This is a genomic window from Paenibacillus sp. FSL R7-277, from assembly GCF_000517965.1.
Lineage (GTDB): Bacteria > Bacillota > Bacilli > Paenibacillales > Paenibacillaceae > Paenibacillus_AQ > Paenibacillus_AQ silagei.
The window spans coordinates 345,881-461,223 of record NZ_ASPX01000080.1 but is presented as its reverse complement, the minus strand read 5'-3'; the positions used below and the strand labels follow the sequence as shown (position 1 = coordinate 461,223).

The window sequence follows — 115,343 nt, the reverse complement described above, 5'->3', positions numbered from 1 at the left end:
TGACAGTATCGCTGCGATGTATCCGGGGGCGCGGCTTGATTTGTTCATGTCCCAGGACCACCGCAGCACGCATCCTCAGGTCAAGCCGCTTCCGCTGACATGGGCAGGCAATGATGTCTGTGACCGGGCCTTCAAGGATGGGCGGGTCACGCTTCATGCCGGGCGTGATGAGAACGGGACGGTTGAGGTAGCGCTTCCGCTCGGCGGCAAGCAGGGGGTATACGGTGTGTTTCATATGATTATGGACAAAGCGTCCTTCCATGAGCTGGATCTTAGCTTCCTGACCATGGTCGCGGATACCGCCGGTACAGCCTTTGAGAATGCGAAGCTGTATGAACGCTCCAACCAGCTGATCAGGGAGCTGCGCATGAGCAATGAGCTTACCCAGCGGCTGAATCAGAGCCTCAGGCTCGGCGATATTTTCCAGTTTGCTTTTGAAGAGCTGCTGGCAATGTTCGAGGCGGATTATTGCTGTATCCTCCATAAGAATGAAGAACGCGGCGGGCTTGAGGTAATCGCCTGCAATTATCTGCCGCTGCTGGGTGAAATATTGGATGGCAGTCAGGGACTCGGCGGTAAGGTTTATGCTACGGGAGAGCCGCTGCTGCTGTCCGATTACAAGTATGCTGCGGGGCAGACCTCGACGCTGATGGATGCTACCGGCTCACAGTCGCTGATCGCTACTCCGCTGAATGTGGGGGGAGAAGTGCGGGGAGCCATTATGCTGGCGCATAAGCAGGCCCACTTCTTCTCCTATGACAGCTACCGGCTGCTGCAGGCGATGGCCGGTCATATCGGGCTGGCTGTCGGAAATGCGAGGCTTCATGCCGAGGTGCACCGCCTGGCGAACCGGGATACGCTGACCGGACTTTTTGCCCGGCACTATCTGGATGAAGAGATTAAGCAGCGGCAGTCGAGTGATTTTTGCGGAACCCTGATCGTGGTGGACATTGACCAGTTCAAGATGGTGAACGACACCTATGGACATCAGAAGGGGGACAAAATTCTGAAGCAGGTCAGCGACATCGTGAAGACCTCGATCCGCCAGGGGGATGTCGCCGCCAGATGGGGAGGGGAAGAGCTTGCAGTCTATCTGCCTCAGCTTGGGGTGCAGCAGGCCGTATTCGTAGGGGAGCGTATCCGCAAGCGTGTGATGGGAGAGACAGAGCCGCGTGTGACCGTGTCCTGCGGAGTCGCCGAGTGGAGCTGGACCGATGACCGGGTCAGTGTCGAATCTCTCTTTTACCGGGCGGATATGGCGCTCTACGAAGCCAAGAACAACGGGCGCAACCAGGTAGTGATCGATAACAAAACCGTAGAGAATAATTCGAAGAATCCTTGGGCTTAGGCCTTAAGGATTTTTTTGTGCAAAAGCCTGCTTTGTGGGGGGGCGTCATCCGGCGTATAAGCCCTGCATTCAAGGAGACCCTAGGTAGAATACAGGTACACTCTACTTTCTTGCGGAAAGGGCTTGATGGCCATGATGAACTTACAATGCGTCCGCACGGGAACACTTGCCCTGCTGATGCTCTCCAGCCTTGCATTCAGCGGGTGCGCGGGTGTGAAGGACAAACCGGCTGCGGAGGATTTGAATCTGGTAATGGCGGGGATGGATGGCACTGACGGGGTGTCCTTTGAAGGGGCGGCTGCCCTGCTGATCGACGGGAAAACGATCCCGGAATCCTCGCTCTACTATGGGGGAAAGGTAGCAGATCATAACCGGGTCAGCCTCTATTCGCTCCTGCCGGACGGCGGACATCCCGCTTCTGCGGCGGAGTCCGGTCCGCGTTCTCTGGAGCAGGGCTCGGGAGATGCGCCCGTCTACTATACCCGGATGGTGAAGGAGGACGGGAAATGGACGATGAAGCAGGCCTCTCCGGCCCTGGCCGGCAGTAATCCCCTGGAGGCGCTGAATCCGCTGCGTCAGCTGGAGGAGCTGGAGAAGATGGGCAAGAAGGTGACGGAGGAAGCGGGCAGCGCCAGAGGGACACGGGTCCTGCGGATTGAATTAACGGCAGAGGAGGCGCGCAGACAGCTCTCGGCAGAGCTTGCGCAGAAGATGCAGGCAATCAAGCCGGCTGCCAGAATAGGTGCTGCTGCGCCTGCTGACACTCAGGCTAAGGCACTTGCGGCTAAGACCGCACTGTGGGAACAGAAGCAGACAGAGCTGCAGCAGAGGCTGAACCAGGCGGATATCCGCACGGTATATTATCTTAAGGTTGACCCGAAGCGGAATCTGCCCACCCGGCTGACCTCGAACCGCACCCTAACCTACCCCGGAAAGGGCGGTGCGACCACGGAAGAAGCCTACATTACGCAGGTGGATTTCTATGGTTATAAGTGAGCGGTTCCCTTCCCGCAGATGGCTTGCGCTCTATGACAGGCGTGCTACAATATAACGGTATGTTTATTTTCAGCAAGAGGAAGGAAGAGAGAGACTGATGAATGATCCCCGGATTCAAAAGCTTGCGGCGAACCTTGTAGGTTACTCCGTAAACGTACAGCCCGGCGAGAATGTGCTCGTCGAAATGATCGGCAGTGAACGAGATTTGATCAAAGCCGTTGTGGAGGAAGTGGGGAAGGCCGGAGGCCGTGCATTTGTGCAGCTGACCGACCGCACTGTTCTGCGCAGTATGCTCAAATATGCAACACCTGAAGGCATCAAGACCTGGGCGGAGATCGACCTGAACCGGATGAAGCAGATGGACTGCTATATCGGCATCCGTGCAGGTGAGAATGTCAATGATCTGTCCGATGTGCCGGAAGAGAACATGAAGCTCTACAACTCCCTGTATTCCCACCCGGTACATAGCGAGCAGCGTGTCAAGCACACCAAATGGGTGGTGCTGCGTTATCCTAACGCCAGTATGGCTCAGCTCGCCAACACGAGCACTGAGGCCTTCGAGGATTTTTACTTCGCAGTCTGCAACCTGGATTATGCCAAAATGGATAAAGCCCAGGATTCGCTGGCTGAGCTTATGCGCAGAACCGACAAGGTGCGTATCGCAGGTCCCGGAACAGACCTTACATTCTCCATCAAGGGAATCGGGGCGGAGAAATGCTCCGGCCAGAAAAATATCCCGGACGGAGAAGTGTACAGCGCGCCTGTCCGCGATTCCGTGAATGGAACGATCAGCTATAATGCCGCATCGATCTATAACGGGGTGACCTTCGAGAATGTGAAGTTTACGTTCGAGAACGGCCGGATCGTAGAGGCTTCCAGCAATGATACCGCGCGGTTGAATGAAATTCTGGATTCCGACGACGGGGCGCGCCATATCGGTGAGTTCGCCATCGGCTTCAACCCTTATATTCTGCATCCGATGAAGGATATTCTGTTCGATGAGAAAATTGCCGGCAGTCTGCACTTCACACCGGGCCAGGCGTATGATGTGACGGACAACGGCAACCGTTCGTCCATTCACTGGGACCTCGTGCTGATTCAGCGTCCTGATTACGGCGGCGGCGAAATTTACTTCGACGATGTGCTGATCCGTAAGGACGGAATTTTTGTGGTGCCGGAGCTGGAAGGTCTGAATCCGGAGAACCTGAAATAAAATGGTACAAAAGCCGGATTCCAAAAGCACGTAAAGGCCGGTTTCCAAGAAACACCTTGCGTGAGTAAGCGGATTCAATGTATCATGGAATTGGTAACAAGTGAACATAAGTATATAATCAAGTTGCGGAGGGATTCCTATGTCCAACAATGCGGCAATCGTGGATATTGCACAGACAGCAAGCCAATTTAATTCATCTATCGTTCTTCAAGCGGACAACAAGTACATTGATGTGAAGAGCATCCTGGGCTTGTTCACCACCCTGGTATCCAGCCAAAGCTATGAGCTGCATGTACATGGCACAGATGCCGAGGAAGCCAAGAAAGCCATGAGTGAAGTTTTCGCCAAACACAATTTGAATTTTACAGTAGTAGCAGAGTAATTCCAGTTTCTTCTCAGACGTCCGGCCTTGCGGCTGGGCGTCTTTGCTGTGGAACCAGGTGATTTTGCAGGAACTTCAGGAATAACCCAAACTGCAATCTTGTATTAGGTCCTAATTTCGACTAATATTAAGAATAATAAGCAATCGCTGCTGTAACTTTTGGACATGGGGGGGAAAATGCATGACTTCATCGGATTTGCAGGAACAGCTCAATATCAAAGCAATCAATCTTCTTCAAGAAGATGCCGATAAAATTCAGAAGCTCATTGAAGTACAGATGGAGAATTTGGCAACCCGTTACTGCCCTCTCTATGAGGAAGTGCTGGATACCCAGATGTACGGCTTCTCCAGAGAGGTCGATTTTGCGGTCAGAGCGGGGCTGGTACCGGAGCTTACCGGCAAGCAGGTGCTGAGCAAGCTGGAACGTAATTTGGCTGTACTATACGAGGCACTGAACAAGAAGGCTGAGGAACGGGAGATGTAAGTCCCGGTCATCAAGTGGAAACGGCTTTGCCGTCCTTGTTAAAGGACGGTACCGTTTAATTCTTATATTTTCAACAAAACGCACATGAAAGACCCGGGGGTCGATCATGTGCGTTTTTTTACAATTATTTATAAGTTTTGTGTTTCAGACCAGATAGAACGATACACCGAGAATCAAATAGACCGCCAGCAGCAGGAGACCTTCGTACCAGTTGGTTGCGCCGTCCTGAATAATCGATTTGGCGATGAACACCGATACGGCAATCGCTACAATCTCAATGGTGGTGAAGACAATCGACATGGTGTTGCCCATGAAGTAACTGGCGAAGATCAGCACAGGGGCGACGAACAGGGCAATCTGCAGACTGCTGCCTACGGCGATCTCGACTGCGGCGCCGATCTTGTTCTTCATGGCGAGCATAATGGCAGCGCTGTGTTCTGCGGCGTTACCGATAATTGCTACAAGGAATGCGCCGACGAACAGCTCACTGAAGCCGAAGCGTTCGGTGAGAGTCTCCAGCGTGCCGACCAGCCACTCACTGACGAAGGCGACCATGACTGTGGCAAGGACCAGGTAGAGGATTGAACGGTTCCGGGACCAGACAGGAGCATGCTCATTCGGCAGCTCTTCCGCAGTATCGTCTGTAACATCCGCCAGGTATTTCTTGTGTGTGATCATGGAGAAGACCAGCCAGGCGAGGTAGGCGGCAATCAGGAGGCCGGCAACGACAAGGCTAAGCACATTGGTGTCTTTCTCGGTGATGGAATGCGTGTTGAAGAACATGGCGGGGACGAACAGGGCGATAACCGCAACGATCATCAGTGAGCCGTTCAGACCGGCGAGTGTGACATTGAAGTTCTGAACCTTGAACTTCAGGCCCCCAGCAAAAATACTCAGTCCGAGGACGAGCAGCAGGTTGCCGATGATGGAGCCGGTCAGACTTGCTTTGACCATGTCAAACAGTCCTTCCTTGACCAGGAAGAAGGCGATGATCAGCTCGGCCGCATTGCCGAAGGTTGCGTTCAGGAACCCTCCCAGCCGTTGTCCGGCATAGTGGGCTACACTCTCTGTGGCCCGGCCGAGGAACCCGGCCACGAAGATGACCGAAACGGCAGACAATATGAACTGAAGGGTATGATCCCAGTTCGCATAATGCCCTATGGCGCTGAGGATGAAGCTGATGACCAGCAGCGCCGGTGAGATCCATTTTTTCAAGGGTAAGCACTCTCCAGTCTCTATATGTAGGTTGAATTCATAATCAATATACCCAAATTGTTCCTGACTGTAAACGGGGGTGAGAGAAAGTCATTTGCTTTTTAGGCCGCTTTGGAATTACAATAATTGATAATGAGAGTAGGGGGGATATGGCATGGCAGAACAGCTTCAACTGGAATTGGGAAATATACGGATATCGAATGACGTTGTCTCAAAAATTGCCGGCCTGGCCGCGCTTGAGACTCCCGGAATTGCAGCCATGTCTGGCGGTTTGTCAGAGGGCTGGGCAAAGCGCCTGAGCGGCAAGAACGTGCAAAAGGGTGTTACTGTCGAAGTTGGCCAATTGGAAGCCGCAGTAGATCTGCGCATCATCGTACTGTACGAAACGCCGATTCATGAAGTGTGCCGCATGCTTCAGCAGAATGTCCGCGAGGCTGTGGAGAGTATGACCGGTCTTCACATCGTAGAGGTTAACGTTAAGGTCGAAGGCGTAGCCTTCAAGAACGACGAGATTTCTTAAGCACAATTATATTAGGCATCCATGCAAAAGGCAGTCCGGAATATATTCCGGACTGCCTTTCTACTTGTTGGCTCAACCCTCTTTTGTATGTAGGTAGCCTCTTAGCGTGCGCGGGTGCCTGCACTTCTGTTGTTGCGTACCTGTCTGACCGTAGTCACAGACTTCACCACTTCCTCCTTGGCCGGACGGTTGGTCTCCCGTGAGATGCTGAGCATGATCCCCATGCAGAGCATGGTGACGAGCAGCGAGGAGCCGCCGTAGCTGATAAAGGGCAGTGTAACCCCTGTAAGCGGAATGGTGTTGGTCACACCGCCGATATTGATGAAGGCCTGAATGGCGATGAGCCCCATGATTCCGATGCCGACCAGGGTGCCGAAGGGATCGGTACACCGCAGTGAAATTAGAATCCCTCTCCAGATAAAATATAGATAGAGCAGCAGGAACAAGGCTGTTCCCACGAAGCCGAGCTCCTCACCGATGACGGAAAATATAAAGTCAGTGTAAGGGTAAGGAAGGTAGTGAAGCTTTTGGATGCTCTTACCAAACCCGGAGCCTTGTGTTCCGCCTTCGCCTAGGGCGATAAGGGATTGCATGATATGATAGCCGGTGCCCGAGGCATCTTTCGCCGGATCAAGGAAGGCTTCAATACGGCCCTGACGGTAATCCTGTTTAATCTCAGCCTTCTCGGTGTGCGGCGACAGGGAGTCAATGGCGGTCTTGGCTCCCCAGACGAGAGCAACGCCCAGAATCAGTAGGCCAATCGAGCCCATAATGTGCTTCATACTGGCGCCGCCTGCATAGATGATCAGTCCGCTGGTTGCGACAAGAATCATACAGGAGCCTAGATCCGGCTGGAGCATAATCAGTCCGGCTACGATGCCTACGATGATCATGACCGGGATGTACCCTGTCCGTAAATCGCGCAGCCGCTCACCTTTTTTGGTAATCAGGGCAGCCAGATACAGGATGATGGAGAGCTTGGCCAGCTCGGTAGGCTGAATCCCAAGGGTTCCGATACTCATCCAGCTCTTGGCGCCGTTAATCCCCTCGGTGGTGGCTACGAACAGCAGCAGGACAAGTGTAATCACGAAGATCGGGGCATACCATTTCTTGAATTTGCTGTAGTGGATATTCATGACGACGAACATGATGAAGCTGCCCAGCACGGCCCAGACCAGTTGTTTTTTGACGAAGAAAAATGCATTGTTGCTGTATTTCTCACTGGCAAGGGTTAAGCTGGAACTGGAGCTGAACACCATCAGCAGGCCGAAGCCCACGAACAGCAGGGTGAGAATAAGCAGCTGGAAATCGGGCGTTCCTCTTTTGGGCGGGCGGGCTTTGGAGGCCGTCTTTCCCTTCGCGGCACTCAAACTTCCAGCAGCGCTTTCAATTCATTGATATGCTTCCGGGCTACCTCAAGCACCGGCTGAGGCACCGGGGATTCATATTCCAGCCCGTGGGGGAATGTGGCCTTGCCCAGATAGACGGCTTCAATCGCCAGCACCGCATCTGACTTCTCCAGCTTCCCCTCCACAGCGCGGGTATTAATGCGCAGGAAGTATTCGCCGCCGTCCTTGCGGTCTTCTATCTTGCAGTCATAAGTCGCGCGGTAGTATTCCCATTGCCATCTGATGAATCCTGCCCTTGCTGCACTCTCGTCGAGATAAAGAAGGTCGCTCTTCAGTCCTTCGAGGCCCGTGTTCTCAAATATCATAGCGCACAACTCCCCTTAATGAAGTATAATGATTCATTTGTAATTAAAATTTGTTATTGTTCTTCCTCATGATAGTCTGTTTCCCGGGGTTGTGCAAGGTAGAACAGGCTGATTAATACCCACTTTTTTGCGTTTCTGCTACAATAAAAGAAAGTTGGCAGGCTGCGGAGCGGACAGAGCTCAAGGGCTTGCCCCGCAGGCTTATCCGCAGGATGCTGTCAGAGAAGGGAATGGAGAGTTATGGAGAGGTTAGAGATCGGGGAACTGCTCCCGGAAATGATCAAATGGCGCCGCCATCTGCACCGTCATCCGGAGCTGTCCTATCAGGAGAAGGAGACCTCCGCTTATGTCGGGGCAAGGCTCACGGAGCTCGGGATTGAGGTCCGGCGGAGTGCAGCTGGCTACGGATTGACAGGCATACTTAAGGGCCGGGAGACTGGCAGAACGGTAGTCCTGCGTGCAGATATGGACGCGCTGAGTATTACGGAGGAGAGCGGCCGGGAATATGCTTCCCAGCATCCCGGGGTTATGCATGCCTGCGGGCATGACGGGCATACCGCCATGCTGCTGGCTGCGGCGGCGTATTACAGCTCCCGCCGGGAGGAACTGAGGGGGGAGATCCGCTTTCTGTTCCAGCCGGCGGAAGAGGTCTGTCCCGGCGGTGCAGTGGACATGATTGCGGAAGGCGTGCTTGCGGGTGCGGATGCTGTCTACGGGCTGCATCTGTGGACGCCGTTCCCGCTCGGGACGGTAGGCAGTGCGCCGGGGCCGCTGATGGCTTCGGCCGATGAGTTCTTCATTGATCTGACCGGCCGGGGCGGACACGGCGGCATGCCCCACCGCACAGCAGACAGCATTGTGGCCGGTGCGGCACTGGTTACCGGGCTGCAGACGATTGTCAGCCGCAACGTTGATCCGCTGCGTCCTGCTGTGGTCAGCGTGGGAACGATGCAAGGCGGTTCCGCCCAGAATATCATTGCCGAGCGCTGCCGGATTACCGGGACGGTGCGGGCATTTGATGAAGAGACACGTCATCTGATCCGCCGCCGCATTGAAGAGTTGGCGGCGTCCATAGCCGCAGCCTATGGGACGGAGGCGAAGGTGGACTATCTGATGGGGTACCCGCCGCTGGTGAATGACATTGCTGAGTATGAACGCTTCGCCCGTGTTGCCCCTGAGGCGCTGGGTATAGATGCCCAAGTGATGCTGATGGAGAAGATTATGCCGGCGGAGGACTTTTCCTATTATGTTCAGGAGATTCCCGGCTGCTTCATCTTCGTCGGTGCGGGCAACGCGGTCAAGGATGCCGTCTATCCGCACCATCACAGCAAATTTGATTTCGATGAGGATGCTATGCTCTATGGCGTGAAGCTGCTGGTCGCTATGGCCGATTCCTGTCTGAATGAGTCCTTATCCGTATAAATGTTACCGCTCCAGGAAAAACTACTCTCAAATGCCATGGTAACGTGGACAGGAGGGTTCATTCTTGAAGACAGTCAAAGAAGTGATGACCGCGCAGCCGGTGCCGGTTACTCTGCTGGACAATATCTATGAGGCTGCGAAGCCGCTCCATGAAATCTACAGCGGCAGCAGCTGCATTAATAGACTGACGAGTGGCTCATATCCGTTTACGGAGGTGGGCTTTTTCGTTGTAGGGACAAATGTGAACCACTATAGCACACAAGGAGGGAATAGGATGAGCGGAGCAGAGGCGGGGCCATGCATCACACGGAATGACCGGACAATTCTGCTGGAATGCGGACATCCGGGATTTGAGGAGGCGCGGACGATTCTAAGCGGATTTGCCGAGCTTGTCAAAAGTCCTCCAGCCTACCACACTTACCGGATCACGCCGTTGTCCCTATGGAACGCCGCAGCCGGGGGACAGACAGCGGCAGAGGTCATTGAAGGACTGCGCAGGCTGTCCAGGTGGGGCATTCCTTCCGGGGTAGAGGGGGAGATGGAGCTGCTGATGTCCCGTTACGGAAGCTTGCATCTGCACGCGGATGAGAGTGATCCGCAGCATGTTACGTTAACCGCTGACCGGGCGAGCCGGCTGGATGAACTGGATGACTCTCAGAAGCTGAAGGAGCTGGGCCTGCGCCGGACCGGGGAGCTGCATAGCCATTGTCCGAAGATGAACCGGGGTCTGCTGAAGCAGGAGTTGGCCAGACTGGGTTATCCGGTTCTTGACTATGCCGGGTACCGGGACGGGCAGATGCTGAAGATGGCCTGGCGGGAAACTCTAAGGGGAACGGGTGAAGAGAGCAGCGCCGAATTCAGGCTCCGGGATTATCAACGGGAGGCTGTCCGAAAGTTCCAGGGAACCGGCGGACATGGCGGCAGCGGTGTGGTCGTGCTGCCCTGCGGGGCAGGCAAAACAGTTGTCGGCCTTGCGGTGCTGGAGCAGCTGCAGTGCGAGACACTGATCCTTACTTCAAGCACGACTTCAGTAGAACAGTGGCGCGGGGAGCTGCTGCTGCGGACCACGCTGAGCGCAGATGAGGTCGGGGAATACACGGGAGAGCACCGGGAGGTGCGGCCGGTAACCGTTACAACTTATCAGATGCTGACCCACAGGCGCTCCAAGGGAGGAGCGTTTGTCCACATGAATCTGTTCCATGAGCGAAACTGGGGGCTGATTATCTATGACGAGGTCCATCTGCTTCCGGCACCTGTCTTCCGGGCAACCGCAGATATTCAGGCTACGCGGCGGCTAGGGCTGACAGCAACGCTGGTCCGGGAGGACGGGCGGGAGGGGGATGTGTTCTCCCTGATCGGCCCGAGATGCTACGACCTGCCCTGGAAGGTGCTGGAGCGGCAGGGATGGATTGCAGCTGTCGATTGCATCGAGGTCATCGTTCCGATGAACCAGAAGCTGCGGCAGCAATATATGTATGCCGGTGCGAAGGAACAGTTCCGGCTGGCGGCCGTTAATCAGGCTAAGGCGCAGGCTGCAGCGCAGATTGCTGCGGCGCATCCCGCAGCGTCGATTCTGGTGATCGGCCAGTACCTCGACCAGCTCGAGCAGCTGGCGCTGGAGCTGGCGGCCCCTCTGATCACGGGCAAGACTCCGCAGAAGGAGCGGAATGCGCTCTACGCTGCATTTAATGATGGCAAGCTGCCGGTGCTGATTGTCTCCAAGGTTGCGAACTTTGCTGTGAATCTACCGGATGCCTCGGTAGCAATTGAGGTATCCGGCGCCTTCGGCTCCCGGCAGGAGGAGGCTCAGCGGCTGGGCCGCATCCTTCGTCCGAAGCCGGGGGATAACCGGGCGTATTTCTACACGCTGGTCACGGGAGACAGCCGGGAGCAGGACTTCGCCCTGCGCCGCCGGATGTTCCTGACAGAGCAAGGCTACGAATACGGGGTCCGGATGCTGAACCCGGCGGAAGGAGCTGTTCTTTGATGGAACTGGAACCGGCAGATGATATCGGCAAGCTGTCTGCGGATGCTTGTGAAGTGCTGCTGCGGATAGCGGCAGAGCATGCGGCTTCGCCATGTACAGCGGATTCTGCAGAGCGGCTGCGGCCTGAATTCCTGTGTAGAGCCGAGCAGTTGCTGGCCCTGGAGGAACTGCTTCACACCGGGATGCTGGAGCTGCGTCAGAAGGTGTGGGGGGAGCGGCTGTATCAGATTCCGCAGCAGCAGTATCCCTTGATCCTGCGGAGCTTCTGGACGGGCTGTCCGCAGGTGCGGGTGGAGGGGGCAGTCCGGGTGGAGCATGCAGCGTGTTCAGAACTGGCAGGGGAGCTATTTCAGGGACTGCTGTTCATAGCCCAGGAAGGCCTGCCTCTGACATCTAAGGGAGTGATACATAAGAAGCAGCTTGGGCGGTTAGCCGGAAAGTTGTCCATACCGGGGGAGTATCTGACTCTGCTTGAGTCCTCGTCCGGTCACCAGAGCTATCCGCTGCCGGTTACATTAATCATTGATCTGCTGAGCGTATTGGGGCTGATTACCCGCGATAACAGCGGGTATGGAGTAGACAGACCGATGCTGCAACGCTGGCTGGCTCTTACCGCACAAGAGATGACGGATACGCTCTACACCTTGGTAATCAGCCGCTACGGTGCTCCGCTGCCTGAAGAGCAGCATTTCAGACATTTGTTCTCGGCAGCAGAGTTTAAGACGGACGAGTGGTTTGCGGTAGAGCCTGTTCTAAGCTGGATAAGGCAGAATGGTCTAGCCGGGGAGCAGCCTGTGCCGGGGGCAGCAGGGACAGGCTCAGACTCAGGGCTTAAGCAGGCGTCACTTGCCTGGATTCGCCTTCTGGCCGCCTTCGGCTGGTGTGAGCTGGGGTATTCAGCAGAAGGAGCGGAGTGCTTCCGCTGGAAGGCAAGGAAGCCGCAACTGAACAGAAATAGCCTAGGAATAACCCCGCAGCATCAAGAGGGTGCAGAAGAAGCGGACAGTAACCCGGAAACAGCCAGCAGCAGTCCAAGCATAGCCTCACACAGCCAAGCAATCCTGGACAGCGCTGCCGAAGCTCCAGATACCGTCCTCAGCCCGCAGAGACCCGTAGCAGCTGAAGCCGCATGTAGCCCGCCGCCGCAGGCATCGGCTTCCCCGTCCCCCGGCTTCATTGTTCAGCCTGATTTCGAGGTGCTGGTACCACCGGAGGTCGCTTATACGGTCCGCTGGACCTTGGCCGGGTGTGCGGAGCTGCTGCATCACGAGGATCTCTGGAGCTTCCGGCTGACCCGTGAGCGGCTGGAAGCCGCGGCGGACCAAGGGTTCGCCCCGGGTGAAGTGATCTCCTGGCTGAACGCCCATGCCGCCGGAGGATTGCCGGAGCAGGTCATACTGGCGCTAAGGCAGTGGGCCAGAGCGATCGGGCGGACCGAACTGGCGGAGGTTCTTCTGCTGTCCTGCGCCGGAGAGCAGGAGGGCGAGATAATCGCCGCCCATCCCCGGCTGCAGGACATCGTTACCCGCATCGGCCCGCTCCACTTCATCGTCCGGCCGGAGGCTGCCGGGCAGCTGCGCAAAGAGCTTGCAGCCGCCGGTCTGGCGCCGTCCGTAAGGGCCGGAGACCTGAACGGGGCTGCGGGCCAGCAGCGGCTGTTCGAGCTGTCTGGGCCGGACGAGCCAGCGCTGCGCTACGAGCTCCCTGCCGCAGCCGGGGAACGGGGCCTGCTGGGAACGGGACCGTCCCCGAAGCTCCTGCCGCTGGACAGGGGCGGCCCCCCGATGCTGGAGCTGCCGGGTGAGGAGGCCATGCCGCAGATGTGGTTCAATCAGTGGAGGCAGTATCATGTCACTACAGCGCAAAAGGTAATGGAGCAGGCCCTAAGCTGGGGAATCAAGGTCCGGCTCTCCTACGGGGGCAAGGCGGCGGATTTCATTCCTGAACGGATCAGCGGACGCCCATGGAAGGTACGGGGCATTCTGCTGCTCCCGGGAACGGAGACGGCAGAGGAGACGGAGCTTGCAGCGGAGGACTGGCAGGAAATTCAGCTGCTGCATCCGCTTAAGCACAGAAATTCTTCTTCTGCTGAGGCGGGCGGATATGTTATGATAAGGTAGTCTATCGCTGCGGTAGAACATTAAATGCAGAAAAGAGTTGAAGTTCATGAGCGTAGCGGAATTAAATACGGTCGATATGGCTGAAGTGCTGACATACGCCTATGAATTAGGCGATATGATTAATCAATCCGCAGAAGTGTCGGATTACCTATACTGGAAGGGACAGGTAGATAACCATCCCCAAATCCAGGCCATGATCAAGCGGCTGCAAGGCAAGAAGGAGCTGTTTGACGAGACACAGCGGTTTGGTCATTTTCACCCGAACTATCACTCGGCCAAGGATGAGGTTGAGGCTGTAGAGCGGGAGCTGGAGCAGTTCGAAGCGGTGGTCCGCTTCAAGAATGCGGAGAAGACGCTGGATGATATTCTTCATTCCATGTCTGAGGCGATCGCATTCTCGGTCTCGGACAGTATTAAGGTTCCCAGCAATGATCCGTCCCCCAAAGGCGGATGCGGCAGCGGCGGCAAATGCTCCTGCGGATAAGCTGACCCGTGAGGAGATAGAGAAAGAGAGGCGGATGAGCTTATGTTTGCGGAACGGACAGGTTATATTGTATGGGTTAGCGACGTCAAGGCGGCGCGCAACCTGGAGAAGTACGGCACATTGCACTACGTTTCCCGTAAAATGCACTATGCGGTAATGTACGTCAATGCGGAGCGCGCCGAGGAAGTCATGAAGAATGTCCGCAGACTTTCTTATGTGCGCAAGATTGAGCGTTCGTACCGCAATGAACTGAAGACGGAATATACCAGCAACGGACCGGACAAGTCCAAGTACTACGGTCTGTAGTTCAAGGATAAGGGTTATTTAGACAGACGCCGCTGGCGTCTGTTTTTTTAAGAGGGGGACCACCAATGAACAAAGAGGAACAGGTCTTAACCGCTTTCCGGGAATTATTCAATAAGATGAGCTGGCTGAATAAGTCCAAGATGGAGATCAGTCTTAAGGGTAATAAACCCTCTGAGGTGCACTGTATTGAATACATCGGACGACATGCAGACGTCAACGTGACCAAGCTTGCAGAGGCCTTGTACATGACCAGAGGGGCGATCAGCAAGATTACACGGAAGCTCCTGCACAAGGGGCTTATCGAGAGCTACCAGAAGCCGGACAATCAGAAGGAAATCTATTTCAGGCTAACTGGTCAAGGGAAGGCTGTGTATCAGATCCATGACGAATTGCACCGTGAGTTTCGGGAGCGGGACAGACCCGTGTTTGAGCAGGTGACCGATAGCCAGTATGCCGGTATGCTCAGCTTCATGGAGAGGTACAATAGGCATTTGGATGAAGAGATTAAGAAGCAGGAGCAGGAGCTGGAGAACAGCATGGAAGAAGATTAATTTCCCCTCTATACTTCAGCAGAATATTACAGGCAGAGTTACTTTCACCCGGCAGGGTGTTTTTTTATGCTCAATAATTTGTTTCCTTGGAATCAAAAATGTGCTAGGATGATATTGTTTCTTAGGAAACAAATCATGAACTCTAAGGAGAGAAGATACATGTCCACATCCAAACCAGCTGACAATCAAGATCAACCTTCAGAACCAAAAGTAGATAAGCACGCGCTTATATTCGGTCTAATTTCAGTATTTTTATGCGGAATAGGCTTCAGTATCATAGCTCCGGTGGTTCCATTCCTCGTCCAGCCTTACATTAGCGATCCCGGAAAACAAGCGGTGATGATTACCCTGCTGACCTCAGTGTATGCGGCCTGCCTGTTCTGTGCGGCGCCTGTGCTGGGTGCGCTGAGTGATAAATACGGACGACGTCCGCTGCTTCTGCTATGCTTGCTGGGTTCTGCTGCCGGTTACTTCATATTTGGCCTTGGAGGGGCTTTATGGGTGCTGTTCGCCGGGCGGATCATTGAAGGGATTACAGGCGGGAGCATCGGTACAATCTTCGCTTATTTTGCAGACATTCTTCCGCCGGAGCAACGGACCAAGTACTTTGGCTGGGTGAGCGCGGTGGTAGGGGCCGGTACTATTATTGGTCCGTCGATGGGCGGGCTGCTGGCCAAGTTCGGGTATTCGGTGCCCATGTATGCTGGAGCAGCGGTAACATTACTGAATGTGGGTTATGGCTTCCTGTTCATGCCCGAGAGTCTGGAGAAAAGTAAGAGATTGAAGGTAATCCCCTTAGTCAGGCTGAATCCCTTCTCGCAGCTTGCGAACCTGCTGTCCATGAAGAACCTCAATAGGCTGTTTGTCTCCGCCTTCCTGCTGTGGATACCGAATGGCTCATTCCAGGCTATTTTTTCACAGTTCACGTTGGATAATTTCAGCTGGAAGCCGGTGATCATCGGATTGATGTTCTCTATCATGGGCTTGCAGGATATCCTGTCCCAAGGATTCATTATGCCGAAGCTCCTGAAAAGATACAGTGACCGGCAAATCGCCCTCCTCGGAATGGTCTCGGAAATTGTTGGATATGTCCTGTTTGCGTTGTCGGCCTTGTTCGCCTTTTATCCTCTTTTTATCGCAGGGATGTTTATCTTCGGCTTCGGCGATTCGGTCTTCGGGCCCTCGTTCAACGGAATGCTGTCCAAATCTGCCGCAGCGGGCGAGCAGGGACGGGTTCAAGGGGGCAGCCAATCGATTCAGGCGCTGGCGAGAATGATCGGGCCGCTGGTTGGCGGACAGCTCTATGTGTCGCTTGGACCGGCTGCACCGGCATTCATGGGGGTGATCCTCATTGGAGCGGCGATCCCTGTGCTGTATACGATTAACCGGGCAGGAACATTGTCGAAATAGGTCGTTAGTGTGAAAAAAGGTGCGCAGAAGGCAATGCCCTGGCCCGAAGTTTATCCCTGCTTAATAATTCCAATCTATGCTGAAGAGAAGTTATTGAATTCACGAAGACAAGCATACGGGGGATTAGATGAATAAGACAGGGACCCTTGGCTATGCGCTCGGGAGACCGGCTCATCGGCCTGAGCGTGGAGCGCTTCCGTCTCCGGTGCTCCAGTATCCAGTCAAGGGAGGGTGTAAGCATGTTTCTGCAGATCGGTGAAATCGCTGAACAAATCCCGGACATTTCGATTCATCACAAATGCGGGTTTGTGGACCAGATTTTCAAAAGCAATCCCCAGCTCCAAGGCGTAGCCGTCACGGAAAACGGGCGCACCGCCGGATTGATTATGAGGATCAGCTTTTATCAGAAAATAGGTACGTTGTATGGGTATACGCTCTATATGGGCAGACCTGTGGAACTGGTGATGGACAAAAATCCGCTGGTGGTGGACTATAACACGCCCATTATCGAGGTAAGCAGGCAGGCGATGTCGAGGCAGGATGAGAATCTGTACGACTATGTGATCGTGACTCATGAGAAGGCCCTGTTCGGAGCGGTTAGCGTACGGGATCTGCTGCTTAACTTCGCGGAGATTCAGGCGGTGGCCGCCAGCTTCCTGAATCCATTAACAGGGCTCCCGGGGAATATCAGCATTACTGAGTGGATGGTGAAGACGCTGCTGCAGGATGAATTCAGTGTGCTCTACATCGATCTTGACCATTTCAAGGCGTACAACGACACCTACGGTTTCAAGGAAGGCGACCGTATGATTCAGGCCACTGCAGAGCTGCTAAAGCATGAGGCACTGCGGATGAACGGATTCCTGGGGCATATCGGCGGGGATGATTTTATTATTTTTATCAGCGATTATCACTACGAGGAATGCTGCAGAAGCATCATCGCGGCGTTCGATACGGCGGTTGAGGATTTCTATCATGCCGGACATCTGGCCCAGAAATACGTGCTGACCGAGAGCCGTTCGGGACAACTGGAGGAGTTCCCGCTGGTCTCGATCTCGATTGCCGTGGTCACGAACCGCAGCCGCCGGTTTGCTTCCATTGAGGAGCTGTCTGTAGAGGCGGCCCGCTTCAAAAAAAGCTGCAAAATGATCAGAGGCAGCAGCTATGTCGATGACAGCGATATCAGTATGCACCGGACGGGCAGCTGAGGTTTCGCCATGTAACTCTCCCGGGATGGCGGTATGCTTGAACAACGGTCGTCAATGCGGTAAGATTGACAACAATAAGAGCATGCCAAGACCCTTTTTACGTGGAGTGTGATGACTATGCAGGGCAAGGGGATGGACTGGTGGGGGGTGCACGAACCCTTCCATATCATGCTGAATAACTACGGGATTGCCGACATCGTGCTGACCCGGCATGCCAAGAGCCGTTATGCGGACCGGGTAGCTGCTGAGGACAGCGGAAATGTGGAGGTGACCGCCTGGATCTGGCAGGCCCTGAAGCAGAACCGGCTGAGGCCTTACTCAAGCAGTGATTATAATGCCTATCTGATCGATAATGATACGGTGATCGTGGTTGATTTCAGGCAGCTTGAGGGCGTTACGGCCCTCTCCGGAGAGCCGCTGTATGTCATGGTAATCGTATCTTTTCTGGGCAAAATATCGGTGACTCCGCAGCTCCGGGATCTCAAGCGATACTATTCCTGGCTGCGACATTCCCGGCGCATGAAGCTGTCCAAGAAACGCCGCAGGCGCAAGTAGGATACTTGAAACGAGGGAGGCATGCGGCTTAGGGCTGCGTGCCTTTTTGCTTGAAGACTGAAATTAGCGAAGGAGTCAGTAACGTATGAATTTTCATCAGCTTCATATTTTCTATACCGTGTCCGAACGGGGCAGCTTCTCGGCGGCGGCGCAGACTCTGCATATGACCCAGCCTGCGGTGACGATGCAGATTCAGGCGCTTGAGGATTATTTCGGAACCAAGCTGTTCGACCGTTCCACCAAAAAAATCATACTCACCGAGGCCGGCCTGACGCTGATGCCGTTCGCGGTGCGCAGCATGCAGCTGATGCGTGAGACGGATCAGGCGATGTCGGCCTTCACCCACATGCTGGAGGGACGCCTGATGCTCGGAGCCAGCCTGACCATCGGTGAATATGTGCTTCCCCGCCTGCTGGGGCCCTTCGGCAAGGAATATCCGAATATCTCGATTATGATGAAGGTGATGAACACTTCACAGATTATGGATGAGATTCATAAGCATCAGCTGAATTTCGGGCTGATTGAAGCGCCGGTCTCCCACCCGGACATGGTGATTGAGCCGGTAATGGGCGACGAGCTGAAGCTGATCGTGCCCCATGAGCATCCGCTGGCCGGTCAGGCGGAAGTGACGCTGGCGCAGGCGCTCGCCTATCCATTCGTGCTGCGCGAACGCGGCTCGGGCACACGGCGGGTGATGGAGGAGCAGCTTGAGGCTAACGGGCTTGACCCTGCAGCGATGCAGATTGTGATGGAGCTGGGCAGTACCGGGGCGGTGAAGTCGGCGGTAGAGGCAGGGCTGGGGATTACAATTATCTCGACCTCCTCGGTCAAGCATGAAGTAGCGCTCGGCCTGCTGAAGATTGTCAATCTGACGGATGCCTCCTTCAAACGGCAATTCTACGCTATTCATCTGAAATCGACCTTACTGCCGATCTCGGCGGTAACCTTCCTAAGCTTCCTGCGCCAGCATGCCGGCGGACAGTAACGGATATGCATAGCTAGCTGCGTGTAGCTGCATGAAAGCATGTAAACTTACTTGAAAGAACGGAGGAATTCCATGACAGACCCTACAAGTCATAGCTGGCATTCAGAGGCGGAGTTAGCTACAGCGGGTTTTGCTGATACAGCCGGCAGATGCGACCTGCACACCCATACCCAGGCCTCGGACGGCATGCAGCCGCCGGCAGAGAATGTTCGGCTTGGTTACGAGGCTGGATTGGCAGCGTTAGCCATTACCGATCATGATACGGTCAGCGGAGTAGCGGAAGCACTGGAAGCAGGAAAGCGGTACGGGATTACTGTAGTTCCCGGTGTAGAGATCAGCACACGGCAGAGCGGCAAGGAGATCCATGTCCTCGGTTACTATATCGACATAGAACAGGAACTGCTGTTGTCCCGCCTGGAGGAGCAGCGGGGTATCCGGCTCGGGCGTAATGAAGCAATTCTGGAGAAGCTGCGCGGGCTGGGCATTGCGATCACCCTGGAGCAGGTAGTGTCAGGGCTTGGCCGGGAGCTGAAGCCTGATGAGAGCATCGGCCGCCCGCACATCGCGGATGAGCTGGTGCGGCTGGGTGCAGCCGGAGATATGCGGGATGCTTTCGATAAGTATCTGGGCGAAGGTGCGGCGGCCTATGTCTCGCCTCCGCGCATTACCCCGGAGACGGCCTGCCAGTGGATTCGTGAAGCAGGAGGTGCAGCGGTGTTGGCCCATCCGGGAATCTACGGGGATGACGCACTGGTGCGCAGAATTGTGGAGGAATGTGATTTGGACGGCATCGAGGTGTATCATTCCGATCATGGCCCGGCAGAGCATGAGCGCTACCTTGCACTGGCTGCGGAATTCGGCCTGCGGGTAACCGGCGGCTCGGATTTCCATGGTGCGCGGCAGGGCGTTGTTTTCCACGGGGATCTCGGCAGTGTGAGTGTGCCTGCCGCTGTGCTGGAGCAGCTTAAGGCTGCCAGAGGCTGACTGTAGGACTCAGCAAAGAGCGCAGGATACAAAAACACAAAACGCCAGATACAAGACACAAGACACAAGACACAAGACACAAGACACAAGACAATAAAAACCTCCGACCCTTAGCGCAGACGCTACAGGACGGAGGTTTTTTGGTAGGAGCAATCCTTACTGTTAGTAAAGCGCATGATTAGTAAGAGGAAACCACCTACTATTGTGTTCGGTTTTCCGCATACATTTGGCCCGTGCGCCTTGAGCGAACCCAATGTATGCTGTTTTCCACATACTTTTGGCCCGTGCGCCTTTCGCGAACTCATTGCTGTTCGGTTTTTCGCTTAACTCCGCAGCACATTCGGCAGCTGCTTGATCCGCTCTTCATCGGGCGTGACGAAGAGTGTCCGCTGATGATCGTAGATGACGAAGCCCGGCTTGGCTCCGCTCGGCTTGCGCACGTAACGGATGAGCGTACAGTCCACCGGGACACTGCTGGATTGCTTGGCCTGGCTGTAATAGGCGGCGAGCTGAGCAGCTTCCTCCAGGGTGGCATCGCCGAATTCCTCACTGCGGATCACCACATGCGAGCCGGGAATATCCTTTGTATGCAGCCAGGTATCGTTCGGAGCAGCGAGGCGGTTGGTAACATATTCGTTTTGCAGATTGTTTTTGCCGACATAGATGTCAACCCCTTCAGAGGAAGTGAATACCTGCAGCGTAGGTCTGGCAGCCTTCTTTTTCTTCTTGCCTTTTTTGCTGCGGTCGCGGAGATAGCCTTGGCTGACCAGCTCCTCGCGGATCTCCTCAATGTCATTCAGTGAGGCATGGGCTAATTGCTGGAGCAGCAGTTCCATATAGGCAATTTCTTCGTGCGTCTTCTTGACCTGCTCGCCGATCACCCGCAGGCTGTTCTTGTACTTGTTATATTTTTTGAAATACCGCTGTGCATTGTCCGTAGGGCTTAGCAGCGGGTCGAGCGGAACGGTAATCTCCGCCTGATTCTCATCATAGTAGTTTACTAGCTTTGCTTCCTTGTCGCCTTTGTTCACGGTGTGCAGGGAAGCGAACAGCAGCTCGCCCCAGATCCGGAACTGGTCTGCATCCTCGGCTTCGTTCAGATCCTTTTGCAGGTTGGCCAGCTTCTTGATGTTCTTGCTGCGCTCGTTGCTGAGGAAGCGGATCAGGTCGCTAACCCGCTGCTTAACCGTGTCCTTCTCCGCCTTGTCCCCGTAATAATCCTCCAGGCACAAGCTTATGGAGCTGTAATGCTTCACATTCCCGCTCATGAGCTTCAGCGGAATGGCCGAGAATACCGGCTTGCCCTTGGCATTCCAACCGGTGACTGGAGCGAATTCCAGCTTGCTGACCGGCTCCATGACGGAATGGAAGGCTTCCCAGAGCTGATCGGGCTTATCCATGCCGCTGCTGAAATCCTCAGCTTCTCCGCCTATCTCCTTGTACCGGTGGAGGATCTCTCCGGCGATCAGCGGACTCAGGCCGCTGAAGGCGTGTACCAGCCAGCCGGCCGGATCGGCTGAAGGGGCCGGGCCGCCGGAGCCGTCAGCCTGCGGTGCCTCAAGTGAGGCCAGCAGTCCGGCGATCTCGCCCTCGATCATATCCTCCTCCGGCTCCTGAGGATGCTCGGCGGCGTAGCGGGCCGCTTCCTCTGCCGAGGCTATCAGGGTAAGGAAGTCCGGCTGGCTGATCTGCAGCGGATTCAGCTTATGCTGCTGCGGCGGCTGGGTATAAGCCGCTCCCGGCATAACGACCCGGTAGCTGCTGATTGACGGGGTGACATGATGAATGCCGTCGATAATCGTCCCCGTGGCTAGCTCGGTCAGAATGATGTTGCTGTGGCGTCCCATCAGCTCGATGATGATTTTTTTGGCGGAGACATCCCCCAGCTCATCCCGTGTTCTGATGGTGATATGAATAATTCGTTCAAGCCCCATCTGGGTAATGCTCTCGATGGTGCCGCCTTCACAATGCTTGCGCATCAGCATGCAGAACATCGGCGCTTCTGCCGGGTTGATGCTGCTTCTCTCGGTCAGGTGCAGCCGGGGGTAGGTCGGGTTCGCCGACAGCAGCAGCTTGCCGCCGCCGCCCGCACCGCGCAGGGTGAAGATGAGGTCATGTGTGCTGGGTTGATATATTTTGCCGACGCGTGCACCGATGAAGGGCTGAAGCTCATGCACGATCGCTTGGGTAACAATGCCGTCTAATGCCATGATAAGGTTCTCCTGTCGCCTGATAATAAAGTACTCCCTCTATGATGCCATACTTTTACCGGTTCGCGCAAAAGGAGAAACCTAGATGCGGTGATATTTTGGGACGACCATGAATACACTTGGACATGAACAGGTGGAAAAGCTGTGCGCCGCCGGAAGTCAAGAAACGACCGGGAGGGGAAAGATTAGTTATGGAACAAAAAAGCTGGCACCGGCTCGGTGCAGAGGAGCTGCAGGAGATGTTCGGCGTTCAGCCGGGAACGGGGCTAAGCGCCGAGGACGCCGCCGCAAGACGCAAAGAGAGCGGGTACAATGAGCTGTCTGAGGGCAAAAGGGTATCACCTTTTACGCTGCTGCTCAATCAGTTCAAGGATTTCATGGTACTGGTGCTGATGGGGGCGACTTTGGTATCCGGCCTGCTCGGCGAATACTTAGACGCCATTACGATTATCGCGATTATTCTGCTTAACGGGGTACTCGGATTCGTGCAGGAGTTCCGCGCCGAGCGTTCGTTAAGAGCACTGAAGCAGCTCTCCGCGCCTACGGCCAAAGTGATGCGCGGCGGGAAGCAGGAGGTGCTTCCCGCCAGAATGCTGGTCCCCGGAGATATCGTCCTGCTGGAGAGCGGGGACCGGATACCGGCAGATGTCCGCTGGCTGCAGTGCAGCAGCATCTATGCCGAAGAGTCGGCGCTGACAGGGGAGTCGCTGCCGGTCTCCAAGCATGCCTCGGCGATCTATGCTGAAGACATCCCGCTGGGCGATCAGAAGAATATCGGCTTCATGGGTACGATGGTGACCCGGGGAACCGGCCGGGCTGTGGTCATCCGCACCGGTATGGCTACCGAGATGGGCAAGATTGCCGATCTGATCCAGAACACCGAATCCCAGGAGACCCCGCTGCAGCACCGTCTGGAGCAGCTCGGTAAGATTCTGATCTACGTCTCACTGGGGCTGACCATTGTTGTGGTCCTGGCAGGAATTATGCATGGTCAGCCGGCAACGGCGATGTTCCTGGCCGGGGTGAGTCTGGCGGTGGCAGCTATTCCCGAAGGACTTCCGGCCATTGTGACGATTGCGCTTGCGCTGGGTGTCCAGCGGATGATCAAGCGCAAGGCGATTGTCCGCAAGCTGCCTTCGGTAGAGACGCTGGGCTGCGCCTCCGTCATCTGCTCGGATAAGACAGGAACCCTGACGCAGAACAAAATGACAGTCACCCAGCTCTGGAACGCCGGACGGACCCTTGAGGTATCAGGGGAAGGTTATGCTCCGGTAGGCAGTGTGCTCCAGAAAGGCCGGCCCGTTGATCTAAAGAATGACCAGAGTCTCCGGCGCATGCTTCAGGTGGGTGCATTATGCAGCAACGCAGAGATTTATGAGAGCTTCCCCGAGACGCGCAGCAAAAAGAAAGGCAAAGGCGCAGAGGCCGATAAAGGGGCTAACGCCCAGCCGGTCTGGGAACTGAAGGGCGATCCTACGGAAGGAGCGCTGGTCGCTTTGTCTGCCAAAATGGGACTAACTGCCCAAACGCTTGCTGTAACCTATACCCGGGAGACGGAGTTTCCGTTCGATTCTGAACGCAAGCTGATGTCGGTGGTTGTAAATCACCCCGGCGGCCGGATGATCTGCACCAAAGGCGCACCCGATGTGCTCCTGAATTGCTGCACGTATATGCTGTGGGAGGGCGGAGTCGTGCCCTGCACGCCGACCTTGCGCCAGAAGGTGCTGGATGCCAATGAACAGATGGCTTCCGGCGCACTGCGTGTGCTGGGGATGGCTTACCGCGATCTGCGGAGCGGAGAAACGGCCGGCAGCGAGAAGGAAGCGGAGAGCCAGCTTGTCTTCGTGGGTCTGGCCGGGATGATCGATCCGCCGCGCAAGGAAGTTCGCGATGCGATCAGCGTGACCCGTCGGGCAGGCATCAAGACGGTCATGATTACCGGCGACCATGGGACGACCGCAGAGGCGATTGCCCATCAGCTCGGCATTCTGCAGCGCGGCGGCAGGGTTCTGACTGGTAGCGAGCTTACCCGGATGGACGATGATGCGCTCGATAAGGTATCGGACAATGTCTTCGTCTACGCCCGGGTATCTCCGGAGCATAAGCTGCGGATCGTCAAGTCGCTGCAGCGCCACGGCCATGTCGTAGCGATGACTGGCGATGGAGTAAACGATGCGCCTGCAATTAAGGCCGCCGATATCGGGATCTCAATGGGAATCACCGGTACGGATGTGACGAAGGAGGCTTCGGCCCTGGTCCTCGGGGACGATAACTTCTCGACCATCGTGGCCGCCATTGAAGAGGGACGGAATATCTATGAGAATATCCGCAAGTTCATCCGGTATCTGCTGGCCTCGAATGTCGGTGAGATTCTAACCATGTTTTTCGCCATGATGCTCGGGCTGCCGCTGCCGCTGGTTCCGATCCAGATTCTATGGGTCAATCTGGTTACAGACGGCTTACCTGCAATGGCGCTGGGCGTAGACCAGCCGGAGAAGGATCTGATGGAGCACAAGCCACGCGGTGCAAAAGAAAACATCTTTGCCCGGCGGCTGGGCTGGAAGATTGTCAGCCGCGGGCTGCTGATCGGCCTCTGTACGCTGGCCGCCTTCTGGCTCACGCTGCGGATTGATCCAGGCAGTGCGCAGCAGTTGATCCGCGCGCAGTCGGTTGCTTTTGCCACCCTTGTGATGGCACAGCTCATTCATGTGTTCGACTGCCGCAGCTCGCGCTCGGTCTTCTACCGGAATCCGTTCCAGAACAGATATCTGGTCCTGGCTGTCCTGTCCTCTGTCCTCTTAATGCTGGCTGTAATGTACCTCCCTGTGCTTCAGCCGGTGTTCAAGACCGTTCCGCTCAGCTTCCGTGAATGGTGCCTGGTGCTGGTGATGTCCGGAATCCCGACCTTCCTGATGGGAGCGGGCAGCGTCTGGGGCGGCAAGAAGAACCGCAGCCGCAGCGGTGGACGCCAGATGATAAAAAGTACAAAGTTTTCAGCATAAAATCAATAGCCTCACTCCACTCCTATAAGGTATGCTGGTTTCACTGAGAAGCTTGGTTTATGATGAACCAGGAATGTGGAAACAGCTGATCTTACTTATAGGAGTGGACCTGACAATGGAATTTACTAAAATGCACGGTTTGGGCAATGATTTTATTATCGTATTCGGCGAGGATGAGCTGCCGGGCAATGCCCCGGAGCTGGCAGTTACGCTGTGCAACCGGTTCTTCGGCATCGGCGCAGACGGACTGGTGTACATTCTCCCTTCGCAGCGCGGCGACTACATGATGCGTATCATGAACTCCGATGGCTCTGAGGCTGAGCAATGCGGCAATGCGATCCGCTGTGTATCCAAATATGTATATGAGCATGGTCTGGTGGAATCGGAGCAGATTGTCATTGAGACGATTGGCGCCGGAGAACAGAAGGTCTCTCTGAAGGTGAAGGACGGGATTGTGGAGAGCGTAACGGTGGATATGGGTGAGCCGGTCCTGTCTGGACTACAGATTCCTGTAGCGATCGACGCGGAGCCTGTGCTCGACCAGCCGATTGAAGCGGACGGCACAGCGTTCAGATTCACCGCAGTCTCCATGGGGAATCCGCATGCAGTCATTTATGTGGACGATGCGGTATCGTTCGATCTCGCAACCTGGGGACCTAGGCTGGAGGTTCACCCGCTCTTCCCGCGTAAGGTCAACGTGGAGTTCGCCACCGTAGTGAACCGCAGTCACGTGGACATGCGCGTCTGGGAGCGTGGTGCCGGGCCTACCCTGGCCTGCGGAACAGGCGCCTGTGCGACGCTGGTCTCCTCCGTGCTGAACGGAGTGACGGACCGCTCGGCGGTCATCAGCCTGAAGGGCGGTGACTTGTTCATCGAATGGAACGAGAAAGACAATCATGTCTATATGACCGGCCCTGCACAGGTGGTATACACCGGCTCAGTAGATATCTGATATCTGATTGCCATATAACTATTTACAATCCCTTGCATACCGGATGCAGGGGATTTTTTATGTAATTCAGAGCCGGTATGGAACTGGAGTATGAAATGAAAGCCGAATAATGGCAGGCATATCCGCGAATAATAGAACTCTGCATAGAATCAGGGAGGAGGAGCGGAAATGAAGTCAGGGTCCAACCGAAAAGCACAGAATGCGGGAGCAGATCCTGCACCGCGACCGGGACAGCCGCAGGGCAGCGTTCCCTTGGGCCTCGCGGATACGGTCGCCCAAAGTCTGCTTCACATTCAGACGGAGCTTGGCGGCAGTCCAGATCTCCAGATCCGCAGAATCCAGATCGGGGGAGAACGCCGCCTGGAAGCGGCCGCTGTTCATCTGAGTGGACTGGCGGACCCTGCGGCAGTGAATGAATTCGTACTCGGTTCACTGCTGAATCATACAGAGGAGCTGTTCCTTGACAGAACGGATGGCGGTGCTGATAGCCGCGGGGAAGAAGCTTCACTTCCGCAGCAGATACTTAGCCGTGCAATGGAGATAGGTGATGCGGAGCTCCAGGAGAATTGGAAGGAAATCATGCTCGCAATTCTCTCCGGGGACACAGCGATTCTGCTGGAGGGCTGCCGGTCAGCGATTCTGTGCGGAACCAGGGGCGGGGAGCAGCGGGCGGTCAGTGAGCCTTCCTCCCAGCTCGTGGTCAGGGGGCCGAAGGACGGGTTCGTCGAGTCGGTGGCCACGAACATCTCGCTGATCCGCCGCAGAATCAAATCCGCCAAGCTGCGCCTGGAGGTCTTGAAGATCGGCTCGGAGACCCATACCCATGTGGCGCTGATGTACATGAAAGGGATTGCGGGGGAGGATCTGATCCGCGAAGCCAGAGATCGGCTGAACAAGATTGTTATTAATGAGATTCTGGAATCCGGAAATATTGAGGAATTAATTCAGGACAAGACCTTTACACCGTTTCCGACGATCTACAACTCGGAACGGCCGGATGTGGCTGCAGGAAATCTGCTCGAAGGCCGGGTGGTTATTATTGTGGACGGCACGCCGTTTGTGCTGATTCTTCCGGCGGTGTTTACGCAGTTTTTTCAGTCTGCCGAGGATTATTCCCAGCGGTTCGACATTAGCATATTAATGCGGCTGGTCCGTTATTTGAGCTTCCTCGTTCTGATTCTGGGGCCTTCGGTCTACCTTGCGCTGACTACCTATCATTATGAGATGATTCCGACCACGCTGCTGATTAATCTGCTCTCCCAGCGGGAGAATGTACCCTTCCCGGCCTTTGTGGAGCTGCTCTTGATGGAGCTGGCCTTTGAAATCCTGCGCGAAGCCGGGGTACGCATGCCTCGCGCCATCGGGCAGACGGTCTCTGTGGTCGGTGCGCTTATCCTGGGAACGGCGGTGGTAGAGGCCGGCATAATTACACCTATCATGGTTATCGTAGTGGCGTTGACCGGGATTGCCAGCTTTGCCCTACCGGCTTACAACATGGCCATTGCCGGGAGAATTATCCGGTTTGCTTTTCTGATCATGGCCAGTATATTCGGCTTCTATGGAATTACTCTGGGCCTGATCCTGCTGGTGGCACATATGAGCAGCCTAAGATCCTTCGGTGTTCCTTATCTCTTCCCCTTCGTGCCGCTCTCCATTAAAGGGCATAAGGACACACTGTTCAGAATGCCGCTCTGGCTGAACGGCGCGGACAAGCCGCCGGCACAAATGCGCGAGGAAATGCCGGACTACATGCTGCTAACGACTGGTCATGAAGAGCAGCTCCCCCCGTTAATCCGCAAGAATAGCAGGACTGAGGAGGAGAACCGTGAGGAATAGAATCTTCGGCGGCATAGGTGTACTGTTTGTCCTTCCAATGCTGCTGCTTACCGGCTGCTGGGACAGTGTTGAACTCAACCGGCGGGCAATTGTCTCGGGGGTAGCGATCGACAAGGGCGACTCTGAGGCTGAGCGGTACAAGCTGTCCTTTCAAGTGATTGTGGCGGAGGAAATCTCCGGAGAGAAGAGCAGAGGTATATCGCCGGTTGCGCTGTACACAGGAACAGGCCGCACGATGTTCGAGGCGCTGGCAGACGCTTCCCGCCAGACGGCACGCTTCCTCTCCCTGGGACATGTGCGGGTGCTGGTGATCTCGGAGGCGTTCGCCCGCGAAGGCATCAAGGACCTTCTGGATGTGCTGGAGCGGGAGAGCGATACCCGGCTGAACAGCCTGATTTTCATCTCCAAGGGACAGCCTGCGCGTGAGATCATGTCCACAATGACCGTGTTCAGCAAAATCCCGGCCAATGATCTTGTGGAGAAGCTGGAGACGACCTCCAAGCAGTTCGGCTATAACTTCCGGATGGCCGTGGATGATGTGATCCGGGGCATTCAGATCAGAGGAGGCGGTCCGGTGATCAACGGGGTATACACCAGAGGAGAGTGGACTCCCTCATCGGGCAGCAATGACAGCCTGAAGAATATCGAACCCCGGTCGATCCTGAGAGTCTCCTCCCTTGCGGCATTCAAGGATGACAAGCTGAAGGGCTGGCTTACGGGTGACGCTGCTCTCGGTACCGTTCTTTTGCATAATCGGATCAAAGAGTTCCCGGTTCTGCTCAAGCAGCAGGAGGGCCGTTATCTCTCCTTCAACATCTATCAGTCCCAGGTGTCACTTGCCGTCGAGTCGTCTGACCCGGAGCATCCTGTCTTTACGGTCAAAATCACGCAGCAGGCTGCGCTCAAGGAAGCTCCGAATCCGCTCGATCTTACCTCGCCTAAAGTGCTGGAAGAGCTGTCAGACCGGCTCATAAAAGAAAGCGTCAAGCATATCCAAGCAGCCATAAGCACAGCCAAAGAATTGGGCAGTGATTATCTCGGCTTTGGACGGGCATTGCAGCGGAAGGATCCGCGCGGCTGGAAGAAGGTCAGGGACCACTGGGAGGACGTATTCGCAGACTGTGAGATCCGGTTCGATGCGGATGTGGTCATCCGGCATACGGATATGCGCAGCCACTCTTTTCAGATTCATTAAGTCTGCCGGTAGGGTAACCGGGTGAGGAGGTCCACAGAATATGGGGAAGGTCAAAATCGGACTCGTCGAATTCTTCAGCCTGACGGTGCTGTTCGAGCTGGGCACGGCGCTGGTGGTTAATCTGGGAATGGGGGCAGGCCGGGATGCCTGGCTCTCGATTCTGATCGGCTGCGCGGCGGGGCTGATCATGTTCACGGGATACGCCTATCTGTACCGTAAGCACCCGGACCAGCCTTTTACAGCCTATACACGGCAAATTCTCGGAAAATATATCGGGGCACCGGTAGGCCTGCTCTATATTATTCTCTACATAAACCTGGCTGCCAGGGATTTGCGCGATGGCAGCACCATGCTCGCAATGTCGACCATGCATCATACTCCGCTGTTTATCTTAAGCGCCCTGATGCTGCTCTCGGGAGCTTATGTGCTGCATAAGGGGTTGGAGGTGCTGAGCAGAACGTCCATGGTATTTGCGTTTGTCGTTCTGGGGATCGGCCTGTTCGGGACAGTGATGCTGATACTCTCCGGTACAATCAATCTGCACAGACTGTTGCCTGTACTGGAGAATGGCTTTCAGCCCGTGCTTCGCTCGGTGATTCATCAGAATTATATGTTTCCGTTCGGGGAGATGGTGTGCTTCACGATGCTGATGCCGTATCTGTCCAGTGTCAAAAAAGGACCGTGGATCATCGCCGCCGCCATGGTGTTCTCCGCGCTGCTGCTCAGCTTCACGATGGCGCTGAATGTTTCGGTTCTGGGTGCTGACATTGTAGAGCGTTCGCCGCTCCCGCTGATGCCGACGATCAGCAAGATCTCCATTTCGGATATCATCCAGCGGGTGGATATTTTTGTGGTTATGGTGCTGATCATCGGGGTGTTTTTCAAAATGGCCGTCTTCTTCGCTGCCGCGCTTATCGGAATTTCGGACCTGTTCAAGCTGCCGTACCGGAGAATGCTCTATCCCTGCGGACTGATCATCCTCTTCACCTCCATGCTGGATGCGCGAAGCTTCATTGAACATCTGGATGAGGGCGGGACCCTGCTGTACAGGGTGTATCCCTATTTAATGATAGTCGTTCCGGTGCTGCTGGTAATAGTAACGGCGGTCCGCGATCATTTCTCCGCCCCCCGGCCGGGCTGACGGCCGCTAACCCAATAGATGACATCAGGTATGATAAGGAGCAGCACCAGCACAGCCGCAGTCAGCTTCTCCGAGGTAGTATAGAGCAGATAATTCAGTATATAGCGGATATTCTCCGTCCCGTAGCCGAACATCCAGTCCAGCAGGTACAGGTACAGCAGCGAGAGCGCCGACAGCAGGAGGATTACGGCATATTTGCGCAGCAGCAGCCTTCTTATTTGCTTCTTCATTCCTACATTCTCCTTCTGCCAAGATTATGCGTAGTATGAATCAATTGCCGGACCGGCATACAAGAATTTTGGACACCCGTCTCTTTTGTCTGCTAAAGCTTATCATCCATCCCGATTTATGTTACATTAGTATGAAACTAATGTTGTCAGTAAGGGGAGGTTCTTGCGGTGAAGCCGGATTTGCGCTCTGCATGGGAGAATAACGTGTTGGTCGGAGACGGAGCGATGGGAACCTTTTTGTATCAAAAGGGTTTCCCTGTCGGCATCTCCTACGAGGAATTGAATCTGACCTCACCGGAGGTCATTGAGGATGTGCACCGGAGCTATATCAATGCAGGTGCTGTACTGCTGGAGAGTAATACCTACTCCGCGAACTACGACAAGCTGTCTAAGTTCGGACTGGAGGCCAAGGTGGCGGACATCAACCGGGCAGGAGTCCGCATTGCCCGCCGGGCTGCCGGCGAGAACGGGTATGTTGTCGGTGCGATCGGCTCGATCCGCGCCGGCAAACGGGCGAATCTGTCCTCCTCCGAGCTGAAGAAGTTCTTCTCGCAGCAGATTGCCGCGCTTCTGGAGGAAGCGCCGGACGGGATCATGCTGGAGACCTTCTATGATGTCGAGGAGCTTCATCTGGCGCTGAAGGCTGTGCGCAAGCTCAGCACGCTGCCGGTGATCTGCCAGCTGGCTGTGGACGATTCGGCGCGGACGCTGGACGGGTTAACCCTGCCGGAAGCGTTCCATATTCTGCAGCAGGACGGAGCCGATGTGATCGGCTTCAACTGCAACACCGGACCGAACGGGATCAAGCGTGCGCTGGGTACGCTACAGGGCAAGCTGGCGCTGCCGGTGTCGATCTATCCGAATGCGGGGGTAGCCGATTATGTAGACGGCCAGTACCGCTATGGCGCCTCGCCGGAGTATTTCGGACAGATGGCTCCGGTGTTCGCGGATATGGGCAGCCGGATTATCGGGGGCTGCTGCGGGACTACCCCCAAGCATATCGCTGAGATCTCCGCTGCGCTGAAAGGCTATGTGGTGGAGCCGCTGCCTGAGCCCGCTGCCTTCAGTGCGCCTGAGAGAATTGCGGTGCAGGAGCATCTGGCGGATGACGGGGGACAGGGAGGCGGTGAACCGACGCTTGTCGATCTGGTCAAGGAACGCCACACCGTTATCGTAGAGCTTGACCCTCCGCGCGATCTGGACATCGCGAAGTTCATGAAGGGGGCAGAGGCGCTGCGCCGGGCCGGAGCCGATGCGCTGACGCTGGCCGATAATTCGCTTGCTGTCACCCGGATGAGCAATATGGCGCTGGGGCATCTGGTGCAGGCCCGCACAGGCCTGCGGCCGCTGGTGCATATTGCCTGCCGTGACCGCAATCTGATTGGCACCCAGTCGCATCTGATGGGCTTCGACGCGCTGGGGATTGACCATGTGCTGGCCGTGACCGGAGATCCTGCCCGATTCGGGGATCTGCCCGGCTCAAGCTCGATCTATGACCTGACTTCATTTGAAATTATACGTATGATTAAGCAGCTCAATGACGGCGTGGCCTTCTCCGGCAAGCCGCTCAAGCAGAACGCGAAGTTCGTCATCGGCGCAGCGTTCAATCCCAATGTCAAGCATCTGGACAAAGCGGTCGAGCGCCTGGAGAAGAAGATTGCCTCGGGTGCGGATTATATTATGACCCAGCCCGTGTATGATCCTGAATTGATTGCCCGGATTGCCAAGGCTACTGAGCACCTGGATATTCCGATCTTCATCGGCATTATGCCGCTGGCCAGCGGACGCAATGCAGAGTATCTGCATAATGAGGTTCCCGGCATTCAGCTCTCCGCCGAGGTCCGCAGCCGGATGGCCGGACTCGAAGGCGAAGCGGGACGGGCCGAAGGGGTGCTGATCGCCAAGGAGCTGCTGGATGCGGCTATTGCACATTTTAACGGAATCTATCTGATTACGCCGTTTATGTTCTATGATATGAGCGTGCAGCTGCTGGAGTATATTTGGGAGAAGCAGGGACGTAAGTTATCCCCCTTGTTTCGCTAGTAATAATCAATTACAATAGTGTAATGGATGTGATTCCGTTGTCATATAGTATGACCGGATACGGTCAGTCAGCCCTGGAATACGGCGGACACAAGATAACGTTCGAGGTCAAATCGGTGAATAACCGATACTGCGAAGTTGTGCTGCGGTTGCCCAGGGAATGGACGGGGTATGAGGATAGGCTGCGCAGAATGGTTCAGGCTCATATCAGACGGGGACGGGTAGATGTTATTATTAATAGAGAACTCACCGACGGGGCGGCTGACACGCATGTGCTGGACCGCCGCAGGGTGAGCTCCTATCTTGATGCAGCGGAGGTACTGGTCCGGGAGTATGGCTTCAAGGGAGAGTTGTCCCTGCGGGATATCCTTGCTATGCCCGGTGTAATGGAACCGAAGGAAGAGACGGCTGCCGCTGACTCCTCCGGAGAACTTGCAGATCTTCTGGAGCAGGGTCTCCAGCTTGGTCTGGAGGCCCTGCTGGAGATGCGCGGACGGGAAGGCTCCTATTTGGCGGCCGATCTGACGCACAGACTTGACCGTCTGGAAGAGCTGCATGCCGGAATCAGCAGATATGCGCCTCTGGTTGTGGAGGAGCAGCGCGAGAAGCTGCGGCAACGGCTTAACCTGCTGAATGACGGGAGCTTCCCCTGGGATGAGCATAAATTCGGCATGGAGATGGCTATTTTCGCCGACCGCTGCAATATAGATGAGGAGCTGACCCGGCTTCACAGCCATTTCGGCCAGTGCCGGGCCTTGCTGCTGGGCAGCGAGCCTGCCGGACGTAAGCTTGATTTTCTCATCCAGGAGATGAACAGGGAGACCAACACAATAGGGTCGAAGTGCAGTCATCTGGCGGTTGTGAATCTGACGCTTGATATGAAGGCGGAGCTCGAGAAGATTCGGGAGCAGGCGGCGAACCTGGAATGACAGGAACCAGGGAGCAAGCTATGATGTTACTTATGGGGGGAACAACCGGAACATGGCAATCAAATTAATCAACATCGGCTTTGGGAATATCGTGTCAGCGAACCGCATTATTTCCATTGTCAGCCCGGAATCGGCACCGATTAAGAGAATTATCCAGGAGGCCAGAGACAGGCATATGCTGATCGATGCCACCTACGGGAGGCGGACGCGGGCTGTCATTATTACCGACAGCGACCATGTGATTCTCTCGGCTGTACAGCCTGAGACGGTAGCTCACCGCCTATCCAGCAAAGACGACGATAACGACGAATAACAACAATTGGAGTGTACTATGTCAAAAGGATTGCTGATTATACTATCCGGCCCTTCCGGTGTCGGCAAAGGTACGGTATGCACAGCGCTGCGGCCGAAGATGCCTGAACTCGTCTATTCCGTTTCTGCCACCACACGCTCTCCGCGTGCAGGTGAAGAGAACGGAGTCAATTATTTTTTCAAATCCAGAGAGCAGTTCGCCGATATGATTGAAGGCGACAAGCTGCTGGAATATGCGGAGTACGTAGGCAATTATTACGGTACTCCGCGTGACTTTGTAGAGAGAACACTTGAGAGCGGAAGAGATATTATTCTGGAGATCGAGGTTCAGGGAGCTCTCAAGGTCAAAGAGAAATTTCCCGAAGGGATCTTTGTATTCCTTCTTCCCCCGTCCATGGACGAGTTGAAGGACCGTATTCGCGGACGCGGAACAGAGCATCCTGATGTAATCAGCCACCGCATGTCTGTGGCTGAAGACGAGATCGGTTTGATCCGGCATTATGATTATGCCGTGGTGAATGATGAGATTGATCTGGCCTGCAAGCGAATAGAAAGCATTATTATCGCCGAACATTGTAAGGTGCGATGAACAAGTTCTACAGGATTGGTCCATATTTACAGTAAAAGATGAAGAGGTGCCTTACATGCTATATCCATCCATTGACGAACTGGTGACTAAGGTCGACAGCAAGTATTCCCTGGTAGTCGCTTCAGCCCGCCGGGCCAGAGCACTCCGTGAAGGCGGCAAGACCGATATCGTTGCGCCTAAATCGCATAAGTATGTCGGTGTTGCACTTGAAGAAATCTATGAAGACCGCATTATAGTAACGCGCGGCGAGGAATAGTCCCCTGAAATGGTGCCGTCCCTTGAATAAGGGCGGCGCAGCCGTTTCTGCCCGCTTAAGCTGCACAATGAAGTGATAATGGCCCGTACCGGGCTGTTCCTGACAACCGGAAGGTTGTTATTTTTTTCTCTATATATAAAGAAAATTTGAAGCGCAGGCTTCTTTTAGCGTAAATATGACATAACGAAGCCGTAAATATGAAGATTTTCATTTCTTCTTTTCATAGCTGGATTTAGAATGGGTGCAGATTGAGGAACGGAGGGAGATCAGATTGAAGAGCTTACAAGGGAAGTCGATTATACTCGGAATTACCGGCGGAATTGCTGCGTATAAGGCCGCGGCGCTGACCAGCAAGCTTACCCAGAAGGGCGCCGAGGTGCATGTCATTATGACAGCATCGGCCAAGCAGTTCATTACGGAGCTGACGCTCCAGTCATTGTCGAAGCAGCGGGTGTACAGTGATACGTTCCAGGAGCGGGACCCGTCTTCTATTTCACATATTGATCTGGCTGACGCTGCCGACCTGGTCCTGATTGCGCCGGCTACGGCCAACATTATCGCCAAAATGGCCCACGGGCTGGCAGACGACATGCTGTCCACCACGCTGCTTGCTACAACAGCGCCTATTATGGTAGCTCCGGCGATGAATGTCCATATGTATCAGCATCCGGCGGTCCTCAGCAATATGGGTACCCTCTATAACCGGGGTGTTCAGTTTATTGAGCCCGGTGAAGGGCTGCTGGCCTGCGGGTATGTGGGCAAGGGACGGCTGGAGGAGCCGGAAGAGATCGTGAAGGTGGTTGAGAACTTTTTTGTACTGCAGAAGGAGAAGACCTCCGGACCGCTTGCCGGCAAAAAAGTGGTAATTACCGCAGGAGGCACGGTAGAACGTATTGATCCCGTCCGTTATATCTCCAATGATTCCTCGGGTAAAATGGGCTTCGCCCTCGCGCGCGCCGCGCGCGCCATGGGTGCTGCGGTGACGCTGATTGCCGCGCGTACCGATGAGGCGCCGCCCCGTGATGCCGGTATCGATCTGGTCCGCGTCCAGTCAGCACAGGAGATGCACGATGCAGTCATGGCCCGCTGGAGTCATTGCGATATTCTTGTGAAAGCAGCGGCGGTTGCGGATTACCGTCCACGCGAGAGCAGTGACTCGAAGATTAAGAAGAGCGGCAGCACCATGACGCTTGAGCTGGTGAAGACGACTGATATTCTGGAGAGCCTAGGCAGAATCAAAGACAAGCAGTTCCTAATCGGCTTTGCCGCCGAGACCGGAAATGCCGAGGTCTATGCCAAGGACAAGCTGGTCCGCAAGAACCTCGATCTGATTGTAGCCAATGATGTGGCCATGGAGGGTGCGGGATTCGGTACGGATACCAACATCGTCAAAGTGTATGATGCCAAAGGCCTGGTGCTTGATCTTCCGCTGGCTTCCAAGGATGAGGTGGCGCGGCGGATTCTGCGGCTGGCGGCTGAGCGTGTTGCCGGAGCCTTATTATAATGGATATTGCCAAGGTCATTGTCGATGTTCCTGTACGCAGCACCGACCGGCCGTTTGACTATATTATCCCGGATGCTCTGAAGCTGTGGATTGAAGTGGGCAGCAGAGTCGCTGTTCCGTTCGGCCCCCGTACGGTCCAGGGGTTCGTAGTGTCCCTGGAATCAGGGGAGACCGGCAGTGTCTCCCGGATGAAGCCGATTGTAGAAGTACTGGATCTGCTTCCCCCCCTATCGCCGGAGCTGGTTGAGCTGGCCGACTGGATGAGCCAAAGATACGCCTGCAGACGGATCTCCGCACTGCAGGCGATGCTTCCGACTGCCCTGAAGGGCAAAGCGGAGCGTTTGATCTCGCTTGGAGATACAGAGGAAGCGTCCAGCGCCCCCGCAGATGAGCTGTTTCCGCTCTTTCTTGAGGCGGACAACGAAGAACAGCAGATCATTGACTTCGTTAGGCGTCACAGTGAAGTATCCATGAAGCTGCTGACCCGTACCTTCCCCGAGGCTGCGGAGACGATTAAGTTCATGGTGCGGCGCGGAGTCCTGGCAGAGAGCCAGTCGATCAAGGATAAGATGGGCAAAAAGAAGCTCAAGGCCGTTGACCTGGCTATTGGCTTGTCAGCAGCCCGGGAGTCGCTCTCCAGCTTCCCCGCGCGTTCAGCGCGCCAGAAGGAAGTGCTCTCCTACCTGATTGATATGGAAGCCATGCTGCCGATGCCGCTCAAGGATATTCTGGCGATCCTTCAGGTCACTGCGGGCACGCTCAAGACGCTTGCGGACAAAGGGTATATAGAGATCAGCGAAATCGAAGTCTACCGTGACCCCTACCGGGGACGGGACTTCAAGCCAAGCACACCGCTTCCGCTGACAGCGGAGCAGGAGAGGGTCTATGAGCGGATTGTGGGTACTGTCGAGCAGCAGACGCATGAAGTGTTCCTGCTGCACGGGGTGACCGGCAGCGGGAAGACGGAAATCTATCTCCAGACGATCCAGCGCTGTATCGAGCAGGGTCGGCAGGCAGTGGTGCTGGTGCCTGAGATTGCGCTGACACCGCAGATGGTGGAACGGTTCAAGGGCCGGTTCGGCAGCGGGGTGGCGGTGATGCACAGCCGCCTGTCTGTCGGCGAACGTTATGACGAGTGGCGCAAGATCCGCGAAGGTAAGGCGATGGTTGCGGTCGGAGCACGCTCAGCCGTATTCGCCCCGTTCGCCAATCTGGGCCTGATTATCATGGATGAAGAGCATGAAGGCTCTTATAAGCAGGAGGAGAACCCGAAATATCATGCCCGTGATGTGGCTGTCCGCAGGGCAGAGCAGGGCGGGGCCGTGGTAATTCTGGGCTCTGCAACACCTTCACTCGAGAGCTATCATGCCGCCAGATCGCAGAGTGACATCCACTTCTCGCCGATTCTGCTGGAGATGCCGAGCCGCGCACTGGGCAACGAGCTGCCGAAGGTGGCTGTCGTTGACATGCGTGAGGAGCTGAAGGAAGGTAACCGCTCCATGTTCAGCCGCAGTCTGCATGCCGCTCTGGTGAGCAGGCTGGAGCGTGGCGAACAGACAGTGCTGCTGCTCAACCGCAGAGGCTTCTCGACCTTCGTCATGTGCCGGAGCTGCGGCTACGTTGCCGGCTGCCCGGAATGCGATATCTCGCTGACCTATCACAGCCGAAGCGACAATCTGCGCTGCCATTATTGCGGGCATGCAGAACCTGCACCCAAGGTATGCCCGGAATGCGGCAGTGAGCATATCCGCTTCTTCGGGACAGGGACGCAACGGGTAGAAGAAGAGCTGGGCAAGCTGTTCCCCGGTATCCGGGTTATACGTATGGATGTGGACACGACCACGGAGAAAGGCTCGCATGAGAAGCTCCTGAACCAGTTCAGGGACAAGAAGGCCGATGTGCTGCTGGGCACACAGATGGTCGCCAAAGGACTTGACTTCCCCGATGTAACGCTGGTTGGGGTCATTACTGCGGATTCTGCACTCAATCTGCCTGATTTCCGGGCGGCGGAGAAGACCTTTCAGCTCTTGACACAGGTTGCCGGCCGCGCGGGCCGGCATCAGCTCCCCGGCGAGGTGGTGGTCCAGTCGTATACACCGGAGCATTATTCGATTATCCATGCCAGCGGGCATGATTACCGTTCATTCGTCCGGGATGAGCTGAAGCACCGCAAAGAGCTGCATTACCCGCCCTATTGCCGTCTGATTCTGGTCACCCTGTCGCATGAGCAGCTTCCGCTGCTGCTGAAGCTTGCGGAGAATTATGCGCTCAGCATTCAGGGCAAAGCCAGACAGCTGCGCTGGTACGGCAGTCTGGACAAGCTCTCCTCGGATGCGCTGGATCTGCTGGGACCGGTGGCCTCGCCGCTGCCCCGGCTGAAGGGGCGTTACCGGTTCCAGTGTATTATCAAATGGCGCGGTGCGATTGACGCCATTGCGCTGGCCCGCCAGGTGGCGGAGGAGCTGGAGGATTCTGTCCGCGATAAGGGGCTGCAGATCAGCATCGATGTCGATCCGCAGATGTTGATGTAATTCTCGGGCGTGTTACAATGGTAAGGCGGTTTTGCCCTGCCGTTTCGGCGAGAAATAGAAGGATAATGTATAGCGTGAAACATATACATTCTTATATTTGAACAAGGATGGTGTTAGTGTAAATGGCAATCAGGCTGATTGTGAAAGAACCGGATGAAGTATTGCACAAAAAAGCGAAGACGGTAACCACCGTTACCCCCAATGTACAAAAACTGCTCGATGATATGGCAGATACGATGTATGACGCGGAAGGCGTAGGTCTCGCAGCCCCGCAGGTAGGAATTCTGAAACGGCTGATTGTAATCGATGCCGATGAGGAGCATGGATTGATCAAGCTGATCAATCCCGAGATTCTCAGCATGGACGGGGAGCAATTCGGACCCGAAGGCTGCCTGAGTATTCCCGGCCTGAACGGCGATGTCCGCCGTGCAGAGACAGTAACTGTACGCGGCCTGAACCGCGAAGGCGAGGAAGTAACCATTACCGGAAGCGGCCTGCTGGCCCGGGCTTTTCAGCATGAGATCGACCACCTGAATGGCGTGCTGTTCACAGACATTGCTGAGAAGGTCTATGAATACACAGCAGAACGCAGTGAAACTGAGGAGTGAATGAAATGAGAATAGTGTTCATGGGAACACCGGCCTTTGCAGTCCCCTCCCTGCGGATGCTGCTGGAAGAGGGCTATGAGGTAGTGGCTGTGGTGACTCAGCCGGACCGGCCGCAAGGCCGCAAGAAGACGCTTGCCCCTTCCCCGGTGAAGGCGGCTGCCCTGGAGCTGGGACTGCCTGTTCTTCAGCCCGAACGGCTGCGCCGCCCTGAATCGGTGGCTGAGCTGGCTGCCTATGAGCCGGATCTGATTGTTACCGCCGCTTATGGACAGATTCTTCCGAAGAGCGTTCTGGAGCTGCCGGCGAACGGATGCGTGAATGTTCATGGCTCGCTGCTGCCCAAGTACCGGGGCGGTGCTCCGATACAGCGCTGTATCATGAACGGCGAGAAGGTGACCGGTGTGACACTGATGTATATGGCTGAAGGATTGGACACCGGAGATATGATCTCGCGGGTGGAGGTAGCGATAGAGGATGACGATACTTCAGGCACGCTGTTCGAGAAGCTAAGCGTGGCCGGACGGGAGCTCCTCAAGGCAGAGATGCCGCGACTGGCAGCCGGCCGTGTAGAAGCTGCCGTGCAGGATGACAGTGAAGCAACCTATGCGCCGAATCTAAACCGGGAAGATGAACGGATCGACTGGAGCCGGGGCTCGCTGGAGCTATACAACCAGATTCGCGGCCTGGTGCCGTTCTCGGGTGCGTTCACCCTGTGGAACGGCGAGACCTTCAAGGCATGGGCAGCGGTGAAGCCGCAGGCGGAGGAACAGCCGGGCGGTAGCGCGGCTCCGGGCACCGTGCTGTCCGTGAGCGAACGCGGCGTTGAGGTGAAGACGGGTGACGGGACGCTTCGGCTTACAAGCGTCCAGCCTGCCGGCAAAAAAGCCATGAGTGCAGCCGACTTCAGCCGTGGTGCAACCCTCGCACCCGGCACGGTGCTCGGTTGAGCGCGGGCGGTAAGGGAGGCGGCGGACAACGTCTGCATACTTCCGGCAATCAGCCTACGGCCTCCGGCACAAAGCCTGCCTCGGGCAGAACCGGCGGAGCGGGCCGGAATCGGCCGGGCGGCAAGCCTACTGCGCCAGCTTCTGCGCGTGAGGTTGCTCTTGATATTCTGGTGCGCGTAGAGCAACAGGGTGCTTACAGCAACCTGCTGCTGGGAAGCAGCCTCCAGAAAGCGGGCCTCAGCCGGGAGGATACGGGACTTGCTACAGAGCTGGTGTACGGAACCCTCTCACGGATGATTACCCTCGATTATGTCCTCAGCAGCTTCGTCAGCAAAGGGATGGCCAAGCTGCAGCCCTGGGTACGGAGCCTGCTGCGGTTAAGTCTGTACCAGATCATGTATCTGGACCGTGTGCCTTCGCATGCAGCCGTTAACGAGGCTGTGAATATCTCCAAGAGACGCGGCCATCAGGGTATCTCGGGTATGGTCAATGGCGTGCTGCGCAGTGTGCTGCGGGCCGGAGATCTGCCGGTCTTGCCTGAGGGGCTGAGCCGGGAAGAGCGGATCTCCATCCTGCACTCCCATCCCCTGTGGATGGTGCAGCGCTGGTCGGCGGAATACGGCCCGGATACGGCAGAAGCCATGTGTGCGGCGAATAATGAGCCGCCCGCAGTCAGTGTCCGTGTCAATACAACAATGATTAGCCGGGAGGCCATGCTGGCAGAACTGCTTGAAGCTGGTCTGGATGCCGCAGAATCGAAGGTGAGTCCTGCCGGGCTGGTTATCAGAGGCGGCGGCAATCTGGCGTTGACCTCCTGGTACCGGGACGGTTATCTGTCCGTTCAGGATGAGAGCTCGATGCTGGTAGCCGAGGTTGTCGCTCCCGAAGCCGGAATGAAGGTGCTGGACTGCTGCGCAGCCCCCGGCGGCAAAAGTGCCCACATGGGCGAGCTGATGAAGGACGAAGGCTCCATATTGGCTAATGACCTGCATGAGCATAAAGCGGGGCTGATTGCCGAGCAGGCAGCACGCCTCGGCCTGGAATGCATTACCACCGCAAGCGGGGATGCCCTGGAGCTGGGTGCAGCCCTCCAGCCGGAATCCTATGACCGGATTCTGCTGGACGCTCCTTGCTCGGGGCTTGGGGTCATCCGCCGCAAGCCTGACTTGAAATGGCGCAAGCAGCCGGAGGATATTGCAAGCGTAGCTGCGTTGCAGCTTGAGCTGCTGCAATCGGTCTCCGGGCTGCTGAAGCCGGGAGGCGTGCTGGTCTACAGCACTTGTACTACCGAGCAGGCGGAGAACAGCCGGGTTGTCGCTGCTTTCCTGGAGCGTAATCCCGGCTTCGCGCAGGTCAGCTTCAAGTCAGCCGTCTGGGAGCGGCTGGAGGGAACCGCACTTGCTGCCGGTGACGGCATGCAGCTGCTCCCGCATCATTATGGCAGCGACGGCTTCTATATTGCCCGGCTGGAGCGACTCTTGTAATATAGTGATTGTGCTTCAGAACTACAGCTTCCCGCCCGCAGATTCCTCCGCGCGGCGGGCTTTTCTTTTACCGGTTCTGAGTTTTGTGTTAAAATAGGAAGAATGAGAAACAATACGCATATAATTTATGAAAGCACAGGTGCAAAAATACAATGAAACCTTTAATATATGATTTTTCTTTAGAAGAGTTGCAGCAATGGGCCAAGGACAATGGAGAGCCTGCTTTTCGCGGCGGGCAGATCTTTGACTGGCTGTATGTGAAGCGGGTCAATGACTTCGAATCCATGAGCAACCTCTCCAAGGCACTCAGAGCCAAGCTGGTTGATCAGTTCAGTATTTCGGCACTCACTGAGATTACGAAGCTGGAGTCCAAGGACGGCACCGTGAAATTCCTGTTCGGTCTGCATGATGATCATGCGATTGAGACAGTTATTATGAAGCATAATTACGGCAACAGCGTGTGTGTGACCACCCAGGTAGGCTGCCGGATCGGCTGTACCTTCTGTGCATCTACCCTTGGCGGTCTCAAGCGGGATCTGACTGCAGGGGAGATCGTTGCCCAGGTTGTCCGTTCCCAGCAGATTCTTGATGCGCGCGGCGAACGTGTAAGCAGCATTGTCATTATGGGGACAGGCGAACCCTTCGAGAACTATGATGCAACCATGAGATTCCTGCGTCTGATGATCCATGAGAAGGGCCTGAATATTGGCCAGCGCCATATCACCGTATCCACCAGCGGAATTGTGCCGAACATCTACAAATTCGCGGATGAAGATACACAGATTAATCTGGCGATCTCGATTCACGCTCCTAACGATACGCTCCGTTCCAAGCTGATGCCGGTGAACCGCCGTTATCCGTTCGACGATGTAATCGAGTCCCTGCGCTACTATCAGGCTAAGACAGGCCGCCGGATCAGCTTCGAGTATGCCTTGATCGGCGGCGTGAATGATCAGAAGGAGCATGCAGAGGAGCTGGCGGGTGTGCTCAAGACCATGCTCTGCCATGTGAATCTGATTCCGGTCAATCATGTGCCTGAGCGCAAGTATGTCCGGACTTCCCGCAATGATATCTTTGAATTTCAGCGTATACTGGCCGATCATGGCGTGAATGTTACCATCCGCCGTGAGCAAGGCCATGATATTGCGGCCGCATGCGGACAGCTGCGCGCCAAACATATGGAGTTGGGGTGAGGATATTTGATCAGAACAGTTCAAGCCAGCGACATTGGCCGGGTACGTACCGTCAATGAGGATTCAGTCTGGATCGGCGCTACGCGCCACGGTTATACCCTCGGCATTATTGCCGACGGGATGGGGGGGCATCTGGCTGGCGATACCGCGAGCAGGCTTGCACTTGAGACGGTCAGGGGTATTCTGGACCAGCTGGAGCCTGATCTCCCGGAGGCAGAGCTGAAGGAAGCGCTGACTACCGCCATCATGGAAGCCAATAACACAGTTCACAGAGAAGCTCAGAGCGATGAGAAGCTCCATAATATGGGGACCACCATTGTTGCTGCACTGCTGAAAGGGTCGGCAGGCTATATCGGCCATATCGGAGACAGCAGGGCTTATCTGATCCGGGACGGTGAAGCCAGGCAGCTAACCGAGGACCATACGCTGGTGAATGAGCTGTTCAGGAACGGCCAGATCAGTCTGGAGGAGCTGGATAATCATCCGCGCCGCAATGTGCTTACCAGGGCGCTGGGGACGGATACAGTGGTATCCGCAGATCTGGCATATGTTACGCTTGCAATTGGTGAGCTCCTGCTGCTGTGCAGTGATGGACTCAGCAATTATGTCAGTCTGGAGCATCTGGGCAAGGTAGCCGGAATTAATGAAATATCTCTGGAAGAAAGAGCAGAGCGATTACTTCAACTGGCATTGCTTGCGGGCGGCAGCGATAATATAAGCGTTGCTATGCTGGAACACCAAGGAGAGGCCGCAGTGCCCGAGACAAAGGAGTGGGAAAGATGATCGGTCACGAATTGGGCGGCCGTTACCAAGTCATCGAACGGATCGGCGGAGGAGGCATGGCGCTTGTCTATAGAGCCCATGATATTCTGCTTAACCGGAATGTTGCTATCAAAGTACTGCGCAATCAATTTGTGCATGATGAGGAATTCATCCGCCGGTTCCGGCGGGAGGCGCAATCAGCTGCATCATTATCTCATCCCAACGTAGTCAGCATATACGATGTCGGCCAGGAAGATGAAGTCCATTATATCGTTATGGAATATATTGAAGGCAAGAACCTGAATGAGATTATCAAAGAGCGGGCACCGATGCAGGTGGATGAATCCGTGCGGATTGCCTCGCAGATTTGTGATGCGCTGGACCATGCGCATATGAACCAGATTATTCACCGCGATATTAAGCCTCATAATATTTTGATTGGACGTAACGGGCGGGTTAAGGTTACCGACTTCGGGATCGCCCGGGCGGTTACGTCCACTACGATTACCCAGACGGGGTCTGTGGTCGGTTCCGTGCATTATTTCTCGCCGGAGCATGCCAAGGGCGTAACTACAGGCGAGAAGTCGGACCTCTACTCCCTGGGCATCGTACTGTATCAGATGCTTACGGGTGTATTGCCTTTCTTAGGGGAGAGTCCGATCAGCGTGGCGCTGAAGCATCTGCAGGAGGAATTCGAGGAGCCGCGACTGCTGAATCCGCTGATTCCGCAAAGCGTGGAGAATGTAATCCTGAAGTCGATGCGCAAGAACCCGGAGGAGCGCTACCAGTCGGCCAAGCAAATGCTGCAGGATCTGGAGACCTGTCTGCTGCCTGAACGGCGCAGCGAAGCCAAGATGCTGTTCCAGGACGATGATGATGAGGACAGAACACGCATCATTCCGGCGATCAAGCCGCTGCAGCGCGGGCTTAGCAGCCGTGGCGGCGGAGAGGAGCGAATCCGCAGTATGGAGGAAGCTCCGCCGCCTGCGGCTGTGAAGCGCAAGAGCCGTGCAGCGCTGTGGATCAGCCTTACGCTGGTCGTGTTAATCGCCATGACCGGAATTGTATGGTATGTCAATTCCAAGCTGTCGGTCGATGAAGTCTCGGTGCCTGCGGTGACGGGGAAGACCTTCCAGGAGGCCAAGGCTGAGCTTGAGGCTGTGGGGCTGTTTGCCGAGGAGCCCGCACTGGTTGAGTATAATCCTAATTTCGAAGAGAATATTGTCTGGAAGCAGAACAAGACCAATACGATGGTCAAAGAAGGAACTCATATTATTCTGACGGTAAGTGCCGCCAAGGTTCTTCCCAAGCTTAAGGATGTCTCTAACCTGAGTTATGACGATGCCGTCAAGGAGTTAATCGCGCTTGGCATAGCCCAGAGCAGAATCACTCCTGATGAACGCTTCAGTGAGGAATTTGCCAAGGGTAAGGTCATTAGCTCTGAGCCTGCCGCAGACACTGAATATGATCCTGATACGGTAACTATCAAGCTAATCGTGAGCAAAGGTAAAGAAAGCACCCAAATGCCGGATCTCATCGGGAAGACGGAGAAGGAAGCCAAGGCTGCGCTGGAGAGTGTAGGTCTAGTGCTGGACGCGGTCAAGGAAGAGCCAAGCTTCATCCACGAGAAGGGCAAGGTAACGAAGCAATGGGCCTATGAGCCGGGGGATCTGGTTCCTCCAGGTGAGAAGATCACGATCTATATCAGCACAGGATATCCTCCGGAAGCTCTGGAATTTACGTTCAATGTGCCGGTAGCACCGGCTGCGGAAGGCAAGAAGAGCAAGATCCGTATTGTGTTTGCCGATGCGCGCAACGGAGGCGAGAACCAGGAGTGGGGCACGCGCACGATTGGCAAAAGCCAGACCCTATCCGTGAACATGCTGCTTGCCCCTAATAAAGACGGCATGGTATCTGTATACCGGGACGGGGAGTTCCTGGAGACTTATCCGATCACTTATGTCGATGTCAAGAATAACACGGTGCAGCAGCCTGAACCGCCTCCGGTGGAGACACAGACGCCTGCACCGACAGTTGCTCCTACCGAGCCTGTTCAGCCTACTGAGACTCCGGCTCCCGAGCCGACAGCAGAGCCGGCGATTATTCCGCCGGACACAGGAGAAGGAGAGGTGACGGGCGAGACGGACCAGACGGGTTATGTTCCGGGTAACGGACAGAATAACAATGAGCTGGCTTCCGCCCTCAGCAAGGGCAACAGTAAGGGAAAAGCTAACGGTAAGGGCTCTGACAACAAGCCAGGCAAAGATAAAGGCCATAAATAATAGAACAGAGATAAGCTTCAGCCGGGCTGCCGGGAATACGGGCAGGGCTGAAGCAGCGAAATGACCCGGGGTTCTACACACTTGGGTCATTTGCGTAAATATCAGGAGAGGAAGGCTCAGCATGTATGCCTGAAGGAATCATAATCAAAGCGTTAAGCGGATATTACTATGTTAAGCCGCTCAAGGATGAACAGATTGTAACTGAGGAAGAGGCGGTACAGTGCCGGGGGCGCGGCATTCTGAAGAAGAAAGGAATTGCGCCGCTGGTCGGTGACCGGGTAATCTATGTGCTGACCGAGAACGGGGAGGGCATGGTAGATGAGCTGCTTCCCCGTGAATCGGAGCTGATCCGCCCGCAGGTGGCTAACGTGAAGCTCGCGGTGCTGCTGTTCTCCGTGCGGGAGCCGGATATGAATCTTAATCTGCTGGACAAGTTCCTGGTTCATATCGAGCATTCCGGCCTGGAGACGCTGATTGTGCTCACGAAGCAGGATCTGGCCGATGATGAAGGGCAGGCTACGGAAGCTGTCAAAGCTCTATATGAGCAGATTGGTTACGAGGTCATGGTCACAAGCTCGCTGAACGGATCAGGTGCGGATGAGCTGCGTCAGCGTCTGGCCGGTATCATCAGCGTCTTCTCGGGACAGTCGGGCGTAGGGAAGTCCACACTGCTCAACCGCCTTGTACCGGGCCTGGCGCTGGAGACAGGAGAAATCAGCCTCCGTCTCGGGCGCGGACGGCACACCACACGCCATGTAGAGCTGATGGATATAGGTAATGGAGGATTTGTGGCCGACACTCCGGGCTTCAGCCAGCTGGATTTCCTGGAGTTGGGAGTGGATGAGCTGTCCGTGTGCTTCCGGGAGTTCGCCTCTTATGCGGAGAACTGCAAATTCCGCGGCTGCAGCCATCTGCACGAACCGGGCTGCAAGGTGATAGAAGCCTGGAAGTCTGGGGATATTGCAGATAGCCGTTACGAGCATTACAAGCTGTTCTTTAATGAAATGAAAGATAAAAAGCGGAGGTACTAAACTTATGGTAAAAATTGCTCCTTCCATATTGTCAGCAGATTTCGCAGCGCTGGGCGCAGAGGTGGCCGAAGCGGAAGCCAGCGGTGCGGACTGGATTCATGTAGATGTGATGGACGGACATTTTGTGCCGAATATTACGCTGGGTCCCGCGATTGTGTCCGCGGTGAGATCCCATACTTCTTTACCTCTGGATGTACATTTAATGATTGAGAACCCGGAACGCTATATCGCTGATTTTGCGGCAGCGGGCGCTTCTGTGATTACAGTACACGCCGAAGCCTGCGTGCATCTGCATCGTGTAATCCATCAGATCAAGGAGCTCGGCCTGATGGCAGGGGTGGCCATTAATCCGGCTACGCCGGCTGCTGCGGTGCGTGAGGTCCTGGAGGATGTGGATATGGTGCTTGTGATGACCGTCAATCCGGGCTTCGGCGGGCAGGCCTTCATTCCGCGCACACTGCATAAGATTACGCAGCTCCGGGAGTGGGCTGAAGAGATCCATCACAAGGGTCTGCTTATCGAGGTAGACGGCGGAGTAGCCGAAGCTACGGCACCGCTTGTTGCTGAAGCAGGGGCGGATGTGCTTGTGGCAGGTAATGCAGTGTTCGGCCGCAGCGACCGCGCAGGAGCGATCAAGGCCATTCGAGAGGCGGCGGACAGCGCTGTCCGGCAATAGGTGATGACGCCCATTTACTATTGAACGAATTGACCCTCAATCTGCTGCATTCGCATACGGAAGGTATAGGCCAAGTTGTGGTCGCATAAATATGGTTACATGAGCAGAAATCTCATGTAGCCTTTTTTGCGGAGGTCTGCAATCGATGGTATATTTTTCATCTAGACAGGATAGTCTCCTACTGCACGGCATGAATTGATGGGAGGGTTAATTATGAAATTTTATACGTTCAAGCTGCCAAGATTTTTGGGAGGTTTTGTTAAAGCAATTTTGAACACGTTTCAGAAGAGTTAGGTTAAAGAAGACAAGTAAATATGAAAAAAAGCACCTTACGAATGTAAAGGGTGCTTTTTGCTACAAATATAATATCTCTTCTATTCTCGCTGAAACGGATACCGTCTGTGTAAGAACGGCATGTCCGTTTCTACTTGGTATGAGATATCGCCAGGCCCGGTAATGATCGGAAACTAGACGCGTTCAACTTTACCGGATTTCAAAGCACGGGTGCTGACGTACACGCGTTTCGGTTTGCCGTTCACCAAGATACGAACCTTCTGAACGTTAACTCCCCAAGAGCGACGGTTGCGGTTGTTAGCGTGAGACACGTGGTTACCGCTGCCCGGTTTCTTGCCTGTTACTGTACATGTGCGGGACATAGATTACACCTCCTTGTTACTTACACCTGCGTAAAACAATACTTGAATATCATATCACAGCAAAAATTGCTTCGTCAACCGATTCAAAAACATTTATTTCTGCAGACTCTTATAGTACAATATAAATTAGTGCATTATGTCCAGTTGATCATCGAATTGATTAGGCATGAAGTTAGGAAGGGGAATTCTCATTGAGTAAGCGTTCTATAAACGGGACAGATTTTACCGCAATGGTACTAGCCGGTGCGGAAATGCTGCAGCAGCATGCCGAGCATGTCAATTCATTGAATGTGTTTCCGGTGCCGGATGGCGATACGGGCACGAACATGAATCTGACTATGACCGCAGGCGCGAACGAATTGAAGAGAAACAACACAGCCTCTGTCGGTCAATGTGCGGGAGTGCTGTCGAAGGGACTATTGATGGGCGCGCGGGGGAACTCCGGCGTTATTTTGTCACAGCTGTTCAGAGGTCTTGGACGTTATGCGGCCCAATATGATGAGCTTAACACACAGCAGTTCGCTGCAGCACTGCAGACCGGGGTAGATACCGCCTATAAGGCAGTGGTGAAGCCGGTTGAAGGCACCATTCTTACGGTTGCCAAGGAAGCTGCAAGACATGCAGTGTATTATGCACGCCGCACAACGGATATTATCGAGCTGATGACCGAAGTTCTGGCCAAAGCCAAGGAAGCCTTGGCGCATACACCTGAGCTGCTGCCTGTGCTGAAGCAAGTGGGCGTGGTGGATTCGGGTGGCCAGGGTCTGGTCTACATCTATGAAGGCTTCCACCAGCATCTGACCAGCGGAGCAGTCTCAGCACCTGTACAGACTCCTGTGCAAGGACAAGCTGCGGCCCCTGTAGCTGTGCCGGCGCCTGTGCTATCCAAACCTGAGCATGCGTTGTCCTCCGTACAATCTTCCGCGCAATCACAGCTCCATACGGAAGACATTGAATTTTTATATGATATGGAATTTTTCATTAACCGTCAGCTTGGCGCATCCGTGAAAACGGATTTTGATGAGGAAGCTTTTCGGAAAGCGTTATCAGTTAACGGGGATTCAATCATCGTCATCTCGGATGATGAGACAATCAAGGTGCATGTGCATTCTAAGACTCCCGGAGAGGTGCTTAACCTGGCGCTCGTCCACGGGGAGATTACCCAGATTCACATCCTTAACATGCGTGAGCAGCACCGCGATCTGTTGACTGCCGGCATGGACATCGCACCGATGCCGGATGTCTTCGCCGATATCCCGGAAGAGAAGGCCAGCGTGCCGGCGCCGGCGGTTCCTCCTGCGGATGATCTGGCGCCGTACGGCTTCATTGCGGTCTCCTCAGGAGACGGGATCTCGGATATCTTCCGCAGTCTGGGTGTGGATGCGATCCTGGCCGGCGGCCAGACGATGAATCCCAGCACAGAGGATTTCGTGAATGCGATCTCTTCCATTTCGGCCAAGCATATCTACATTCTGCCGAATAACTCCAATATCGTCCTGGCTGCGCAGCAGGCCAAGGAGCTGCTGGAGGGCGAACGTGAGATTACAGTGATTCCAAGCAAGAGTATCCCTCAGGGGATCTCGGCTGCCTTTGCCTTCCAGGAAGAGGATGCGGTTGATACCAACACCAGCAATATGCTGGAGGCGATTGCCCAGGTCAAATCCGGACAGATTACCAATGCTGTACGGGATACCGTTATGGAGAATCTGGAGATCAAATCCGGTCAGTATATCGGCATCGAGAGCTCCAAGATTGTTGCAGCTGCCGATGATTTGCTTACGGTCAGCAAGCAGCTGCTGTCAAGCATGCTGGTGAATGGTGACGAGATCGTTACTGTGCTGACCGGTGCAGACACTGAGGCGGATATTACGGATGCCCTCGGCAGCTGGCTGGAAGAGACGTACCCGCAGGTTGAGGTAGAGATTCATGAAGGCGGCCAGCCGCTGTACTATTATCTTTTCTCAGTTGAGCCGTAGAATCTCTTAAATGAGTGGCGCAGCCAAATCATAGCATGGGGAGGAACATTATGAATCGTACCGTAATCGTTACCGACAGCACCTCCGATATCCCGCCTGCTCTGGCGGAGCAGTACGGCATTGAAGTCGTTCCGCTGACGCTGATGTTCGGCGAAGAGGCATTCCGGGATAATGTGGATATGACTCCGGAACAGTTCTACGAGCGTCTTCCCCGCTCGCCGCAATTGCCGACCACTTCGCAGCCGTCTCCTGTAGAATATATGAATGTGTACCGCCGTATACAGGAGCAGCATCCGGGCAGCTCAATCCTGTCCTTCCACATCTCCTCCGGCTTAAGCGGCACCTACCAGTCTGCTGTCATGGCCAAATCCATGCTGGAAGAGGAGGGAGAAGCTATCACCGTGGTAGATAGCCTCTCCGCCTCATACGGCTTCGGGTTCATGGTCGTGGAGGCCGCCCGGCTGGCGGAGCAGGGGCATGCTCCTGCGGAGATTCTGGCGAAGGTGGAGAGTCTGCGCCAATCCCGCAAGCTGTATTTTCTCGTGGATACCCTGGAATATCTGCAAAAGGGTGGCAGAATCGGCAAGGCATCGGCCATCCTTGGTACGCTGCTCAATATCAAGCCGATCCTGTCCATTGATGCGGAAGGCATTATCTATGCGGTAGAGAAGGTCAGGGGACGCAAGAAGGCAGTCGCCCGCATGATCGAGCTGTTCAAGGCAGATCTGCCGGGTGTGAATACAATACATGTGGCCGTGGGTCATACAGCTGAACCGGCTTCCGGCGAAGAGTTCCTGCGGGAATTAGCCGGACATTTCACCTTGAAAGAGAAGGTTCTGACCAATGTCGGCCCTGTCGTGGGCAGCCATGTCGGGAACGGAACCTTAGCCGTATTCATCTGGCCCGCCTAAGTATAGGGGATGAACATGGTGCTTACTTTGGATTCAATTCAAGTGAAACAAATAACTGGCGTGAGCGCTCAAAAGCAAAGTGAGCTTCACGCCTTTGGCGTCTTTACAGTGAAGGACTTGCTGGAGTATTACCCTTTCCGGTATGAGGATTTCCGTCCGAAATCTCTTAGTGAGGTCAAGCACGGCGATAAGGCAACCGTGGTAGCGAAGGTCATCGGTATTCCGGTACTCCAGCGCTTCGGAGGCAAGTCACGCATGAGCTGCAAGATGGTGGCAGAGCCGTGGATGTTCACTGCTACGTGGTTCAACCAGCATTATGCGCGTGAACAACTGACGGTCGGCCGTGAAGTGGTGCTGACGGGGAAGTGGGACCAGAAGCGCAATCAGATTACGGTGACCAACTATGAATTCCCGGACCGCGGGGAAGGCAAGACAGGGACGCTGCAACCGGTATACTCTGTCGGGGGCAAAATTACACAGTCCTGGATTCGCCGAATTATCGGCCAGGCTCTACAGCAGTACGGGGACCTGATCCCGGAGATTCTGCCGCACAGCATTATGCGCAAATATGACTTCATGTCACGCAAGCGGGCCATTGCCACGATCCATCAGCCGGAGGATACGCGCGAGGGCCAGCAGGGAAGGCGCCGGATGGTGTATGAGGAGCTGTTTCTGTTCCAGCTCAAGGTACAAGCCTTCCGCGTGCTGAACCGTGGCCGGATGGATGGTGTAGTTCATACGGTGGACAATGCAACAGTAAGGCAATTCGTGCGCAGCCTGCCGTTTGAGCTGACCGATGCCCAGAAGCATGTAGAGCTGGAGATTCTGCAGGATATGCGTTCAGGGTATTGCATGAACCGGCTGCTTCAAGGCGATGTGGGCTCCGGCAAAACTGTACTCGCGGCCATAGCGCTCTACGCGACTGTAAGATCCGGATTTCAGGGTGCGCTGATGGTGCCGACTGAAATCCTGGCAGAGCAGCATATGCGCTCGCTCACGAGCATGTTCGAACCGTTCGGCATCACCGTGGGCTTGCTGACCGGGAGCGTGTCCGGCCGCAAACGGAAGGACCTGCTGGCCTCTCTACAGATGGGTATGCTGGATGTGGTCGTCGGAACCCATGCGCTGATTCAGGAGGATGTCTTCTTCCGCAGCCTGGGGCTTGTGGTTACGGATGAGCAGCACCGCTTCGGGGTGAACCAGCGCAGTGTTCTGCGGCGCAAGGGGTACAACCCGGATGTGCTGACGATGACCGCTACTCCGATTCCGCGGACGCTGGCGATCACCGTCTTTGGCGATATGGATGTGTCTACGTTGTCCGAACGGCCGAAGGGGCGTGTGCCGATCACCACCTACTGGGTGAAGCCGGATCTGATGGAGCGGGTGATGAACCTGATCAGCCGCGAGATCGGGCAGGGGCGGCAAGCTTACCTGATCTGTCCGCTGATTGAGGAGTCGGAGAAGCTGGATGTGCAGAATGCGATTGATCTGCATGTGCAGATGTCGCAGGCTTTTCCGGATTATAAGGTGGGCTTGCTTCACGGGAGAATGACGCCGTCTGAGAAGGATGAAGTAATGCGGAACTTCTACAGTAACGAACTGCAGCTTCTGGTGTCTACAACGGTCGTAGAGGTCGGTGTCGATGTCCCGAATGCTACGCTGATGATCATCATGGATGCTGACCGCTTCGGGCTGTCTCAGCTGCATCAGCTGCGCGGCCGGGTCGGCAGAGGGGAGCATGCTTCCTACTGTGTGCTGATGGCTGATCCGAAGTCGGAGATCGGGCGTGAACGGATGACCGCGATGACAGATACGGATGACGGATTCGAGGTATCACGGCGTGATCTGGAGCTGCGGGGACCGGGGGATTTCTTCGGGACGAAGCAGAGCGGCCTGCCGGAATTCCGGCTGGCGGATATGACCGCTGACTTCGAGACGCTGGAGCTGGCGCGCGATGATGCCGCTGAGCTGCTGCGGGAGGCTTCATTCTGGACCTCTGCGGATGTTGCGCCGCTGCGCGGGTATTTGCAGCAGGAACAAATTTTCCAGGGGGATTTAATTGACTGAACAGGCACATCCGGGCACCTGCCTTCATATACTGTGAATGATTGGATATGACAGGAGGTGCTGTACTTGGGTTATCAGCAATATGGAATCAGTCCGCAGCTGGTGGATCGCATCAAGCTGAAAATGAAGAATCCGGCGGTCAAGGAACGCGTCAAGAATATGATTACCGGCATCTCCAAACAGGAGCTGCAGGATACAGCAGTCGTGCGCAAGCTGGTGCGTAATGCCTCGTCGGTGATGCATGAGAAGCTGACGAACGCACAGGAAGAGCAAATTGTGAAATTCGTCATTGCCCAAAAGATTGATCCGAACAATACGTTTCACTTAATCCGCTTATGGGGGATGTTCCGCTGACAAATAGCGGGCTTCAGGAAGCTCCGATAGGCTTGTAATCCAAAAAGCGTTCCCGTAAGTAACATACGGGAACGCTTTTTACTTGTTCTTCGCCATTCTTGAAGGCTATTCGGCTTAGCCCGGCGGCTTATTGCGGAAAAGCGCTGAGATGCGGTTGTTCCGCGCGGCATTGATCACAATCTTGCTATCCTGATCACAGTCATGCACGATAGAGGCGAGCTGTTCTTCCTCCAGCCTGCTTGCCAGGCAGAAGACCGTACCAGGCTCGCCCTCCGGTCCTGTGGATCTTACGAGCTTCACTTCGCGGTCCAGTGTCTGCTGGAGCTTGCGGCGGATCTCCTCGCATTTGCTGCTGGTAATGAACACCGCCTGCGTGAGCGAGAGGTCCCTTAAGGAGAACCGCAGCGCTTCAAAGGCAAGCAGATACGCAATGATACTGTACATCGCCTGATCCCAGCCGAATAATGATCCGCCGTAGAGCAGGATGAGCATGTTGAACAGCATGATCGGCATCTCAGCCGATTTGGGCGGCCCTCCGTTCAGCAGCCGTACGCTCTGCTTCTCGCTTCCTGCGGTCAGCCCACCGAAGCGTACAGAGATGCCCAGGCCGAACCCGAGACATAGTCCCCCGGCAATAGCCGCGGGCAGCGGCTCACTGATTGCCGCCGGGAAATGGTGCAGTGCCAGAGACCCTGCCGTCAGACAGATCAGGCCGAGCATCGTATACAAGGCAAAGCGGAGATTAATCTGCCTGCGCGACATCAGAATAAACGGAAGGTTAAACAGGAACAGGAATAATCCAAGCCGCATTTCTGTCACATGGGACAACAGGGCGGATAATCCGGCAATGCCGCCCGGAAGCAGCTTATGCGGCATCAGGAATAGCTCCAGACCCACGGCTGCAAGTAATCCTCCGCCTACAGTGGACAGCAGACGCAAGGTCTTGGAGTAACGTAAGGGTGCAGCGTTTCTAAATCTGACTTTCATAAGATTTCCTCCTTTCAGCAGGAAACCGGAATTTGTGTTGCGGATAACGGCGCTTGCAGCTTCATTCAGCGTACAGCCGTACTCCTACGAAATGTGAATTATATTTCAGCGGAATCAGCAGCAGCCGCTTCAGCAGAATGTAAATGAAGGGGAGCAGGGATACACAGAGCAGCAGCCCGGGAGGTCCGGACTCCAGCGTCAGCGGGTTCTCACGGGGAGCAAGCCGGACGGCCTGGGTGTCATAAATCTGCGTATGATGTACGCGCACTGGCTGGGCCAGCTTATGCTCATAGCGGTCCGGCCTTACAGAATGCATCTCAGGCTCTTGTTCATGCAGCATCTGGAGGGCCATGATCAGAAAAATCAGCAGCAGCACCGGAAGGAACACAGCCTTCAGCAGATCCAGCAGCGTCAGTCGCGTCCAATCTCTCCTCATGAGAACCCCCCCTTTTTTTTGTACATCGCAGTTAAAGCATATCATAGGATCTTAGCAGGACCAAATATAATACGCTATTATTTCAAGGCCTGCGACTACGGAATAACGAAACCGGAGCTGCTACGCTGCGTATTCTCTAGTAAATTGAACTTTTTGTGAAAAAATGTTCGGAAGGAGCGGTTAATTTGCATAATGCAGGCGTATTTAACGGTTTGTACCCGGCCGTTGCCAGCAGCCAGAGCGGGTTTTTCACGGAGGGGCCATTCTTGTTAAAGCTCATTCTGCTGCTGATCGCGGGCTTTGTTACTTACACGATTTGGAGAGGGCTCAAGACCTGGATGACGAACCAGACCAGCCCTCTGCAATCAAGGGTAGTTACGGCTGTTGCCAAACGGACAGAGGTTTGGGGCGGAAGAGGGCATATGGGAACGCATACGAGTTATTATGTGACCTTTGAATTCCATAATGGCAGCCGCAGAGAGCTTGAAGTGAAGCCGAGGGCATATTCCATGATTGTAGAGGGGGACCGGGGGGAGCTGTCATACCAGGGCAGCCGGTTCAAAGGGTTTGTGCGGGCAGGGATGCAGAGGGATAGCGGGTGATTGTTGAAGCGAACGGAGAATGCCTCCATGAAGAGCCGGGAGTAACCTTTGGAATAGCATTTATTTGCAGCAAAAAAATGCAAGGAAGCGGACCGGTCGCTAAGTGAGCGAGCCCGGGCAAGCTGCCTTGCATTTATTGTGTCCTGTTCTAGAGCACGCGCTGCATGTGCAGAATTACGTTGCTCCAGTATCCGCTGTCCAGCTCACTGATCTGCACGCCGGGGTCACCCCAGGTGTGAATGAAATTCCCGCCGCCGATGTAGATACCGACATGACCGGGAACCGCGTCGCTCTCGAAACGTCCGGGTACGGTGAAGAAGATCAGGTCGCCGGGCTCCAGCGAGCTGCGCGATACCCGTCTGCCGATATTGTCCTGATCTTTGGCCAGCCGGGGCAGATCCACCCCGAATTTCTGAAAGACATGGCGTGTAAAGGACGAGCAGTCGAAGCGCTTGGTCTCTTCATACGGTCCGGCACCGAAATCATAAGGCACACCGAGAAATTTTTTGGCATAAGAGACCAGCTCGCCCGTGTCCACATTCGATACACTCTGAATCCGCAGCGGCTTCGCAGCCTCCACCTTGGCGGAGTCCTCTGTATTCTCCCTATCAGAAGGAGTCGCGATATTGATCTCGCCAGTAACGGGATTCCAGCCGACCTCAGTCTGCAGCAGCTTGGACAAGGCGGTGGGGGTGATATAGATTTGACCTTCGCGGCGGACGGGAACATCGGGAAGGGTGATTTTCTGGCCCAATGAGAACACCTGGCTGGAATCCGGCCGCAGCATATACATGACATCACTATAGCCGAGCTTGGTGTATCCGCCGCTTGCCGTGTCATCCTTCATCCGGAAGCCGATAGAGGCGATAGCCGGTTTGAGCGGAATCCAATACTTGCCTTCTTTGTCGGTAAAAGAATTCTTCTCATAATAGCTGCCTGCGAACGTTCCGGTTGGCGTCAGCGAGTTAACCTTGGGAGTGCTGTCCTTGCTGGTGTAGCTGCAGGCGGTTGTTCCGGCAATGGCGGTAGCTAGGATGGCGGAGGATAATAAAATTTTGCTGGTACGCAGATTGATTATTGGCATGGGGCACGCTCCATCTTCAAACTTTAAGGTAAGTTTGTGCAGGACCGCTTATTTTATGTGCTGCAGGCCTTAGCAAACAATGTCAAGAGAAACCGCAGATTGTTGAAGCGAGGAGGCACTCATTGTGCGTATTTTGTAAAATATGGACCTCACTTAAATGATTGACGGGAAATCAACCTACATATAATATATGTTTAATAGATTCGGGGAGCGGATGGGGACAGGCTGCGGGCCTTCGCTTTAATGCTTTTAAAGATGAAAGCGATAATGCTGGACCGCTAGCCCAGGTTCTCGCGCTGAACCCGTACAAGAAGAGGGGTAATCTGATGAAGACGAAGAAGATTTGGATGGGGCTAAGTATGGCCTTGATGCTCGTAGCTGCCGGTTGCGGGAACAATAATGCAGCAGTGAAGAATGACCCGGGTACCGGGAATGCCCCGGCCGCAGCGACGGAAGCTCCTGCCTCGGGTGCAGGCTCCGGCGATGCCAAGTCCTACAAGATTGCCATCTCGCAATATGTGGAGCATCCGTCACTGGACGCTACCCGTGAGGGATTCCTGGCTGCGCTGAAGGATGGCGGGATTGTCGAAGGGGAGAACCTGAAGGTAGATCTTCAGAACGCTCAGGCGGATCAGGCCAACAACCTGTCCATTGCCCAGAAGATTGCCGGCGACAAGAACGATCTGGTGCTGGGGATTGCAACGCCTTCGGCTCAGGCTGTCGTGCAGAATGTGAAGGACACTCCGATTCTCTTCGCTGCCGTAACCGACCCTCTTGATGCCAAGATTGTAAGTGATCTTGAGCATCCCGGAGGCAATGTGTCCGGCGTATCGGATACTAATCCGGAGTCGATTACCCGCCTGATGAACTTCATTGCGACGCAGTTCCCCAAGGTGAAGAAGCTTGGTCTGGTTATTAATGAAGGGGAGCCCAATGCTGTAGTTATGGCTGATATCGCAAAGGGTGAGCTGGACAAGCACGGGATCGAGCTGGTGAAGGCGGCGATTACCAACACTTCAGAAGTGAAGCAGGCTGCGGAATCGCTTGTAGGGCGCGTGGATGCGCTGTACATTACACTCGATAACTCCGTGGTCAGCGGCGTAGACGCCATTATCCAGACGGCCAACGACAACAAGCTTCCGTTCTTCTCGGCAGACCGTGATACGGTGGAGAAGGGTGCTTTTGCTACAGTAGGCTTCAAGTACTATGATCATGGCTATCAGGTCGGCCAAATGGCGGTAGAAGTGCTTAAGAACGGAAAAAGTCCCGGTGATATGAAGGTGACGATGCAGGAGAAGCTGGACTTGGTCCTTAATCTCAAGGCGGCGGCGGCACAGGGAATTGAAGTAACGGATGCTATGAAGGCTGAAGTGGCTGATCCGGGCAATAATATTATTCAATAACCTACAGAGTTCATAAACAGGGTGCGTCCGAGCTGGGCGCCCTTTGCCGCTTGAGGGAGGAAGTCAGCAATGTATAATTCATTAATCGGGGCTCTGGAAATGGGCCTGCTCTACGCATTCATGGCACTTGGGGTGTATATTACCTTCCGTATTCTGGATTTTCCCGATCTGACGGTGGATGGAAGCTTTACAACCGGCGGCGCGATTGCTGCAGTGATGATCAGCAGCGGTTATTCTCCGCTATTGGCGACCTTGTGCGCAATGCTCGGGGGAATGGCGGCAGGGATGTGTACCGGTCTGCTCCATACCAAAGGTAAAATCAACGGGCTGTTGTCCGGGATTCTGATGATGATTGCCTTGTATTCGATCAATCTGCGGATTCTGGTGAAGCCGAATGTCTCCTTGATGGGAGATGACACATTGTTCAGCTCCATGAATCCGCTGCTGGTCATGCCTTTTATCGTTGTACTGGTCAAAATCCTGATGGATCTGTTCCTGCGCACCGATCTGGGACTGGCCCTGCGGGCCACCGGCGACAACTCGCGGATGATCCGCAGCTTCGGGGTGAACACAGATACAACAACCATTCTGGGGATCAGCCTGTCGAACGGGCTGGTGGCGCTCTCGGGCGCATTGATCGCCCAGTATTCTTCCTTCGCCGATGCGTCGATGGGGATCGGTATGATTGTTATCGGGCTTGCGTCGGTGATTATCGGGGAAGCGATCTTCGGTGCGAAGAACGTCTTCCGGGCGACACTGGCTGTGCTGCTCGGCTCCATCGTGTACCGGATCGTTGTCGCTCTGGCACTCCGGGTGTCTTGGCTCAAGCCTTCCGATCTCAAGCTGATCACCGCAATTATCGTCATTATTGCCCTCGTCTTCCCGTCGGTTCAGCGGTATGTGAAGCAGAAGAGCACGGCCCGCAGACGGACGGCAGAGCTTGCTGAGCTGGCTCAGCGCAGTAAGCAGAGAGGAGGGGCCGCCAATGTTGAAGCTTGACAATGTATGTAAGCTGTTCAACCCCGGCTCGCCGGATGAGAAGGTCGCGCTGCTGGGGATCGATCTTGAACTGAACGCGGGCGATTTCGTAACGATTATCGGCAGTAACGGTGCCGGCAAATCTACACTGATGAATATTATCTCAGGCGTGATGAAGCCCGATCTGGGGGAAGCGCGTATTGAAGGCAGCTCGATCAGCCATCTGGCGGAGTACCAGCGAGCACGCTGGATCGGCCGGGTCTTCCAGGACCCGATGGCCGGGACTGCGCCGCATATGACGATTGAGGAGAACCTGGCTATGGCCTACAAGCGGGGCAAGCCCCGCGGGCTGTCCTTGGGTGTTAATACGCACAGACGTACGCTGTTCCGCGAACAGCTCAGCCGCCTGGGCATCGGCCTAGAGGACCGGCTGCGGGCCAAGGTGGGGCTGCTCTCAGGAGGCGAGCGGCAGGCGCTGAGCCTGCTGATGGCGACCTTCACCCAGCCGCAGATTCTGCTGCTGGATGAGCATACGGCTGCGCTGGACCCTTCGCGTGCCGAGCTGATCACTACCCTAACGGAATCTATTGTCCGTGAGATGAAGCTGACTACACTGATGGTTACCCATAACATGGATCAGGCGATCCGCCTGGGCAACCGGCTCATCATGATGGATAAAGGCTCGATCATCCTCGATTTCGATGAGACGCGCAAAAAGGATCTGACGGTAGAGCGTCTGCTTGGCGAATTCGAAGCGATCAGCGGACATAAGCTGGCTGACGACCGGATGATGCTGGGCTGATTCAGAATCATCATTCCTGAGCTTCATGGCTTGATCTGCCGCCGGTTTATCCGGCAGCGGGTCAAGCTTTTTGCCATTTCAGGTGCGCTGGTCCGATTCATATCCGGGTATGAGAGGTAAAGTTAAGGGAAAGAACTTGACTTGAACATCAAACACCAATGGAGGCGACTGCACATATGACTGCGAACAAACTGGAAGGCAAGGTAGCGATTGTTACAGGAGGCGGCTCGGGCATCGGCCGGGCATCTGTGCTGGAGTTCGCCAGAAGCGGGGCCAAGGTGGCCCTTCTGGACCGGACGGTAGAGAATGCGGAGAAGGTGGCCGCTCAGATCAAGCAGGAGGGCGGAGAAGCCGCAGTGTTTGAATGCGACATCGCTGATCCGCCGCAAGTGGAGCATGCTGTGAAACAGGTAGTGGAGAAGTGGGGGCAGCTGGATGTAGTCTTCGCCAATGCCGGGATCAACGGGGCCATGACACCGATTGAGACGATGGACATCGAGTCCTGGGACCAGACGATTCAGATTAATCTGCGGGGCACCTTCGCCACCGTCAAGTATGCGATTCCCCATCTCAAAGAGAAGGGCGGCAGTATTCTGATCAACAGCTCGATCAACGGCAACCGGGTATTCTCCAATGTCGGGTTCTCTGCCTATAGTACGACCAAGGCTGGTCAGGTGGCTTTTATGAAAATGGCTGCTCTTGAGCTGGCCCAGTACAAGATACGTGTAAACGCTATCTGTCCGGGAGCGATTACCACGAATATCGATGATAATACCTATCCTTCGGATGATCTTAAGGAAGTGCAGATTGAAGTGGAATTCCCGGATGGCGGGCAGCCGCTGGAGAAGGGGCCGGGGCGTCCGGATCAGGTGGCTAAGCTGGCGCTGTTCCTGGCTTCTGAGGATTCGGATCATATCACGGGTACGGAAATCTACTGTGATGGAGCGGAATCCCTCCTGCACGGCTAATCCTTCTATAAGTCACTCATTGCTCATATGATGGGATAAGTGAAGTCTTCTCTGAAGCGGACGATGTTCCTTGCCGGAGCCTTAGGCAGTACTGCCTGAAGCTCCCGGTTAGCGGGGATAGGCGTCCGTTTCTTGTTTTGACCGGGCAGCAGAAAATTTCAGTAAAAGTTGCAGCGCATTTCAGGTATACTGATTCTATGTGCCATGACGGGCGAGGAAGGAGGAAAATAAATTATGAATATGGACCTGCTGCATATGGAATCAATCATCAAGCTGCTTGTGGCCATGCTGTTCGGGCTGTTCATCGGCATTGACCGCCAATTGAAACAGAAACCGCTGGGAATCCGGACCAGTATGGTCATCAGCATCGCTAGCTGTCTGGTAACTCTGGTATCTATTCATGCGTATGACAAATTCGGCGGACCGGATCATCCCAATATGGACCCGATGCGTCTGGCAGCGCAGATTGTCAGCGGTATCGGTTTTTTGGGAGCGGGTGTTATTCTGCGCAGAGGCGGAGATGCGATCTCCGGCTTAACCTCGGCCGCGCTGATCTGGACGGCATCTGGTATCGGAATTGCAGTTGGCGCAGGCTTTTATGTAGAGGCGGGTTATGCGGTTATATTGCTTATGTTCGCGGTTAACGCTGTGCCTCTGCTTATCAAAGCCATCGGACCTGAAGTGCTGAACAAGCACGAGATCTCCATCAAAATCATTATGGAACCGAACTATATCCTGACGGATGTGATTCAGAAGATTGAGCAGCGGCATGTCATGACCGACCAGCGCAAAACGCGCAAAACCGGCCGGACCATCCGGCGAATGAAGATCAAGGATCTTGAGGATGGCAGGCAGATGATCGACATGGTCGTTTCTGCGCCAGACAAGGATTATGCTACGGAAATCTATTATGATGTGAAAAAAATCGAGCATGTCATGAGTGTCGAAGTCGAGCAGCTGTAAAAATGGCATGTTGCCATTCCGGCAGATGTGGTACTCTATCTATGAGAGAGTCATTTTGATCATATGGAAGGGGATTATTGTAATGACACCGATTACAGCATTTGAAGGACACTATGAGGGAGAGGCCGCTGTCTGGCTGAAGGCCGGCCGTTATGAAGCGGCTATTCTGCCGGGCATCGGCGGGAATCTGATCTGCTTCCGGGATACTGAGAGCGGTTACCGTTTCTTGCATGAGCCTGGCGCGGAAGAGATGGAAGCGTTCAAGGCGAACCCGGGTATACACGGTATTCCTGTACTGTTTCCGCCGAACCGCTATGAGGATGGAGAGTTCCCGTGGAATGGACAGACCTATCATTTGCCTGTCAATGAAGCCAAAACCGGCAATCATCTGCATGGCTTCCTACATACAGCAGCATGGGAGGTAGAGGAATTCGGCACCGGCACAAGCGAAAGCTTCGTCACTGTAGCGATCAAGGTGGATGAGAACCATCCGTCCTATCAGTATTTGCCGTTCAAATATACGATCAAGCTGCGCTACACGCTCGGTGAAGGCGGCCTGTCCCAGCAGCTGCTGGTCCACAATGACGGCGATGTGCTGATGCCTTGCCTGCTGGCGTTCCATACCGCTATTAATGCTCCGTTCGCCCCAGGCAGCAGCGCGCAGGATTACCGCGTCAAGGTGACTATCGGCGAGCGCTGGGAGCTGAGCAGCGACCGGATGCTGCCGACCGGCAAATTCCAGGAGCTGACTGCTGATGAGGTGGCTCTGCGCGGCGAAGGCGTGTATCCGTTCTATGCATCGATGGACAACCACTATACCGCAGCCGCCCAGAATGGACGGAACCGGATGGAGCTGACCGACCGCAAGGCCGGAGTTACGCTGGTGTATGATGTGGGTACCTCGTATAAGCAATGGATGATCTGGAACAACGGAGCAACCGAAGGCTTCTTCTGTCCTGAGCCGCAGATCAACCTGGTGAATGCGCCAAAGGTGGATCTGCCTGCTGATGACATCGGCTTGTTCGGGCTGGAGCCTGGGGAATATTGGGAGGAGAGCAGCCGGATATACGTGAAGTAGGCTTAGGCACAGGCGTCATTCCGGTGAATATTTGGACTTCCGGCCGCTGTTGTCCCCAGATTTCTTGATTTGTACCGCTTACCGCGGTGGAAATCCGGGGACAAAGGCGGACGCTACCGCTCCTACAGTTCCAAAATCCCCCTCCAATCCTTGGCCTAATTTGTTATTATCCTTTTCAGTCTATCCCGCTGGGATGAGAATAGAAAAGAAAAGAAAAGAGCAGCGTCTGATGTATGGATGCTGCTCTTTTTTGTAGCGTTGTACTCATTTGGGAAATGAATTTTAAGGAGGTTTTAAGCTTAAAGGCGTATACTACTCCTTTAATAGTTAGGAGTGAATGAACTTGTCTCGGATATTGCCATCGAAGCGTTTGTTGTATTTGTTGATCATTTTACTGGTTATAGGATTTGGGCTGAATTTGTTTTTGCAGGCTGCTTCTTTTCGGATGGATGTGCTTCATGCGCTAAAGTGGGTTGGCGCTTATCCTTGGCTGTATTGTACCGGAAGTCTGTTTATTTTCTTCATCCTGCTCTTAAGCTCAGTGATTGTACCGAATGCGTATGCGGGGCCGGCGGTGGTCTCGGCGCTGTTCGTGCTGCTGGGGATTGCCAGTGATCAGAAGCTGGCTACGAGAGGCGAACCGCTGTTTCCGTGGGATCTGATGCTGCTGAAGAATGCCGAAGGAATGAGCAAGATTACCAGCGGGATGATCTCTCCGTTTGCTATAGGGACCGCTGTTCTGCTGGTTGCCGGTCTGGTCCTTGTGATTATTAAGCTGCCGAAGAACCGGATCAGACTGTCCTTGCGCGTGACGCTGGCGGGGATCTCTGTGGGGCTAAGCACATGGTTTCTTGTGCTGGTCACTGGTCAATCTCCTGTGGTTGCAGCAATGAGCTATCAGAACATCTTCTGGAATCAGAAGGTCAATTATACGCAGAACGGGTTCGTCTATGCGTTCGCCGGGAATCTGCGGCAGAGCCTGATGGACAAGCCGGAGGGCTACACCCGCGAAGCGGTTGAGGCGTTAGCTGCCAAGTATTCGGCATTGCCGGAGGCGCCGGTACAGGCCGCGCCAGGGGAACAGCCGAACATTCTGTTTATGATGAATGAGGCGTTCTTCGACCCTACGCGCCTGCCCGGATATACGCTTAGCGAAGATCCGCTGAAGTTCATCCATGGGGTGGCGGGGCAGACGCCGTCCGGTTATTTGCTGTCTCCGGAATTCGGCGGCAATACGGCTAATGTGGAGTTCGAGGCCCTGACCGGGCTGTCGATGTATTTTCTGGGGGATGGAACGATTCCTTATCAACAGCGCATCGTCAAAATGTCCTCCCTACCGTCGATCGTCAGCATTCTGAAGGACAGAGGGTATGAGGCACTGGCGTTGCATCCGTTCGATGAGACCTTCTATAACCGGAACCGTGTCTATCCGGTGCTGGGGTTCGACCGCTTCACAAGTGAGAAGGATCTGCCGGACGCTGACCGCCTGACTCCAGAGGGGTATGTCTCGGATAAAGCAGCTGTACAGGAGGCGGTCCGGCAGCTTCAAGAGGCATCGGGCCCGGCATTCCTGCATCTGGTGACGATGCAGAATCATTTTCCATTCGTCAAAGGCGTGAACGGACCGAACACCATCACCGTCCAAGGCGGGCTGCCGGAGCAGAAGGATGAGCTGGAGACTTATGTACAGGATACCAAGCTGACAGACGAGGCCATGGCTGATCTCCAGCAGGAGCTGCTGAAGATCAAGCGGCCCACTATCGCGGTGTTCTGGGGAGATCATCTGCCTGCGCTCAGCGCCGGGATCTATACCGCAGCAGGCTGGGATCAGGAGCCAAGGCTGAAGCATGAGACGAAGCTGTTGGTACTCGCTAACTTTGAGATCGGGAAGGAGCCGCTCGGGACGCTTAGCCCGGCCTTTCTCGGCCCTGCGGTCTTCCGGTTATCCGGGCAGACGCTGCCGGCCTTTTATAAGCTGCTGGAGCAGGTACGGGCTGAAATTCCGGGACTTAGCAAGAAGGTGCTAATCGGGCCGGGCGATACCGGAATTCTGAAGGAGCTGACCCCTGAGCAGCAGGCGCTGCTGGCTGACTACCGTCTAGTCGAATATGATCTGCTCGAAGGGGAGAAATACGCGGAGTCTCTGATGTTCTGAGCACTCCGCCGTGGCTTAGCGCAGCCCCACATCATGGAAGCGGTTCTCGATCGGCTCACGGAGCAGTATGCGGATGGACTGGATCGCTGCGGTCTCTATACGCTGTGCTTCCCGGAGGAGTGGAAGCAGAGATTGGGCATCCAGCGAACATGGACCCTCTGGAGCTTGTACAGTCTGCTTGCATAGAGTGTGCGTTATTTGATTATAGACAGCAGCTAGAGCTGCATAATGCTCTGCAACGCTTTCAACTTCGGGCCAATACTGGCTGGTTTCCCTTGCGTAGGCCGCAGCGTCCTGCTTCAACCCTGCATAGAAGAGCAGCGTCTCATAAGCTCCGGCAGCATCATAGGTGTTGTCCGCCAAGGCTTCCAGCATAGCATCATAGGCCCGCAGGCCGCAGGCATATTGCGATTCCGGCAGCATCAGATCATGAACCTCTGCCTTGTACACCGCCTGGATGAAGGACTCTCTGAGCACCTGAACGATATCCTTGCGGATCTGGCCTTCATAGATTTGGCCATACCAATATGGCGATTCATTCCTTCCGAATTGCTCGTAAGGCAGCTCCAGTTCTGCGGCAGAAGCATTCTCTGTGTAATAGAAAAGCTGCCGTTCATCATCACAGCGGGTAATCACTATGAAACGGTCCTTCCAGCAGACCACACCAGTGCCTTGCTCAAGTGATCTGCGGATTTCTGAAATAGCCTGCTTCTGATAGAGAGGGAAGGTAGGGCTGAAGTTAAAGCCTGCACCCTGCATGGCGATAATACCAATCAGATCTGCTGCTACGCAATGTTCAGCCGCCCAGTTATATGCCGTAGCAGAATCCGGGTGAAGCTGCCTGTGTACCGACAGACGGAAACATAAGGCCGTCATTCCGGCCAGCATGGGCTTGGAGAGTGTGAACCAGCCTTTGGCCGACAGGACCTGGTGCATCGCATCTGCAAAAGAAGAAGCGGGCGGCACACGCGGCTGATCCGCAGCGGCTGAAGCGTGCTTATTATGATGTTCATTCATCGTGCGGTGTGCGCCCCCCATCTGGGCAGTGTGGACCGCTTCCGGTCCGGGTACTGCCCAGAAATTTTTGTAACCTGCTGCATCGCCCGTTCCTCCAGCTCCAAGGCCTTCTTCAAAGCAGAGCAGAGGGAGGGAAGCTGAACTTGCATTAGCAGCTTGCCGCTGTTCTTCTCAGAGATTGCAGCCGCGAGCGGTCCCCTCAGCCCCTCCACCAGCTCATCATACAAGCGGCTGACTTCCTTAAGACCCGGTAATACGGACTGAACCTCCCGCAGATAAGCGGAGATTTCGATCCGTGAAGTCATGTACGATTCAAGGATGTAAATAGCGCCATAGCTGTCGAATCCGCCCTGCTGAAGCGCCCGGATCAGGAAGCTGTAGGCCAGGCGGCCTGAACCGAGGCTTAAGTCAGGAAGTGTTTTGTGAGGAGTCTCCCAATCCTCCAGCGCAAGCCGAAGTGATTCAAGTACAGTATCCTGCAACGGAATCATCACCCGCTCTCCGACATACATACAGTCCCAGAAGGGCGTGAAGTTAAGGCCGAAGTTATCATACAGCACATATTGTGTCTCACCGGACCAGCCATCCTGTACATAGAACACCCGGTCATCCTCATCATAACCATGAATCACTCCGAATTCCGGTATCCAGTAGAGGCAGGCCAGACCGCGGTCCAGACTCTGCTTGACACAGTCAATAGCGATCCGTTGATACGCCCCGAAGGAATCATGTCTGGTTCTCCCGCCGTCATCCACCAAGAAGATCCCGAGGTTGTCGACAGCCCGGCGATGCTCTGTGCCCCACTGTCCGTAAGCCGTAACAGACATGGGGAGGAGCTTCTCATGTACGGTGAATTTGAAGGCCATGCCGCTTAGCCCGGAGAGCATGAATTTTGGACCCTCGAATAACCCGGCGGCAGTCAGTACGGCATAGAGCGCATCGGTAAAGGATTTCGATTCACGCTGCATCCGGACGTCAAGGATTACACCTGTTCGTTTGCTCAATGTTCATTCTCCTGTTCATCCAGGCGGCTCACTACTGTCTCACAGATGCTGCGGAGCTTCTCCTTCAGCCATTTCGGGGCCAGGAGGGCACTCCACTCCGAGTGGAGCAGATGTGCAATGAACGCGCTGGTATCATAAAAATCAACTTCGTAGATATCCTTGTCAGCGGCGCGAAGCTGGTAACCTCCCCAAGACGGCTCCCGGGGTATTCCGGGTAACCGGATTCTTGCCGTGAACGGCTTCAAGGGTCTGGCCTGCCCGGCTGGAGCTGCAGGGCCGTTCTCCCCGGCTATAAAAACCCTGCTGGTCAGTGTTAGCTCACGGATGCCCGACAGGTTGTAATACTCACTCCGCCCGTCTCCTTCCACAGCGGCCACGAGATAATCATCTTCAATCCGCCGGCTTAGCTGTAGGGGACAGAGATACAGCTCCTGCGGGGGATCCTGCCCGTTCCGGTAGAGAACATGGACCACCCTGCGGGCCTGAATAGCCTGCTCCAGCATCTCCATGACCTGCAGCCGGTGGGGATTCACTTCAAATACAGGCAGCTTAATCTCCCTGTCCGCAAGCGGCTGCGCCGTGAACCGCTCCAGCAGACCGCCCACCTTGCGGATGGTCTGGGCGTTCTCATAATCATAGTGACTATACCGGTAAGCCAGATATTTCAGCACCCGCTGCTCCTCGTCCGTAATGTACAGATGTGGGAGCACGAAGCTGTTGTCCTCATAGATATATCCGCGCTGCTTCGCTACATAGCGGAGCGGGGCCCGCAGCGATTCCGCCAGGTATTCAATATCCCGCTGGGCCTGGCGCCTGGAAATCTCGAACTGCTCCGCCAGCTTGCTGCTGTTCGGATAAGTAAGCTGGCGGACCTGCTGGTCAAACCACTGAATCCGGTGAATATGGCTCATGCTGCTCCCGCTCCTTTCTGTCAGCCTCCAGTATAGCTGGAGATGGTGCTTTAGACCAGCGTGAGCGTTCCTCTCAAAGAAACAAGGATGCTCTGGCATCCATGCACGAAGCATGAAGCATGGAGCATCCTTGCGTCAATTTACTTGGTTGCTGCGTCCACTCTAACCTGCGTCGCTTTGTCGCAGCGCTTGCAGACCTTCAGGGCGCTGCCGTCGGATTTTATTTTGGTGTAGAGCAGCTTGATCCGGGTGGTCCCGCAGACCGGACAGGTGCCGCGTCCACGGGAAGGAAGGGTCCAGAGTACCCGTCCGCGTTTGGTTTTTGACATTCTTGTAATCCTCGTTTCATTGAATTGATGGTACCTGTCCAGTATAGAACAAGCGGTACGACATAAAATGTCGTAGCAGATAACGAGTTTTTAACTATTGGCCCAGTAACGTAATTGACGGAACGGCTGCCAAGCCAGTAGACTAGATTGGACATAGATGGAAGAACCTGGGGCCCTAGGGCCTTCAGCATTCATTGTTATGAAAGGGGTTACATATGTGAAAAAGCTTGGGCTTGTCTACGTGCTGCTAATCGGCATCTTCGTGCTCTACGTGCTGAATTACAAGCAGCAGGGGAATGCGGCAGACCCGTGGGAGACTGCGGGACTGCGCGGCAATATTGAGGACAAATACGTGATGGTTACGTTCCAGATCGGCATAGATTACTGGAAAAGCGTGCTGAAGGGCTTCGAGGACGCCGCAGAGGAGCTAAATGTATCCGTCGAGTATCACGGCTCCACCCAGCATAATGCGAGTGAACAGATGACGGTGCTGGAGCAGACCATCGCCAAGAAGCCGGCGGGAATTGCCATCTCGGCCGTGAATTCCAAGCTGCTTACAGCGACGATTAACAAGGCTGTGGAGAGTGGTATTCCGGTGGTGCTGTTTGATTCGGGAGCGGAGGGCAGCAAGGCGTATTCCTTCCTGGGAACGGACAATTATAATGCCGGAACGAAGGCGGCGCATAAGATGGCCGAGCTGACCGGGGGCAAGGGCGAGGTAGCCATTATAACCACACCGGATCAGCATAATCACCAGGAGCGGACGGACGGCTTCACGGACACAATTCGCAGCAAATACCCGCAGATGAAGCTGGTGGCTGTTAAGGATGGGCGGGGAGATCAGGTGGCGTCCAGGGAGGCTGCCGAGCAGCTGCTGGTGCGTTATCCGCAGCTGGCGGGAATTTTTGCCACGGAAAGTAATGGAGGCATCGGGGTCGCGGAAGCTGTGGATGCCGCCCATGGCAGCGGACCGGTCCCGCAGATTATCAGCTTCGATACGGATAAAGGCACACTCGATCTGGTGAAGGAAGGCAAGATTGCCGCAACCATGGCCCAGGGCACCTGGAATATGGGTTATTGGTCGCTGACCGAGCTGTTTCATCTGCACCGCGATCTGGAGGCTGATCCTGAGGCCTATGCCAATAACAAGCCCCTGCCTGTCCCCGATTCTGTAGATACCGGAATTGATGTGGTCACGCGGCAGAATGTGGACAATTATTATGCCAAATAGCCGGCAGAGGGGGAGCCTGTGATGCACAAGACCGGCGTGAGCATGGAGAAGCTGAAGCTGAATAATATGCCGATCCGCTATAAGCTGATTATTCACTTTTTGCTGATTAGCATTCTGCCTTCCATTGGACTGGGGCTGTTGATTGGCTGGACGGTGGACAGGATCGTGGAGGAGCAGAGTACCGAGAACACGATGCAGCTCATCCGCAAGGTAAATACCGCCATAGAGAGTGATGTGGAGAATCTGCAGAAAATTACATACCTGATCTCGTTCGATCCGGGCGTCCAGAAGTTCCTGAAGGGGGCGTCACCGGCTCCGGCACAGCCGGACCCCGCAGCTGGCAACGGGGAATCGGCGGAATACAATATCCGCAAATTTCTGCAGGGCTTCACCACACTCAGCTCCGAGATAGCCGGCATCATGCTGGTCAACCGTGAAGGCGATTTCATCAGCAACGAGATGTATACCCGTTCCGGTACCCGGCTGACGGAGGAGAGCTGGTACAAGCAGGCGGCAGAGAATAAGGGGATCTTCCTGATCGTCGGGCATCCGTATGGCCGTGCGGTCAGGTCCCATGTGGACTATAAGGAGAGCGAGGTGGTCTCTGCTGTACGGGCCATTGTGAATCCTGAGACGCAGGTGGTCCAGGGCGTGGTGCTGGTGGATCTGAAGCTGCGGGTAATCGCGGAGACGGCTAGAGATGTCACGCTCGGCAAAACCGGATATCTTACGGTGGTGGACAATCGCGGAGAGATGATTTACGCGCCGCAGCACCCTTTAATGCGTAACATCCCGGCAGGTCTGTTCACCGAGTCCTCGGGCATTACCTCGGAGACGGTAGCCGGCCGCAAGCTTCAGCTGATCTACCGGACCTCGCCGTTTACCGGCTGGACCACGATGGGCGTGTTCCCGATGGATGAGTCGGCTTATGGAATCCGCGAGATTACGTTCAATGTTGTTACCTTTGTATTTGTAGTCTGCATGCTGGGCATGACCGCCTCGTTCTATCTGGCCTATTCGATCTCCCGTCCTATCGGCCAGCTGGCTTCCTTCATGAGCAAGGCGCAGTCCGGTGATCTGACAATCCGCTACTGGGGCAGCCGTTCCGATGAGATCGGGCTGCTCGGCCGCAGCTTCAATACGATGCTGGCCCAGATTAGCCGGCTGCTATCCCTGACCGAGCTTCAGGCGCGGCAAAAGCGTGAGGCGGAGCTGCGCAGTCTCCAGGCGCATATCAAGCCGCATTTTCTGTACAATACGCTGGATACGATTCACTGGATGGCCCGCAGCAAGGGAGCGGAGGATATCGCCGAGGTCGTCCAGTCCCTCTCCAGGCTGTTTCGGCTCGGCTTAAGCAAAGGGAGCGATATCATACCGCTCTCCGATGAGCTGGAGCATATCGTCAGCTATCTGAAAATTCAGCATGTCCGTTATAGCACCAAGCTGACCTATTCCATTGAAGTGGAGCCGCACTTACAGGAGCTGTATGTGCTTAAGCTGCTGCTGCAGCCGATGGTGGAGAACGCGATCTATCACGGCATCAAGGAACGGCGCGGCCCCGGCCACCTCTCCATTGCAGTTGTGGAACGGGACAACGACCTGTATCTTACCGTACGCGATGATGGTGCAGGGATGTCAGCAGATAAGCTGAAGGAGCTCAGACAGCGGCTCGAAGCGGTTGGCGCAGAAGAACTGGAGCGTACGGAGACGGACGTGGCTGTAACGGGCAGCGCAGGAAGCGGCTATGGCATATTGAATGTGCAGGCGCGGATCAGGCTGACCTATGGAGCGCCGTACGGTATCCAGATTGAGAGCGGACCGGGGCAGGGAACCCTTGTAACTGTATGTCATCCGGTTGTTCGTGAGCATTACCCTGAGAAGGATTAGGACAGAGGAGGATGATCCGCAGATGATAGAGAAATGGAAAGTAATCATTGCCGATGATGAGCGCATTATCCGGGAGGGGATCCGGCAATGCGTGGACTGGGATAGCCTGGGCATGGAGGTGACGGCAGAGGCAGAAGACGGGGAAGAGGCGCTGGAGCTGGCCGTGGAGAATGCCATTCATATCGCCCTGGTGGATCTGAACATGCCGATAATGCATGGCATGGAGCTGATGAAGCGGCTGCGGGAGGCACTGCCCGGCTGCAAGATTATTGTGATCACCGGCCACGATGAATTCGCCTATGCCCAGGAGTCGATCCGGCTGCAGGTGAATGATTATATTCTCAAGCCTGCGGAGCCGAAGCAATTGATGCAGGTGCTGCGGGGCGTCCGCGATGAGCTGGAGTCCGAGCGGGAGCAGAGCCAGCATCTGGAGCAGGCTTCCCGGCAGCTGATGAAGAACTTCCCGCTGCTGCGCGAGCGCTTCTGCCAGGAATGGCTGGACGGTAATCTGAGCCAGGCGGAGATCCGGGAGCAGCTGCAATTCCTCAAGCTTCCGCCGCAGCGGCCGGAGCTGATCGGCATCATCCGCTGGCGGTGGGAGGGCCAGCATCCGGCGATGAAGGAGAAGGAGCGGCAGCTCTTCTTGTTCGCCATAGAGAATATCGCTGCCGAGCTGTTGGACCCGTATCCCAAGGTGATGTTCCGGGACGCCGCCGGATTGATCGTTATCCTGCTGTGGGATGCCGCCAGTGAGCGCATCCTGGCCGGAGTGGAGGCCGCGGTGCGCAGCCATCTCAAAATCGCTGTTGAAGTCGGCACGCGGCTGATCCAGGGAGAGATTACAGAGCTTGCTGCCGCTTACCGGAGCTGCCGGGTGGCGCTGGTCAAGGAGCAGCCGCTGTCCCCGCTCGTCCGCCGGGCGAAGCAGCATATCCAGGAGCATTACAGCGAATGCGAGCTTACCCTGGAGGCCACAGCAGGCCTGCTTCAAGCCTCCCCGGTCTATCTGAGCCGCCTGTTCAAGCAGGAGCTGGGCCAATCCTTCGGCACGTATCTGACCCAGACCCGTATCCGCCGGGCCGCCCAGCTTCTGCATTCAACCGACCTCAGTATTAACGAGGTGGCGGAGCAGTCGGGCTATGAGACCCAGCATTATTTCAGCACAGCCTTCAAGAAGCAGACCGGTGTGGCGCCGCTGCAGTTCCGTAAAGGGGTGCAGGCTGAGGTACGCAAGTAACTGAAGATACTGGATGAATAGTGGGGAATGCTTCAGTAGCCATCTATTGGCGAGAGGGCATTCCTTTTTGCATATAAAAAGTTATATTTTCACAAAAACAGTAGCCTCAGTGTAAATACGGCACCTGCCCCCGGTTGCTATACTCGATTTGTCACACGGGAACACCTGTGGAAGACATCAGAATAGTTCAGGGGGTAGTGCAGGAATGAAAAAATATTCAATGATCACGCTTCTGCTAACACTGGTACTCATCTTATCTGCATGCGGCAACAGCGGTAATTCATCCAGCAGCGCTGGCAGCTCTTCCGGCGGCGGGGATACATCGAAGGGCAAGGTGGGCATCGCGATGCCGACCAAATCTTCGGAGCGCTGGGTGAATGACGGTAACAACATGGTCAAGGAGTTCGAGAAGCTGGGCTACGGGACGGATCTGCAATATGCGGAGGATGTTGTCGAGAATCAAGTGTCGCAGATTGAGAACATGATCACCAAAGGTGTGAACGCAATTGTAATCGCTTCAATTGACGGTGAGGCGCTGACGGACGTGCTGCAGAAGGCGCATGACGCCAACGTTAAGGTGATCGCTTATGACCGTCTGATCAAAAAAAGTGAATTCGTAGACTATTATGCGACCTTCGATAATTTCAAGGTGGGTGTGCTGCAAGGCTCTTACATTGAAGAGAAGCTTGGCCTGAAGGACGGCAAAGGCCCGTTCAACATCGAGCTGTTCGGCGGATCGCCGGATGACAACAATGCCTACTTCTTCTTCGACGGCGCCATGTCGATTCTGAAGCCATATATCGATTCCGGTAAACTGGTGGTCCGCAGCAAGCAGCTTACGATGGATAAAGTAGCTACGTTGCGCTGGGACGGCGCTGCCGCCCAATCACGGATGGATAACCTGCTGAGTGCGAACTATGCGAGCGATAATCTGGACGCCGTCTTGTCTCCATACGATGGCATCAGCATCGGTATCCTGTCTTCGCTCAAGGGTGTAGGCTACGGCTCCGGTGACAAGAAGCTTCCGGTGGTGACCGGACAGGACGCCGAGCTGGCTTCCGTGAAGTCCATTCTGGCCGGAGAGCAGACCCAGACAGTATTCAAGGATACCCGCGAGCTGGCCAAGAAGGCAGTGGAGATGACGGAGAGTGTGCTGAAGGGGACCGAAGCTGAAGTCAACGATACCACCACCTACGACAACGGGGTCAAAATCGTCCCGTCCTACCTGCTGGAGCCGGTCTCTGTGGATGCGGGCAATGTGGATAAAGTGCTGGTGGACGGCGGGTACTATACCAAAGAGCAACTCGGACAATAATCAGCAGCAATTCTCGCGGTTTCCCGGCGGCATCTAACAACGATAATATCCGCCGGAGAACCGCTGCACAGTCACAAGGAAAGCTGGGTGAGAGGCACATGAGTGAAATTATTTTGGAGATGAAAGGCATTACCAAGACATTCCCCGGCGTCAAAGCGCTCTCGTCAGTCAATCTGCAGGTGAAGGCAGGCGAGATCCACGCCCTCTGCGGAGAGAACGGGGCAGGCAAGTCCACGCTGATGAAGGTGCTTAGCGGAGTGTATCCGCACGGGACGTATGAAGGGGATATCTATTACCAGGGGCAGGTATGCCAGTTCAAGGATATCAAGGACAGCGAAGGCCTGGGGATCGTCATTATCCATCAGGAGCTGGCGCTGATTCCGTATTTGTCGATTTCGGAGAACATCTTCCTCGGCAATGAACAGGCCAGACGCGGGGTGATCAACTGGAACGAAACGACGGTCAAGACCAAGGCGCTGCTAACCACCGTCGGCCTCAAGGAATCGCCGTTTACAGGAGTTTCTACGATAGGTGTCGGCAAGCAGCAGCTTGTAGAGATCGCGAAGGCGCTCTCCAAGGAAGTGAAGCTGCTCATTCTCGACGAACCGACAGCGGCGCTGAATGAGGATGATAGCGAGAACCTGCTGCTGCTCATTCTGGAGCTGAAGAAGCAGGGGATATCCTCGATTATCATTTCCCACAAATTGAACGAAATCGAGAAAATAGCGGATTCCGTCACGATTCTGCGGGATGGACAGACCATCAAGACCCTGGATATGAAGCAGGATGCTGTTACAGAGGATGTCATTATCAAAGGCATGGTCGGGCGCGATCTGACGAACCGTTACCCTGAGCGCACACCGGATCTGGGAGAGACGATCTTCGAGATCCGTGACTGGAATGTCTATCATGAGACACAGGCAGACCGCAAAATGCTGGATCAAATTAATCTCCACATCCGGCGGGGTGAGGTGGTCGGCATTGCCGGGCTGATGGGCGCAGGGCGCACGGAGCTGGCGATGAGTGTGTTCGGCAAGTCATATGGCAAGCGGATCAGCGGCCAGACTTTTATGCACGGCAAGGAAGTACACCTGAATAACATCAGCCAGGCGATAGAGCATGGGTTAGCCTACGTGACCGAGGACCGCAAGCATTACGGCCTGATCCTGATCGACGATATCAAGCGGAACATCTCGCTCAGCAGCCTGAAGAAGCTCTCCCGCCATGGCGTCATTAATGAGAACGAGGAAGTGCTGGTCGCAGAGGAATACCGCAAGAAGCTGAATATCAAGACCCCCAGCATCCTGCAAAAAACCGTGAATCTCAGCGGCGGCAACCAGCAGAAGGTGGTGCTCAGCAAATGGATCTACGCCCAGCCGGATGTTTTGATCCTGGATGAGCCTACGCGGGGTATCGATGTCGGGGCCAAATACGAAATCTATTCCATCATCAACAGCCTTGCCGCAGAGGGGAAGGGCGTGCTGGTCATCTCTTCCGAGCTGCCGGAAATCATCGGGATGTGCGACCGGATCTACACCATGTGTGAAGGGCGGATCAGCGGGGAAGTCGAGCGGAAGGATGCGTCGCAGGAGCTTTTGATGAAATTTATGACACGAAGCAGGGGGTAACACCGCATGGGAGCCATTAGTGAACTGTTCAAAAAAAATATCCGCCAATACGGCATGATCATTGCCTTGATTTTTATTTCGGTGTTCTTTCAAATTCTGACCGACGGCATTCTGCTGAAGCCGCTGAACGTGACCAATCTCATTCTGCAGAACAGCTACATACTGGTGCTGGCTATCGGGATGGTGCTGGTAATCATCACTGGGCATATCGACCTCTCGGTCGGCTCGGTAGCTGCCTTCATCGGTGCCCTGTCGGCCATTATGATGGTGGATATGGAGCTGAATCCGGTGCTGGCCGTAGTCATCTCGCTGCTGATGGGCGCGCTGGTCGGGGCCTGGCAGGGCTTCTGGGTCGCTTATGTCAAAATCCCGGCGTTCATTGTTACCCTGGCGGGCATGCTGCTGTTCCGGGGCCTGACGATGATCGTGCTGAACGGGCAGTCGATTGCACCTTTCCCGAAGACTTTCCAGAAGATCAGCTCCGGGTTCATTCCCGATGTCGCAAGCGTGGGTTCGCTGAATGTGCTGACCCTGATCATCGGCGTTCTGCTGTCGCTGCTGGTGATCTATCAGGAAATCCGCAGCCGCAGGATCACGGTGAAGTACGGTTTTGAGCGGTCTGCGGTCTGGATGTCCGTTGCCAAGGCTGCTGCGCTGGTGATCGTCATCAACCTGTTCACCTATGTTCTGGCACAATATAACGGGATTCCTAATATCCTTGTGATTCTGATGGTGCTGATCGTATTGTACTCCTTCGTCATGAACCACATGACCATGGGGCGGCATATCTATGCCCTGGGCGGCAATGAGAAGGCGGCAAGCCTCTCCGGCGTCAAAACCAAACGGGTGACCTTCTGGGTATTCGTCAACATGGGTGTACTCGCTGCCCTTTCCGGTCTGGTCTTCGCGGCCCGCCTGAACTCGGCTACCCCTAAGGCCGGTACGAACTTCGAGCTGGATGCTATCGCTGCCTGCTTCATCGGCGGAGCCTCCGCGTCCGGGGGAATCGGAACCGTAGTCGGTGCTATTATCGGAGGTCTGGTCATGGGCGTCATGAACAACGGTATGTCGCTCGTCGGCCTCGGCGTAGACTGGCAGCAGGGGATCAAGGGACTGGTGCTGCTGCTGGCGGTAGGCTTTGATATCTATAACAAGTCGAAGACAGCCTGATATAAGATAGAACCCGGCCGGAACTGCTCCAGAGGGAGCGGCTCCGGCTTGCCTGTCGTACAAGTTCTCCCGCACAGCTTGCAGCATACGGCTCTGGCATGGATAATAGCACCTAAGGTGCTTTATATTTCATGATAGTAACAGGAGGCTACAGATGCAGATTATTGCCATGCTGACCATGCTGATTGACCATGTTGGGCTGATCTTTTTCCCGGGTGAGCTTGCCTGGAGATATGTGGGGAGAATTGCCTTCCCGATCTACTGCTACGCGCTGGCGCAAGGCTATATCCATACCTCCTCCAGACCCCGCTATCTGCGGCGGCTGCTTGTCATTGCGGTGTTGGCACAGATTCCGTACAATCTGGCGATTCATCCGGGAGGCTGGAACGTCGTCTTCACCCTGCTGATCTCAGCGCTGGTCCTTGCCCTGCTCGATAAGCTGCCGAATCTGTGGGCGGGTATTCCGGTAGTGGTTGTAGCTGTGCTGCTGATGGATGCTCTGCCGCTGGACTATAACGCTTACGGCCTGCTGCTGGTGCTGATCTTCCGGTATACCCGTTCTTATGTGCTGGTGCTGGCGCATTTGGCGCTGAATGTATTCTATCTGTTCTATTATAATTGGCTGGTGCAGATGGCCAGCATTATTCCGACCCTTCTGATTGCGCTGACCCCGAGTTTTTGGGTGCTGCTGGAGAAGAAGCGTCTGCCGCGCTGGGTCTGGTGGTGCTTTTATCCGGCCCATTTAGCAATACTTGCGTTGGTAAAGTTTCTCTTTTTCAAAGAATGGGTATTTATAGAATGGCGGAGTTTATTTAGCGTATGAGGGTTCATCATTTCCAGGTGCTGTATTTACAAATTGATGCTCCTCTGAGATGATGGGTACGTTGCCAAATTATGAGCTAGAGGAGACATGCTATGAAGAAAATGAAAGCAAGAACCAAATGGCTGGTGCCGATTCTCGCCCTGCTGCTGATTCTGTCAGGCTGCCAGGCGGTTGGCGGCTTCGATGTCAATAAGGCACTGCTGGGGGATCTGGATGTCAAATCCTCTGAATCCAGCACTACGATGACCCTGAGCGCTGTTCCTGCTGCAGGCATCACCGCAGAGGACCGCGAAGTTGTTGATCTTATTAATTCCTTATCGCTTACGCTCGGCCATGTGAAGGTTCAGGATAACGGCAATGTCTCGGCCACGGGAGTTGTGGGTTACAAGGAGTTCAAGATTCCTTTCTCCCTCTTCACCGACCAGAAGAACCTGGTCTTCACCGCAGAAGGCGCGAAGCAGCCGTTCTACATGCCGCTTCAGAGCAATGAAATGTTGCTCGGCCTGGAAGCAACCGATCCTGCCAAGACCTTGGAATTCACTAAGCTGGCCTCCCAGTTTGTGATCAAGAATCTTCCGAATCCGGGTGCGATCACAGTGACATCAGTAAATGAATCCGTATACGGCCAGCCAACCAGCTTGACGAAGCTACATACGGAAATTACAGGGGAAGAGCTTCCGGTATTGCTTAAGAGCTTCCTGAGATCTGTATCTAAGGATACCGAAGGCTTCACTGCCCTGATCAGCGGTCTGTATGATTACATGTATCCGCTCATCAAAGACAGAGCTGAAGATCTGAACAGCATCGGTCTGGGCGATATTCCGCTGGAAGACAAAGAAGGGGTAGTCACAGTAGTTCATGATGCGGCCAAGCTGGCGGTGGATGCTCTCCTGCTCGTCTATGACAAGCAACTGGAGAACCTCTATGAATCGACCCCTGAACTCAAGACTGTTCTCGGCAAGGATACGAAGCTGACTGCGGATATCTTCGTAGATAACGGCTTCCATGTCCGCAAACAGAACATTGACTTGAGTGTTGCTCTTCCGGCCGATGAATATCTGCCGCTGCAGAGCATCAACATGAAGCTGGTGTCCGAGACTTGGAATGTAAATGGTCCGGTAACAGCTGATCCGATCAGCACGACAGGCGCAATTGATTACTCCAAGGGAGATCTTACGCCGGGTGAGACGCTGAGAAGCTTCGATGCCAATTCATCCGTCTATAAGCTGCTCAAAGAGGAGATGGCAATTACCTCGAAGAGCCTGATGATCGCACCGGACGACGATTACTATTATCCGGTCGTGAAGAATAGCACTACCTATGTACCGCTGCGCTATGTGGCAGAGGATCTGGACGCTAAGGTAGAGTGGGATGGGCCTAACAAGTCGATCAAGGTTACCGACGATGTATACGGCGATCAGCTCGTATTCAAAATCGGTTCCGCGCAGGCACAAATTGCCGGCAAGACCGTGAAGCTTCCGTTAGCCGTATTCGTAGATGAGTACGGAGATGCTAATGTGCCGCTGCGTGTATTGGCTGAAGGCCTGCACGCCACGGTTGAAGTGGATGATGACGGCTATATCTGGATTGAACGTCCGTAAGAAGTACCATTAAAGTCAAAAAACCGGGACCCCTGAGCAATCAGGCGGTTCCGGTTTTTTTTTGCGGGATTACCTGGCGCCTCCTTGACAATATAGGTTTATTGCAATAGACTTAACGTCATTAGGTCTACTGCAATAAACTTATAAGGAGTGAACAGGATGGAGCCCTACAAATTATATGATGCTGAATATAAATTCGCTTGCCTGATCTGGGATCATGAGCCGATTAATTCTACAGAGCTGGTGAAGCTGAGCCTCTCGGCGCTGGGCTGGAAGAAATCCACGACCTATACCGTGTTAAGAAAGCTATGTGAGCGGGGAATTCTCAGAAACGAGGGGGCCATGGTCACAGCTGTCATCCCGAAGTCGGAGGCGCAGCGGCATGAGAGCCAGACGGTAGTGGACAAAGCCTTTGGCGGGTCGTTGCCGCAGTTTTTGACTGCTTTTCTCGGGGATAAGAAATTGTCCGCGAAGGAAGCGGCAGAGCTGAAGAGGATTATCGAGGAGGCCTCCCAATGACAGATCTGTGGATCAGCATTCTGAACATGAGCATTACTGCCAGCTATGTAGCCGTCGCCGTAATGCTGGCGAGAGTTCTGCTGCGGCGCGCCCCCAAGATCTTCTCCTATATGCTATGGTCCGCAGTAATGATCAGGCTGATCCTGCCTGTCAGCTTCACTTCAAGCTTCAGTATCCTGAGGCTGGCAGGGCCTGCAGGCTCGTCCGGCACAGGGCAGCTGCAATTCGTTCCGAAAAATATAGGGAGGCAAGCGCAACCTGCATTGGACACCGGAACAGGTTCAGCAGGAAGGCTGTGGAACAGTCTGCTTCCGCCCGTAGCACCGTCAGCAAGCGTGAATCCGGTGCAAGTCATCCTGTGGGCCGGCAGTATGATCTGGCTGACAGGTGTCATAGTACTGCTCCTGTACAGCGTGTTCTCTTATATGAGAGTCATGCGCAGTGTCCGTACAGCAACAATTGTGAAGGGGCATGTCTTTGAGACGGACCAGATCATGACTCCGTTCGTATTCGGCTTCTTGAAGCCAAAGATCTACATCCCGGCCGGGATGAGTGAACAGGAGCTGTCCCATATCCTGCTGCACGAGCAGACTCACATTAACCGGCGGGATTACCTGATCAAGCCGCTGATGTTCCTGCTGGTCATTCTCCATTGGTTCAATCCGCTGATGTGGCTGTCTTTTGTGCTCATGAGCAAGGATATGGAGATGTCCTGCGATGAGGCGGTAATCCGGAAGCTGGGTCCGCAGGTTAAAAGCAGCTACTCAGGCTCCCTGCTTGGATTTTCAACCCGCCGGAGCGGTCTTATGACCGGCAGTCCGCTGGCTTTTGGAGAGAGCAGTGTAAAGGCACGGATTAAGCATATTCTTGCTTACCGCCAGCCGACCTCGGGGAGTGTGGCCGCTTTTACCCTCGTCCTTGTGATCCTGCTGATTGGATGTACCGCTAATCCCAAGCCTGTGGAGCGTCCGTCTCAGCTGCTTTATTCCGGTTATACGGTGGATCAGCTGCTGGAGAATAAGACAAAGTATATTGGCGACGCCAGCAAGGTCACAGCGCTGCTTGGTGCAATGCCGCTGCCCCAGGGACTGGAGAGGGCAGGCATTGAGCTGACAACCGGCTCCCGCCCGTATGAGTTAACCATCAATTATACAGTGAACGATATTAAGGGAATGTGGAACGATGAGCTTCAGGCGTTAAGCCGGGAGCCTCTCCTGCATAATTCGATCCTGCTGTTCAGCCTGATTGATAACGCGGATATTATTAATTACTCACTTGCTGATGAAGGTATAACTTACAGCTTCACGTTCGCCAGAGAAGAGATGGATAAGCTGCTTGGAGAGGATGTCCGCCCTTATGGAGCGGATGAAGCTGGCCTTCGTAAGCTGATTGACCGGATGGAGAGTGTCAAGCTGACTCCTTAAATGCCGATTTTCACAGCATATTTACGAAACACTGCTGCACCTTTTATCCAATGCTTGAACGCGGATGATAATCTGGAATGAGGTACACATTCTGGGGTCAAGGGAGCAACAGGTATGCAAGCAGAGAAACAGACGGTACCGGGAGAACATTGGAAGGGGAAGGCTGGAGCTTTACTTGAGATCCTGTTTGTATCGGCCCAATTGGGTCTTACCTCCTTCGGCGGACCGGTCGCCCATCTGGGTTATTTCCACAATGAATATATCCGCCGCCGGAGATGGATGGATGAACGGAGCTATGCGGATCTGGTAGCGCTCTGCCAGTTCCTACCGGGTCCTGCGAGCAGTCAGGTGGGGATTGGCATCGGGATGATACGGGCAGGCTGGCTGGGCGGGTTGGTCGCTTGGTTGGGCTTCACTTTGCCCTCTGTCCTTGTGCTGGTCGCGTTTGCCTTCCTGCTGCAGGGCTATGATATTGCCGATGCAGGCTGGATTCACGGTCTGAAGATCGTAGCTGTAGCAATTGTTGCCCAGGCCATCCTTGGCATGGGGCAGAAGCTGACCCCGGACCGGGAAAGAGTAGGCATCGCGGTTATAGCGGCAGGTGTTACATTATCATGGCAGACGGGCTACAGCCAGATTCTCACGATTGCTGTAGCGGGCATAGCCGGGGTATGGCTGTACCGCCACAGTTCTACGGAGAACGTGACAAATCTTCCGATCCCCATCCGCCGGTCGTCAGGTATCGTTTGTTTAGCATTGTTCGGCGTACTCCTGATAATGCTCCCGTTCCTTAGAGGGACGGCTGAGGCGGGACCGTTAGCGATATTTGACAGCTTTTATCGTTCCGGTGCTTTGGTGTTCGGCGGTGGACATGTCGTGCTTCCGCTGCTGGAACAAGAAGTTGTTCCTGCCGGCTGGGTGAGCCAAGCTGATTTCCTGGCGGGATACGGGGCCACGCAGGCTGTACCGGGTCCGTTGTTCACTTTTGCAGCCTATCTCGGTGCAATGACCTCCGGTGTTCCCGGGGCCATCGTGGCCACGTTCGCGATTTTCCTGCCAGCCTTTCTGCTGGTTGCGGGCGCATTGCCTTTTTGGAACAGCTTAAGAAGGAGCCCCCGGATGCAAGGAGCCTTAACCGGAATCAATGCCGCTGTGGTCGGAATCCTGCTTGCCGCCTGGTACGACCCCCTGTGGACGACAGCCATCCTCGCGCCGCTGGACTTTGCCCTCGTTGTCATTCTGTTCGTAATGCTGGTCTTCTGGAAGCTGCCGCCTTGGTTGGTTGTGGTGGCCGGTGCGGCGGGAGGAATGGTGATCGGATGGTGACTTAACCGTATAACTCATGGAACGCTCCATGTTGAACTGGCCTTTGCTTAATTGCGAGGTCAGTTTTTTGGTATACAGCCAGGTTCATCATTCATTCGTAACATTGTAAGCCCATAAGTCATGTGGTAAAATAATAATAGAAATATTGAAATAGGTAACCTAAATCAAAAAAATGAGAGGACTAATTAAATTGACTCAAAATGATCTAAAAATAGGTCTTTCTAATAAAGAAGGTCAATTAGGGTTCATGTCTGCAAGAGGAGGTCCCCGGGAGGGAGCAGGCCGCAAGAACATAGGTGTAACGAAAAAAGTCTCGGTAACCTTAACTAGTGAGCTTTGGGAGAAGGTTGAACAACATTGCGCAGAGCATAAATTGTCCCGATCGGAGCTTATCCGATCTCTGATTGAGTCTACCGATTTGTAATGTAGCTTATGGAAGCGGGTGAAGCCAGTGCGGATCAACGTAAGCAAGGATATTCTTCTCAAAGCTCTTCAGCAAGTGCTTAAGGCTGTACCTGCAAACCAACAGATTCCCATACTGGCAGGGGTTCATATACAAGCTCTAACCAATGAACTAGTAGTTACGACATGCAATAGCAGTATGACTATCCAGTATCGAATTCCCGGGGAAGATACCTCTTTGACGGTTCAGAGAATTGGAGAAGTGGTTGTACCGGCAAGGTATTTCTGCGAAATCATACGTAAGTCTGATGCTGGGATGATTACGTTGGAAGTCGACAGATCCTTACGGCTCACTATCTCCTCAGAACATACACAAATTCGGTTATGCGGAATGGATGCTGTAGATTATCCGGCGATACATCCTGCTGAGAATCATGCTGTACTTAAATTAGCAGTTAATAATCAACTATTGAAGGCTTCTATCCTACAAGTAGCAGGAGCGGCTTCTTTATCAGAACATAGGCCTGTGTTGACCGGGGTATCTTTTCAGTATAGAAATCATCGGTTACAGTTAACGGCTACTAACGGTATTCGTCTGGCTTCCCGGACTATAGATGTGGAACATGATGCTGAGATAGAGAGGCATATTATTGTACCTGGCAGAAATTTAGTTGAAGCGGTTAAAATCATGGATGGCGAGGACAGAACAACAGAAGTTGAAGTAACCAACCGTCATGTTAGATTCACTGCTAACCATATTATGGTTCAATCTGCTTTAATTGAGGGGGAGTACCCGTCCCTGCACCATGTGATTCCGCACACTTTTATATCAGAGATTACAATTGGAACAGCGCCTCTGTTAAAAGCCGTCGAACGGACGACGGTATTGGCGAGTGAAAGTATTATAAGGTTAGAGACCACTGCCGACAGACTACGTTTGTTATCCCAAACCGCAGAAATCGGAGATATTGAGGACGAGGTATCTATACTCGAGAAGAACGGGGAGGATTTCACGATCTCGCTAAATGGAAAGTATGTGGCAGACATCCTACATGGTACGAGTAGTGAGTTCGTACGCTTGCGATTCACCGGCAAAATGAGCCCGATGGTCATACACCCGAAGAATGATCTTTCTTCAACTTTTTTTCTAATTACTCCAGTGCGAACCGCAAAGTAAGCGTAAGGCATAGCCCTGTTATCCGTAAATTAAAAGCAAAGAGAAGCGGAGGGGAAATTTGGAACTGAAGGAGCGATAGCGACCGCCTTTGTCACCGGATTTCTACCACGAAGAGTGGTTTAAATCAAGAAATCTGGGGACAACAGCGGCCGTAAGTCCAAATGTTCACCGCAGCGCCGACCCTGCTTGGATTTCAAATCTTAACTATGTACCAATTCACACAAGGAATTGCCGAACGTAAGGGAGGCTTTGCTGTCTGCTATTGTGTAGTCAGAACCATCTCCAGCGAGGTATTGCTCACTTCTGCGTGCTCCGCCATACTGCGGATATATCCGGACATGAAGCCGCCCTCCATACTCTCCCACAGCTTGAATCCCGGCATCGCCCGGATCTCCTCCAGCGAATCAGCAGCGTTCCCGGCAAAATACTTCACGTTCAGCTTCGACATCACCTCAGCCATCGACTGCTTCTGCGCCTCCGTGAAGCTGCTCTCCTTAAGCCGTTTCATCGCTTTGTCATATGAGTTCTCTGCGAAAATCTGCTCCGCATACGCTTTGAAGTTCAGCAGGTGCGGATCAGTCTTGTGGTTGGCCTTGGCCCAGCCGTCAACATCCACTTGAGCGGTGTGGTAGGTCACGGCCCGTGAAGCGGGATCGAAGGTCATTCTTCCGTACTGGTGCGGATTCACCGCCATGGCGCTTGTAGCAATATCATAGACAGGCAAGGCCGGATCTATCGAGGCTTCCGGAGGATCGCGGCGGATATCCTGCATATGAATATGCCCGGATAATACCAGGTTTAGCCCATTCCTGCGAAAAGCCTTCATCGTCTCCTGGCTGTTGTTGAGCTTGAACCCGGAGACGGCCATGGAGGTATGGCTCAGCAGATTATGATGCATCACGGTAATCACAGACGCATGCTCCTGAGCGGCCCGCTTCACATTGTCGTCGATCCAGGCAAGGGTGGAGGGCAGAAGGCGCCCGTCGGTCTGCGGAAAATTATATTCTTCGTTATGTGCATACTGGGCACTATCAAGCATCAGCAGCCACAGGCCGGGTGCTGCCTTCACCGCATAGCTTAAGCTGTCCGCATCCCGCGAGACCGCCTCGTTATATCCGAAATCATCATAGATGCGCAGGAAATCCTCTACATTAATATGCTTGGCAACGACCTGCTTGTCACCGTCGAACGATCTGGCCCAGGGGTTGTTGATATCATGGTTGCCCGGAGTCACGTAGACGCGGGTTCCGGCAGCCTCCATCCGGTGCAGCTTCGCGGCCAGCTCTTTATGACTGCCAGCTTCACCGTTATTCGTGAGGTCGCCGCTCAGAATGAGGAAGGCCGGCTTGTTCTGTTCCACATCCCGGACCAGAGCTTCGGTCAGCTCATCGCTGTAAGGAAGCATTTTGCCATCGCCGCCTGTGACATAGGTCTGGAAGGCTTGACCGCCGTCCTCCAGGGCTTTGTCCAGATAATGCATATCGGTGGCGACCCAGAAGGATACAGGTTCTCCGGGTTCTGCAGCAGGGGTCACGGCCTCAGCAACTGCTGGAACAGTATTCAAGGCAGAAGAAGCGGAGTCTTCACACCCGCTGAGGATGAGGATGGAGGAGAGGAGCATCATTAAGGTGAGCTTCACCGCATGGATTGTGCGGTTATGAAGCGAGACGCGCATAGCTTAACCTTCTTTCTATATTTTAGCTGAATCATTGTAGCTTATTTATGACCGGGTTGTATATACGATATGTTAGCCGTTGTTTCTAAACCTCTATAATAGCTTATAGAAAATAGTGGAAGGTGCATAATTGAAGGCAATTCAGCGACACTAAGAGCGGATATACAAAATAAAGAGCTGGTACAGGAAAAACTTGTGAATGATGAGTTGTATTCAGGCCGGAAAAGTGTTATGATTAAAAAAAGTAAGTTACTTAATTAAATGGAGGTAGTTATTTTATGTCTAAGACTTTTTTTGAAGCGGTAAAAGGCAGACGTTCCATATACGCCATCAGTAAAGAATCCCCAATCTCTGATGAACAAATTCAGAAGATTGTAGAAGAGGCTGTTCTACATAGCCCAACTTCCTTCAACTCGCAGAGCTCCAGAGCTGTAGTATTGCTGGGCGAACAACATGATAAGCTGTGGGATATTACAGCAGAAACCCTGCGTAAGATCGTTCCTACTGAACAATTCGAAGGCACGGCTCAGAAGCTCTCCTCTTTCAAAGCCGGCTACGGCACTGTGCTCTTCTATGAAGATCAGGCAGTGGTGAAGCACCTGCAGGAGAATTTTGCACTGTATGCTGAGAACTTCCCGATCTGGTCCAACCAGTCCTCCGGGATTCTGCAATACGTAGTATGGACTGCCTTCGCGGAAGAAGGTCTGGGAGCCTCCCTTCAGCACTATAACCCGCTGATCGATGATGAAGTGAAGGAGACCTTTGGTATTGCTGCGGACTGGAAGCTGATTGCGCAGATGCCATTCGGTAACATCTTAACCCCTCCAGGCGAGAAGGAATTCCAGCCGATTGAAGAACGCGTGAAGGTAATTAAATAAGCAAATCCTGCGATAAGCAGTTTAGAACCTCCCTGATCCGGCTAAGTATGAGTATAGCCCGATCAAGGAGGTTTTTGTCATGCCATGGAACAAGGAGAACTACCCGGATTCACTGAAGAATTTCACGGCGCCTGTACGCAATAAAGCGGTAGAGATCGCCAATGCGCTGCTGGAGGACGGATATGAGGAGGGGCGGGCCATCGCCATTGCCACTGCACAAGCCAAGGAGTGGGGCGAGAATCACGATAAGCAGATCCGCAAAAAGGATCACTGACCGCTCTGCCTGGACTCCGTGGGTGAGGCGTCCATCTGGACATAAGCAAAGAGGACAAGCGGTTATCCGCCTGTCCTCTTTGTAAGTATAGCTTGTACACCAATGCGCTATTCGTTATTTCGTTGCAGGAGCTTCCGTAGCAGGAGCTTCCGTTGCAGCAGCAGGTGCTTCACTGGCTGCCGGAGTAGCAGATGCATCTGGTTTATCGGTCAAAGTATTCGTGATTTTGGCATTCTTGTTCAGATCAGCGAGCCAGGTAGCGGACATCTCGGATACCTTTTGGGACATCAGCGTCTTTTTGATCTCGTCTTTCTTCTCGGCCAGTGTATATTCCTTGGCTTCCTTGCGGTCGGTAACCTTGATAATGTGGTAGCCGTAATCGGATTTCACTGCACCGCTGGTTTCGCCAACCTTCAGCTTGAAGGCAGCATCGGAGAACTCAGCAACCATGTCTCCGCGTTTGAAGAAGTCAAGATCGCCGCCTTTGTCCTTCGAGCCGGTGTCAGCGGATTTTTCCTTAGCCAGTGCAGCGAAGTCTCCGCCTTCTTTGAGCTGCTTAACGATGGCATCAGCTTCTTCCTTGGTCTTCACCAGGATGTGGGAAGCGCGAACTTCTTCCTCCTGATTGTATTTCGCTTTGTTTTCTTCGAAGTATTTGGAGATTTCATCATCGGTAACCGTTACCTTCGGTTCTACCAGCTTGCGGATTTCAACCTGGAGCGGCATTTGCTTCTTCAGGTCTTCAATGGTCATCGAGCTCTGCTGCAGAGCGTTATTCAGAGCTTCCTCGCCGCCGAACTGGGTTTTGAGGTTCTCGATCTCTTCATTGATGTCTGCATCGGTAACCTTAATGTTGGCTTTCTTGGCTTCCTGGCCCACCAGTGTAGTGGTGATCAGGTTTTGCAGGGTGGATTCCCCGCCGGCTTCAACCAATTTATCATACAGCTGCGCTTTGGTGATGTCTGTTCCATTCACGGAAGCAACTGCAATTTTGCTGTCATCTTTCTTGAAAGGTTGTACAATCAGCACTACGATTAGCGCTGCTGCCAGTACGAGCGATGCAATCATCCAGCCTTTGCCGCCGCCGGATGGAGCAGGTGAGGAAGGAGGAGTACCGCCGCCGCCGACTTTGTTCATCACGGGAACGCTTTCTTCAACTCTTGGAGCTGTTCGTACAGGTTCCTGCGGTACAGGGGCTGTTCCGGCAGGTTCAATAACTTCTTCCGGAGTACTCACAGAAGCGTCGTTCTCTTCCGGCGTAATGCCGTTTTCTAGCTTGTCATTTTCATTGAAATCTTTTTTGTCCATTATAATTAATGACTCCCTTCAATATAGGTGGTGCCTGTCTTTCTACAACTTTACCAGAAAACAGAATTCCAAACCTTAAGAAAGTATAAAAAAGCACAATTACTTTTTAAGATTCCATTAAGAAACAGGTAAAACACAGGAAAAACCGGAGCAGCACGGGTGTCCCCATATGCGCTCCGGCCTGATGAGAGAGACTGTAATGATTCGAATAGAATAGTACCAAGGTGTAAGAGGTGTGCGGATAACGCTCCGGCTTAAGAGCTCAGTCCCCTAAGCAGATGACGGATGTTCTCCTGCTTGCGTCTTGGAACCCGTACAGACTTGGCATAAAGGCCCATTTCACCGAAGTAGATGCAGTCGTCCTCGATGGAACTGATCTTGTTCAGGTTCACGTAGCAGCCGCCGTACACATGATAATAGCTGTTGCTCGACAATAAGCGGTTCAGTTGCTCGGCAGTCATTCTCTTTTTAATATTGTAGTTTCTGCCGTGAAAAATGACCAGGTCATGGTCCCCGACCTTAAAGAACAGAATGTCTGTCTCCACCTCGAAGTCCTCATATACATTTCTGGCTTCCAGCAGGCTGCTCATTCGTGTTCCCCCTTTATCTTGATTAATAACATTAATGTTAGCGCTTTCATTATATCATACTCTGTTTGTTTTGAGAAGTCTTATTTTTGAAATGTTTTTTGTCATTTTTTCCGTTGCATTTGTCATCTCTCACGAAAAAATGTAAATTATATAGATGGCTATTTAACTTGAGGAGGAATTCTAGATGAACGAGAAGACGAAGCTGCTGTTATTTACCGGTTCATATGCCACCGCAGAAGAGAGCGGAGTGCAGGTGTTTGCCTTTGACGGTGAAGCCGGAGGCACGCTGGAGCGGCTGGATACCGCAGAAGGCCTGACGAATCCTACGTTTGTCAATGTGGACCCTTCCGGGCGGAAGCTGTATGCCATAGGGGAGAAGCCGAACGGTACGGGCGGCAAGGAAGGGGAGGTTATAACCTTCGCTATCGATCCTGAGACAGGCAAGCTGACCGAATTGCAGCGGATTCAGACTATGCCTTCGGAAGGCACAGGCCAGAGCACGACCTGTAACATTAACCGGGACGCGAGGAATGAACATCTGGTCGTGTGCAGCTATCACGGGGGATCGATCGGATTGCTGAAGCTGGATCAGGACGGACTGCCTGTAGCATTGACGGATATCGCTCAGCATACAGGACATGGGGCGACTCCGGGCCAGGACCGTCCGCATCCGCATTCGGCCATCTTCAGCCCTGATGGACGCTACCTGTTCGTCTCGGATCTGGGACTGGATCTGATCCGCAGCTACCGGATAGATACAGAAGCGGGAACCTTTGAAGCGATTGGAGATACTCCGCTGCATGCGGGGGCAGGACCGCGGCATTTCGTGTTCCATCCAGACGGGAAGTCCGCTTATGTCATTAATGAGCTGGATAGCACGGTGACATCCTTCCTGTATGATGCTGCGGCAGGAACCCTTAAGACGGCTGCTACCATATCCACACTGCCTGATGGATATGGGGCCGGCCAGAACAGCTGTGCAGAGATCACATTCTCCAAGGATGGCAAATATCTGTACGGCTCCAACCGCGGACATGACAGCATCGTTCAGTACGCTGTGAATCCGCAGACGGCCGGGCTGACCCTGGTAGAGCATGTATCCACCAGAGGCGGACATCCCCGCCACTTCACGGTTACACCGGATGGTGCATATCTGATTGTTGCCAACCGGGACGGCAATAATCTGGTTGTCTTCTCCCTGGACGAAGGCAGCGGCCGCCTGAGCTTCACCGGCAATACAGCTGAGCTGTCGAAGCCGGTGTGCGTGATGCCGGCGGTCTTCCCTGCGTAGGACAGGCAGCCTGGCCCTAAGGAGACAACGGCAAAAGGAACACCGGGATGCTGCTCCGGTGTTCCTTTTGAGTTCCTGAACGGTTCATTTGTAGTAGCTTAGGTTAGAATGTGCGCCGTGCAGACAGCTTATTTGAGTGAGACGGGCTTCAGCGGCACCACGGTAGAGACTGCCGACTTGAAGAGTACATTCTGTCTCCCGTCACCCTGACCCTGCAAGGTGATCGTATAAGCGTCATAAGAGGTTACCAGTCCCTGCATTTTGACTCCGTTAGTTGTAAAGATCGTCACAGGCATCTTTGTTGAGATGCACTGGTTCAACAAACGTTCCTGCAATTTTAGACTTTCCACTTGGCAGCACTCCATCTTTATTTAAAATAATTTCTCCAGGCCATTATAACACGGGACAGACCTTCCCAGGAAATGTGTTCATAAGGCCTCACAAATAGACAAGGGGGTAGTTATGCTATATTATCATTACTGGTCCCGCGGATTCCGGCGTTTTATATGGTTTTTGCTGGCTTTTATCCTGATCGCATTGCTGGTTAAGCTGGGTGGGGCCGAAGGCTTCGACCATGCGGTGATCCGGTTCGTGCAATCGATGGAATCTCCGCCGCTGACGGCGCTGGCCAAAGGCTTATCCCTGGTCGGCTCCTCGAAGCTGGCGGTCGGGATCTCTCTGCTGACTATGCTCATCTTGTTCTTCGCGCTGAAGCACCGCCTGGAGCTTGCCCTGTTCCTGTGGGTGGGCCTCGGCTCCCAGCTGCTGAACACGCTCTTGAAGCTGTGGTTCCACCGGGAGCGTCCCACCATTCACAGGCTGATTGAGCAGACAGGCTACAGCTTCCCCAGCGGACATTCAATGGCGGCCTTCTCGTTATACGGGGTCATTGCCTACCTGCTGTGGCGGCATATGCATAATCGGAGCGAGCGGTTACTGCTGATTCTGTTCACTGTGCTGATGACCGGGGGGATCGGCTGGAGCCGGATTTATCTGGGGGTGCATTATCCGAGTGATGTAATCGGCGGCTACGCCGCGAGCGGAGCCTGGCTGATGCTGTCGGCAGCCTGCTTCGAGGCTTACCGGAATTACAAGGCGAATCCGCGTAACACAAAGAATGCCCGGAAGTAGTTACTCCGGGCATTCGGTGCCTGTTCTGTTGCATACTGCTTCTATCATTAGGAGGACGGTCTGGCTTGTCTTCCTTGGTGACGATGCCTTATAGTTCAGGGGGCCTTCGTTGCAGCCGGCGGCGGTGACGGCTTGCCCTGGTGAAGCTGGGCTACGCGGCTGAGGCTGCGCTTGATCAGCGTTGGCAGGCCCGGCTTCAGCTTCGCCGCGTCTTCCTGCGTCAGCTTCCCATCCTTGACGAATCCATCCAGCTTCAGGCTGGCGGCATCGCTCAGCTTCTGGACATACTGCTCTTCGCTCCAGCCCTTCTTCTCCTGGGCCAGACCCGCCAGGGTCTTACCCGATTTCAGGCTGGCAATCAGCTCCTCACGGCCCATTCCGAGCAGCTCGGCCGTTTCGCTGATAATGAAATGGCCTCCGGCCCTGAGATTCCGGTCCCCGCTGCGGGGAGGGGTATGCTCTCTGCCGGTATGCGGTGAGGCCGGGGGAGGGGTGGCTCTGCCTTTGGGAAGCTGCTCACCGAAGGCGGCGGCTGGAGACAGGGAAAGCATCATGGCTGCTGCCCATGCGGTTAGGGTTCGGGTCGTTTTTTTCATGGATACACCTCTTCTGTTGGTTGTAGTTACTACCCGGTATAACAGTATTCCCTGAAAGCTGAAAGAATCCTGAAGCCCGGCTTAAGACATACTAAAATTCGCCAGCGCAGTTCATGGGTAATAACAAGATATACATAAAGGATGAACATCCGCAGTAATTATGATAAGCTTCAAGCTCTTGGGAGGGATGGACTTGGCTTTCGGTGCCCGCATACTCAAAACAGGAATGGCCGTAACGCTTGCTCTTTATCTGTCCGTTCTATTCAACTTCGCCTCTCCTGTCGGTGCGGCTATTGCGGCAATCTTTGCTATGCAGCCCTCCATATACAGATCATGGCGGTATTTCCTCGATCAGATCCAGACCAGCACGATGGGGGCGGTGATAGCGCTGCTTGGCGGAATGCTGCTCTCCAATGAACCGATTGCGGTTGGACTGGTATGCATCCTGGTGATTATGATTAGCATGAAAATGAACCGCGCCGACACTATCGGCCTGACGCTGGTCACCGTCATCTCCGTCATGGAGGCTTCCGGCCAGTGGCAGTTCGCGTTAACCCGGTTCCTGCTGACCCTGACCGGGATTCTGTCGGCTTTTATTATCAATATTTCTGTATTTCCGCCCCAGCCTCGCAAGCAGTACATCCAGCAGATCGAGAATGTGTTCACCAGCCTGTCGCTGCTGCTGCGGACAGCGGTGTCGCATGAGATGAAGGAGAGTGTATTCCGGGATGAGAAGAACGGCCTGGAGGGCGCGATTAAAGCTCTGGCTGACAAATACGCGTTGTTCGAGGAGGAGCAGAAGCAGCTCCGCAGGGCTAAATACAGTCAGACGAGGCAGATGGTAGTCTACAAAAACCTGCTGAATTCCCTGCAAAAGGGCTATCAGGTGCTTGAGGCGATTGACCGGCATTATTTCCAGGCCGACCGGACGGAGCAAACGGATGAGCTGTTCGACCGCCATCTGGAGCAGCTGATTAAGTATCATGAGTACATTCTGCTGAAATTCGAGGATAAACTGAAGCCGGGAGCCAATGACTCCGAGCCGCTGGGGGAGGACAATGACCGCTTCCTGAAGTCCGCCATCAACGGGTATGATCCGCAGAAATCCGGGCAGCTTCGGCTGTCGGTGGTGGCTGCGGCCATCTATGACTACGGCTATCAGCTGGAGCGTCTGGATAAGGTGGCTGACCAGATCCACCGGATGAACGCAGACGACAAGGAAAGTGCAGTGCTGAGCGAGAAAATATAGAGCACAAGCTGAATATAGCAAAAACTTGTAAAACGACTACAGAGTTGGTAACATTGTTAGTCAACCTTCCGAAGGGGATGAAATGAATTGGATAAACATGATCACGAGTGGCAAAAGGAGCAGGAGCGGGTAAACGGTATCACGAGGCTGCTGTCTACCCATATCCGGCTGCTGTCAGAGGAGCTGGGACTCCACCGCACGGATGTCGTGGATATGCGCAAAGACTTCTGGGAAGAGGTTACAGTGAACTTCAGCAGCCCCGACGACCTGGGGGAGACTTCAACCAGTCTGCGGCAGCAGGCACAGATTCTGAACGAACGCGAACGCCATCATCTGCAATCCAGCAAGGCGCTCAAAAAATATAAAAAGCTTGTGGTATCGCCCTATTTTGGCCGGATTGATTTCTCGGAGGCGGGGGATGCTGCGGCTGACACCATCTATCTGGGCATCGGTTCGCTAATGGAGGATAACGGAACCTTCCTGATCTACGATTGGCGTGCGCCAATCTCCAGCCTGTATTATGACGGGGCGCCGGGACCTGCATCCTATGAGACGCCGGGCGGACAGATTACAGGCACCATGGAGCTTAAGCGGCAATTCGTGATTGATAACGGTGAGATTGAAGTCATGTTCGATACGGGCGTCACTATCGGCGATGAATTGCTTCAGCAGGTACTGAGCCACAGCGCCGATGACCGGATGAAATCGATCGTAGCCACCATCCAAAAGGAGCAGAATGCAGTCATCCGCAATGACCGGAGCCGGATGCTGGTTGTGCAGGGAGCCGCCGGGAGCGGCAAGACGTCAGCGGCGCTCCAGCGGGTAGCCTATCTGCTCTACAAGTACCGTGAGGTGCTTCAGGCGGATCAGATGCTGCTCTTCTCGCCGAATCCCTTGTTCAATAGCTATGTATCTACTGTGCTGCCTGAGCTGGGGGAAGAGAACATGCAGCAGACCACCTTCCAGATGTACCTGGAGCACCGGCTGGGCCAGGAATTTCAGCTGGAGGATGTGTTCAGCCAGACGGAGAGTCTGCTGAATGCCCCGGACGGGGAGGAAGCCTACATCCGCCGGGAAGGTATTGCATATAAATCGTCGGTAGCCTTCCTTAGCGCCATCCGGCAATACGTGAATCTGCTGGAGCATGAAGGCATGCTGTTCAAGCCGCTGATGTTCCAGGGGAAGGCTGTTGCCACTAAGGAAGAGATGGAGCGCCAATTCTACAGCTATGACCCGGGCATCAAGCTGGCGAACCGGATTGAGCTGATGACGGGCTGGCTGCTCAAAAAAATTGCGGCCTTCGGCGCAGAAGAGCGGAGTGCGGCATGGGTAGATGAGCAGATTGAGCTGATGGACAACAGCGATTATCAGCGGGCCTATAACCAGATGCGCCGTAAGGGCGGAGGGCATAACGACAGCTTCGATGATTATGATGCGGAGCGAATCCTGCTTGCCCGCTACGTGGTCAGCCAGCGCCTCAAGCCGCTGCGCGGCTGGACCAAGCGCGGACGCTTCGTGGATGTGAAGGCGCTGTACAGCCGCTTATTCGAGGGTCGTGAGCTGATAGAGAGCCTGGATACCCGCCAGCCGCTGCCTGAAGCATGGGATGAGATCTGTGCGCAGACGCTGGCTGCGATCAGGGGGAATGAGCTGGCCTACGAAGATGCCACACCGTTCCTGTATTTGAAGGAGCTTAGCCAGGGCTTCCGGACGAACACACTGATCCGTCATGTTATTGTGGATGAGGTGCAGGATTACTCGCCGTTCCAGCTCGAATTCATGCGCCGCCTGTTTCCCCGGGCCAAAATGACCGTGCTGGGCGACCTGAATCAGGCCATCTATGCCCAAGGCGAGGTGCTGGGAGATCTGGCCGGACTGGTGAGCATCTACGGCGAAGAGAACACCGAGGTGATCTCGTTGACCCGCAGCTACCGGTCTACGTATGAGATTGTTGAATTCACGCGGGCGATGATTCCCGGCGGCGAGAAGATCGTACCCTTTAACCGCCGGGGGGAGGAGCCGCTATTGACGCTGGTGGACAGTGAAGACGATCTGCTCTCCTCAGTGGAGCAAGATGTGCTTAAGCTTCATGCGGAGGGCTATCATTATGTGGCCGTAATCTGCAAGACAGCAGAAGAGAGCGCACAGGTATACCGTGAACTGGAGAAGCGGCTGCCGGTGCGGCTGGTCACGAAGGAAACGCCTAATTTTCAAAAAGGGACGCTGGTGCTTCCGGCCTACCTTGCCAAGGGCGTCGAGTTCGATGCCGTAATTATCTATGACGGTTCCGCTGAGAAATACGGGCGTGAACATGAACGTAAGCTGTTCTATACCGCCTGTACCCGGGCGATGCATCTGCTTCATATCTACAGTCTGGGACAGCCAAGCCCGTTCCTGCCTGCTGCTGTGCGTGAAACGGTTACGGCTGGTATGCAGGAGAAGTGAGTAACAGTTGTATAGACAAAATAAACCGCCTGCGCGTGTGACGCGAGGCGGTTTTGTCTATCCCACTGAAGTGTAGCATCCAGCTATCCCTGTAGGGCAGCTTTACGCTTACTGTTCTGCCGGGTCACGAGTACCAGAAGATAGACAGCGAGCAGCAGGAGAGGCGCCAATATCGAATACCGGTACATTACGGCGTAGCTGGTGAACATGGCGACAGCGCCAAGCAGCATGGAGCCGATGGCGACACCGAGATCCAGGGAGTTCAGGAACATTCCGTTGGCTAACCCGCGCTGGCGCGGTTCGACAGACTGGATCATCCAGGTCTGGAGCGCAGGCTGCATGGAGCCGAAGCCGAAGCCGTAGCATAGAGCGGCCGGGAACAAGCCCGCCGTTGTGGAGGCGAAGGAGAGCAGCAGCAGACCGGCGATAATGAACAGGCTTCCTGGGATGAGCAAGGCAGCCGCGCCATAGCGGTCGTAGATTCTGCCGGAGAGCGGCCGGATCACGACAATGGCTACGGCATTGAACAGGAAGAAGTAAGCGATATGCTGGAGGTGCTTCTCTTGCCCGTAGAGCGCCAGGAAGCCCAGCAGCCCGCCGTAAGAGATGGATAGGAGGAAGTTAAGCAGGCAGGGAAGCAGCAGCCTGCGGTATGGATTGCTTCCCGCAGCTGCAGCCGGAACTGCGGCCGGCTCCAGATGTCCGCCAGGCAGTGTTTTCGCCAGGCGGAAGCCCATCGGCAGGATCAGAGCAAGCGCGACAGCCGTCCCCAGCAGCAGGGACCCGAAGCCTGGTCCTTGCAGGAGGCTGAGTCCGATTAGCGGGCCAGCCGACATGGCGAGGCTAGTGGATAATCCGAAATAACCCATGCCCTCACCCATCCGGCGGATGGGGATGACATCGGAGGCCATGGTCGGGAACGCCGTGCTGGCCATGCCGAAGCCTACGCCGAACAGCATGCGGAACAGCAGCAGGGTGAAGATGCTGCCTGCGAAATAATAGCCCGCCACCGCAGAGAGGGAAACAGCAAGGCCGAGGAAGATCAGCAGGTTGCGCCCGCCCTTCTCCAAGGCCCTGGCGGAGAAGAGACGGGAGGCAATCGCGCTGAAGGCGAACAGGCTGGTGACAAGGCTAACCTGCACGGGTGAAGCATGCAAGGCACTTTCCGCATAAGCCGGGAGGGTAGATAAGGTCATCTGCAGTCCTATGAACAGCAGAAGATTGCAAAGGGTGAGTGTGATGAAGGATGTGGTCCATAGACGTTCAGAGGATTGATTCAAGTGGGTAGACTCCTATTCCTGATGTATATTTCCGGTGTTGTGATAGATTTGCTCCAGCATACTGCGGAGATCTTCAAGCTGCTGCGGCTGTAACCCGGCTACAGCCATATCTATAGTCTGCTGTTCCAGTGCTATAGTGTTCTCAATTAACGCCCGTCCCTCTCCGGTGGCAGAGAGCTGGAACGCCCTGCGGTCCTCGGGGTTGGCCGTTTTGGTAATGAAGCCTTTCTTGAGCAGGAGCTCCACGATCCGGGCGGTGGTCGGCTGGTCTTTGGCAGAGGCAACGGCAACCTCCTTCTGGTTGACTCCGCTGCGGTCACAGATCATCAGCAGGGTGGACCATTGCTCGGGTGTGATGTCATACGGCTTCAGCGCCCGGGCGAAGCTCACTGAGATTCTCCGGTGGGTCGAGCCCAGCAGGAAGCCGAGGAATTGCTGTGGAGAGGAAAGAGTCATAAATGAACTGCTCCTTTGTATTTACTTGTTACAACAATAATAAGCATAACAAGTAAAATAGTCAAGGATGAATGGGGTTCTTCCAATCTGACAACACCAAAAAAGCCCCGCTCCGCATCATGCGGAAGGGGGCTTGAATGATTTGCTTTGTTTAAACCTGTGGAACCTTCTCCCAGTCCTTCAGGAAGCGTTCGATACCATTGTCGGTCAGCGGGTGCTTCCAGAGTGATGGCAGGAGTGAGCCCGGGATGGTAGCGATGTGAGCGCCGGCAATGGCAGCTTGCTCCACATGAGCGATGTTGCGGATACTGGCGGCGATGATTTCGGATTTCAGGTCGTAGTTGGTCAGAATCGTCTTCAGATCCTTGATCAGCTTCATACCGTCTACACCGATATCATCCAGACGTCCGACGAACGGACTGATATAAGTAGCTCCTGCCTTGGCGGCCATGAGGCCTTGAGCAGCGGAGAATACGAGGGTTACGTTGGTTTTGATGCCTTTTTTGGTCAGTTCATAACAAGCTTCCAGACCATCTTCGGTCATAGGCAGCTTGATGACCACGTTCGGAGCCCATTCTGCGATCTCGTAAGCTTCCTTAAGCATCTCTTCAGCCGTAAGACCGATAACCTCAGCGCTTACAGGACCAGGAACAATTGCTACGATCTCCTTGATTACGTCCTTAAACAATCTGCCTTCCTTGGCGATCAGCGACGGGTTCGTCGTTACGCCATCCACTAATCCGAGGCGGGTAATACGTTTGATTTCCTCAATATTTCCGGTATCCAAGAAAAATTTCATTTCCAGGTATCCTCCCTTGATTTCGTATGGATTTGACAAAACAGCAGGCTCCACTTCATTATGAGACATGCCACGTGAAGTTTCAACTGTTAATTTGAATCTCTCAAAATAACTTTATGGAATCGGCGCAAAAAATGTTTTTTACACAGGCAAGGACCATTCACGGGTACTTCTGTCCATGATACTATAGAAGCGGTATTGTTCATTACAGGCGATGGGCTGGTGACAGGGATGTATACTTTAATTGCGGGAGTGGTGCTGTTTCTGCTGGTCACAGCCGGAATTATTGCATATCAGAACAGCAGAATTCTTGCGGAGCAAGAGACGGATGCTTCCAGAGCACATACCGGCAATCTGATGTATTCGGTATATAATCAGAGGTTCTCTGCGGGAGAGGAGCTGCCGGAGGCGGTGCCGTTGTTCCAATTCACGGTGGTTGAGCCCGGGGAAGAGGACCTGCCGGAGGCAGAGGCGGGGACAACCCGTGCCCTGTGCAGGGTTGCCGCTGGTACGGGTGAGCTGGTGTTATCTGATGCGCAGAATTATATGCTGGGCATTCTCCGCCAGGCCGCAGTGCAGGGGGGCCGGCTTACGTATGATTCTTTTTCGGGGAAGGCTGCCCGCAGGGGCGAGAAGGAACTGATTCAGGCGCTGGAGACTGCGGCGAAGGAGGAGACCAGCTATGCAGATCAACATTAATGATGTAGTCTTGGCGGTGCATGAAGGCGACATTACCTCATGGCAGGGCGAGATGATCGTCAATGCCTCGAACTCCGGTCTGTATGGAGGCGGGGGAGTGGACGGGGCTATACACCGGGCCGGGGGCCCGGAAATTGCGGAGGAATGTGCGGTAATCCGCCAGAAGCAGGGCGGTATTCTTCCCGGCGAAGCAGCGCTCACCAGTGCGGGACGGCTTGCTTTTCGCGGGGTGATACATACGGTGGGGCCGATCTGGAAGGGCGGTACGGCTGGTGAAGCGGCTGTGTTGGCGAGATGCTATAAGAGCAGCCTTGATCTGGCTTGCGCCCATGGGGTGAAGAGCCTCGCTTTTCCGAATATCAGTACGGGCATTTACAACTTCCCGAAGGAGCTGGCCTGCAAGACGGCGCTGGAGGCCGTAGCTCTATATGTCCGCGCGAAGAACCCGGCAGAGCTCCCGCTGCGGCAGATCGATTTCGTCTGCTTCGAGCATGAGAATGCCGGGCTATATGGGGCCATGCTTGGGAATTATAGCTGAACAGGTGATCCGGATAGTATGTGTTACGGCAAAAGCCTGTCGGGGCAGAAGCCCGGAAGTCAGGCGTGATACTTGCCTACGGGTGCGTTCAATACCCATTCCAGCATTAGAATCAGATCTTCTAGCCTGGTCAGCTGGGCGTCTAGCGCGGCCCTCTGCGGGTCACCGGGGGGCAGTGGAGCCAGCCGTGACTCCAGGGATCTGCGCTGGAGCGTCATTTCGTTGATTTTGGATTGGATTTGGTTCTCGGTTCTCATGCGGATGCCTCCTGATGGATTATTAGTGTCAGGCTGATTAGTAAGGCTAAGAATTCCTTGTGGACGGGCACAGCCCATTCCACTTCGTTCATTATAACGGATAACATGGAGGGAATAAAATGAGTATCAATGTGAAACAGCTGGCAGCGGAGAAGGCAGTCGAATATGTGAAGGACGGTATGAGGGTGGGCCTGGGAACAGGCTCCACTGCTTACTGGGCCATCCGCAAGCTGGGGGAACGGGTAAGCGAGGGCTTGCAGATTACAGCCGTTGCTACTTCACAGGCGTCTGAGGATCAGGCCCGTGAGCTGGGCATCCCGCTGGTAGCGTTCAGTGATGTGGACAGCCTCGACCTGACGATTGACGGGGCGGATGAGCTGGACGGGGCGCTGCAGCTGATTAAGGGCGGGGGCGGTGCGCTTTTGCGGGAAAAGATTGTCGCTATGGGCAGCGCCCGCATGATCGTTGTGGCCGATGAGAGCAAGGCGGTGACCACGCTCGGGAAGTTCCCGTTACCGGTGGAGATTGTGCCGTTCGCCTGGGAGTGGACGGTTGCCGCTCTCGCTAAGCTGGGCTGTAAGACGGAGCTGCGGCGCAGCGGAGAAGACCTGTACAAGACGGATAACGGCAATTATATTGCGGACTGCCGTTTTGAAGCGATTGAATCGGCGGCAGAGCTGGCGCTTGCCCTCCAGCGTATTCCGGGAGTTGTCGAGCACGGCCTCTTCATCGGAATTGCAGATCTGGCGATTATCGGCAAGAAAGACGGCACGATTGAGATTATTGAAGGTGGCCAGGATCGCTAAGCCGCAGGCCAGCCGCCGGAAGGGGAAGGCCTCCACAGCCAAGCAGGCGCTGCCGCCCGGACGGCGGTTCCTGGCCAGGCTGCTGCTGATTACCTATAGCGGAATGCTGCTGTACTGGATGTTCATCGGGTTCGGACGGACCGTTCAGCTGGACGGGCCGCTCCGCTACAATCTTGAACCGCTGCGTACGGTGCGTTTATACTTTGATATGGCCAATGGATTATCGTACGCAAACAGGCTGGTGAACCTTCTGGGGAATGTGGCGGTATTTGCGCCTTTTGGCATTCTGCTTCCGTTGGTGGTCACTGGCTACCGCTCTTTTATCCGGCTGACGCTTCTGTCTGCAATGGGTATTACGGTGCTGGAGCTCTTGCAGATGCTGCTGCATGTCGGGAGTCTGGATATCGATGATCTGCTGCTTAACCTGCTGGGTGTGTGGACGGGGTACGCGCTGCTGCGGCTGGTGCGGGGATAGCTGTAGTCTGGGGCCAGGTATACTTTTAGGAGGATGAGACATATGTTGATTGATTTGAAGCCGCTTGTCGGCACACCGCAGGTGAATGAGCTGCTGGCTTATGCGGTTATAGATGACCCGGAGGCGCTGGAGCGCACTTCGGCAGAATACAGGGAGCAGGCGGCGATGCAGCTATGCGGCTGGGAGGAGGACGGGCTGCTGGTCGGACTGACCGGCTACGAAGAGACCGAAGACGGCTCGCTCGACATCCGCCATATCGCAGTGCTCCCGGAGAACCGGGGCAAAGGATATGCGCGCGGCATGATTCTTGAGCTGGTCACCTCCCGTCAGCCGCGTTATCTGGTAGCGGAGACAGAGGACGAGATTGCCGCTGACTTTTACCGCAGTCTGGGCTTCATGGTCTACAGCCTGGGCGAGAACGCTGCCGGCATCGAAATGTTCCGCTGTGTCTATGAGGTGGAAGAGACGGAGGACGAGGAGTAAGCGGGCCGAGCGGTATCGGGAGAGGCAATAGGTGAAAATTACAATATTAGCCACTCTGCACTTTGCGTGCAGGGTGGTTTTTTGCGTCCAAGAGGCTTATTTAATCCCCCTGATGAATATCAATGTAAAATTCATGAAACCAGTTGACTTTTAACGCACAGGACAATATAGTTTTACTATAAAACTATTCTATAGGTGAACTATTATCCGGAAAGGTGGAAGCAGCTTTGAAGAAAGATGCAGAGGAATGGATCAACCGCTACGTAGACGCCTATATGGTTGTCACCAGGCAGATCAACGCGAGGCTCCGGGAGATTTTTGGAGAAGGCCTGACGACGGATCAATTCCTTATTCTCAGGCTGATCAGCGGGCAGGAGAAGTGCACCTCGACTTATCTGTCTGAAGCTGTCGCCGTAGGCAAAAGCTCTATTACTGCCATTATCAACCGGCTGGATGAAGCGGGGATGATCCAGCGGACCCGGGACGAGAATGACCGCAGGCAGGTGTATCTGACCATGACGGAGCATGGGAAGAGCGTCTACCATACCTCTGATAAGCAAATGCAGGAGGTTATCTCCCCTTATTTGTTCCATTTCGAGGATAACAATATTGAGCAGTTTATTACGATGTTTGAGAAGCTGGCATTTCTGATGCAGGATGCAGGGGGGAGAAGCAATTGAGAACGATTTTGAAGGCAAGATGGGCCATTATCGCGGTATGGCTGGCTGTGGCAGTAGTGTTATTCTTGACAGCACCCGGGATGTCGGATCTGGTCCGGGAGAAGGGGCAAATCTCAGTACCGGCTGGCTACACTTCATCAAGGGCGGCCGAGATTATGAAGGAAGTGGCATCTGCCAAAGACGGGGAAACGGTGCATCAGGTTGCACTGGTGTTCCATAAACCGGAGGGGCTTGAAGCCGCAGACACCGAGAGTATTAAGCAGGGTGTGGAGCGGCTGGCGGAGAATAAGGATTCCCTGAAGCTCAGCACGATCACAGATCCGTTCTCACAGCCTGAGCTTAAGGATACGCTGATTGCGGGGGACGGCAAGACGATTATGGTCGCATTGTCGGTGCAAGGCGGAGAAGATGCGGTCAAGGAGCTTCCGGCAAAGTCTGCTGAGCTGCTGGGTAACGTCACTGCGGATCATTACATGACCAGTGAAGGACTGATTACAGAGGATACGATTGCCAGCTCGGAAGCCGGGCTGAAGAAGTCGGAATACATCACTGTCGTGTTTATTCTGCTGATCCTGTTCGTGGTGTTCCGCTCGGTCGTGGCGCCGTTTGTACCGCTGCTGACGGTGGGGCTGAGTTATATCGTGTCCCAGTCGATTGTGGCTTTTCTGGTGGACCGGTTTGATTTCCCGCTGTCGACCTTCACACAGATCTTCATGGTGGCCGTTATGTTCGGGATCGGGACCGATTACTGCATTCTGCTGATCAGCCGGTTCAAGGAGGAGCTTGTCCAGTCTGAGGATACTGCCAGTGCCATTATCGCCACTTACCGGAAAGCCGGAGGAACAGTCTTCTATTCAGGACTGGCGGTCTTCGTCGGCTTCCTGGCCATCGGCCTGTCCCAGTTCATGCTCTACCGTTCGGCGGTGGCGGTGGCTGTCGGCATAGCTGTTATGCTGCTGGCTCTCGTGACTGTGGTTCCGTTCTTCATGGCGGTGCTGGGTCAAAAGCTGTTCTGGCCGTCACGCGGCAAGCTGGAACATAGTGAGAGCCGGATCTGGGGAGCGGCCGGTTCGTTCTCCCTGAAGAGACCCTGGGCTGCGCTGCTGATTGTAGCTGCCATTGTTGCGCCGTTCCTGCTTACCTACAGCGGGAAGCTGTCGTTCAACAACATGGATGAGATCGGACCGAATTACGCTTCGGTTAAAGGCTTCAATATTATTTCCGAGAGCTTCGGTCCGGGCGAATCCATGCCTGGCAAGATAGTGATCAAGAACGATGACCGGATGGATACCGCTGAATATATAGGGCTTGCGGAGAAGATCAGCCGTGAGCTGGAAAAGGTAGAGGGTGTCAAAGCTGTACGCAGCATGTCACGGCCAACCGGGGAGCAAATTAATGACTTCCTGATTCCTACTCAGGTGGCAACTCTGTCAGACGGTCTTGATCAAAGTAATGAAGGCTTAACCAAAATCCAGAGCGGGCTGAGCGAAGCGAGTAAGCAGCTGAAGGAGAATGAGCCTAAGCTTACAGAAGCGGCTTCTGGCAGCGCCAAGCTGACAGAGGGCACAGCCGAGCTTAAAAAAGGGATTGATGCGCTGGGCGATGGCTTGTCGAGGATCGAGAGCGGCATCCGCAGCGGCTCGGCCGGAGCCGGCGAGATTAAAGCGGGCCTCACGCAGGCGGCGGCCAGCGCGAAGCAGCTGGCCGATGCAAATGCTGCGCTGCTCGAAGGCTATAAGAAGATCGGCGGCGGCCTGACCGCGCTGAACGGGGGCCTCGCCGGTCTGCAGACACAGCTTCAAGGCGTGGCGGATGCGCTTAACGGTCTGGGAGCTTCCTTCACGGGATTGGAAGCCGCCTACCCTGAGCTGCTACAGGATGTGAATTACCAGACGATTAAAGGCACGGTAACGCAGAGCGGTACCGGAGCTGCGGGACTGGCTGGAGGACTGGGTGAGATTTCGGCCCAGCTAAGCGGTGCAGCGGCCGGATTGAACGAGGCCAATGCCGGTTACTCCAAAGCGGCAGCAGGCCAGGCGGCGCTGGCGAAAGGGCTGGATCAGCTGGTAGCTGGTATCGTCCAGCTGCAAACCGGCCTGAAGCAGGCGGCAGACGGCCAGGGGCAGATTGTCGGCAAGCTTCCGGCGATCACCACCGGGCTTACACAGCTGCAAGGCGGGCAGAAACAGCTTGCTGACGGGTTCGGCGAGCTTACGGGCCAGCTTGGCCAGCTGACGGACGGACTGACGCAAAGTGCAGATGGTCTGGGACAAATCACCAGCGGCCTAAGCTCTGCGCAGGATTACCTTAAGCAGATTCAGGACGCCAAGGATGATGAGCTGAGCGGGTTCCTGGTTCCGGCAGAGGCGCTTAAGGCTAAGGGCATGCAGCAGGTATTCGATAACTATCTGTCCGGGGACCGCAAGGTCATGACGATTGATGTTGTATTCGCGGGTAATCCATACAGCGCGGAGGCTATTGACAGCGTCGGACAGATTCAGGAAGCGTTGGACCGTGCCGTGGCCGGCACCAAGCTGGAGAATGCGGAGACAGCCATGAGTGGTGTGACCAGCACCTACAGCGATTTGCAGAAAATCTCCAATGAGGATTACACACGTACGGTGATTCTGATGCTGGGCGGTATTTTCATCATCCTGGTGGTACTGTTCCGTTCGATTGTTATGCCAGTGTATTTGATTGTCTCGCTCCTGATCACTTACTTCACTGCACTTGGGGTAACGGAAGCAATCTTCGTTCATCTGTTGAACTATTCAGGGATCACCTGGACGACTCCGTTCTTCAGCTTCGTCATGCTGATTGCTCTCGGGGTGGACTACAGTATCTTCCTGATGGCACGCTTCAACGAGAATAAAACCTGGGATGTGCGTGAAGCCATTCTGCATGCTATGCGCAATATGGGAACTGTGATTCTCTCGGCCGTAGTGATTCTGGGCGGTACCTTCGCCTCGATGTATCCTTCCGGGGTCCTGTCGATGATGCAGATTGCGACGGTTGTATTGTCCGGTCTGGCGCTGTATGCACTGGTATTCCTGCCGTTCTTCGTGCCGGTGATGGTGCGGATGTTCGGCCGGGCTAACTGGTGGCCATTCCGTCCGGCGGCCGGGGAGGATCAGCCTAGAACGCTGGATATGTAACGTTTTGCATTACAAGAGATGAAAATAAAGAGCAGGCTTCCCGGTTATATGGGGCCTGCTCTTTGGCTGTTTACGCAGAAAAAAATAAAAAATCACCGTGCCGACGTAACCTTATCGGCTTGTACTTCATCTAAAGAGCATATGGAAATAAACACTGAATGGGGATGCGGCAGCTTCCCAGAAGAAGGGGGGCAATCATATTTGAATAACGGACAAGAGGAGCTGGTCAGGCGTGCCCAGGCGGGTGACAGCGAGGTCTTCATCCAGCTGGTAAAGAGTCAGGAGCGGCGGATGTACAGTATGGCTAAGTCCATGGTCAGGAGTGACGAGGATTGTGCAGATGCGATGCAAGAGACGGTGCTGAAAGCTTTTAAAGCCATCTCAGGACTGAAAGAAGCGGCTTATTTCAACACATGGCTATTTCGTATTCTGATCAACGAATGCAACTTGATTCTGCGCAGACGGGAAAGGGTAGTCGTCATGCCCGATCCGCCGGAGAGCGTACAAGTCATATCTTCGTTCGCAGAAGAGATGGATCTGCGTCAGGCCATTGGCAGGCTCGAAGAGATATCAAGAACTATTGTTAAGCTTCATTATTATCAGGGGTTAACCGTGCAAGAGATTGCCGGGCTGCTTGAGCTGTCCGAGAGTGCCGTCAAGACCAGGCTGCACCGCGCCCGTAAGACGTTACAGCAAACCCTGGAGCAACCTGTAGAAAGGAAGGTGAACGGATGAGCCAGCAGCGGTTGGAGAGCAGGCTGGCAGACCTTCAGGAAGAGACTCTTCCTGAACTGCCGGAGCTTGTGCATCTGCGTATGGAGGAGACTTACCAGATCATCAGTGGGAAGGATGAGACTCGCTTGGAGGCGGCTTCAGAGCATCAAGAGACCGTTAGACGTAAAAGAATGCCCCGGTGGCTGTCCCGGGTGATGATCAGTGCAGCATCTGTGGCCGGAGGGCTGGTGCTCCTGATTAGCCTGGGATTCATCTCCCCGGCCATGGCAGAGACCTTGAAGCAGTTGCCGTTCATGTCAAGCGTATTCCAGCTTGCAGGAGATGCCGGGCTGCGAAAAGCAAATGAAGCAGGGTTAACCACAAATGTTCAGCAGACCGTTACACAGGACGGGATGACGCTAACCGTATCGGAACAAATGTATGACGGAAGCCGTCTGTCGCTGGTGCTGACCCGGTCGAAGGGCGTGTATGAGCACAAGTCTTTTTCAGATTCATGGGCTATCCCTGATCCGAAGACAGGCAGTCTCAACCGGCCTATCGATTTCTATGTCAACGGAGAGCTTGTTAATACGGGAGGGGGGATTGCACCCGGAGGGCCGGAGGCACCCGATTCTGTCATTGTTACAGCTCTAAATTCAGGGAATTTGCAGCTTCCGGACACCTTTGATTTAAAAATGTCTGTCTATCTTCCCGGGTTTGCCGACCCGTTCATTTTTGAGTTCCCCGTAACCCGCCAAGTATCGGAGAGCTTCGTTCTTACACCGGATATCCTGAAAACTCATGATCACATTAAACTGATGATTAAACGGCTGGAGGTAAGTACTACTTCAACTCAGCTGACGGCAGAAATACAAGGAGAACCAGGGGCGCACATTACGGCAATAGAAGCAAACATTCCGGATAAATATAAGGTGAATGGTCACTTCTCGGTCTTTTTTGAGCTTTCAGACGAGCAAGGGCGGGAAGTTAGGGAACTCGGCGGCGAAGGCGGGACGGGCGAAGGCAATTTCTTATACAAGAATTTTAATTATGAACCGTTTGAGACGATCCCGGACCGCATCACCATTAAGCCTACCATTTGGAAGGATGGACAGAAGCTGTACATTCCCGAGCTGGAGGTCACTGTTCCGGTAAAATAGCACAAATAGCCTCCGGTTTCCATAATACACTTGGACCGGAGGCTATTTGCTTAGAAAGAATGCCGAGATGCTTAACTTCTGATCCAGCCTAAGCCTCCGGCTCCTTACGCCACTCCCTAGGCGTCATCCCCGTATGCTTACTGAAGATTTTGCTGAAGTACCGGCCGTCCTGGTAGCCGACCATCTCGGCGACGGAGGTTATTCTATGCTCCCCTCCGGCGAGCAGCAGCTTGGCATGACCGATCCGGACACGCTCCAGATATTCCGAAATATTCTCATGGAACACCTGCTTGAAGCGCCGGGAAACGTACTCGCGGCTAAGAAAAAACTCGCCGGCGATTTGCTGGAGCGTCAGATTATCCATGTAATGCTGGTCAATATAGCGCTTGATCTCATAAATCGCGTTGTTCTCCTGCAGCCGGGATTCCTTGAGGGTGTCAGCGACTTCTGTGAACGCCTCCGTCCACTCCCGCTGCCATTCTCCCAGGGACAGACGACCGTTCTCATCCAGCGGGAACAGCCCGGGGAAGGAAGAGGGGGCAGGCTCGCCGGCCATCGGTGTCTTGTCCTGAAGCAGCCGGTTTCTGAGCAGCCCGTATTCGTAACGCCAGTATTTCAGATCCTCCCATGTGACCGCCTGCCGTTTGCCTACCGCATCCATCCAGGCGGAGATTACTTGTCCAATCTGGGCAGTGTCCCCCCGGTGGACCGCTGTCGTGATCCGGCTGGCATAGTCAGCCAGCACAGTCCTTGCAGCGTGCAGCGTAGACGGGTTCCCGCCATAATGATAGATCAGCGGAGTATCGTCCAGGAAGGAGATTCCGCGCGCCGTTTGCAGCGTCTGCTGGAAGCCGGTGTGAACGCCGTGCGGGAAGGAGACAATGCCTCCGCAGGCAAAGCGGAAACGTGCCCCAAGCACCTTATAGAGCGCGTCATTCATCGCTTTCAGCTTCGCATCGGTCTGCCCCAGCTCCCCGGTCAGCAGGAGGACAAGCCCGTAATTCGGGTCTGTATGTTTAAAGGCATAACCGTTACGGACCGGGCCGATTACTTCGTTGCAGATATTGCCCATCAGAAAATGCAGCAGATCCGGATTGCGCCCGAATTTGCCCAGGACGGTGCGCGGAAGCGGATCGGTCAGCAGCAGGACAACCCGGCATTCCGCCCCCGCCGGCCATCCGAAGGCAGCACTTAGCTCGTCAGCGGCTCCCGCCTGGGAGCCAGGCTGGGAGACGAGGGCCGAGAGTGTTTTGTCCCAATACATAGGCAGCGTTTTGTTGATCTCTACCTCCCGCTGGATGTTGAGACTGCGCGCTTCCTCGTCCTTGCGCCATGCGTTTGCGGCACTATTGACTGCCTCAAGCAGCTCGCTGCGGTTGATCGGCTTCAGGAGATAGTCCATTCCGCCATGCTTGATGGTGTTGCGGATGTAAGCATAATCGTCATAACCGCTGATCACGATCCGCTTGGAGAACGGGGACTTGTCCTCAATCCATTGCAGCAGCGCCATGCCGTCCATATTGGGCATTTTCATATCGGTAAAGATAATCTCCGGCCGCTCGCGCATAATCAGTGTCAGCGCCGTTTCCCCGTCGCAGGCCTCCAGAATGTCCGTAATGCCGTATTCCTCCCAGTCCACAAGCAGCCGGATAGAATCTCTTACGTCGGCTTCATCGTCCACGATCAGCACTTTCATGGTGTTACGCCCCTTCCGTCAGTGGGATTCTAATCTGCACGTTGAAACCGTGAGGCTCCGCATGCCCAAGTATTACATCTGCTTGATCGTTAAAGAACAAGCGCAGCCGGGAGACGACATTCATCAGCCCGATGCTGCCGCCTTCCGTGCCGCCCGGCTGTTCACCGGCTATCTGCCGCTCTAGCTCCAGCAGGCGCTCCGGGGTGACGCCGGGACCGTTGTCGGAGACTGTAATACTTAGCGTGTCACCGCTGACTTCGACTACAATGCCAATCTCGGCCTGCTCCGCTCCTTCAAAGCCGTGCTTGAAGCAGTTCTCGACAAGCGGCTGCAGAATCATTTTGGGAACCGGTGTATTTAAGTCAGCCTCCCCTCTGATCTCAATGCGGTGGCGGAGCCTGTCCTTGAACCGCTGCTGCTGCAGCTCCAGGTAAGCCTGGGCATGGGCAATCTCCTTGGAGAGCGGCACGACCGGCTCCTCTGTGTTCATGTTGTAGCGCATCATGAGACCGAGGGAAGAGGTGAGCTCGTAAATCCTGGGCACCTTATGGTGCAGGGCCACAGAGCCGATAGACTGCAGCGTATTAAAAATAAAATGCGGATTAATCTGAGCCTGAAGCGCTTTTAACTGGTTATCCTTGTTGGCCAGCTCCAGCCTCAGCTCCCGCATAATCAGATTGTCGATCGTATCGACCATATTCTTGATTGCGCTCCCGAGCACGCCAACCTCGTCGCTGCGGTCAGGATCGCCGTCGAACTGCAGCTTGCCGAGCTTGATCCTGCGGATCGATTCGGTCAGCCGCTTGATCGGAGCGGTCACCATGACCGAAACTAACAGCGCAGCTGCGATCGCAATGAACAGACAGGTCAGCAGCACAAGCATATTAATGCGCAGCACGCTGGCCGCGTTGCTGTACAGGTAGCTGTCCGGGATCTGCTTAGCGACGGTCCAGATACGCCCGATCAGCTCGAACTTCTCGAATACGACGATGCCATTGAAGTCCCCGTCCCTGTTCCAGTAGAAGTGGCCGGCCCCCGCGAAGCTGTACCGGGCATGCTGCAGCCAGGCATAATCAGGTTTGGTGCCGATTTCATCTTCCCTGGACGTATAGACGGCAGTTCCGGTGTCGTCCAGCAGATAGATATTCTCTTGTCCTTTATCATAGAGCATGTTCATAATGCTGCGGAATTCATCCAGCTTGAAGTCGATTGACAGCACCCCGATCCGCTCCTTGAGCGGTGCCCGGTACACCGGACGGTGAATCGTAAATACGGTGTTGGACGGGCTGTACGGGAATTCCTCCATGCCGTAATTATGTGAAGGATGGGGCGGCTCCAGATAAGGATCGTTTTTGTCAACCGGCTGCACGAAATGGCCGTCTAATCCGCCGCTGCCCGGCTCGCGCTTCAGGTAGCCGTCAATCAGCAGCCAGGACTGGTCGGCAAGATCCGAATACAAATAGACCTGTTGAATGTCCCTGCTGGATTGCTCGATGGCATGAAGACCGGAATATATATTATTCTCCACCATGAAGTCGCTCCGGCCCTGCACCAGAATGTTGTACAGGCTATTCGTCATCCTGAGGTTATTGTAGGCGTTCAGCGAGATATTGTTCATGGCGTTCAGCTGCCCCATCAGGCTGGTGGTCCCTTGGCGGACCGTATTTGAATTTTCGCGGATCGCGTCATTCTTCAAGGAGTGCTTGGTGTAGAAATAGGAGATTAGAATTGAGGCTGCGATCGGCACGAGAATGGCGGCCATCAGAAAGACACTCAGCTTGTAGCGTATACTGCCTCGGAAGCTACGGTACCGCAATGGCGTTCCTCCTTATTCCGCAGATTGGTCTACAGTCTAGCACCGCTTCCAAGGAAGGGTCAATAGGGTCACAATCTTACACATTTTTGGTCAACACCGGCTGTATTCCCGTTCCCGGTAAAGTTAGTATACTGATCGTGTAAAGCGCTTACAAGATAAACACAGGGAGGTTAAGGCATGAAAAAATGGTCTTCTCTACTGATGGCAGGCTCGCTGTCACTGGCAGTATTAACGGCCGGATGCTCGAACGGAGGCTCTAATGCAGGAAGCGGCGCGAACAGCGCGGATTCCGGTGCAGCAGGCGGCAAGGATGAAATTACGCTCTATACCATTCAATCCACCAACCCGAATTTTCAGGCCTGGCTGGAGGAAGCGCAGGAGAAAAGCGGGGTCAAAATCAACTGGGTCGCCGCGCCGACCGATTCGGATACCCGCCAGCAGAAGATTTCCACGATTCTTTCTTCCGGGGACAGTACGGTGGACATTCTGGAAGTCAATGATGAAATGGCTACGTCTTTCAAAAACGCCGGTTGGCTGGACCCGCTGCAGGATACGGTGCTGACAGAGGATATTATGAAGCAGCTTCCGCAGGGCTACATGAAGGATATGCTGACCTCCGCTAAAGGCGATGTGCTCGGCGTGCCAAGCTATACAGGGTATCTCGGACTGTGGATCGACCAGAAGAAGCTGGATGCGGCCGGGATGACCTCGATCGAAACCAAGGAGGATTTTGAAAAGTTCCTGAAGGCTTCGACCAAGGACGGGCAGTACGGGTACGGCGGCTCCTGGGAAAAGACTTACGTCTTCAACGAAATTGCCACCTTCGTCAATTTGTTCGGGGGCGACTACTACGATTGGACCAATGAGAACAGCCGGGAGGCGGTCAAGTTCATGTATGACATGGCCAACACGTGGAAGGTAACGCCGGACGATCAGATCGCGGACAAATATGAGCAGATGAACCAGAAGTTTATCGACGGCAAATACGCCTCAGTGTTCATGTGGGGGACAGGTACGGATTATAAGCAGGCGAACCGGTATGGTCCCGACCAAATCCATATGGTCAATATGCCTAAGTTTGCGAAACGCAGCATTTTCACGGATTCCTGGAGCTATGTGCTGAATTCGGCTTCCAAAAACAAAGCGGCGGCGATCAAATTTCTGAAGTACGCAGCCAGCGAGGACGGCGAGTTGAACAGCTGGAAGAATTTTGACCGCTACCCGGCCAGAGCAGATGTTGCTGCAAACGAAGCCGTGACCGGCGATATTAAGGACATCTATACAGAAATTCAGTCCACCAATGAGGTTCACGGACGCCCTATGCTGCCGCAGACAATGGAGTTCATCGCCGAGATGGGCACGCTGTTCCAGAACTATATTCAGGATAAAATCACGCTGGACGAATTCTGCCAAAAAGCGCAGGATGCGGTTGAACGTTACCAGTAATGCCGCAGGAAAGGGGCGCTGTCCATGTATGCCAGCCGAAAATACTGGGTGATAGCGTGGATGCTAGTGCTCCCCGCGCTGATCATCCGGGTGTTCACCACGATCTATCCCATCATTGAAACGTTCCGCATCAGCCTGTATGATGTCAAGCTGCTGCGGGGGATTCACGAGTTCGTTGGCTTCGATAATTTTATTCAGTTGTTTCAGGATTCCAAGGTAATCACTTCTATTGAATTTACAGCTATATTCGTTGCAGGCTCCATGCTCGGCCACATCGTGCTCGGCATTGCGCTGGCGCTGATTCTCAACATGAAATTCGCCGGGCAAAAGGTGCTGCGGACGATAGTGCTGCTGCCCTGGGCTATGCCTATGGTGGTCATCGCTATGGCCTCGAAGTGGGCGTTCAATAACGAGTACGGGCTGATTAACGATTTTGTCCGCTGGTTTAACCCGGGCTTTACGCTGGACTGGCTGATCCATACGAATACGGCGCGTTTTGCGGTTATTGCCGTTGATCTGTGGAAGGATCTGCCCTTCTTCGCCATTCTGGTGTTGGCCGGACTGCAGTTTATATCTTCGGAAATGTATGAAGCGGCTAAAATCGACGGGGCAGGCCCGGTCCGTTCCTTCTTCAGCATCACCCTGCCGCTGCTGTCACGCAACATTCTGATGCTGAGCATTTTCTTCACCATGTGGCGGATTACGTCCTTTGATGTCGTGTATGCGATGACGAGCGGGGGACCCGGAGAGAGCACGGCACTGATCGCCTACCGGGTAACGACCGAGGCATTTACGAATCTCAACACGGGCTATGCTGCCGCCATTGCGGTCGTACTGTTTCTGGTCATGGCCTTGCTCAGCGGGCTCAGCATGTCGGCCGCCAAGCGCGTAGATTACTAAGGAGCGATGTATGATGACCACTCACAACCACAGACCGCTGCCGCTCACCCTGCTCATGTGGGGACTGGCGCTGATCGTTGCCTTTCTGATTCTTTTTCCGCTCTGGTGGATTTTTATTTCGTCTATTACCCCGGCGGGGGAGCTGTTCTCGAAACCCATTAAATACTGGCCGGACCATCCGACACTTGCCAGCTACCGCTACCTGATTGAGAACGTGGGACTGCTGCCGAAAATCTGGGATACTGCCATTATCGTCGGGCTGTCGATTCTGATCGGGATGATCGTGTCCGTGATGGCTGCCTTCAGCTTCGCCCGGTTCCGCACCAGGGGGCTTGCCATTGCCACCGGCTTCCTGCTGGCCTCCATGCTGATTCCCGACGTCGTCACCGCCCGGCCGCTGTACGATTTCCTGCGCAGCGTGCATCTGTACGATACGCATACCGGACTGATTATTTTGTATATCAGCGGCATTCTTCCGTTCACCATTCTGATTCTGCAAAACTATCTGAACGATATCCCGGTTTCGATCGAGGAGTCGGCGGCGATTGACGGGTGCGGATTTGTCCAGTCCCTGATTTACGTTACCGTTCCGCTGCTCCGTCCGGCGCTGACGACAGTGTGTATCGTCAACTTTATTACCTGCCTGAATAACTTCTTCACACCGCTGTTCTATTCTAACGGAATCTCGGTGCTGTCCACGGCCATTACACAGCTGCCGCTTAGAGACAATATGTATGCCGTGCCGTGGGATCTGGTCAGCGCGATGGGATGGATTATTATTTTGCCGATTATCGTGTTCGTAGCGATCTTCCAGAGACAGATTATGGAGGGAATTATGGCCGGCGGAGTTAAAGGCTGATTAGCTGATGATTAGAAAAAGAAGATGAGAGGAGTCTGTTACTATGGTTGAACATCCGTTTCTGGGAGGGCTGTCGGCGCTTCCCCTGCTCAAAACCGGACGCAGCCGGGCCGTTAACGCAGAGAATCCGAAAGGGGAGAAGGGCAAGGGAGGTATGGCGGCCAGCCATCTCGGCCCTTCCCGCAAAGGCTCGCCCTGCATCCGGGATGTTGCGCCTGGAGCCACTGCCCTGCTGACCGACATTGATGGCCCGGGCATTATTGAACATATCTGGATTACCGTCACTGACCGGACGGAAGCGGACACCTTTGTCTTACGGGACCTGGTGCTGCGCATGTATTGGGACGATGAGACAGAGCCTTCCGTGGAAAGTCCACTCGGGGATTTCTTCTGCAACGGCTTCGGGAGGGGCTGCACCGTCAATTCCCAGGCGATGGTCGTCAATCCGACACGGGGCTTCAACTGCTACTTCCCGATGCCGTTCCGGCGTAAGGCGAGAATTGAAATTGAGAACCAGCATGAAGCGCCGATTCCGGCTCTTTTTTATCAGGTCGATTACTGCCTGCATGATGAACTTCCTGAAGAGACCGCCTATTTTCACGCCCAGTGGAGACGGCAGCGGATCACGAGCAAAGCGGAGGATTACGTTATTCTGGACCATGTGAAGGGCCGCGGACAGTACGTGGGAACCTATATCGCGCTGACGACGCTGGAGCGGTATTGGTGGGGGGAAGGCGAACTGAAGATGTACATCGACGGAGACGATGAATATCCGACGATCTGCGGCACGGGGATGGAGGATTATTTCGGGGGCGCTTGGAGCTTTGCAACACAGCAGAACGGCAGGACCGTGGAGAACACGTACTGTACGCCTTACATGGGCTACCCGTATTATTCCGCTCACGATGAGGAGGTTCATAATTTCTATCATAACGACGACGCGCCGCCGATGCGCGGGTTCTACCGCTGGCATATTCTGGACCCGATCCGGTTCCATGAGGATTTTAAAGTGACGGTACAGCAGATTGGAGTCTATAAAAAAGGCCTGTTCGAGCGTCAAGACGATGTGGCCTCGGTTGCCTACTGGTACCAGACGGAGCCGCACCAGCCGTTCGGGCTGCTGGCGTCCAAGGAAGAGCGTTGGCCTAGATAAGGCGCAGGCCGAGATAAAGCGCAGGTAAATATTTCTTCGTATCTTCCCGCTGGGAATGGCGTTTATACTGGTTGTAAAGCCAGCCAGCTTGCGGCGAAGGGGGAGACGATGCGATGAGATCCAGGCGGGCGATGATGAGATCCAGACGAGAGATAATGAGTTCCAGGCAGGTGATGCTAATCGCAGTCATGCTCCTGCTCACTATTGCAGTGACGGCCTGCGGGGGAAGAAACGGCGTCGTCTATGAGTCAGATGCCGGGAGAACTCAGGTGGAAGATGCCGGGAACTCCGGGCGGCCGCTGAAAATCTTCAACTTCAAGGTGGAGATGGCGGAGCAATTGAATGCGCTGACGCAGCAGTATCAGGAAGAAACCGGCGTGCCCATTGAGCTGGATACCTGCGGCGGGGGCTGCGATTACAGCGCGGAGCTGAAGACGAGGTTTAACTCCGGCGACAAGCCCGATCTGTTCTTCGTGGCCGGGTATACGGATCTTGATCTCTGGGAGGAGTACCTGG

General features: G+C 54.5%; 108 protein-coding genes (2 of these 108 running past the window's edge). 83 read left to right on the top strand and 25 right to left on the bottom strand.

Annotation, left to right across the window (positions count from 1 at the left end):
* The 5 genes from C173_RS24140 to C173_RS24120 all read left to right on the top strand — a co-directional run.
* Nucleotides 1–1,348, top strand: the 3' portion of a protein-coding gene (locus C173_RS24140) for a sensor domain-containing diguanylate cyclase (protein ID WP_036729461.1). The gene continues 659 nt to the left of window position 1, outside the view; only the last 1,348 of its 2,007 coding nucleotides appear in the window; the start codon falls outside the window, past its left edge; its stop codon occupies nucleotides 1,346–1,348.
* Nucleotides 1,349–1,480: 132 nt separating this feature from the next.
* Nucleotides 1,481–2,344 carry a hypothetical protein gene (locus tag C173_RS24135; protein WP_155991624.1) on the top strand — a complete coding sequence of 288 codons (864 nt, stop codon included), beginning with the start codon at nucleotides 1,481–1,483 and terminating at the stop codon, nucleotides 2,342–2,344.
* 97 nt (nucleotides 2,345–2,441) lie between these two features.
* Nucleotides 2,442–3,557: an aminopeptidase gene (locus C173_RS24130; RefSeq protein WP_036729456.1), complete on the top strand. Its 1,116-nt coding sequence runs from the start codon at nucleotides 2,442–2,444 to the stop codon at nucleotides 3,555–3,557.
* A 139-nt stretch (nucleotides 3,558–3,696) separates the two neighbouring features.
* Nucleotides 3,697–3,939 (top strand): HPr family phosphocarrier protein, encoded by a 243-nt coding sequence (locus tag C173_RS24125; RefSeq protein WP_036695008.1) that lies wholly within the window; start codon nucleotides 3,697–3,699, stop codon nucleotides 3,937–3,939.
* 181 nt (nucleotides 3,940–4,120) lie between these two features.
* Entirely contained in the window at nucleotides 4,121–4,423 is a 303-nt protein-coding gene (locus C173_RS24120) for a YlaN family protein (protein ID WP_036695007.1), read from the top strand.
* A gap of 144 nt (nucleotides 4,424–4,567) precedes the next feature.
* Here C173_RS24120 and cax read toward each other — a convergent pair whose 3' ends face one another.
* The gene (gene cax / locus C173_RS24115; protein ID WP_036729453.1) at nucleotides 4,568–5,638 is read right to left on the bottom strand and encodes a calcium/proton exchanger; all 1,071 of its coding nucleotides are present in this window, start codon (nucleotides 5,636–5,638) and stop codon (nucleotides 4,568–4,570) included.
* A gap of 154 nt (nucleotides 5,639–5,792) precedes the next feature.
* Between cax and C173_RS24110 the strand changes: the two genes are divergently transcribed.
* Complete coding sequence (locus tag C173_RS24110; RefSeq protein WP_036695005.1) at nucleotides 5,793–6,158, top strand: Asp23/Gls24 family envelope stress response protein; 366 nt, start codon at nucleotides 5,793–5,795, stop codon at nucleotides 6,156–6,158.
* Nucleotides 6,159–6,259: 101 nt separating this feature from the next.
* Here C173_RS24110 and ftsW read toward each other — a convergent pair whose 3' ends face one another.
* Together ftsW and C173_RS24100 are read right to left on the bottom strand one after the other, a co-directional pair.
* A complete protein-coding gene (gene ftsW, locus C173_RS24105) occupies nucleotides 6,260–7,528 on the bottom strand; it encodes a putative lipid II flippase FtsW (protein ID WP_051478333.1) in 1,269 nt (422 codons plus the stop codon).
* Nucleotides 7,525–7,872 carry a YugN family protein gene (locus C173_RS24100; protein WP_036729451.1) on the bottom strand — a complete coding sequence of 116 codons (348 nt, stop codon included), beginning with the start codon at nucleotides 7,870–7,872 and terminating at the stop codon, nucleotides 7,525–7,527. The genes ftsW and C173_RS24100 overlap by 4 nt, the downstream gene beginning before the upstream one ends.
* A 240-nt stretch (nucleotides 7,873–8,112) precedes the next feature.
* Between C173_RS24100 and C173_RS24095 the strand changes: the two genes are divergently transcribed.
* The 11 genes from C173_RS24095 to C173_RS24045 all read left to right on the top strand — a co-directional run bounded on the left by C173_RS24095 (nucleotide 8,113) and on the right by C173_RS24045 (nucleotide 19,884).
* A complete protein-coding gene (locus tag C173_RS24095; protein ID WP_036729449.1) occupies nucleotides 8,113–9,294 on the top strand; it encodes an amidohydrolase in 1,182 nt (393 codons plus the stop codon).
* Between the two features lie 274 nt (nucleotides 9,295–9,568).
* Complete coding sequence (locus C173_RS24090; RefSeq protein WP_036730163.1) at nucleotides 9,569–11,281, top strand: DNA repair helicase XPB; 1,713 nt, start codon at nucleotides 9,569–9,571, stop codon at nucleotides 11,279–11,281.
* The gene (locus C173_RS24085; protein WP_036729446.1) at nucleotides 11,281–13,401 is read left to right on the top strand and encodes a helicase-associated domain-containing protein; all 2,121 of its coding nucleotides are present in this window, start codon (nucleotides 11,281–11,283) and stop codon (nucleotides 13,399–13,401) included. Before C173_RS24090 ends, C173_RS24085 begins: the two co-directional genes overlap by 1 nt.
* 46 nt (nucleotides 13,402–13,447) lie before the next feature.
* A complete protein-coding gene (locus tag C173_RS24080) occupies nucleotides 13,448–13,885 on the top strand; it encodes a YlbF family regulator (protein ID WP_036729443.1) in 438 nt (145 codons plus the stop codon).
* A gap of 42 nt (nucleotides 13,886–13,927) precedes the next feature.
* Nucleotides 13,928–14,191 (top strand): YlbG family protein, encoded by a 264-nt coding sequence (locus C173_RS24075; RefSeq protein ID WP_036694997.1) that lies wholly within the window; start codon nucleotides 13,928–13,930, stop codon nucleotides 14,189–14,191.
* A 65-nt stretch (nucleotides 14,192–14,256) separates the two neighbouring features.
* On the top strand, nucleotides 14,257–14,742 hold the full coding sequence (locus tag C173_RS24070) for a MarR family transcriptional regulator (protein WP_036729440.1): 486 nt from the start codon (nucleotides 14,257–14,259) through the stop codon (nucleotides 14,740–14,742).
* Between the two features lie 159 nt (nucleotides 14,743–14,901).
* A complete protein-coding gene (locus C173_RS24065; protein ID WP_036729437.1) occupies nucleotides 14,902–16,152 on the top strand; it encodes an MFS transporter in 1,251 nt (416 codons plus the stop codon).
* 239 nt (nucleotides 16,153–16,391) lie between these two features.
* Nucleotides 16,392–17,360 (top strand): GGDEF domain-containing protein, encoded by a 969-nt coding sequence (locus C173_RS24060; protein WP_051478332.1) that lies wholly within the window; start codon nucleotides 16,392–16,394, stop codon nucleotides 17,358–17,360.
* A gap of 111 nt (nucleotides 17,361–17,471) precedes the next feature.
* Nucleotides 17,472–17,915, top strand: a complete 444-nt coding sequence (locus C173_RS24055) for a hypothetical protein (protein ID WP_235191998.1) — start codon at nucleotides 17,472–17,474, stop codon at nucleotides 17,913–17,915.
* 85 nt (nucleotides 17,916–18,000) lie between these two features.
* Complete coding sequence (locus tag C173_RS24050) at nucleotides 18,001–18,900, top strand: selenium metabolism-associated LysR family transcriptional regulator (RefSeq protein ID WP_036729432.1); 900 nt, start codon at nucleotides 18,001–18,003, stop codon at nucleotides 18,898–18,900.
* Between the two features lie 72 nt (nucleotides 18,901–18,972).
* Nucleotides 18,973–19,884, top strand: a complete 912-nt coding sequence (locus C173_RS24045) for a PHP domain-containing protein (protein WP_081751310.1) — start codon at nucleotides 18,973–18,975, stop codon at nucleotides 19,882–19,884.
* Nucleotides 19,885–20,207: 323 nt separating this feature from the next.
* On the opposite strand, the gene C173_RS24040 is transcribed toward C173_RS24045, so the two are convergent.
* A complete protein-coding gene (locus C173_RS24040) occupies nucleotides 20,208–22,094 on the bottom strand; it encodes an Rqc2 family fibronectin-binding protein (RefSeq protein WP_036729430.1) in 1,887 nt (628 codons plus the stop codon).
* A 191-nt stretch (nucleotides 22,095–22,285) separates the two neighbouring features.
* Here C173_RS24040 and C173_RS24035 point away from each other — a divergent pair, with 191 nt between their 5' ends.
* From C173_RS24035 to C173_RS24015, 5 genes are all read left to right on the top strand, one after another.
* Nucleotides 22,286–25,096, top strand: a complete 2,811-nt coding sequence (locus C173_RS24035; protein ID WP_036729427.1) for a calcium-translocating P-type ATPase, SERCA-type — start codon at nucleotides 22,286–22,288, stop codon at nucleotides 25,094–25,096.
* A 115-nt stretch (nucleotides 25,097–25,211) separates the two neighbouring features.
* Nucleotides 25,212–26,048, top strand: coding sequence for a diaminopimelate epimerase (gene dapF / locus C173_RS24030; protein WP_036729424.1), 837 nt, complete (start codon nucleotides 25,212–25,214; stop codon nucleotides 26,046–26,048).
* A gap of 168 nt (nucleotides 26,049–26,216) precedes the next feature.
* On the top strand, nucleotides 26,217–27,884 hold the full coding sequence (locus C173_RS24025) for a spore germination protein (protein ID WP_063830943.1): 1,668 nt from the start codon (nucleotides 26,217–26,219) through the stop codon (nucleotides 27,882–27,884).
* Entirely contained in the window at nucleotides 27,874–29,079 is a 1,206-nt protein-coding gene (locus C173_RS24020; protein ID WP_036729422.1) for a Ger(x)C family spore germination protein, read from the top strand. The genes C173_RS24025 and C173_RS24020 overlap by 11 nt, the downstream gene beginning before the upstream one ends.
* A gap of 40 nt (nucleotides 29,080–29,119) precedes the next feature.
* Nucleotides 29,120–30,220 (top strand): GerAB/ArcD/ProY family transporter, encoded by a 1,101-nt coding sequence (locus C173_RS24015; protein ID WP_036729419.1) that lies wholly within the window; start codon nucleotides 29,120–29,122, stop codon nucleotides 30,218–30,220.
* Here the strand turns inward: C173_RS24015 and C173_RS24010 are convergent.
* Nucleotides 30,193–30,450, bottom strand: coding sequence for a hypothetical protein (locus C173_RS24010; protein ID WP_036729417.1), 258 nt, complete (start codon nucleotides 30,448–30,450; stop codon nucleotides 30,193–30,195). The two genes, C173_RS24015 and C173_RS24010, sit on opposite strands and share 28 nt — an antisense overlap.
* Nucleotides 30,451–30,618: 168 nt before the next feature.
* Here C173_RS24010 and C173_RS24005 point away from each other — a divergent pair, with 168 nt between their 5' ends.
* The 16 genes from C173_RS24005 to spoVM all read left to right on the top strand — a co-directional run bounded on the left by C173_RS24005 (nucleotide 30,619) and on the right by spoVM (nucleotide 47,891).
* Nucleotides 30,619–32,493, top strand: a complete 1,875-nt coding sequence (locus C173_RS24005; protein ID WP_036729413.1) for a bifunctional homocysteine S-methyltransferase/methylenetetrahydrofolate reductase — start codon at nucleotides 30,619–30,621, stop codon at nucleotides 32,491–32,493.
* A 38-nt stretch (nucleotides 32,494–32,531) separates the two neighbouring features.
* Nucleotides 32,532–33,422, top strand: coding sequence for a YicC/YloC family endoribonuclease (locus tag C173_RS24000; protein WP_036729410.1), 891 nt, complete (start codon nucleotides 32,532–32,534; stop codon nucleotides 33,420–33,422).
* A 52-nt stretch (nucleotides 33,423–33,474) separates the two neighbouring features.
* Nucleotides 33,475–33,735, top strand: a complete 261-nt coding sequence (remA, locus tag C173_RS23995) for an extracellular matrix/biofilm regulator RemA (protein WP_006209218.1) — start codon at nucleotides 33,475–33,477, stop codon at nucleotides 33,733–33,735.
* Between the two features lie 18 nt (nucleotides 33,736–33,753).
* Entirely contained in the window at nucleotides 33,754–34,323 is a 570-nt protein-coding gene (gmk, locus tag C173_RS23990; RefSeq protein ID WP_036694520.1) for a guanylate kinase, read from the top strand.
* Between the two features lie 55 nt (nucleotides 34,324–34,378).
* Complete coding sequence (rpoZ, locus tag C173_RS23985) at nucleotides 34,379–34,579, top strand: DNA-directed RNA polymerase subunit omega (protein ID WP_036694519.1); 201 nt, start codon at nucleotides 34,379–34,381, stop codon at nucleotides 34,577–34,579.
* Between the two features lie 271 nt (nucleotides 34,580–34,850).
* Nucleotides 34,851–36,083, top strand: coding sequence for a bifunctional phosphopantothenoylcysteine decarboxylase/phosphopantothenate--cysteine ligase CoaBC (gene coaBC / locus C173_RS23980; RefSeq protein ID WP_036729407.1), 1,233 nt, complete (start codon nucleotides 34,851–34,853; stop codon nucleotides 36,081–36,083).
* Entirely contained in the window at nucleotides 36,083–38,614 is a 2,532-nt protein-coding gene (gene priA, locus C173_RS23975; protein WP_036729405.1) for a primosomal protein N', read from the top strand. Before coaBC ends, priA begins: the two co-directional genes overlap by 1 nt.
* Before the next feature lie 122 nt (nucleotides 38,615–38,736).
* On the top strand, nucleotides 38,737–39,222 hold the full coding sequence (def, locus tag C173_RS23970) for a peptide deformylase (protein WP_036694508.1): 486 nt from the start codon (nucleotides 38,737–38,739) through the stop codon (nucleotides 39,220–39,222).
* A 5-nt stretch (nucleotides 39,223–39,227) separates the two neighbouring features.
* The gene (fmt, locus tag C173_RS23965; protein ID WP_036729402.1) at nucleotides 39,228–40,169 is read left to right on the top strand and encodes a methionyl-tRNA formyltransferase; all 942 of its coding nucleotides are present in this window, start codon (nucleotides 39,228–39,230) and stop codon (nucleotides 40,167–40,169) included.
* The gene (gene rsmB / locus C173_RS23960; RefSeq protein ID WP_268748471.1) at nucleotides 40,166–41,653 is read left to right on the top strand and encodes a 16S rRNA (cytosine(967)-C(5))-methyltransferase RsmB; all 1,488 of its coding nucleotides are present in this window, start codon (nucleotides 40,166–40,168) and stop codon (nucleotides 41,651–41,653) included. Before fmt ends, rsmB begins: the two co-directional genes overlap by 4 nt.
* A gap of 152 nt (nucleotides 41,654–41,805) precedes the next feature.
* The gene (gene rlmN, locus C173_RS23955; protein WP_036729399.1) at nucleotides 41,806–42,846 is read left to right on the top strand and encodes a 23S rRNA (adenine(2503)-C(2))-methyltransferase RlmN; all 1,041 of its coding nucleotides are present in this window, start codon (nucleotides 41,806–41,808) and stop codon (nucleotides 42,844–42,846) included.
* 6 nt (nucleotides 42,847–42,852) lie between these two features.
* Nucleotides 42,853–43,629: a Stp1/IreP family PP2C-type Ser/Thr phosphatase gene (locus tag C173_RS23950; protein WP_036729396.1), complete on the top strand. Its 777-nt coding sequence runs from the start codon at nucleotides 42,853–42,855 to the stop codon at nucleotides 43,627–43,629.
* Complete coding sequence (gene pknB, locus C173_RS23945) at nucleotides 43,626–45,890, top strand: Stk1 family PASTA domain-containing Ser/Thr kinase (protein ID WP_036729394.1); 2,265 nt, start codon at nucleotides 43,626–43,628, stop codon at nucleotides 45,888–45,890. Before C173_RS23950 ends, pknB begins: the two co-directional genes overlap by 4 nt.
* A 125-nt stretch (nucleotides 45,891–46,015) precedes the next feature.
* Entirely contained in the window at nucleotides 46,016–46,921 is a 906-nt protein-coding gene (gene rsgA / locus C173_RS23940; RefSeq protein WP_036729391.1) for a ribosome small subunit-dependent GTPase A, read from the top strand.
* A gap of 4 nt (nucleotides 46,922–46,925) precedes the next feature.
* Entirely contained in the window at nucleotides 46,926–47,597 is a 672-nt protein-coding gene (rpe, locus tag C173_RS23935) for a ribulose-phosphate 3-epimerase (protein WP_036729389.1), read from the top strand.
* Nucleotides 47,598–47,810: 213 nt separating this feature from the next.
* Nucleotides 47,811–47,891, top strand: coding sequence for a stage V sporulation protein SpoVM (gene spoVM / locus C173_RS23930; protein ID WP_020431362.1), 81 nt, complete (start codon nucleotides 47,811–47,813; stop codon nucleotides 47,889–47,891).
* Nucleotides 47,892–48,064: 173 nt separating this feature from the next.
* On the opposite strand, the gene rpmB is transcribed toward spoVM, so the two are convergent.
* Nucleotides 48,065–48,253 carry a 50S ribosomal protein L28 gene (rpmB, locus tag C173_RS33855; protein WP_076074411.1) on the bottom strand — a complete coding sequence of 63 codons (189 nt, stop codon included), beginning with the start codon at nucleotides 48,251–48,253 and terminating at the stop codon, nucleotides 48,065–48,067.
* Nucleotides 48,254–48,444: 191 nt separating this feature from the next.
* Here rpmB and C173_RS23925 point away from each other — a divergent pair, with 191 nt between their 5' ends.
* The 4 genes from C173_RS23925 to C173_RS23910 all read left to right on the top strand — a co-directional run bounded on the left by C173_RS23925 (nucleotide 48,445) and on the right by C173_RS23910 (nucleotide 53,561).
* Complete coding sequence (locus C173_RS23925; RefSeq protein ID WP_036729386.1) at nucleotides 48,445–50,229, top strand: DAK2 domain-containing protein; 1,785 nt, start codon at nucleotides 48,445–48,447, stop codon at nucleotides 50,227–50,229.
* Nucleotides 50,230–50,279: 50 nt separating this feature from the next.
* The gene (locus C173_RS23920; protein WP_036729383.1) at nucleotides 50,280–51,140 is read left to right on the top strand and encodes a DegV family protein; all 861 of its coding nucleotides are present in this window, start codon (nucleotides 50,280–50,282) and stop codon (nucleotides 51,138–51,140) included.
* 15 nt (nucleotides 51,141–51,155) lie between these two features.
* A complete protein-coding gene (gene recG, locus C173_RS23915) occupies nucleotides 51,156–53,207 on the top strand; it encodes an ATP-dependent DNA helicase RecG (protein ID WP_036729380.1) in 2,052 nt (683 codons plus the stop codon).
* Between the two features lie 66 nt (nucleotides 53,208–53,273).
* Nucleotides 53,274–53,561, top strand: coding sequence for a stage VI sporulation protein F (locus tag C173_RS23910; RefSeq protein WP_036729378.1), 288 nt, complete (start codon nucleotides 53,274–53,276; stop codon nucleotides 53,559–53,561).
* A 114-nt stretch (nucleotides 53,562–53,675) separates the two neighbouring features.
* On the opposite strand, the gene C173_RS23905 is transcribed toward C173_RS23910, so the two are convergent.
* Both C173_RS23905 and C173_RS23900 read right to left on the bottom strand, forming a co-directional pair.
* A complete protein-coding gene (locus C173_RS23905; protein ID WP_051478331.1) occupies nucleotides 53,676–54,548 on the bottom strand; it encodes a YitT family protein in 873 nt (290 codons plus the stop codon).
* A 61-nt stretch (nucleotides 54,549–54,609) separates the two neighbouring features.
* Nucleotides 54,610–54,984 carry a hypothetical protein gene (locus C173_RS23900; RefSeq protein ID WP_036729375.1) on the bottom strand — a complete coding sequence of 125 codons (375 nt, stop codon included), beginning with the start codon at nucleotides 54,982–54,984 and terminating at the stop codon, nucleotides 54,610–54,612.
* 266 nt (nucleotides 54,985–55,250) lie between these two features.
* On the opposite strand from C173_RS23900, the gene C173_RS23895 reads away from it, so the two are divergent.
* Nucleotides 55,251–55,586 carry a DUF2500 domain-containing protein gene (locus tag C173_RS23895; protein WP_063830950.1) on the top strand — a complete coding sequence of 112 codons (336 nt, stop codon included), beginning with the start codon at nucleotides 55,251–55,253 and terminating at the stop codon, nucleotides 55,584–55,586.
* A 148-nt stretch (nucleotides 55,587–55,734) separates the two neighbouring features.
* On the opposite strand, the gene C173_RS23890 is transcribed toward C173_RS23895, so the two are convergent.
* The gene (locus C173_RS23890) at nucleotides 55,735–56,670 is read right to left on the bottom strand and encodes a C40 family peptidase (RefSeq protein ID WP_235191997.1); all 936 of its coding nucleotides are present in this window, start codon (nucleotides 56,668–56,670) and stop codon (nucleotides 55,735–55,737) included.
* A gap of 326 nt (nucleotides 56,671–56,996) precedes the next feature.
* Here C173_RS23890 and C173_RS23885 point away from each other — a divergent pair, with 326 nt between their 5' ends.
* From C173_RS23885 to C173_RS23855, 7 genes are all read left to right on the top strand, one after another.
* Nucleotides 56,997–58,073: an ABC transporter substrate-binding protein gene (locus tag C173_RS23885; RefSeq protein ID WP_036729373.1), complete on the top strand. Its 1,077-nt coding sequence runs from the start codon at nucleotides 56,997–56,999 to the stop codon at nucleotides 58,071–58,073.
* A 69-nt stretch (nucleotides 58,074–58,142) separates the two neighbouring features.
* Nucleotides 58,143–59,072: an ABC transporter permease gene (locus tag C173_RS23880; RefSeq protein ID WP_036729369.1), complete on the top strand. Its 930-nt coding sequence runs from the start codon at nucleotides 58,143–58,145 to the stop codon at nucleotides 59,070–59,072.
* Nucleotides 59,059–59,853, top strand: a complete 795-nt coding sequence (locus tag C173_RS23875) for an ABC transporter ATP-binding protein (protein ID WP_036729366.1) — start codon at nucleotides 59,059–59,061, stop codon at nucleotides 59,851–59,853. The genes C173_RS23880 and C173_RS23875 overlap by 14 nt, the downstream gene beginning before the upstream one ends.
* 176 nt (nucleotides 59,854–60,029) lie before the next feature.
* Nucleotides 60,030–60,821: an SDR family oxidoreductase gene (locus tag C173_RS23870; RefSeq protein ID WP_036729362.1), complete on the top strand. Its 792-nt coding sequence runs from the start codon at nucleotides 60,030–60,032 to the stop codon at nucleotides 60,819–60,821.
* 240 nt (nucleotides 60,822–61,061) lie between these two features.
* Entirely contained in the window at nucleotides 61,062–61,784 is a 723-nt protein-coding gene (locus C173_RS23865) for an MgtC/SapB family protein (RefSeq protein WP_036730147.1), read from the top strand.
* Between the two features lie 82 nt (nucleotides 61,785–61,866).
* Nucleotides 61,867–62,862, top strand: a complete 996-nt coding sequence (locus C173_RS23860; RefSeq protein ID WP_036729359.1) for an aldose 1-epimerase — start codon at nucleotides 61,867–61,869, stop codon at nucleotides 62,860–62,862.
* Between the two features lie 445 nt (nucleotides 62,863–63,307).
* Nucleotides 63,308–65,017 (top strand): LTA synthase family protein, encoded by a 1,710-nt coding sequence (locus tag C173_RS23855; RefSeq protein ID WP_036729356.1) that lies wholly within the window; start codon nucleotides 63,308–63,310, stop codon nucleotides 65,015–65,017.
* Nucleotides 65,018–65,032: 15 nt separating this feature from the next.
* On the opposite strand, the gene C173_RS23850 is transcribed toward C173_RS23855, so the two are convergent.
* The 4 genes from C173_RS23850 to C173_RS23835 all read right to left on the bottom strand — a co-directional run bounded on the left by C173_RS23850 (nucleotide 65,033) and on the right by C173_RS23835 (nucleotide 68,278).
* Nucleotides 65,033–66,034: a hypothetical protein gene (locus tag C173_RS23850; RefSeq protein ID WP_036729354.1), complete on the bottom strand. Its 1,002-nt coding sequence runs from the start codon at nucleotides 66,032–66,034 to the stop codon at nucleotides 65,033–65,035.
* Nucleotides 66,031–67,038: a hypothetical protein gene (locus tag C173_RS23845; RefSeq protein WP_235191996.1), complete on the bottom strand. Its 1,008-nt coding sequence runs from the start codon at nucleotides 67,036–67,038 to the stop codon at nucleotides 66,031–66,033. Before C173_RS23845 ends, C173_RS23850 begins: the two co-directional genes overlap by 4 nt.
* Nucleotides 67,035–67,949: a helix-turn-helix transcriptional regulator gene (locus C173_RS23840; RefSeq protein ID WP_036729351.1), complete on the bottom strand. Its 915-nt coding sequence runs from the start codon at nucleotides 67,947–67,949 to the stop codon at nucleotides 67,035–67,037. The genes C173_RS23845 and C173_RS23840 overlap by 4 nt, the downstream gene beginning before the upstream one ends.
* Nucleotides 67,950–68,089: 140 nt before the next feature.
* Complete coding sequence (locus C173_RS23835) at nucleotides 68,090–68,278, bottom strand: hypothetical protein (protein WP_036729349.1); 189 nt, start codon at nucleotides 68,276–68,278, stop codon at nucleotides 68,090–68,092.
* Between the two features lie 217 nt (nucleotides 68,279–68,495).
* Here C173_RS23835 and C173_RS23830 point away from each other — a divergent pair, with 217 nt between their 5' ends.
* From C173_RS23830 to dnaN, 13 genes are all read left to right on the top strand, one after another.
* Nucleotides 68,496–69,509: a substrate-binding domain-containing protein gene (locus C173_RS23830; RefSeq protein WP_036729346.1), complete on the top strand. Its 1,014-nt coding sequence runs from the start codon at nucleotides 68,496–68,498 to the stop codon at nucleotides 69,507–69,509.
* A gap of 21 nt (nucleotides 69,510–69,530) precedes the next feature.
* A complete protein-coding gene (locus C173_RS23825; RefSeq protein ID WP_036729344.1) occupies nucleotides 69,531–71,396 on the top strand; it encodes a cache domain-containing sensor histidine kinase in 1,866 nt (621 codons plus the stop codon).
* A 22-nt stretch (nucleotides 71,397–71,418) separates the two neighbouring features.
* On the top strand, nucleotides 71,419–72,633 hold the full coding sequence (locus tag C173_RS23820) for a response regulator transcription factor (protein WP_036729341.1): 1,215 nt from the start codon (nucleotides 71,419–71,421) through the stop codon (nucleotides 72,631–72,633).
* 205 nt (nucleotides 72,634–72,838) lie between these two features.
* A complete protein-coding gene (gene chvE / locus C173_RS23815) occupies nucleotides 72,839–73,948 on the top strand; it encodes a multiple monosaccharide ABC transporter substrate-binding protein (protein ID WP_036729338.1) in 1,110 nt (369 codons plus the stop codon).
* Nucleotides 73,949–74,046: 98 nt separating this feature from the next.
* Nucleotides 74,047–75,576 (top strand): multiple monosaccharide ABC transporter ATP-binding protein, encoded by a 1,530-nt coding sequence (gene mmsA / locus C173_RS23810; protein ID WP_036729336.1) that lies wholly within the window; start codon nucleotides 74,047–74,049, stop codon nucleotides 75,574–75,576.
* A 6-nt stretch (nucleotides 75,577–75,582) separates the two neighbouring features.
* The gene (mmsB, locus tag C173_RS23805; protein ID WP_036729333.1) at nucleotides 75,583–76,746 is read left to right on the top strand and encodes a multiple monosaccharide ABC transporter permease; all 1,164 of its coding nucleotides are present in this window, start codon (nucleotides 75,583–75,585) and stop codon (nucleotides 76,744–76,746) included.
* A gap of 154 nt (nucleotides 76,747–76,900) precedes the next feature.
* Entirely contained in the window at nucleotides 76,901–77,569 is a 669-nt protein-coding gene (locus C173_RS23800) for a TraX family protein (RefSeq protein WP_036729331.1), read from the top strand.
* A gap of 92 nt (nucleotides 77,570–77,661) precedes the next feature.
* Nucleotides 77,662–79,170, top strand: coding sequence for a copper amine oxidase N-terminal domain-containing protein (locus C173_RS23795; RefSeq protein WP_051478330.1), 1,509 nt, complete (start codon nucleotides 77,662–77,664; stop codon nucleotides 79,168–79,170).
* A 159-nt stretch (nucleotides 79,171–79,329) separates the two neighbouring features.
* Complete coding sequence (locus C173_RS23790) at nucleotides 79,330–79,689, top strand: BlaI/MecI/CopY family transcriptional regulator (protein ID WP_036729328.1); 360 nt, start codon at nucleotides 79,330–79,332, stop codon at nucleotides 79,687–79,689.
* Nucleotides 79,686–81,113, top strand: coding sequence for a M56 family metallopeptidase (locus tag C173_RS23785; protein WP_036729325.1), 1,428 nt, complete (start codon nucleotides 79,686–79,688; stop codon nucleotides 81,111–81,113). Before C173_RS23790 ends, C173_RS23785 begins: the two co-directional genes overlap by 4 nt.
* A gap of 114 nt (nucleotides 81,114–81,227) precedes the next feature.
* Complete coding sequence (locus tag C173_RS23780) at nucleotides 81,228–82,439, top strand: chromate transporter (protein ID WP_036729323.1); 1,212 nt, start codon at nucleotides 81,228–81,230, stop codon at nucleotides 82,437–82,439.
* A gap of 172 nt (nucleotides 82,440–82,611) precedes the next feature.
* A complete protein-coding gene (locus C173_RS35410; protein ID WP_327196484.1) occupies nucleotides 82,612–82,863 on the top strand; it encodes a ribbon-helix-helix domain-containing protein in 252 nt (83 codons plus the stop codon).
* 27 nt (nucleotides 82,864–82,890) lie between these two features.
* The gene (gene dnaN, locus C173_RS23775) at nucleotides 82,891–84,018 is read left to right on the top strand and encodes a DNA polymerase III subunit beta (RefSeq protein ID WP_036729320.1); all 1,128 of its coding nucleotides are present in this window, start codon (nucleotides 82,891–82,893) and stop codon (nucleotides 84,016–84,018) included.
* A gap of 259 nt (nucleotides 84,019–84,277) precedes the next feature.
* On the opposite strand, the gene C173_RS23770 is transcribed toward dnaN, so the two are convergent.
* Nucleotides 84,278–85,693, bottom strand: a complete 1,416-nt coding sequence (locus C173_RS23770) for a metallophosphoesterase (protein WP_051478329.1) — start codon at nucleotides 85,691–85,693, stop codon at nucleotides 84,278–84,280.
* Between the two features lie 278 nt (nucleotides 85,694–85,971).
* Here C173_RS23770 and C173_RS23765 point away from each other — a divergent pair, with 278 nt between their 5' ends.
* Together C173_RS23765 and C173_RS23760 are read left to right on the top strand one after the other, a co-directional pair.
* Nucleotides 85,972–86,571 carry a nitroreductase family protein gene (locus tag C173_RS23765; RefSeq protein ID WP_036729316.1) on the top strand — a complete coding sequence of 200 codons (600 nt, stop codon included), beginning with the start codon at nucleotides 85,972–85,974 and terminating at the stop codon, nucleotides 86,569–86,571.
* 79 nt (nucleotides 86,572–86,650) lie between these two features.
* Nucleotides 86,651–86,845, top strand: coding sequence for a hypothetical protein (locus tag C173_RS23760; protein ID WP_036729313.1), 195 nt, complete (start codon nucleotides 86,651–86,653; stop codon nucleotides 86,843–86,845).
* 114 nt (nucleotides 86,846–86,959) lie between these two features.
* Here the strand turns inward: C173_RS23760 and C173_RS23755 are convergent, their stop codons facing one another.
* Nucleotides 86,960–88,153, bottom strand: a complete 1,194-nt coding sequence (locus tag C173_RS23755) for a peptidylprolyl isomerase (protein WP_036729311.1) — start codon at nucleotides 88,151–88,153, stop codon at nucleotides 86,960–86,962.
* A 254-nt stretch (nucleotides 88,154–88,407) separates the two neighbouring features.
* The gene (locus C173_RS23750) at nucleotides 88,408–88,743 is read right to left on the bottom strand and encodes a LytTR family transcriptional regulator DNA-binding domain-containing protein (RefSeq protein WP_036729308.1); all 336 of its coding nucleotides are present in this window, start codon (nucleotides 88,741–88,743) and stop codon (nucleotides 88,408–88,410) included.
* Between the two features lie 184 nt (nucleotides 88,744–88,927).
* Between C173_RS23750 and C173_RS23745 the strand changes: the two genes are divergently transcribed.
* Nucleotides 88,928–90,034 (top strand): lactonase family protein, encoded by a 1,107-nt coding sequence (locus tag C173_RS23745; RefSeq protein ID WP_036729305.1) that lies wholly within the window; start codon nucleotides 88,928–88,930, stop codon nucleotides 90,032–90,034.
* A 128-nt stretch (nucleotides 90,035–90,162) separates the two neighbouring features.
* Here C173_RS23745 and hfq read toward each other — a convergent pair whose 3' ends face one another.
* Complete coding sequence (gene hfq, locus C173_RS23740; protein WP_051478328.1) at nucleotides 90,163–90,384, bottom strand: RNA chaperone Hfq; 222 nt, start codon at nucleotides 90,382–90,384, stop codon at nucleotides 90,163–90,165.
* A 112-nt stretch (nucleotides 90,385–90,496) separates the two neighbouring features.
* Between hfq and C173_RS23735 the strand changes: the two genes are divergently transcribed.
* Complete coding sequence (locus tag C173_RS23735; protein WP_051478326.1) at nucleotides 90,497–91,165, top strand: phosphatase PAP2 family protein; 669 nt, start codon at nucleotides 90,497–90,499, stop codon at nucleotides 91,163–91,165.
* Between the two features lie 95 nt (nucleotides 91,166–91,260).
* On the opposite strand, the gene C173_RS23730 is transcribed toward C173_RS23735, so the two are convergent.
* Nucleotides 91,261–91,761: a hypothetical protein gene (locus tag C173_RS23730; RefSeq protein WP_036729293.1), complete on the bottom strand. Its 501-nt coding sequence runs from the start codon at nucleotides 91,759–91,761 to the stop codon at nucleotides 91,261–91,263.
* Between the two features lie 193 nt (nucleotides 91,762–91,954).
* Here C173_RS23730 and C173_RS23725 point away from each other — a divergent pair, with 193 nt between their 5' ends.
* Both C173_RS23725 and helD read left to right on the top strand, forming a co-directional pair.
* Nucleotides 91,955–93,010, top strand: coding sequence for an FUSC family protein (locus C173_RS23725; RefSeq protein ID WP_036729291.1), 1,056 nt, complete (start codon nucleotides 91,955–91,957; stop codon nucleotides 93,008–93,010).
* An 87-nt stretch (nucleotides 93,011–93,097) separates the two neighbouring features.
* On the top strand, nucleotides 93,098–95,455 hold the full coding sequence (gene helD, locus C173_RS23720) for an RNA polymerase recycling motor HelD (RefSeq protein WP_036729288.1): 2,358 nt from the start codon (nucleotides 93,098–93,100) through the stop codon (nucleotides 95,453–95,455).
* Nucleotides 95,456–95,538: 83 nt separating this feature from the next.
* Here helD and C173_RS23715 read toward each other — a convergent pair whose 3' ends face one another.
* From C173_RS23715 to fsa, 3 genes are all read right to left on the bottom strand, one after another.
* Entirely contained in the window at nucleotides 95,539–96,735 is a 1,197-nt protein-coding gene (locus C173_RS23715; RefSeq protein ID WP_036729285.1) for an MFS transporter, read from the bottom strand.
* A gap of 12 nt (nucleotides 96,736–96,747) precedes the next feature.
* Nucleotides 96,748–97,191: a MarR family winged helix-turn-helix transcriptional regulator gene (locus C173_RS23710; RefSeq protein WP_036729282.1), complete on the bottom strand. Its 444-nt coding sequence runs from the start codon at nucleotides 97,189–97,191 to the stop codon at nucleotides 96,748–96,750.
* 151 nt (nucleotides 97,192–97,342) lie between these two features.
* Complete coding sequence (gene fsa, locus C173_RS23705; RefSeq protein ID WP_036694437.1) at nucleotides 97,343–97,990, bottom strand: fructose-6-phosphate aldolase; 648 nt, start codon at nucleotides 97,988–97,990, stop codon at nucleotides 97,343–97,345.
* 231 nt (nucleotides 97,991–98,221) lie between these two features.
* Between fsa and C173_RS23700 the strand changes: the two genes are divergently transcribed.
* A complete protein-coding gene (locus C173_RS23700) occupies nucleotides 98,222–98,689 on the top strand; it encodes a hypothetical protein (protein WP_155991622.1) in 468 nt (155 codons plus the stop codon).
* A complete protein-coding gene (locus C173_RS23695; protein WP_036729278.1) occupies nucleotides 98,673–99,227 on the top strand; it encodes a macro domain-containing protein in 555 nt (184 codons plus the stop codon). Before C173_RS23700 ends, C173_RS23695 begins: the two co-directional genes overlap by 17 nt.
* 59 nt (nucleotides 99,228–99,286) lie before the next feature.
* Here the strand turns inward: C173_RS23695 and C173_RS23690 are convergent, their stop codons facing one another.
* On the bottom strand, nucleotides 99,287–99,484 hold the full coding sequence (locus C173_RS23690) for a hypothetical protein (RefSeq protein ID WP_036729275.1): 198 nt from the start codon (nucleotides 99,482–99,484) through the stop codon (nucleotides 99,287–99,289).
* 119 nt (nucleotides 99,485–99,603) lie between these two features.
* Here C173_RS23690 and rpiA point away from each other — a divergent pair, with 119 nt between their 5' ends.
* The 7 genes from rpiA to C173_RS23655 all read left to right on the top strand — a co-directional run bounded on the left by rpiA (nucleotide 99,604) and on the right by C173_RS23655 (nucleotide 106,957).
* Nucleotides 99,604–100,290, top strand: coding sequence for a ribose-5-phosphate isomerase RpiA (rpiA, locus tag C173_RS23685; protein ID WP_036729273.1), 687 nt, complete (start codon nucleotides 99,604–99,606; stop codon nucleotides 100,288–100,290).
* A complete protein-coding gene (locus C173_RS23680; RefSeq protein ID WP_155991621.1) occupies nucleotides 100,259–100,765 on the top strand; it encodes a VanZ family protein in 507 nt (168 codons plus the stop codon). Before rpiA ends, C173_RS23680 begins: the two co-directional genes overlap by 32 nt.
* A 42-nt stretch (nucleotides 100,766–100,807) precedes the next feature.
* Nucleotides 100,808–101,248, top strand: a complete 441-nt coding sequence (locus tag C173_RS23675; RefSeq protein WP_036729270.1) for a GNAT family N-acetyltransferase — start codon at nucleotides 100,808–100,810, stop codon at nucleotides 101,246–101,248.
* 227 nt (nucleotides 101,249–101,475) lie between these two features.
* Nucleotides 101,476–101,928 (top strand): MarR family winged helix-turn-helix transcriptional regulator, encoded by a 453-nt coding sequence (locus tag C173_RS23670; RefSeq protein WP_036729268.1) that lies wholly within the window; start codon nucleotides 101,476–101,478, stop codon nucleotides 101,926–101,928.
* On the top strand, nucleotides 101,925–105,083 hold the full coding sequence (locus C173_RS23665) for an MMPL family transporter (protein WP_036729265.1): 3,159 nt from the start codon (nucleotides 101,925–101,927) through the stop codon (nucleotides 105,081–105,083). Before C173_RS23670 ends, C173_RS23665 begins: the two co-directional genes overlap by 4 nt.
* A gap of 201 nt (nucleotides 105,084–105,284) precedes the next feature.
* On the top strand, nucleotides 105,285–105,818 hold the full coding sequence (locus tag C173_RS23660) for a sigma-70 family RNA polymerase sigma factor (RefSeq protein ID WP_036729262.1): 534 nt from the start codon (nucleotides 105,285–105,287) through the stop codon (nucleotides 105,816–105,818).
* Nucleotides 105,815–106,957: a DUF4179 domain-containing protein gene (locus tag C173_RS23655; protein ID WP_036729259.1), complete on the top strand. Its 1,143-nt coding sequence runs from the start codon at nucleotides 105,815–105,817 to the stop codon at nucleotides 106,955–106,957. The genes C173_RS23660 and C173_RS23655 overlap by 4 nt, the downstream gene beginning before the upstream one ends.
* An 88-nt stretch (nucleotides 106,958–107,045) precedes the next feature.
* On the opposite strand, the gene C173_RS23650 is transcribed toward C173_RS23655, so the two are convergent.
* The gene (locus C173_RS23650; RefSeq protein ID WP_036729256.1) at nucleotides 107,046–108,653 is read right to left on the bottom strand and encodes a response regulator transcription factor; all 1,608 of its coding nucleotides are present in this window, start codon (nucleotides 108,651–108,653) and stop codon (nucleotides 107,046–107,048) included.
* Nucleotides 108,654–108,657: 4 nt separating this feature from the next.
* A complete protein-coding gene (locus C173_RS23645) occupies nucleotides 108,658–110,469 on the bottom strand; it encodes a cache domain-containing sensor histidine kinase (RefSeq protein WP_036729253.1) in 1,812 nt (603 codons plus the stop codon).
* Between the two features lie 177 nt (nucleotides 110,470–110,646).
* On the opposite strand from C173_RS23645, the gene C173_RS23640 reads away from it, so the two are divergent.
* The 4 genes from C173_RS23640 to C173_RS23625 are packed head-to-tail and all read left to right on the top strand — an operon-like array spanning nucleotide 110,647 to nucleotide 114,827.
* The gene (locus C173_RS23640; RefSeq protein ID WP_036729251.1) at nucleotides 110,647–111,915 is read left to right on the top strand and encodes an ABC transporter substrate-binding protein; all 1,269 of its coding nucleotides are present in this window, start codon (nucleotides 110,647–110,649) and stop codon (nucleotides 111,913–111,915) included.
* A gap of 24 nt (nucleotides 111,916–111,939) precedes the next feature.
* Nucleotides 111,940–112,815: a carbohydrate ABC transporter permease gene (locus C173_RS23635; protein ID WP_036729248.1), complete on the top strand. Its 876-nt coding sequence runs from the start codon at nucleotides 111,940–111,942 to the stop codon at nucleotides 112,813–112,815.
* A gap of 13 nt (nucleotides 112,816–112,828) precedes the next feature.
* Complete coding sequence (locus C173_RS23630) at nucleotides 112,829–113,674, top strand: carbohydrate ABC transporter permease (RefSeq protein WP_036729246.1); 846 nt, start codon at nucleotides 112,829–112,831, stop codon at nucleotides 113,672–113,674.
* 43 nt (nucleotides 113,675–113,717) lie between these two features.
* On the top strand, nucleotides 113,718–114,827 hold the full coding sequence (locus C173_RS23625) for a glycoside hydrolase family 172 protein (RefSeq protein WP_036729243.1): 1,110 nt from the start codon (nucleotides 113,718–113,720) through the stop codon (nucleotides 114,825–114,827).
* Here the strand turns inward: C173_RS23625 and C173_RS34525 are convergent.
* Nucleotides 114,820–115,017 (bottom strand): hypothetical protein, encoded by a 198-nt coding sequence (locus tag C173_RS34525; protein WP_162174710.1) that lies wholly within the window; start codon nucleotides 115,015–115,017, stop codon nucleotides 114,820–114,822. The genes C173_RS23625 and C173_RS34525 overlap by 8 nt on opposite strands.
* Between C173_RS34525 and C173_RS23620 the strand changes: the two genes are divergently transcribed.
* On the top strand, nucleotides 115,016–115,343 hold the beginning of the coding sequence (locus C173_RS23620; RefSeq protein WP_235191995.1) for an ABC transporter substrate-binding protein. Its footprint extends 968 nt past the window's final position; the window shows 328 of its 1,296 coding nt (coding positions 1–328); the start codon lies at nucleotides 115,016–115,018; the stop codon falls past the right edge of the window. The genes C173_RS34525 and C173_RS23620 overlap by 2 nt on opposite strands.

Excerpts from the sequence above, each read along its gene's own strand:
- C173_RS23860 (WP_036729359.1), top strand. The coding sequence starts at position 61,867 with ATGACACCGATTACAGCATTTGAAGGACACTATGAGGGAGAGGCCGCT.
- C173_RS23625 (WP_036729243.1), top strand. The coding sequence starts at position 113,718 with ATGGTTGAACATCCGTTTCTGGGAGGGCTGTCGGCGCTTCCCCTGCTC.
- C173_RS24085 (WP_036729446.1), top strand. The coding sequence starts at position 11,281 with ATGGAACTGGAACCGGCAGATGATATCGGCAAGCTGTCTGCGGATGCT.
- C173_RS23635 (WP_036729248.1), top strand. The coding sequence starts at position 111,940 with ATGTATGCCAGCCGAAAATACTGGGTGATAGCGTGGATGCTAGTGCTC.
- dapF (WP_036729424.1), top strand. The coding sequence starts at position 25,212 with ATGGAATTTACTAAAATGCACGGTTTGGGCAATGATTTTATTATCGTA.
- C173_RS23820 (WP_036729341.1), top strand. The coding sequence starts at position 71,419 with ATGATAGAGAAATGGAAAGTAATCATTGCCGATGATGAGCGCATTATC.
- C173_RS23795 (WP_051478330.1), top strand. The coding sequence starts at position 77,662 with ATGAAGAAAATGAAAGCAAGAACCAAATGGCTGGTGCCGATTCTCGCC.
- C173_RS35410 (WP_327196484.1), top strand. The coding sequence starts at position 82,612 with ATGAGAGGACTAATTAAATTGACTCAAAATGATCTAAAAATAGGTCTT.
- C173_RS23710 (WP_036729282.1), bottom strand. The coding sequence starts at position 97,191 with ATGACTCTTTCCTCTCCACAGCAATTCCTCGGCTTCCTGCTGGGCTCG.
- rlmN (WP_036729399.1), top strand. The coding sequence starts at position 41,806 with ATGAAACCTTTAATATATGATTTTTCTTTAGAAGAGTTGCAGCAATGG.
- mmsB (WP_036729333.1), top strand. The coding sequence starts at position 75,583 with ATGGGAGCCATTAGTGAACTGTTCAAAAAAAATATCCGCCAATACGGC.
- C173_RS23770 (WP_051478329.1), bottom strand. The coding sequence starts at position 85,693 with ATGCGCGTCTCGCTTCATAACCGCACAATCCATGCGGTGAAGCTCACC.
- C173_RS23780 (WP_036729323.1), top strand. The coding sequence starts at position 81,228 with ATGCAAGCAGAGAAACAGACGGTACCGGGAGAACATTGGAAGGGGAAG.
- C173_RS24125 (WP_036695008.1), top strand. The coding sequence starts at position 3,697 with ATGTCCAACAATGCGGCAATCGTGGATATTGCACAGACAGCAAGCCAA.
- C173_RS24015 (WP_036729419.1), top strand. The coding sequence starts at position 29,120 with ATGGGGAAGGTCAAAATCGGACTCGTCGAATTCTTCAGCCTGACGGTG.
- chvE (WP_036729338.1), top strand. The coding sequence starts at position 72,839 with ATGAAAAAATATTCAATGATCACGCTTCTGCTAACACTGGTACTCATC.
- C173_RS23745 (WP_036729305.1), top strand. The coding sequence starts at position 88,928 with ATGAACGAGAAGACGAAGCTGCTGTTATTTACCGGTTCATATGCCACC.
- C173_RS23835 (WP_036729349.1), bottom strand. The coding sequence starts at position 68,278 with ATGTCAAAAACCAAACGCGGACGGGTACTCTGGACCCTTCCTTCCCGT.
- pknB (WP_036729394.1), top strand. The coding sequence starts at position 43,626 with ATGATCGGTCACGAATTGGGCGGCCGTTACCAAGTCATCGAACGGATC.
- C173_RS23900 (WP_036729375.1), bottom strand. The coding sequence starts at position 54,984 with ATGAGGAGAGATTGGACGCGACTGACGCTGCTGGATCTGCTGAAGGCT.
- C173_RS23800 (WP_036729331.1), top strand. The coding sequence starts at position 76,901 with ATGCAGATTATTGCCATGCTGACCATGCTGATTGACCATGTTGGGCTG.
- C173_RS23760 (WP_036729313.1), top strand. The coding sequence starts at position 86,651 with ATGCCATGGAACAAGGAGAACTACCCGGATTCACTGAAGAATTTCACG.
- C173_RS24110 (WP_036695005.1), top strand. The coding sequence starts at position 5,793 with ATGGCAGAACAGCTTCAACTGGAATTGGGAAATATACGGATATCGAAT.
- C173_RS23655 (WP_036729259.1), top strand. The coding sequence starts at position 105,815 with ATGAGCCAGCAGCGGTTGGAGAGCAGGCTGGCAGACCTTCAGGAAGAG.
- C173_RS24075 (WP_036694997.1), top strand. The coding sequence starts at position 13,928 with ATGTTTGCGGAACGGACAGGTTATATTGTATGGGTTAGCGACGTCAAG.
- C173_RS23885 (WP_036729373.1), top strand. The coding sequence starts at position 56,997 with ATGAAGACGAAGAAGATTTGGATGGGGCTAAGTATGGCCTTGATGCTC.
- C173_RS23785 (WP_036729325.1), top strand. The coding sequence starts at position 79,686 with ATGACAGATCTGTGGATCAGCATTCTGAACATGAGCATTACTGCCAGC.
- C173_RS23890 (WP_235191997.1), bottom strand. The coding sequence starts at position 56,670 with ATGCCAATAATCAATCTGCGTACCAGCAAAATTTTATTATCCTCCGCC.
- C173_RS23735 (WP_051478326.1), top strand. The coding sequence starts at position 90,497 with ATGCTATATTATCATTACTGGTCCCGCGGATTCCGGCGTTTTATATGG.
- C173_RS23690 (WP_036729275.1), bottom strand. The coding sequence starts at position 99,484 with ATGAGAACCGAGAACCAAATCCAATCCAAAATCAACGAAATGACGCTC.
- C173_RS34525 (WP_162174710.1), bottom strand. The coding sequence starts at position 115,017 with ATGACTGCGATTAGCATCACCTGCCTGGAACTCATTATCTCTCGTCTG.
- C173_RS23790 (WP_036729328.1), top strand. The coding sequence starts at position 79,330 with ATGGAGCCCTACAAATTATATGATGCTGAATATAAATTCGCTTGCCTG.
- spoVM (WP_020431362.1), top strand. The coding sequence starts at position 47,811 with ATGAAATTTTATACGTTCAAGCTGCCAAGATTTTTGGGAGGTTTTGTT.
- C173_RS23920 (WP_036729383.1), top strand. The coding sequence starts at position 50,280 with ATGAATCGTACCGTAATCGTTACCGACAGCACCTCCGATATCCCGCCT.
- C173_RS24070 (WP_036729440.1), top strand. The coding sequence starts at position 14,257 with ATGAACAAAGAGGAACAGGTCTTAACCGCTTTCCGGGAATTATTCAAT.
- C173_RS23825 (WP_036729344.1), top strand. The coding sequence starts at position 69,531 with ATGCACAAGACCGGCGTGAGCATGGAGAAGCTGAAGCTGAATAATATG.
- C173_RS23730 (WP_036729293.1), bottom strand. The coding sequence starts at position 91,761 with ATGAAAAAAACGACCCGAACCCTAACCGCATGGGCAGCAGCCATGATG.
- C173_RS23840 (WP_036729351.1), bottom strand. The coding sequence starts at position 67,949 with ATGAGCCATATTCACCGGATTCAGTGGTTTGACCAGCAGGTCCGCCAG.
- C173_RS24035 (WP_036729427.1), top strand. The coding sequence starts at position 22,286 with ATGGAACAAAAAAGCTGGCACCGGCTCGGTGCAGAGGAGCTGCAGGAG.
- C173_RS23630 (WP_036729246.1), top strand. The coding sequence starts at position 112,829 with ATGACCACTCACAACCACAGACCGCTGCCGCTCACCCTGCTCATGTGG.
- C173_RS23700 (WP_155991622.1), top strand. The coding sequence starts at position 98,222 with ATGTATACTTTAATTGCGGGAGTGGTGCTGTTTCTGCTGGTCACAGCC.
- C173_RS24080 (WP_036729443.1), top strand. The coding sequence starts at position 13,448 with ATGAGCGTAGCGGAATTAAATACGGTCGATATGGCTGAAGTGCTGACA.
- C173_RS24135 (WP_155991624.1), top strand. The coding sequence starts at position 1,481 with ATGATGAACTTACAATGCGTCCGCACGGGAACACTTGCCCTGCTGATG.
- C173_RS24095 (WP_036729449.1), top strand. The coding sequence starts at position 8,113 with ATGGAGAGGTTAGAGATCGGGGAACTGCTCCCGGAAATGATCAAATGG.
- C173_RS23750 (WP_036729308.1), bottom strand. The coding sequence starts at position 88,743 with ATGAGCAGCCTGCTGGAAGCCAGAAATGTATATGAGGACTTCGAGGTG.
- C173_RS24060 (WP_051478332.1), top strand. The coding sequence starts at position 16,392 with ATGTTTCTGCAGATCGGTGAAATCGCTGAACAAATCCCGGACATTTCG.
- C173_RS24045 (WP_081751310.1), top strand. The coding sequence starts at position 18,973 with ATGACAGACCCTACAAGTCATAGCTGGCATTCAGAGGCGGAGTTAGCT.
- priA (WP_036729405.1), top strand. The coding sequence starts at position 36,083 with ATGGATATTGCCAAGGTCATTGTCGATGTTCCTGTACGCAGCACCGAC.
- fsa (WP_036694437.1), bottom strand. The coding sequence starts at position 97,990 with ATGAAATTTTTCTTGGATACCGGAAATATTGAGGAAATCAAACGTATT.
- C173_RS24025 (WP_063830943.1), top strand. The coding sequence starts at position 26,217 with ATGAAGTCAGGGTCCAACCGAAAAGCACAGAATGCGGGAGCAGATCCT.
- rpmB (WP_076074411.1), bottom strand. The coding sequence starts at position 48,253 with ATGTCCCGCACATGTACAGTAACAGGCAAGAAACCGGGCAGCGGTAAC.
- C173_RS24090 (WP_036730163.1), top strand. The coding sequence starts at position 9,569 with ATGAGCGGAGCAGAGGCGGGGCCATGCATCACACGGAATGACCGGACA.
- C173_RS24100 (WP_036729451.1), bottom strand. The coding sequence starts at position 7,872 with ATGATATTTGAGAACACGGGCCTCGAAGGACTGAAGAGCGACCTTCTT.
- fmt (WP_036729402.1), top strand. The coding sequence starts at position 39,228 with ATGAGAATAGTGTTCATGGGAACACCGGCCTTTGCAGTCCCCTCCCTG.
- C173_RS23875 (WP_036729366.1), top strand. The coding sequence starts at position 59,059 with ATGTTGAAGCTTGACAATGTATGTAAGCTGTTCAACCCCGGCTCGCCG.
- C173_RS23695 (WP_036729278.1), top strand. The coding sequence starts at position 98,673 with ATGCAGATCAACATTAATGATGTAGTCTTGGCGGTGCATGAAGGCGAC.
- rpe (WP_036729389.1), top strand. The coding sequence starts at position 46,926 with ATGGTAAAAATTGCTCCTTCCATATTGTCAGCAGATTTCGCAGCGCTG.
- C173_RS23650 (WP_036729256.1), bottom strand. The coding sequence starts at position 108,653 with ATGAAAGTGCTGATCGTGGACGATGAAGCCGACGTAAGAGATTCTATC.
- mmsA (WP_036729336.1), top strand. The coding sequence starts at position 74,047 with ATGAGTGAAATTATTTTGGAGATGAAAGGCATTACCAAGACATTCCCC.
- C173_RS24065 (WP_036729437.1), top strand. The coding sequence starts at position 14,902 with ATGTCCACATCCAAACCAGCTGACAATCAAGATCAACCTTCAGAACCA.
- C173_RS23755 (WP_036729311.1), bottom strand. The coding sequence starts at position 88,153 with ATGGACAAAAAAGATTTCAATGAAAATGACAAGCTAGAAAACGGCATT.
- C173_RS24120 (WP_036695007.1), top strand. The coding sequence starts at position 4,121 with ATGACTTCATCGGATTTGCAGGAACAGCTCAATATCAAAGCAATCAAT.
- def (WP_036694508.1), top strand. The coding sequence starts at position 38,737 with ATGGCAATCAGGCTGATTGTGAAAGAACCGGATGAAGTATTGCACAAA.
- C173_RS24055 (WP_235191998.1), top strand. The coding sequence starts at position 17,472 with ATGACTATGCAGGGCAAGGGGATGGACTGGTGGGGGGTGCACGAACCC.
- C173_RS23870 (WP_036729362.1), top strand. The coding sequence starts at position 60,030 with ATGACTGCGAACAAACTGGAAGGCAAGGTAGCGATTGTTACAGGAGGC.
- C173_RS23865 (WP_036730147.1), top strand. The coding sequence starts at position 61,062 with ATGGACCTGCTGCATATGGAATCAATCATCAAGCTGCTTGTGGCCATG.
- C173_RS23850 (WP_036729354.1), bottom strand. The coding sequence starts at position 66,034 with ATGAATGAACATCATAATAAGCACGCTTCAGCCGCTGCGGATCAGCCG.
- C173_RS23880 (WP_036729369.1), top strand. The coding sequence starts at position 58,143 with ATGTATAATTCATTAATCGGGGCTCTGGAAATGGGCCTGCTCTACGCA.
- C173_RS23855 (WP_036729356.1), top strand. The coding sequence starts at position 63,308 with ATGGATGTGCTTCATGCGCTAAAGTGGGTTGGCGCTTATCCTTGGCTG.
- C173_RS23765 (WP_036729316.1), top strand. The coding sequence starts at position 85,972 with ATGTCTAAGACTTTTTTTGAAGCGGTAAAAGGCAGACGTTCCATATAC.
- rsgA (WP_036729391.1), top strand. The coding sequence starts at position 46,016 with ATGCCTGAAGGAATCATAATCAAAGCGTTAAGCGGATATTACTATGTT.
- C173_RS24130 (WP_036729456.1), top strand. The coding sequence starts at position 2,442 with ATGAATGATCCCCGGATTCAAAAGCTTGCGGCGAACCTTGTAGGTTAC.
- rpoZ (WP_036694519.1), top strand. The coding sequence starts at position 34,379 with ATGCTATATCCATCCATTGACGAACTGGTGACTAAGGTCGACAGCAAG.
- C173_RS24050 (WP_036729432.1), top strand. The coding sequence starts at position 18,001 with ATGAATTTTCATCAGCTTCATATTTTCTATACCGTGTCCGAACGGGGC.
- recG (WP_036729380.1), top strand. The coding sequence starts at position 51,156 with ATGGTGCTTACTTTGGATTCAATTCAAGTGAAACAAATAACTGGCGTG.
- C173_RS23640 (WP_036729251.1), top strand. The coding sequence starts at position 110,647 with ATGAAAAAATGGTCTTCTCTACTGATGGCAGGCTCGCTGTCACTGGCA.
- C173_RS24010 (WP_036729417.1), bottom strand. The coding sequence starts at position 30,450 with ATGAAGAAGCAAATAAGAAGGCTGCTGCTGCGCAAATATGCCGTAATC.
- rpiA (WP_036729273.1), top strand. The coding sequence starts at position 99,604 with ATGAGTATCAATGTGAAACAGCTGGCAGCGGAGAAGGCAGTCGAATAT.
- gmk (WP_036694520.1), top strand. The coding sequence starts at position 33,754 with ATGTCAAAAGGATTGCTGATTATACTATCCGGCCCTTCCGGTGTCGGC.
- remA (WP_006209218.1), top strand. The coding sequence starts at position 33,475 with ATGGCAATCAAATTAATCAACATCGGCTTTGGGAATATCGTGTCAGCG.
- C173_RS23675 (WP_036729270.1), top strand. The coding sequence starts at position 100,808 with ATGTTGATTGATTTGAAGCCGCTTGTCGGCACACCGCAGGTGAATGAG.
- C173_RS23905 (WP_051478331.1), bottom strand. The coding sequence starts at position 54,548 with ATGAAAGTCAGATTTAGAAACGCTGCACCCTTACGTTACTCCAAGACC.
- C173_RS24040 (WP_036729430.1), bottom strand. The coding sequence starts at position 22,094 with ATGGCATTAGACGGCATTGTTACCCAAGCGATCGTGCATGAGCTTCAG.